Source organism: Paenarthrobacter aurescens (assembly GCF_025421775.1).
Classification (GTDB): domain Bacteria; phylum Actinomycetota; class Actinomycetes; order Actinomycetales; family Micrococcaceae; genus Arthrobacter; species Arthrobacter aurescens_B.
Genome location: NZ_JAOEFX010000010.1, coordinates 1 through 115,343, shown reverse-complemented (window position 1 = coordinate 115,343; position 115,343 = coordinate 1). Strand labels below are relative to the sequence as shown.

The 115,343-nt window shown below is 63.9% G+C and carries 98 protein-coding genes, 1 tRNA gene and 1 pseudogene; 61 read left to right on the top strand and 39 right to left on the bottom strand.

Annotation, left to right across the window (positions count from 1 at the left end):
- Positions 1–17: 17 nt before the first annotated feature.
- On the bottom strand, positions 18–653 hold the full coding sequence (upp, locus tag N7568_RS19550; RefSeq protein ID WP_159704801.1) for a uracil phosphoribosyltransferase: 636 nt from the start codon (positions 651–653) through the stop codon (positions 18–20).
- Between the two features lie 22 nt (positions 654–675).
- Between upp and N7568_RS19545 the strand changes: the two genes are divergently transcribed.
- The 3 genes from N7568_RS19545 to N7568_RS19535 all read left to right on the top strand — a co-directional run bounded on the left by N7568_RS19545 (position 676) and on the right by N7568_RS19535 (position 2,067).
- A complete protein-coding gene (locus N7568_RS19545; protein WP_261611440.1) occupies positions 676–1,212 on the top strand; it encodes a nucleoside deaminase in 537 nt (178 codons plus the stop codon).
- A gap of 27 nt (positions 1,213–1,239) precedes the next feature.
- Complete coding sequence (locus N7568_RS19540; protein ID WP_261611439.1) at positions 1,240–1,620, top strand: VOC family protein; 381 nt, start codon at positions 1,240–1,242, stop codon at positions 1,618–1,620.
- A 156-nt stretch (positions 1,621–1,776) separates the two neighbouring features.
- Positions 1,777–2,067, top strand: coding sequence for a hypothetical protein (locus tag N7568_RS19535; protein WP_261611438.1), 291 nt, complete (start codon positions 1,777–1,779; stop codon positions 2,065–2,067).
- On the opposite strand, the gene N7568_RS19530 is transcribed toward N7568_RS19535, so the two are convergent.
- The 3 genes from N7568_RS19530 to N7568_RS19520 are packed head-to-tail and all read right to left on the bottom strand — an operon-like array spanning position 2,045 to position 4,471.
- The gene (locus N7568_RS19530; RefSeq protein WP_261611437.1) at positions 2,045–3,055 is read right to left on the bottom strand and encodes a glycosyltransferase family 4 protein; all 1,011 of its coding nucleotides are present in this window, start codon (positions 3,053–3,055) and stop codon (positions 2,045–2,047) included. The genes N7568_RS19535 and N7568_RS19530 overlap by 23 nt on opposite strands.
- Positions 3,056–3,454, bottom strand: coding sequence for a 6-pyruvoyl trahydropterin synthase family protein (locus N7568_RS19525; protein ID WP_026547653.1), 399 nt, complete (start codon positions 3,452–3,454; stop codon positions 3,056–3,058). It lies immediately after the preceding gene.
- A 3-nt stretch (positions 3,455–3,457) separates the two neighbouring features.
- Complete coding sequence (locus N7568_RS19520) at positions 3,458–4,471, bottom strand: zinc-dependent alcohol dehydrogenase (protein WP_261611436.1); 1,014 nt, start codon at positions 4,469–4,471, stop codon at positions 3,458–3,460.
- Between the two features lie 138 nt (positions 4,472–4,609).
- Between N7568_RS19520 and N7568_RS19515 the strand changes: the two genes are divergently transcribed.
- Positions 4,610–4,699, top strand: a tRNA-Ser gene (locus N7568_RS19515).
- Positions 4,700–4,859: 160 nt separating this feature from the next.
- Here N7568_RS19515 and N7568_RS19510 read toward each other — a convergent pair.
- The 7 genes from N7568_RS19510 to N7568_RS19480 form a co-directional block, all read right to left on the bottom strand.
- Positions 4,860–5,117 carry a hypothetical protein gene (locus N7568_RS19510; protein ID WP_261611435.1) on the bottom strand — a complete coding sequence of 86 codons (258 nt, stop codon included), beginning with the start codon at positions 5,115–5,117 and terminating at the stop codon, positions 4,860–4,862.
- Positions 5,118–5,414: 297 nt separating this feature from the next.
- Positions 5,415–5,969 (bottom strand): DUF805 domain-containing protein, encoded by a 555-nt coding sequence (locus tag N7568_RS19505; protein ID WP_261611434.1) that lies wholly within the window; start codon positions 5,967–5,969, stop codon positions 5,415–5,417.
- A gap of 277 nt (positions 5,970–6,246) precedes the next feature.
- The gene (locus N7568_RS19500) at positions 6,247–6,597 is read right to left on the bottom strand and encodes a hypothetical protein (RefSeq protein ID WP_261611433.1); all 351 of its coding nucleotides are present in this window, start codon (positions 6,595–6,597) and stop codon (positions 6,247–6,249) included.
- Between the two features lie 80 nt (positions 6,598–6,677).
- On the bottom strand, positions 6,678–7,058 hold the full coding sequence (locus tag N7568_RS19495) for a hypothetical protein (RefSeq protein ID WP_261611432.1): 381 nt from the start codon (positions 7,056–7,058) through the stop codon (positions 6,678–6,680).
- Complete coding sequence (locus tag N7568_RS19490; protein ID WP_261611431.1) at positions 7,059–8,195, bottom strand: hypothetical protein; 1,137 nt, start codon at positions 8,193–8,195, stop codon at positions 7,059–7,061.
- 640 nt (positions 8,196–8,835) lie between these two features.
- Positions 8,836–14,562, bottom strand: a complete 5,727-nt coding sequence (locus N7568_RS19485; protein WP_261611430.1) for a DUF6531 domain-containing protein — start codon at positions 14,560–14,562, stop codon at positions 8,836–8,838.
- 188 nt (positions 14,563–14,750) lie between these two features.
- Complete coding sequence (locus N7568_RS19480; protein ID WP_026547649.1) at positions 14,751–15,032, bottom strand: hypothetical protein; 282 nt, start codon at positions 15,030–15,032, stop codon at positions 14,751–14,753.
- Between the two features lie 235 nt (positions 15,033–15,267).
- On the opposite strand from N7568_RS19480, the gene N7568_RS19475 reads away from it, so the two are divergent.
- The 10 genes and pseudogenes from N7568_RS19475 (at position 15,268) to N7568_RS19430 (ending at position 34,547) form a co-directional block, all read left to right on the top strand.
- Entirely contained in the window at positions 15,268–18,129 is a 2,862-nt protein-coding gene (locus N7568_RS19475) for a hypothetical protein (RefSeq protein WP_261611429.1), read from the top strand.
- The gene (locus tag N7568_RS19470; protein WP_261611428.1) at positions 18,126–19,469 is read left to right on the top strand and encodes a hypothetical protein; all 1,344 of its coding nucleotides are present in this window, start codon (positions 18,126–18,128) and stop codon (positions 19,467–19,469) included. The genes N7568_RS19475 and N7568_RS19470 overlap by 4 nt, the downstream gene beginning before the upstream one ends.
- A gap of 57 nt (positions 19,470–19,526) precedes the next feature.
- Complete coding sequence (locus tag N7568_RS19465; protein ID WP_261611427.1) at positions 19,527–23,816, top strand: FtsK/SpoIIIE domain-containing protein; 4,290 nt, start codon at positions 19,527–19,529, stop codon at positions 23,814–23,816.
- A 74-nt stretch (positions 23,817–23,890) separates the two neighbouring features.
- Positions 23,891–25,873, top strand: coding sequence for a serine/threonine-protein kinase (locus tag N7568_RS19460; protein WP_261611426.1), 1,983 nt, complete (start codon positions 23,891–23,893; stop codon positions 25,871–25,873).
- A 144-nt stretch (positions 25,874–26,017) separates the two neighbouring features.
- A pseudogene (locus N7568_RS19455) lies at positions 26,018–26,308 on the top strand (SRPBCC family protein); the annotation flags it as partial.
- A gap of 154 nt (positions 26,309–26,462) precedes the next feature.
- A complete protein-coding gene (locus N7568_RS19450) occupies positions 26,463–27,083 on the top strand; it encodes a hypothetical protein (protein ID WP_261611425.1) in 621 nt (206 codons plus the stop codon).
- Positions 27,084–27,204: 121 nt separating this feature from the next.
- The gene (locus N7568_RS19445) at positions 27,205–27,945 is read left to right on the top strand and encodes a YcnI family copper-binding membrane protein (protein ID WP_261611424.1); all 741 of its coding nucleotides are present in this window, start codon (positions 27,205–27,207) and stop codon (positions 27,943–27,945) included.
- A 105-nt stretch (positions 27,946–28,050) separates the two neighbouring features.
- Positions 28,051–28,683 (top strand): DUF4232 domain-containing protein, encoded by a 633-nt coding sequence (locus N7568_RS19440; RefSeq protein ID WP_261611527.1) that lies wholly within the window; start codon positions 28,051–28,053, stop codon positions 28,681–28,683.
- Positions 28,684–28,738: 55 nt separating this feature from the next.
- Positions 28,739–33,724, top strand: a complete 4,986-nt coding sequence (locus tag N7568_RS19435) for an Lhr family ATP-dependent helicase (protein ID WP_261611423.1) — start codon at positions 28,739–28,741, stop codon at positions 33,722–33,724.
- Positions 33,717–34,547: a DNA-formamidopyrimidine glycosylase family protein gene (locus N7568_RS19430; RefSeq protein WP_261611422.1), complete on the top strand. Its 831-nt coding sequence runs from the start codon at positions 33,717–33,719 to the stop codon at positions 34,545–34,547. Before N7568_RS19435 ends, N7568_RS19430 begins: the two co-directional genes overlap by 8 nt.
- A 6-nt stretch (positions 34,548–34,553) precedes the next feature.
- On the opposite strand, the gene N7568_RS19425 is transcribed toward N7568_RS19430, so the two are convergent.
- A complete protein-coding gene (locus N7568_RS19425) occupies positions 34,554–35,183 on the bottom strand; it encodes a membrane protein YczE (RefSeq protein WP_261611421.1) in 630 nt (209 codons plus the stop codon).
- A 60-nt stretch (positions 35,184–35,243) separates the two neighbouring features.
- On the opposite strand from N7568_RS19425, the gene N7568_RS19420 reads away from it, so the two are divergent.
- Positions 35,244–36,698, top strand: coding sequence for a MocR-like transcription factor YczR (locus N7568_RS19420; protein ID WP_261611420.1), 1,455 nt, complete (start codon positions 35,244–35,246; stop codon positions 36,696–36,698).
- On the opposite strand, the gene N7568_RS19415 is transcribed toward N7568_RS19420, so the two are convergent.
- Positions 36,695–37,189 (bottom strand): DUF4188 domain-containing protein, encoded by a 495-nt coding sequence (locus N7568_RS19415; RefSeq protein WP_261611419.1) that lies wholly within the window; start codon positions 37,187–37,189, stop codon positions 36,695–36,697. The two genes, N7568_RS19420 and N7568_RS19415, sit on opposite strands and share 4 nt — an antisense overlap.
- Positions 37,190–37,276: 87 nt before the next feature.
- Here N7568_RS19415 and N7568_RS19410 point away from each other — a divergent pair, with 87 nt between their 5' ends.
- Entirely contained in the window at positions 37,277–37,852 is a 576-nt protein-coding gene (locus tag N7568_RS19410) for a TetR-like C-terminal domain-containing protein (protein ID WP_261611418.1), read from the top strand.
- A gap of 12 nt (positions 37,853–37,864) precedes the next feature.
- Here the strand turns inward: N7568_RS19410 and N7568_RS19405 are convergent, their stop codons facing one another.
- Both N7568_RS19405 and N7568_RS19400 read right to left on the bottom strand, forming a co-directional pair.
- Positions 37,865–38,557: an SRPBCC family protein gene (locus N7568_RS19405; protein ID WP_261611417.1), complete on the bottom strand. Its 693-nt coding sequence runs from the start codon at positions 38,555–38,557 to the stop codon at positions 37,865–37,867.
- Positions 38,550–39,200 carry an ArsR/SmtB family transcription factor gene (locus tag N7568_RS19400; RefSeq protein WP_261611416.1) on the bottom strand — a complete coding sequence of 217 codons (651 nt, stop codon included), beginning with the start codon at positions 39,198–39,200 and terminating at the stop codon, positions 38,550–38,552. Before N7568_RS19400 ends, N7568_RS19405 begins: the two co-directional genes overlap by 8 nt.
- 84 nt (positions 39,201–39,284) lie before the next feature.
- On the opposite strand from N7568_RS19400, the gene N7568_RS19395 reads away from it, so the two are divergent.
- Positions 39,285–40,214 (top strand): RluA family pseudouridine synthase, encoded by a 930-nt coding sequence (locus tag N7568_RS19395; protein WP_261611526.1) that lies wholly within the window; start codon positions 39,285–39,287, stop codon positions 40,212–40,214.
- Positions 40,215–40,239: 25 nt separating this feature from the next.
- Here the strand turns inward: N7568_RS19395 and N7568_RS19390 are convergent, their stop codons facing one another.
- Positions 40,240–40,824 (bottom strand): O-acetyl-ADP-ribose deacetylase, encoded by a 585-nt coding sequence (locus N7568_RS19390; protein ID WP_261611415.1) that lies wholly within the window; start codon positions 40,822–40,824, stop codon positions 40,240–40,242.
- 54 nt (positions 40,825–40,878) lie between these two features.
- Here N7568_RS19390 and N7568_RS19385 point away from each other — a divergent pair, with 54 nt between their 5' ends.
- Positions 40,879–41,523: a DedA family protein gene (locus N7568_RS19385; protein WP_261611414.1), complete on the top strand. Its 645-nt coding sequence runs from the start codon at positions 40,879–40,881 to the stop codon at positions 41,521–41,523.
- An 11-nt stretch (positions 41,524–41,534) separates the two neighbouring features.
- Here N7568_RS19385 and N7568_RS19380 read toward each other — a convergent pair whose 3' ends face one another.
- The 5 genes from N7568_RS19380 to N7568_RS19360 all read right to left on the bottom strand — a co-directional run bounded on the left by N7568_RS19380 (position 41,535) and on the right by N7568_RS19360 (position 47,933).
- The gene (locus N7568_RS19380) at positions 41,535–41,840 is read right to left on the bottom strand and encodes a hypothetical protein (protein ID WP_261611413.1); all 306 of its coding nucleotides are present in this window, start codon (positions 41,838–41,840) and stop codon (positions 41,535–41,537) included.
- Between the two features lie 105 nt (positions 41,841–41,945).
- Entirely contained in the window at positions 41,946–44,744 is a 2,799-nt protein-coding gene (ppc, locus tag N7568_RS19375; protein WP_261611412.1) for a phosphoenolpyruvate carboxylase, read from the bottom strand.
- 130 nt (positions 44,745–44,874) lie between these two features.
- Positions 44,875–45,177, bottom strand: a complete 303-nt coding sequence (locus N7568_RS19370) for a hypothetical protein (protein ID WP_261611411.1) — start codon at positions 45,175–45,177, stop codon at positions 44,875–44,877.
- Positions 45,178–45,264: 87 nt separating this feature from the next.
- Positions 45,265–46,188: an ATP-grasp domain-containing protein gene (locus N7568_RS19365; RefSeq protein WP_261611410.1), complete on the bottom strand. Its 924-nt coding sequence runs from the start codon at positions 46,186–46,188 to the stop codon at positions 45,265–45,267.
- A gap of 173 nt (positions 46,189–46,361) precedes the next feature.
- A complete protein-coding gene (locus N7568_RS19360; RefSeq protein ID WP_261611409.1) occupies positions 46,362–47,933 on the bottom strand; it encodes a sigma-70 family RNA polymerase sigma factor in 1,572 nt (523 codons plus the stop codon).
- Between the two features lie 147 nt (positions 47,934–48,080).
- Here N7568_RS19360 and N7568_RS19355 point away from each other — a divergent pair, with 147 nt between their 5' ends.
- The 3 genes from N7568_RS19355 to N7568_RS19345 all read left to right on the top strand — a co-directional run bounded on the left by N7568_RS19355 (position 48,081) and on the right by N7568_RS19345 (position 51,427).
- Positions 48,081–48,851 carry a hypothetical protein gene (locus N7568_RS19355; RefSeq protein ID WP_261611408.1) on the top strand — a complete coding sequence of 257 codons (771 nt, stop codon included), beginning with the start codon at positions 48,081–48,083 and terminating at the stop codon, positions 48,849–48,851.
- 96 nt (positions 48,852–48,947) lie between these two features.
- Positions 48,948–50,327, top strand: a complete 1,380-nt coding sequence (locus tag N7568_RS19350) for an Ig-like domain-containing protein (RefSeq protein ID WP_261611407.1) — start codon at positions 48,948–48,950, stop codon at positions 50,325–50,327.
- A gap of 236 nt (positions 50,328–50,563) precedes the next feature.
- Positions 50,564–51,427 (top strand): DUF1684 domain-containing protein, encoded by an 864-nt coding sequence (locus tag N7568_RS19345; RefSeq protein WP_261611406.1) that lies wholly within the window; start codon positions 50,564–50,566, stop codon positions 51,425–51,427.
- Here the strand turns inward: N7568_RS19345 and N7568_RS19340 are convergent.
- A complete protein-coding gene (locus N7568_RS19340; RefSeq protein WP_261611405.1) occupies positions 51,413–52,693 on the bottom strand; it encodes an acyl-CoA dehydrogenase family protein in 1,281 nt (426 codons plus the stop codon). The two genes, N7568_RS19345 and N7568_RS19340, sit on opposite strands and share 15 nt — an antisense overlap.
- Positions 52,693–53,484 (bottom strand): SDR family NAD(P)-dependent oxidoreductase, encoded by a 792-nt coding sequence (locus tag N7568_RS19335; protein ID WP_261611404.1) that lies wholly within the window; start codon positions 53,482–53,484, stop codon positions 52,693–52,695. Before N7568_RS19335 ends, N7568_RS19340 begins: the two co-directional genes overlap by 1 nt.
- A gap of 94 nt (positions 53,485–53,578) precedes the next feature.
- On the opposite strand from N7568_RS19335, the gene N7568_RS19330 reads away from it, so the two are divergent.
- The 4 genes from N7568_RS19330 to N7568_RS19315 all read left to right on the top strand — a co-directional run bounded on the left by N7568_RS19330 (position 53,579) and on the right by N7568_RS19315 (position 58,731).
- Positions 53,579–54,736, top strand: coding sequence for a glycoside hydrolase family 76 protein (locus N7568_RS19330; protein ID WP_261611403.1), 1,158 nt, complete (start codon positions 53,579–53,581; stop codon positions 54,734–54,736).
- A 182-nt stretch (positions 54,737–54,918) separates the two neighbouring features.
- Positions 54,919–55,962 (top strand): iron ABC transporter substrate-binding protein, encoded by a 1,044-nt coding sequence (locus N7568_RS19325; RefSeq protein WP_261611402.1) that lies wholly within the window; start codon positions 54,919–54,921, stop codon positions 55,960–55,962.
- A gap of 4 nt (positions 55,963–55,966) precedes the next feature.
- Positions 55,967–57,568, top strand: a complete 1,602-nt coding sequence (locus N7568_RS19320; RefSeq protein WP_261611401.1) for an ABC transporter permease — start codon at positions 55,967–55,969, stop codon at positions 57,566–57,568.
- Positions 57,565–58,731, top strand: coding sequence for an ABC transporter ATP-binding protein (locus N7568_RS19315; protein WP_261611400.1), 1,167 nt, complete (start codon positions 57,565–57,567; stop codon positions 58,729–58,731). The genes N7568_RS19320 and N7568_RS19315 overlap by 4 nt, the downstream gene beginning before the upstream one ends.
- 14 nt (positions 58,732–58,745) lie before the next feature.
- Here the strand turns inward: N7568_RS19315 and N7568_RS19310 are convergent, their stop codons facing one another.
- Positions 58,746–59,339: a YdeI/OmpD-associated family protein gene (locus N7568_RS19310; protein ID WP_261611399.1), complete on the bottom strand. Its 594-nt coding sequence runs from the start codon at positions 59,337–59,339 to the stop codon at positions 58,746–58,748.
- A gap of 85 nt (positions 59,340–59,424) precedes the next feature.
- On the opposite strand from N7568_RS19310, the gene N7568_RS19305 reads away from it, so the two are divergent.
- Positions 59,425–60,147 carry a hypothetical protein gene (locus tag N7568_RS19305; RefSeq protein ID WP_261611398.1) on the top strand — a complete coding sequence of 241 codons (723 nt, stop codon included), beginning with the start codon at positions 59,425–59,427 and terminating at the stop codon, positions 60,145–60,147.
- 5 nt (positions 60,148–60,152) lie between these two features.
- Here the strand turns inward: N7568_RS19305 and N7568_RS19300 are convergent, their stop codons facing one another.
- Genes N7568_RS19300 through N7568_RS19280 form a run of 5 tightly spaced genes read right to left on the bottom strand, consistent with a single transcriptional unit; the run spans position 60,153 to position 67,532 of the window.
- A complete protein-coding gene (locus N7568_RS19300; RefSeq protein WP_261611397.1) occupies positions 60,153–61,409 on the bottom strand; it encodes a M20 family metallo-hydrolase in 1,257 nt (418 codons plus the stop codon).
- An 8-nt stretch (positions 61,410–61,417) separates the two neighbouring features.
- Positions 61,418–63,154, bottom strand: coding sequence for an amidohydrolase (locus tag N7568_RS19295; RefSeq protein WP_261611396.1), 1,737 nt, complete (start codon positions 63,152–63,154; stop codon positions 61,418–61,420).
- An 8-nt stretch (positions 63,155–63,162) separates the two neighbouring features.
- Positions 63,163–64,569, bottom strand: a complete 1,407-nt coding sequence (locus N7568_RS19290) for a gamma-aminobutyraldehyde dehydrogenase (RefSeq protein ID WP_261611395.1) — start codon at positions 64,567–64,569, stop codon at positions 63,163–63,165.
- A gap of 12 nt (positions 64,570–64,581) precedes the next feature.
- Complete coding sequence (locus N7568_RS19285) at positions 64,582–66,204, bottom strand: thiamine pyrophosphate-dependent enzyme (RefSeq protein ID WP_261611394.1); 1,623 nt, start codon at positions 66,202–66,204, stop codon at positions 64,582–64,584.
- The gene (locus tag N7568_RS19280; protein ID WP_261611393.1) at positions 66,201–67,532 is read right to left on the bottom strand and encodes an MFS transporter; all 1,332 of its coding nucleotides are present in this window, start codon (positions 67,530–67,532) and stop codon (positions 66,201–66,203) included. Before N7568_RS19280 ends, N7568_RS19285 begins: the two co-directional genes overlap by 4 nt.
- A gap of 136 nt (positions 67,533–67,668) precedes the next feature.
- On the opposite strand from N7568_RS19280, the gene N7568_RS19275 reads away from it, so the two are divergent.
- From N7568_RS19275 to tgt, 8 genes are all read left to right on the top strand, one after another.
- On the top strand, positions 67,669–68,880 hold the full coding sequence (locus N7568_RS19275) for a PucR family transcriptional regulator (protein WP_261611392.1): 1,212 nt from the start codon (positions 67,669–67,671) through the stop codon (positions 68,878–68,880).
- Between the two features lie 156 nt (positions 68,881–69,036).
- Complete coding sequence (locus tag N7568_RS19270; protein ID WP_253466387.1) at positions 69,037–70,404, top strand: MFS transporter; 1,368 nt, start codon at positions 69,037–69,039, stop codon at positions 70,402–70,404.
- Entirely contained in the window at positions 70,401–70,820 is a 420-nt protein-coding gene (locus N7568_RS19265) for a RidA family protein (RefSeq protein WP_261611391.1), read from the top strand. The genes N7568_RS19270 and N7568_RS19265 overlap by 4 nt, the downstream gene beginning before the upstream one ends.
- Complete coding sequence (locus N7568_RS19260; RefSeq protein WP_261611390.1) at positions 70,817–71,425, top strand: RraA family protein; 609 nt, start codon at positions 70,817–70,819, stop codon at positions 71,423–71,425. Before N7568_RS19265 ends, N7568_RS19260 begins: the two co-directional genes overlap by 4 nt.
- Positions 71,426–71,502: 77 nt before the next feature.
- Positions 71,503–72,042, top strand: coding sequence for an NUDIX hydrolase family protein (locus N7568_RS19255; RefSeq protein ID WP_261611389.1), 540 nt, complete (start codon positions 71,503–71,505; stop codon positions 72,040–72,042).
- Between the two features lie 74 nt (positions 72,043–72,116).
- Positions 72,117–73,133, top strand: a complete 1,017-nt coding sequence (locus N7568_RS19250) for a DUF6707 family protein (RefSeq protein WP_261611388.1) — start codon at positions 72,117–72,119, stop codon at positions 73,131–73,133.
- Between the two features lie 60 nt (positions 73,134–73,193).
- Positions 73,194–73,904 carry an SRPBCC family protein gene (locus tag N7568_RS19245; protein ID WP_261611387.1) on the top strand — a complete coding sequence of 237 codons (711 nt, stop codon included), beginning with the start codon at positions 73,194–73,196 and terminating at the stop codon, positions 73,902–73,904.
- Positions 73,905–73,951: 47 nt separating this feature from the next.
- Positions 73,952–75,268 carry a tRNA guanosine(34) transglycosylase Tgt gene (gene tgt / locus N7568_RS19240; protein WP_261611386.1) on the top strand — a complete coding sequence of 439 codons (1,317 nt, stop codon included), beginning with the start codon at positions 73,952–73,954 and terminating at the stop codon, positions 75,266–75,268.
- A 15-nt stretch (positions 75,269–75,283) separates the two neighbouring features.
- Here the strand turns inward: tgt and N7568_RS19235 are convergent, their stop codons facing one another.
- Complete coding sequence (locus N7568_RS19235) at positions 75,284–75,994, bottom strand: queuosine precursor transporter (RefSeq protein WP_261611385.1); 711 nt, start codon at positions 75,992–75,994, stop codon at positions 75,284–75,286.
- A 302-nt stretch (positions 75,995–76,296) separates the two neighbouring features.
- Here N7568_RS19235 and N7568_RS19230 point away from each other — a divergent pair, with 302 nt between their 5' ends.
- The 7 genes from N7568_RS19230 to N7568_RS19200 all read left to right on the top strand — a co-directional run bounded on the left by N7568_RS19230 (position 76,297) and on the right by N7568_RS19200 (position 83,451).
- Entirely contained in the window at positions 76,297–76,959 is a 663-nt protein-coding gene (locus N7568_RS19230; RefSeq protein WP_261611384.1) for a TetR/AcrR family transcriptional regulator, read from the top strand.
- Positions 76,956–77,858, top strand: a complete 903-nt coding sequence (locus tag N7568_RS19225; RefSeq protein ID WP_261611383.1) for a TIGR01777 family oxidoreductase — start codon at positions 76,956–76,958, stop codon at positions 77,856–77,858. Before N7568_RS19230 ends, N7568_RS19225 begins: the two co-directional genes overlap by 4 nt.
- Positions 77,855–78,304, top strand: a complete 450-nt coding sequence (locus N7568_RS19220) for a hypothetical protein (RefSeq protein WP_261611382.1) — start codon at positions 77,855–77,857, stop codon at positions 78,302–78,304. The genes N7568_RS19225 and N7568_RS19220 overlap by 4 nt, the downstream gene beginning before the upstream one ends.
- Positions 78,305–78,878: 574 nt before the next feature.
- On the top strand, positions 78,879–80,276 hold the full coding sequence (locus tag N7568_RS19215) for an MFS transporter (protein ID WP_261611381.1): 1,398 nt from the start codon (positions 78,879–78,881) through the stop codon (positions 80,274–80,276).
- Positions 80,277–80,424: 148 nt separating this feature from the next.
- Positions 80,425–81,087: a response regulator transcription factor gene (locus N7568_RS19210; protein WP_261611380.1), complete on the top strand. Its 663-nt coding sequence runs from the start codon at positions 80,425–80,427 to the stop codon at positions 81,085–81,087.
- The gene (locus N7568_RS19205) at positions 81,084–82,496 is read left to right on the top strand and encodes a HAMP domain-containing sensor histidine kinase (RefSeq protein ID WP_261611379.1); all 1,413 of its coding nucleotides are present in this window, start codon (positions 81,084–81,086) and stop codon (positions 82,494–82,496) included. Before N7568_RS19210 ends, N7568_RS19205 begins: the two co-directional genes overlap by 4 nt.
- Complete coding sequence (locus tag N7568_RS19200; RefSeq protein ID WP_261611378.1) at positions 82,489–83,451, top strand: TAXI family TRAP transporter solute-binding subunit; 963 nt, start codon at positions 82,489–82,491, stop codon at positions 83,449–83,451. Before N7568_RS19205 ends, N7568_RS19200 begins: the two co-directional genes overlap by 8 nt.
- Positions 83,452–83,475: 24 nt before the next feature.
- Here the strand turns inward: N7568_RS19200 and N7568_RS28675 are convergent, their stop codons facing one another.
- Positions 83,476–83,583 carry an MFS transporter small subunit gene (locus tag N7568_RS28675; RefSeq protein ID WP_435521702.1) on the bottom strand — a complete coding sequence of 36 codons (108 nt, stop codon included), beginning with the start codon at positions 83,581–83,583 and terminating at the stop codon, positions 83,476–83,478.
- The gene (locus tag N7568_RS19195) at positions 83,580–84,974 is read right to left on the bottom strand and encodes an OFA family MFS transporter (protein WP_261611377.1); all 1,395 of its coding nucleotides are present in this window, start codon (positions 84,972–84,974) and stop codon (positions 83,580–83,582) included. Before N7568_RS19195 ends, N7568_RS28675 begins: the two co-directional genes overlap by 4 nt.
- Before the next feature lie 216 nt (positions 84,975–85,190).
- Between N7568_RS19195 and N7568_RS19190 the strand changes: the two genes are divergently transcribed.
- On the top strand, positions 85,191–86,027 hold the full coding sequence (locus N7568_RS19190) for a hydroxymethylpyrimidine/phosphomethylpyrimidine kinase (RefSeq protein WP_439898997.1): 837 nt from the start codon (positions 85,191–85,193) through the stop codon (positions 86,025–86,027).
- Between the two features lie 66 nt (positions 86,028–86,093).
- On the opposite strand, the gene N7568_RS19185 is transcribed toward N7568_RS19190, so the two are convergent.
- Positions 86,094–87,026 (bottom strand): cytochrome b/b6 domain-containing protein, encoded by a 933-nt coding sequence (locus tag N7568_RS19185; RefSeq protein ID WP_261611375.1) that lies wholly within the window; start codon positions 87,024–87,026, stop codon positions 86,094–86,096.
- Positions 87,027–87,328: 302 nt separating this feature from the next.
- Here N7568_RS19185 and N7568_RS19180 point away from each other — a divergent pair, with 302 nt between their 5' ends.
- Positions 87,329–87,943, top strand: coding sequence for a TetR/AcrR family transcriptional regulator (locus tag N7568_RS19180; protein WP_261611374.1), 615 nt, complete (start codon positions 87,329–87,331; stop codon positions 87,941–87,943).
- On the opposite strand, the gene N7568_RS19175 is transcribed toward N7568_RS19180, so the two are convergent.
- Together N7568_RS19175 and N7568_RS19170 are read right to left on the bottom strand one after the other, a co-directional pair.
- Positions 87,940–89,244 carry a serpin family protein gene (locus N7568_RS19175; protein ID WP_261611373.1) on the bottom strand — a complete coding sequence of 435 codons (1,305 nt, stop codon included), beginning with the start codon at positions 89,242–89,244 and terminating at the stop codon, positions 87,940–87,942. The genes N7568_RS19180 and N7568_RS19175 overlap by 4 nt on opposite strands.
- Positions 89,245–89,384: 140 nt before the next feature.
- Entirely contained in the window at positions 89,385–90,899 is a 1,515-nt protein-coding gene (locus tag N7568_RS19170; RefSeq protein ID WP_261611372.1) for an XRE family transcriptional regulator, read from the bottom strand.
- Positions 90,900–91,043: 144 nt separating this feature from the next.
- On the opposite strand from N7568_RS19170, the gene aceA reads away from it, so the two are divergent.
- Together aceA and aceB are read left to right on the top strand one after the other, a co-directional pair.
- Positions 91,044–92,375, top strand: a complete 1,332-nt coding sequence (gene aceA, locus N7568_RS19165) for an isocitrate lyase (protein WP_089593676.1) — start codon at positions 91,044–91,046, stop codon at positions 92,373–92,375.
- Positions 92,376–92,616: 241 nt separating this feature from the next.
- Positions 92,617–94,269 (top strand): malate synthase A, encoded by a 1,653-nt coding sequence (aceB, locus tag N7568_RS19160; RefSeq protein WP_261611371.1) that lies wholly within the window; start codon positions 92,617–92,619, stop codon positions 94,267–94,269.
- A gap of 118 nt (positions 94,270–94,387) precedes the next feature.
- On the opposite strand, the gene N7568_RS19155 is transcribed toward aceB, so the two are convergent.
- Positions 94,388–95,581, bottom strand: a complete 1,194-nt coding sequence (locus tag N7568_RS19155) for an MFS transporter (RefSeq protein WP_261611370.1) — start codon at positions 95,579–95,581, stop codon at positions 94,388–94,390.
- An 85-nt stretch (positions 95,582–95,666) separates the two neighbouring features.
- Positions 95,667–96,884 (bottom strand): ROK family transcriptional regulator, encoded by a 1,218-nt coding sequence (locus N7568_RS19150; protein ID WP_261611369.1) that lies wholly within the window; start codon positions 96,882–96,884, stop codon positions 95,667–95,669.
- 198 nt (positions 96,885–97,082) lie between these two features.
- Between N7568_RS19150 and N7568_RS19145 the strand changes: the two genes are divergently transcribed.
- From N7568_RS19145 to N7568_RS19090, 12 genes are all read left to right on the top strand, one after another.
- On the top strand, positions 97,083–98,186 hold the full coding sequence (locus N7568_RS19145; protein WP_261611368.1) for a Gfo/Idh/MocA family protein: 1,104 nt from the start codon (positions 97,083–97,085) through the stop codon (positions 98,184–98,186).
- Positions 98,183–98,983, top strand: coding sequence for a hypothetical protein (locus N7568_RS19140; RefSeq protein ID WP_261611367.1), 801 nt, complete (start codon positions 98,183–98,185; stop codon positions 98,981–98,983). Before N7568_RS19145 ends, N7568_RS19140 begins: the two co-directional genes overlap by 4 nt.
- A 115-nt stretch (positions 98,984–99,098) precedes the next feature.
- A complete protein-coding gene (locus tag N7568_RS19135; RefSeq protein WP_261611366.1) occupies positions 99,099–100,427 on the top strand; it encodes an ABC transporter substrate-binding protein in 1,329 nt (442 codons plus the stop codon).
- 13 nt (positions 100,428–100,440) lie between these two features.
- The gene (locus tag N7568_RS19130) at positions 100,441–101,403 is read left to right on the top strand and encodes a carbohydrate ABC transporter permease (protein ID WP_261611365.1); all 963 of its coding nucleotides are present in this window, start codon (positions 100,441–100,443) and stop codon (positions 101,401–101,403) included.
- Complete coding sequence (locus tag N7568_RS19125; RefSeq protein ID WP_261611364.1) at positions 101,403–102,296, top strand: carbohydrate ABC transporter permease; 894 nt, start codon at positions 101,403–101,405, stop codon at positions 102,294–102,296. The genes N7568_RS19130 and N7568_RS19125 overlap by 1 nt, the downstream gene beginning before the upstream one ends.
- 57 nt (positions 102,297–102,353) lie before the next feature.
- Positions 102,354–103,115, top strand: coding sequence for a sugar phosphate isomerase/epimerase family protein (locus N7568_RS19120; protein WP_261611363.1), 762 nt, complete (start codon positions 102,354–102,356; stop codon positions 103,113–103,115).
- A complete protein-coding gene (locus tag N7568_RS19115; protein ID WP_261611362.1) occupies positions 103,112–104,233 on the top strand; it encodes a Gfo/Idh/MocA family protein in 1,122 nt (373 codons plus the stop codon). Before N7568_RS19120 ends, N7568_RS19115 begins: the two co-directional genes overlap by 4 nt.
- A gap of 21 nt (positions 104,234–104,254) precedes the next feature.
- The gene (locus N7568_RS19110; protein ID WP_261611361.1) at positions 104,255–105,454 is read left to right on the top strand and encodes a Gfo/Idh/MocA family protein; all 1,200 of its coding nucleotides are present in this window, start codon (positions 104,255–104,257) and stop codon (positions 105,452–105,454) included.
- A 1-nt stretch (position 105,455) separates the two neighbouring features.
- Positions 105,456–106,457, top strand: coding sequence for a sugar phosphate isomerase/epimerase family protein (locus N7568_RS19105; protein WP_261611360.1), 1,002 nt, complete (start codon positions 105,456–105,458; stop codon positions 106,455–106,457).
- A 12-nt stretch (positions 106,458–106,469) separates the two neighbouring features.
- Complete coding sequence (locus tag N7568_RS19100; RefSeq protein WP_261611359.1) at positions 106,470–107,387, top strand: TolB family protein; 918 nt, start codon at positions 106,470–106,472, stop codon at positions 107,385–107,387.
- 4 nt (positions 107,388–107,391) lie between these two features.
- Positions 107,392–108,414, top strand: a complete 1,023-nt coding sequence (locus N7568_RS19095) for a Gfo/Idh/MocA family protein (protein ID WP_261611358.1) — start codon at positions 107,392–107,394, stop codon at positions 108,412–108,414.
- A 3-nt stretch (positions 108,415–108,417) separates the two neighbouring features.
- Positions 108,418–108,894 (top strand): heme-degrading domain-containing protein, encoded by a 477-nt coding sequence (locus N7568_RS19090; protein ID WP_261611357.1) that lies wholly within the window; start codon positions 108,418–108,420, stop codon positions 108,892–108,894.
- A gap of 235 nt (positions 108,895–109,129) precedes the next feature.
- Here the strand turns inward: N7568_RS19090 and N7568_RS19085 are convergent, their stop codons facing one another.
- Both N7568_RS19085 and N7568_RS19080 read right to left on the bottom strand, forming a co-directional pair.
- On the bottom strand, positions 109,130–109,798 hold the full coding sequence (locus N7568_RS19085) for a response regulator (RefSeq protein ID WP_261611356.1): 669 nt from the start codon (positions 109,796–109,798) through the stop codon (positions 109,130–109,132).
- Positions 109,795–111,393, bottom strand: a complete 1,599-nt coding sequence (locus N7568_RS19080) for a sensor histidine kinase (RefSeq protein ID WP_261611525.1) — start codon at positions 111,391–111,393, stop codon at positions 109,795–109,797. The genes N7568_RS19085 and N7568_RS19080 overlap by 4 nt, the downstream gene beginning before the upstream one ends.
- Positions 111,394–111,675: 282 nt before the next feature.
- Between N7568_RS19080 and N7568_RS19075 the strand changes: the two genes are divergently transcribed.
- The 4 genes from N7568_RS19075 to N7568_RS19060 all read left to right on the top strand — a co-directional run bounded on the left by N7568_RS19075 (position 111,676) and on the right by N7568_RS19060 (position 115,240).
- Positions 111,676–112,680, top strand: coding sequence for a Bug family tripartite tricarboxylate transporter substrate binding protein (locus tag N7568_RS19075; RefSeq protein WP_261611355.1), 1,005 nt, complete (start codon positions 111,676–111,678; stop codon positions 112,678–112,680).
- Positions 112,677–113,180 (top strand): tripartite tricarboxylate transporter TctB family protein, encoded by a 504-nt coding sequence (locus N7568_RS19070; protein WP_261611354.1) that lies wholly within the window; start codon positions 112,677–112,679, stop codon positions 113,178–113,180. Before N7568_RS19075 ends, N7568_RS19070 begins: the two co-directional genes overlap by 4 nt.
- Positions 113,180–114,781 carry a tripartite tricarboxylate transporter permease gene (locus N7568_RS19065; RefSeq protein ID WP_261611353.1) on the top strand — a complete coding sequence of 534 codons (1,602 nt, stop codon included), beginning with the start codon at positions 113,180–113,182 and terminating at the stop codon, positions 114,779–114,781. Before N7568_RS19070 ends, N7568_RS19065 begins: the two co-directional genes overlap by 1 nt.
- Before the next feature lie 66 nt (positions 114,782–114,847).
- Positions 114,848–115,240 carry a universal stress protein gene (locus N7568_RS19060; RefSeq protein ID WP_207596209.1) on the top strand — a complete coding sequence of 131 codons (393 nt, stop codon included), beginning with the start codon at positions 114,848–114,850 and terminating at the stop codon, positions 115,238–115,240.
- Positions 115,241–115,343 lie beyond the last annotated feature (103 nt).

Below are 115,343 nucleotides of genomic sequence, written 5' to 3'. Positions count from 1 at the left end.
ACCGGGCCGAGTATGTTTTAGCCGGCCACCCCGTAGAGGCGGTCCCCGGCGTCGCCAAGGCCGGGCACGATGTACGACTTCTCGTTGAGCTTCTCGTCAATCGAGGCAAGGACGATCTTCACGTTGGCGTCGGAGAGCTCTTCTTCCAGCTTGGACAACCCTTCCGGAGCAGCCAGCAGGCAAATGCAGGTGACGTCGGAAGCGCCTCGCTTGAAGAGGAACTTAATGGCTTCGCGCAGCGTGCCGCCGGTAGCGAGCATGGGGTCCAGGACGAAGATCTGGCGACCGGTGAGATCCTCAGGAAGGCGCTCGGCGTAGGTGATGATGTCCAGGGTTTCTTCATCGCGGGCCATGCCCAGGAAGCCGACCTCGGCGGTGGGGACCAGCTTGGTCATGCCCTCGAGCATGCCAAGGCCCGCACGCAGGATGGGGACGACCAGCGGAGTGGGCTTGGTGAAGGCCGTACCGATGGTCTTCGTGACGGGGGTCTCGATCTCGACTGGCTGCGTCTTGACCTCACGGGTGGCTTCATAGGCCAGGAGGGTGACGAGTTCTTCAGTGAGTTGCCGGAAGACCGGTGAAGGGGTGTTCTTATCCCGCAGAACGGTGAGCTTGTGAGCGACCAGCGGGTGGTCCACGACGAGTGTGCGCATCCCCCAAAACTATCATTGAGACATGAGCGCCACCGAGCCGTATCACGCAGACCACATGGCCTGGATGGGCCTTGCCCTGGACGAGGCCCGGTTGGCGCTGAAAACCGACGACGTACCCATCGGCGCCGTGGTGCTGGGGCCCGACGGCGGCGTGCTGGGTTCGGGACGCAACGAACGGGAAGCGCACGGGGACCCGACCGCCCATGCAGAGGTGGTGGCCATTCGCCAGGCGGCTGTTTCTCTGCGGGAGCGCGCTCAGGCTGCAGGTGGCTCGGGTGACGGTTGGCGGCTTGAGGACTGCACCCTGGTGGTGACCCTTGAGCCGTGTGCCATGTGTGCCGGTGCCATTGTCCTGGCGCGTATCCCCCGCGTGGTTTTTGGAGCGTGGGACGAGAAAGCGGGAGCAGTGGGATCAGTGTTCGATATCCTTCGCGAACGCAGGCTCAACCACTGGGTGGAGGTCTACGCCGGGGTCCGTGAGGAGGAATGCGCGGTCCTGCTAAGGGACTTCTTCGCCTCGCACCGGGTGCCGCCACCGGAGCACCGCCCACCCGCCTGACGTAGCCGAACATTTCGGGAGCAAGCCATGCCTGTCAGTTTCAACCACACCATCGTTTACGCCACGGACAAGCACCGTTCCGCGGAGTTCCTCGCCCGTATCTTCGGCCTTCCGAAGCCGCAACCCATGTGGTCCTTCGTCACGGTGGCGTTGGACAACGGTGTCACGTTGGACTTCCTTGAGGCGAGCGGTGCCATCGCCCCGCAGCACTACGCCTTTCTGGTGAGCGAAGAGGAATTCGACCAGATCTTCCTGCGAATCACCGCGGAGCACATTCCCTATTGGGCGGACCCTGCCCGTTCCCGAGCAAACCAGATCAACCACAACGACGGCGGCCGTGGAATCTACTTCTGCGACCTCGATGGGCATTTCCTTGAGGCGATCACGCGGCCGTACGGTTCGGGCTGACTTTGACCGTTTTGCCCGCGCGGCCGACGGTTGAGCTTAGACTGACCCATGCTCGAGAAGTCGTGGGGAGCTTTTTGTCTTGCTACTGTGGTGGTCGCAGGAACTATGACGGCATGCGGACAACAGGCATGCGATTCGATGCTTCGGCGCACTGACGTGAGTATCGATTTTTCCCGGCTTGGCGCGTCGTGGGAAACCTTGGAGTACACCGTCAACTGTCCGGGGCAGGAAGCATGTGTGTACACGCCGGACTCTGACACCGAGCGCCACGCCGCTGTGGCCGACAACCCCCTATGGATCGCCGCCGGAACAAAAACCATGGAAGTAACGGTCTACCTCACGGGCTCCACCACGCCCCTTGCGAAGACGACCGCCAAGTTGGAGTGGGATCCGCCGTTCGATCCCTCTGCCTGCTCGACCAGTGCTACAGCAAACTTTGTGGTTTAGTCCCCAGCGCGCTGAGGACAGTGGCGGCAGTGGCGTCCCAGCCTCGTAGATGCTCGCGGGCTTGGAGGGCGTTGTTGCGCCAGCGCTGTTGCAACTCCGGGTTGGTGAGCCAATTCCGAAGTGTGTGGGCTGGTTCGTCTCCGGTGGCGACGTCCAGGGCCGCACCCGCTCTTGTGTCGCCGAGGGCCTCGACTGCACCGGTCCCCTGCCGGACAATCATCGGGACGCCGTGGGCCAACGATTCCGTCACCACCATGCCAAAGCTCTCCGAGCGGGACAGGAGGATGCTGAGGTCGGCTTTGTGCCACTGGTCTTCGAACGCCTCACCCGTCAACTCGCCGGTGACACTGATGCGGTCCTGCAGCATGTAATGCTCGACGGCGGCCGTCACCTCGGCGGCGTACGCCGGGTCAGCAGCGTCCGAGCCAACCAGGGCGGCGGTCCACGGCAGATCCTTTATCTGGCTGAGGGCCTCTACCAAGAGTGTTTGGCTCTTGTTGGGCAGCAACGCGGCGACGGCCACGATGTGCTGTGGTTGCGACCCCTTGGCGAGGCTTGCCTTTTCAGCTCCGGGCGTGGCGATGACAATGTTCTGCGTCCCGTGCTTCGTCTCAAGCTCAACTGCGGAGTGGGCGCTCGGGCAGATGGTCCCGGTTGCGGCGGCCAGCGCCTTGGCCTCAAGGTCATGGTGGTCCGCCAACGCTATGTGGGACAGGATCCAGACCTTCGTTCCTTTGCCTGCGGCGCCGGCGATTTCATCCGGTGCCCCGCTCGCCACCAAGCCGTCGGCAATCACTGTTGTGCCGCCGTCGAGCGCTTCCGCGAACCGCTGCCGGTCTGCCGGGCTACCAACCGGCCAATCGCCGTCGACGATTACCGTCTCGACGTCCGCACCCAAGGCGGTCAGATGCTCGGCAAGCTTGGCGTTGTACTTGTTGCCGCCGGAGCCGTGCCGGACGTTCCCCGGGACCAGGAAGCGGATCTGCACTTACTTGACCGGAAGCTCCAGCGAGTAGCCAGCCCACGCGTCGGGGTTTTCGCGGAGGACGACGTCGATGCCGCTAAGCGCCGGTCCGTCGGCGGTGTCCTGGATCCGGGTGGCCATGGCGTCGGCGATGTGCTTGGCGAGGGCCTCCGTGGTGGAGAGCTTGCCCTTGAATGCCGGGTGCTCATCGAGGTTCTTGTAGTTCAGGTCCTCCAGGATTTCCTCAAGGATGCCGCCCGCTGCGCCAATGTCCAGAACGATTGCGTCGTCATTGAGATCCGGGCGGCGGAAACTGACTTCGGCCACAAACGTTGCACCATGGAGGCCTTGGGCCGGGCCGAACGCTTCGCGGGGAAGGCTGTGGGCGATCATGAAGTGGCGTCGGACGGTCAGGCTGAACATGTACTAATCCTCCGGGGTGGGATAGGCGACCACGTGGCAGAAACCGCCGGGCCGTTCGAACAATTTAACAAGTGTGGTGGGCAGGTTCCGGAACTGGCATTCGCTGGTCAGGAACGTGTCGAACAGCGGGTCTTTCAGTTCTCTTGCCGCCTGCTCGAGTCGTTGGGCGTTGGTGCGTCGGTGCCGTCGCGGGAGGGCCACTGCGCCCACTTGGCTGGAACGGATGTTCAGGCGGCGGGCATGGAAGTCCTCGCCGAGCGGCAGGGTAACTTCCTTGTCGGCGAACCAGGAAAGCTCGATGACGTCGGAGTCATCGCCGGCCAGTTGCAGGCTCAACGTGAGGCCTTCGTTGGAGGCGGAGCAGTGGAAGACGATGTCGTTGTCATCCTTGGCTTCCTCTGGTTCGGCGAATTCGATGTTGATGGTGTCCGCCAGCTTTCGCTTCTCCGGATCCGCGTCTACCAACTGCAGGCGACCCAGCGGATACTTCCGCAGGAGCGTCGCCAGGACGCCACCCACCAAACCACCACCGACGACGGCGACACGGTCACCCAGCGTCGGTCTGGCTTCCCAGAGGGCATTGATGGCGACCTCAACGATGCCAGTGAGCACCGCGCGGCGGGCCGGGACTTCCTCGGGAATGGCCGTGAGCTGGCTGGTGGGAATGATGTAAAGGTCCTGATGGGGATGCAGGCTGAAGACAGTCTTTCCTACCCACTCTTCCGGTCCTTGCTCGACCGTCCCCACACTCAAGTAGCCGTACTTCACCGGGCCCGGGAAGTCGCCCTCCTGGTGCGGGGCCTGCATTAGGTCAGCCACTCGCTCCGGGACGCGGCCTTCGTGTACCACGCGCTCCGTGCCCCGGCTGACGCCCGAGTACAAGGTCCTGACGAGGGCTTCGCCTTCCTGCCTTGCCGGCAGGGCTTCCTGGCGCAGCTCACCATCGCCCGTCTCAGTGACCCAGTAGGCGTGGGCTTCGTGCTCTTGCTTCCGTTCGTGTTCCTGCGAAATCGTCATGATGCTTACGAATCTATCGGTGCGGGGCTGTGGACGGAAGTTGGCGTGGGTTGAAGGGTGCGCCACCTGCTTTTTGGGGAGGGACCAGAGGGGCTCGTTTTGGGGAACGGGGCCAATCTCGGGTAGCCTATTTCAGTTGGTGACGTGTCCGAGCGGCCGAAGGTGCAACACTCGAAATGTTGTTTGGTGTAAAAGCCAACGTGGGTTCAAATCCCACCGTCACCGCCAATGAGAAAGGCCCTGCTTCCCTTTGTTTATGAGGGAGGCGGGGCCTTTTCTTATGTCTGTATCGAAGCACCGAGACTTCCAGGTCCTCATGCGGTACCCGAGTGACGACCTGCACGGTGGAGACGTCCCGATAGTCAGCGATCAGCTCACGCGCCACATCTCAGGTGGTCGGCGGAACCCCTTGCGTCCTGTTGATGCGGAGGAAAGCGATCTCCCTACCCATCATGAATCCGATGGCCGACACAGGGACGCTTACCAGAGCGAGGCCCTGCCACGGGGCGGGCGAAAAGAGGAGTAGCCCCACTTCCAGCACGATCAGTACATATATGGCCCACGATGGACCTTTGACGCCGCTCAGGACGCCCACAGCGGCACTCGCCAGCAAGCCCAGCCCCACAACCAGAAAGGACGATGCCATCTCCTGGTGGGGCCGGTATCCGATTAACACCGCAACCAAAACCGTTAGCAGGACAACTGGGATTAGCATCCTCAGCCAAAACTCACGAAGCGCGCTAGCACAATTCGGTCGCCGTTGACGATGGTTGTCCACTAGCTGCCCTCCAAAGTCGACTTCCCGCAGCCCAGTACATGGCCCCGCACACGCTCAGTCCCATCCAGCGCGTGCAGACCCTCTTTAGCCGCCCGCTGGGCATCCGCTACCAGGCCCGCAAGGAGCGCCCCGACTTCCACCAGCCCCCCTCTGATGCCCCGCCCGTCACCGGGGGTCGAAGCGCCGACCTTCCGTCTTGGACGGCATAAGCGCCAAAATCAAAACAGCCAGTCCACCGACCATCGGAACAAGCCCAACGAACGCAAGCGGACCCGCAAGATTTGCATCATGCAAACGCCGCCAAAGCAACGACAGCTGCGGCACCACAATGGCCAGCCCCAGAACAACGACGAGAATGAAACCTACCACCATGAGACTTCCAGCCGGGGCGTTCACAATACCAGGAGCGGCCTCATAGAACACTTCTTTCCCGGTGGCCGGATCGAAACCCATGGACTGCACATTAGGGTTCTGCTGAGCCCAGGCAGTACTGGCCACGAACCCGATCGTCATCACGAGGTATGGGACCACCATGACCAGGAAAACGAAAAGCTGACTCCACCAGAACTCACTCCGCGAGGCGCGACCAGCGAACTTCGCATACTTGGCAAAGAACCGCTTCACCGACTTACCAAACGATGCTCCATATAGAGGACCAGCCAGCTCACCCGAACCTTTAACCTCCGCAAGGCCTCCGCCTGCAGGATCAACAGTCTTCATATCCATCTGTCTTCATGTCCTTCCCAGAAATATCTATAGAAACCAACAAACAACTATCTTCCGAACGCAAATGTTCTGCGCCCGATAATCTCTTCCGTAGAAGATAACTTGAATGAGCAGAACGAATAACCACTGATCAGAAGTGGAAACCTCACGCATCTCCGGAACTGCCCAGGTGCACCGGTTAGGCACGCTGTGACCCGAGCTATCCCAGCATCGCGTCAGTCGCCAAGGCAAGCCTTCCGACCCTCAAAACTGATGAGCGGCGGTGTGCTACTCACCTAAAATATCCACTCTCATCCAGCACGATCACGGCTAGAAATGCCTGGAAGGAAATACACACCAGAATGGTAACTGGGCCCGAAATAAAAACCAGCGCACGCGCCTGGCCACGAGTAGGATGGGTCCCCAATAACCGTTCAGAAATCCAGAACAGGAGTATACCCAGTGCGGACAGGAGTAGAAGTAACACTGCAGGAATCGATCCGCCGTGATAGGCCACTTCGGCACTCAACGGAGCATTCATGAAAACAAATGTAGTAATACCAAGGCTCACCAAGACGCCAAATAGACACATGACGTCCAGGTAGTTACTTGTCTTTTTCTCCAATCGAATGCTTCCTTCCATTAGACCTCCCCGCCGACCCTCCTTTTTGGCAGCTCAAGCCATCTGGGGCCCTGAACACAAATACCGTCACCAACTGAGCATTAACGCTCTTCTCCGGCGGTCAGTGTCAGTCCAACCAATAGACCGAGAGGACAACCCGTCCACAGCGCACCACCCGTCAAGCCAATCACCGGGAGAACATTAGAAAGAGCAGCGAAGGCTAAGCTGCCTAAGATGATGGTGGCACCAAAGGACAGCGTGGCGGCGAAGTTGGATTTCCAATACGTTACAAATCCAATGCCAAGGGCGCTAGCAATAAGGACAATAATGTTAGCAATCCAAACGGATATTCCAAACTCTTCAGTCCTATTGACGCACAGAACCAGCATGAGAATTCCCGGTATAACGACCCCGGTCCAGTAATACCATTCCGGAGCGATTCGTTTGCTGGGGATTGCCTTTTTGTCGCTTTCATTCTTCATTTACTTCGTCCACATTTCATCGGTGTAAAAATTTGCACCGCTTCCTATCAGTGCATTAGCGGTCTCGGTCATCACGGTGCTCTTGGTAAAGTATTCAACCGGGGAAGGTGCGCTGGGTCCGATAAGATCCCCGTAGCCCTGTGGAATTTTGCCACGAATTGCGGACAAAGTGGAAGTCCCTGCGCCCGCCATGACGGACGACACCCCGGACTTAATCGGGTCGAAGGCTTCACCATTCACGCCACTCTTCACAGCTTCTCCCGCGAATCCAGCCCCGATATTGATGCCCAATGTCGAACCAAACTGGAGGCCCTTGTTAGCGGCGTGCCCAGCCGCAGGGCTCAGTGCCCCGCTGATGACACCCGTGGAGGCACCTCCAGCCGCGCTACCCAACAGTCCTTGGGCTGTCCAGGGGCCGCCCTTCTGAACGCGTTCACGGACATAATCTACGGTTCCGGCTACACCTCCTGCTGCACCACTGCCGACCATGTCTTTCAACAAATTAGCGCCGAACCTCCGTGCAATGACTGCGGCATTGCCTGTGGCACGAGTCAACGTCGAAGTCGCAACATTTGAAGCCATACTTCGCGCAGCTTGGCCCGCCACCAATCTTCCAACAACGAGTGAAGCAGACTTAGCAACGATCATTCCCGCGCCACCGCCGGCTACACCCATAACACCGCTCCCAATGGCTCGACCCCAGTCCACTTCGCCGGTGGTTGCTTTTTGGATGACGACGTCGGCGCCGAAGCTCATCAGTCCCATGCCCGCGAGTTGTCCGCCGGGGACGAACATCAACACGGCCCCGCCCACCACAGCGGCACCGCCGACGACGTATTCCCAGTTGTCGCCGAGCCAGTCCCCCGCTGCGGCGAACGCGCCGCGGGAGGACCCGTCATAGGCTTTCAGGTCGGCGTCTGTCAGGGGTTTCAGACCGGTGGGGTCAGTGGCGTTGAGGGGGTTGTTTCCGGCGTAGGAGTAGGGGTTGCCGTCCCAGCCCGCTCCCAGGACGGGGGCGAGGGGGTCGGTGGAGAGGAAGCCCCGGGTGGCCGGGTCAGAAGTGTTGAGGGGATTGTTCCCGGTGTAGGCGTAGGGGTTGCCGTCCCACCCGGTGCCGAGGACGAGGGCAGATCCCACCACCAGCAGTCAAGGAGACCCCGGACGGATCACACGGATCCGGGCTCGTTACGAAAGTACGACGGCGACAGGAACCATGCCCCTTTCACCGGCCCGCCATGACCACCACACAAGGCAGACTCAGCAACGCAGCGAATGCCAAATCCGAAAGGCGACTTCAACGGGATGCCGCCTCCACCCAAGACCGGAAAATTCACGCCACCACAGAACGGAAAGAAGTACTAACTCCCAAAGTAGCCGCCAGCAGTGAGGATGGACTGACCCATAACCCATTGGCCAGCAAGACATGCCATGATCATGGCTGTTCCTAGAATGTAGGTCCCGATGCGAGATCCCTTTCGCATCCGGTGCGCATCGGGCTTTCTACCGGACCGCCAAAAGAGGAAGAGCACAAGAAACACAATGAGCATGGCCATCTGCATTGGAATCCCATTGCCGGAGCGATCAAACCTTCCGTCGTAGGGCATTCGCGTATCCCAAGGGACGTGAGTGAAAACAAACACTGCAATACCTACACAAAGCAATGCGACAATCACGCAAAGTATGTCTATATATCTACAGGCTTTCCTTCCCAATCGCAGATCTTCATCCGTGAAATCATCCTCTGCCCCCGAATTCCCCTTTGCACCATTCTCATCATCTACCACAGTGGCGCCCCTGTTCCTTGCTTTACAACTTCATTGCCCACAAATTTCACGCTTTCAACGATAGCCCCGGCATGCGCTCCGCCGTAGGCTGCCATGCTGTGAGTCATCCAGCCTGGATTGGGACTCAGTTCCGCGGCCCCTGGGAAGCGTGTAAGCACCCCCCCTCCCAGTCCGTCATAGACCATCTCCGCGGCTCCGTAGCCCTCACCACGAATCGCATGATCAACGGAGCCGCCAGCGAGTGATCCTCCCGCGCCGACACCGTATTGAACGAATGACGAGAACCGACCTGTCAGCGGTTGGGCTAAATAGCCCGCTTGGGAGCCAATGGCTCCGCTGACGATACCGCCACCTGCAGCTCCGAGGACGCCCTCGGGTTTCCACTCGTTCGGTGATCGCTGTACAAGGTACATGCCTGTGTTGCCTAGTCCCCCCGATATCCCATTCGTCAGTGCCGCCCGGCCCATCTGCTGGGCCGACAACTGCGACAAGTAACTCCCCGCACCGGCACTGACACGGGACACTCCCGCAGTGACCGCAGTCCCAACACGCGAACCCACAGCCGACACAGCAGATCCTGCCCTGGCCGCACCCGACGCAACCACGGAGCCCGCACGGCCCATCGCAGGAAGCAACTGCGTACTCACCGCCGTACCAGCCCGACCGAGCCCTGCCGTCACAACGCTGCTGACCTTCCCAGCCAACGGCCCTGCAACCACGCCAACGGCACCCGTCAAAGCCACCTGCCCCCAATTGACCGAACCGGTGGTTGCTTTCTGGATGATCGTGTCAGCACCCGCACCGATCAAGGCCAAACCAACCGGCCCACCAACACCGGTAGCCATCAACACACCACCAGCGATCACCATCGCACCACCAGCCAAATACTCCCAGTTGTCTCCGAGCCAGTCTCCGGTGGCGGCGAGGGCGCCGCGGGAGGAGCCGTCGTAGGCTTTCAGGTCCTCGTCGGTCAGGGGCCGCAGGCCGGTGGGGTCGGTGGTGTTGAGGGGGTTGTTTCCGGCGTAGGCGTAGGGGTTCCCGTCCCAGCCCGCGCCCAGGACCGGGGCGAGGGGGTCGGTGGAGAGGAATCCCCGGGTGGCCGGGTCGTAAGCGCGTTTGCCGAGCCATTCGAGTCCGGCGATGTCGATCCCGCCACCTGCAGTCAGGCCTATCCCGGCGGGCAACACACAACCCAGACCACCAGCATTAGCAACTCCAGGGCTGCCGGGGGTGGGGTTTGGGGTGGTGGGGGTGCCGAGGACGGCCCAGGGATCGTGCTGGTCAGTCGGTCGGGCGGCACGCCACCCGGGCGCGGTCCAGGCGTCGCCGATGCCGGTGACCCCGCCGGGCAGGGACAACACCTGGGTGGTGTTGGCACCGGCGAGGGTCGGGACCGGCGCTGCGGTGTCCCACCACAACTGTGTGCCGTCCACGGTGGCGAGTTCACCGAGCGCGTCGACGTGGAGCCGATGCCTGGACACCTCTCCCCCGTCCCGGTCCCGCCCGATGACGCCGGTGAGGTAGCCGGTGGGGCCCCAGGCGTATTCGGTCCAGGACCCGCCCGGGTTGATCACCCGCACCCGCCGACCCAACCCGTCATACACGTACTCAGTCCGGGACCCGTCAGGGTCCGTGACAGTTAGGAGCTGCCCTGCGGCGTCGTACTCAAAGGTGCGGGCCCCGGTGGGGGTGGTTTCGCGGAGCAGCCGCCCACCGGCGTCGTACTCCCACCCCACCACCGAACCCGACGCCTCCGAGCCAGTCACAGTGGTGGTGGCGGCGGCGGAGACCATTTGCCCGGCAGTGTCGTACCCGTACCTGGTCACGACCCCGCCCCTGGACAAGCCGGTAATCCGCCCGCCGTCCTCACGACCGATCAACGTCACATCAGCAGCACCCGGAGGGTTGGTGCCGTTGTCGGTGGTGGTGCGGGTGTGCTCGACCAGGCTCCCTCCCCGATACACCCACTCCTGCACCAGGTCCCCTGCTGTGGCGGTGGTGATCCGCCCGGAGGCGTCTTGGGTGAATGCCGCATCCCCGAGCAACGGGTTCGACACCTTCACGACCCGGCCCGCGGCGTCGCGGGTGTAGCGGGTGGTGGTCCCGGTGGGGTCGGTGAAGCCGGTCCGGTTCCCGTCGGCGTCATACTCCCACCCCAACACCTGACTCCCGGTCCCGTTCCCGTTGGAGCGGCGGGTGAGGAGTCCGCGTCGGTCAAAGCACAGTTCGTGCTCCACCGCATACCCCGCCCCACCCGTATGGTCGGTGATGACCACCCGCCTGCCGGCCAGGTCACGTTCAATGGCGGCGATCAGGGCACCGTCCACCGAGGTGGACGCTTCCCGGCCCGCGGCGTCGTAGGCCCAGGTGGTGGTGTGTCCGTCCGGGTCCGTCTGGGAGAGTTGCCGGCCTGCCGGGTCGTAGGTCGCCGTGGTGACCCTCCCGAGCGGGTCCGTGACACTAGCGACTTGGTCCGTGGCCGTATACGTGCGGGTGGTGACCCCACCGGTGGGGTCGGTGATGCGGGTGAGCCGGCCGCGGGTGTCGTACTCGAACCGGGTCCTGCCACCCACCCCGTTGATGGTCCCGGTCAGTTCCCCTGCGAGGTTGTATTCAAAGCGGCGGGTCCCGTACCAGGAATCCTGGGCAAAACTCAGCCGCCCAACCTTGTCGTACCCGTACCGGGCCGTGCCCTCCCCCGGGGTATGCCTCGCGGTCAACCGGCCACACGCGTCGTAAGCGAACGTTTCGACCTCCCCGCCCGGCAGTCTCCTGGAGGTGAGGCGCTGGTCCGGGTCGTAGGACAGTTCCGTGACCGCCCCGACCGGGTCAATGCTCTTCCACGGGCGGCCGCAGTGGTCGTATTCGAACCGGGTCACCGCCCCCGTGGGTGAGGTGATCGAGGTGATCTTTCCCGCGGCGTCGCGGCCCAGGACCGTCAACCCGCCCTCACCATCGATCAACTCGACCGGGTTCCCCGCACCGTCATACGTGATGAGTTCCGCGGACCCGTCGACGGACTCGATTTTCGTGGGCCGGCCGTACTCATCAAAACTATACGTGGAGGACGCGAAGGCGTCCGTCAGGGACGCCGTCCCGGCCGCCCGATCGGTGACCGCTCCGGTGCGGACACCGGTCGGGTCCACCACGGCAGTCAGGGCACCGACCGTGTCGTACTCCCGCACCCAGTCATGCCCGGCCGGGTCCGTCACTGCGATGAGCCGGGAGAGGTTGTCGTGGGTGAAGCCCCACTTCGCCCCGTCGGGCAGCACCGCGGCGGTGAGGTTCCCGAGCTCGTCAACAACCCGTTCGATACTGCGGCCGAGCGGGTCGGTGGTGCGGGCCAGTTCACCGTTGGGGGCGTACTCGAACACCGTCCTTCCCCCATCCGGGGAGATGATTGCGGTGGTCCGGCCTGCGGTGTCGTGCTCAAAAGCCCACACCGCCCCATCCGGGTCCACCCGACGTGTCAGCACCCCGGCAGCGTCGTAACTGAACCGGGTCTCAGCCCCCGACGGGCTCAACGCCGTGACCGGACGGCCCGCCCGGTCCCGCACAATCCTCGCGGTGTCACCTGCGGCGTTGGACGTTCCGGTCAGGTCCCCGAACTCGTCGTACTCAAAACCGATAGTGACCCCGACCGGGTCCGTGACCTGGGTCAGGAGCCCGTCCCGCCATACCAGCTCGGTCCGGCCACCCAACGGGTCCACCACCACGGAAGGGTCCCGGGACAGCTCATCGGCGTACTCATACGTCACGGTCGCACCGGACGCGGTGACCAGGGTGGTGATGCGGTCCTGCTCGTCCCACCCATACGTCAGGTCTGCGCCTTCCGGGGTCACGGTGCGGATCTTCCGGCCGCGGGCGTCATAGCCATGCACTGTGACCGCGCCGTCACGCTCGGTCAAAGACACCAGATTCGAGTGCGCGTCATAAGCCATGGACTGGCGCCGGTCCTCCGCGTCCAACACCCCCACCAGGCGACCCTTGGAATCGGCGACCCAGGAGTTCGACCGGGACCCGCCCTCATCGGAGACCACCGTGACCCGGCCCGGTAAATACGCGAACCTCGTCCGCCGCCCATGCTGCGTGACCTGCAAAACCACCCGGCCGGCCTCGTCATACGTGTTTTCGGCCTCCACCACACCCGCAGCAGAAACCACCGAACCGATCAGACCGGCCTCGTTCCACCGATACACCCTCGTACCAGTCTCCGTGCCCACACTGGTAAGCCGGCCCTCGGCGTCGTACCCGTACTGAACCCGGCGCCCATCCGATGAACGAACCACACCAACCACACCATCGACGTAGTCGATCTCCACGAACCGGCCACGCACATGCACCAACCGGTCAACCGCCCCCAACCCACCACCATCGACCGCTTCACTGCGGTGGGCGGAGATGGTCCGGCCGGGCCCGGCCCCGGTCCCGAGCCACACCCCGGCAGTGCTGTAAGCCCACCAGCCGCCCTGGTTATCGGCCACGACCAACACCTCAGTGACGCCTTCGGGTACGGAGGTCAGCTCCGCCAGGAACGGTTCCGTGGCCGGGTGGCGGGTGAGCCAGTAGTTCTCCCCGACGGCGCGGGCCCAGCCGGCCCCTTCGCGGGGGAAGTCCAACGCCCGGCCGTCGGCCATCACCCAACGGCAGCCCTCATCGGTCAGGACCAGGTGCTGATCCAACACCGAGGCCCAGCCCGGACCAAACACCCCAACAGTGTCCAGGCCCGAGCCGAGGGAGTTATACATCCTTGTGACCGCCAGGTCCGCGGCCGCCCCGGCGAACCCGAGATCGGTTTCGGGTTCAATGAAATTCCCCGTGGCCGTGTTCACCGGATCGTTCGCGTACCCGGACGAGGGCATCGCCCCGGCCGCGGTGGGCGGGTCAATGACCAGGCCCGTCCGGTTCGCCGAAACCCCCGCCGCGGCCAGTGCCTCGTTCACCGCCGCGTCCGAGAGGGTCGAGACCGCGCCCTCGCTCCCGGCGGCAGCGAACGCGTCCGCGACCACCACCGCCCACCCCGCATCAGCCTCGTTCAACCGCAAATACTCCCGGAACGCGGTCACCACACCAGCAGCGTCGATCCGGCCCCACCCGCACCGGTCCGCGAACGAAGACAACTCCGACTCCAAGGACCCCGGCACCGACGCAACACCCTCATCCAGGCCACGCGAACCCGCCGCGAAACTCCGCAACGACTCCGGACGGGCCGAGGAGACCCCGCCCCCAAACCCGCCACCTGGGCCCGGGCTCTCCCGCGACCCCGAACTCGGGGCTTCGGAAGGGAACGACGGCGCACTGCCCGGCTCCATATTCGGCCGGGCCTCCTCACCCCAAAGGTTGTCACCAAACTGCTCGAGCCAGTTGCGGTTGTTATGCCGCCGCACCCACTCGTTGTTCCGCCGGCGCCGGTCATCCTCGTCCCGCGCCTCGGAAATCATGGTCCCTATATACCCGGCCACCGTGCGCAGCGCCGATGCCAAACCCGCCGCGTCCTGAGCCGCCGTGGCCGCGTTCGCCGCGAACACCTCCGAGAAATGCCCCCGGAAATCCTCCCCCGCCCCGGACACCAACGGGGCCCGCGACCCCGAATGCTCCTGGACCCGCGACGCTGCGGACTCAAAAGCACCCTTCACCGACTCGGCAACCCCATACACAAACCGACCACCATGACCAACACCGGAATCCGGCAACAACGGCATCTCAACGAACTCGGTCACAACCACAGCCCCCCACAGCACAAGAACGCGAACAAAACCAACAACCCACACAAACCCGGCACCACAAGACCACCAGCACCACAACCACAAGAGCCGGTGCAACAACAACACAGCGCAACGGCCGGGCAACCACACCACGCATCAACGCGGCACGATCACCCGGCCCCCACACTCACACCAAAAAAGAATCAGGCCCCGCCACCAGCAGAGAAAATATCCTGCGAAATCTTCTGCAACTGACCCCGCAACTGCTCCAGCTCTTCCTTGGCCTTATCCAAAGCGGCCTTCGTCTCCGGCCACGTCGAACCACGGAACTCAGCAGCCAACGGACCATCCCACACATTCGGATCCGACAACACACGACCCTGCGCATCCAACGCCGAAATCTGATCAGTAAAACCACCAGTAATAATCGACTGCACCTGACCAATAGCAGCCTTGGCCTGCTCAGTAGACAACACACGCGACATAGAACTTTCCTCCCAATAAGAACAATCGCAACACCCAAGCCAACAAACCCAGGCGACCAGACGATGCCTAAACTACCAACACCACCCAATAAATCCAACAAACAGATAAACAAATACCATTAGACAGGACACGACTGTGACCTGCGGTGATACCCCCGCAACAGGATTACTCCATTCGGGAGCGCAACCCCTTATGATACTCAAGGCACCGCGAACGGAAAGAGGGGGACGATCCATGCCCAGGCAGGCTAGTTTTAACCAGTACAACCCGGGGCGTCGCATCCCCCCGGGCCGTGCTCTGGGCATCGCCCTGATTGCACTGGGATTGATCGCAACCACATCTTGCACCCAGACTCCCAAGCCGGAGCCGGTGTCCGACCCCGTAAAGCTCCTGCAGAGCGTCCGTGTGGGCTTGTCCCCGGCCGCCGGGGTACACACGATCGAAGGCACCACCATCTCGGTGTCCGCCGCCGGCGATTCCTCGGCCGAGAACATCACCTACGACGCCGCCCAAGTAGTGGGCGAACTGCCGGTTCGTGTGAGCCTTCAATACCGCGCCGGGGAAAAGTCCGGCTCCGACCTCGCCGATCTAAAAGGCCACACCGGTCCGGTGGAGATCAACCTGACGCTTGAGAACCTCACCGTCAAACCCCAGAACATCCAGTACGACGCCGCCGGCCAGGCCCGCTCCGACACCGCTTTGGTAGGCGCCCCGCTGACAATCGCCGCGTCGACCAAACTACCCGGCATCCGGGCGGACGACGTAACACCTGGCTCAGCCGACGGCGTCACAGGTACCAACGGGGTCCTGAGCAGTACCGAAGACGGCGCCACAGTTGTCCAATGGGCCACGGTCCTGGCTCCCCCGCGTTCCGGTGCGAGCACGACGCTGCGTCTCGCCGCAGACGTGAAGGACTTCCAGGTTCCCGAATTCGACGTCGCTGTTCAGCCTGGCCTTAACACGGACCTCAGTGCCAACGGAGTGCTCTCCAGCGCCTTCTCGTCCGGGACAGGCTCGGAAATGGAGCTGCAGCGCCGGACGATCTCGCTGGTATCGGACGTCAACACGGTCCTGGCCAAGGCCGGGTCAACCATCACCGAGGTTCGCCGGAACCTGCAGGCAACGTCGCAGACCCTCGGCGCCAAGACAGCCGGTGAACTGCGCGATAACTCCCAGGCACTGGCTGCGACGATGTCGGACCTGAAGCAGCAACTGAAGGTTCTCGGCACTGATTTGGAGTCTTCAACCACCGCCACCCAATCCACCACCATGTCCCAGTTGAAGCTGACGGTCTCCGCCGTGGACTCGATGCTGGGCGACACTTCCGCCACACCCCCGGTCGCTCCAATCACCGGTGACGGTTGCACCGCTGAGGTTGCCAAGGCGGCGCCGGCGGCCACCGTGTACTCCAGCGTCCTCACGATGTCCTCACAGCTGGATGCCTACGCGAAAGTCAGCGCAAGTTGCCGGGACACCGTTGCCGGCGCCCTCAAAGCCACCATGGGACCGGAAAACCCCACGCCAGCGGAATGCGCTGAGCAGGGTTCCATGACCTGCTCCCTTTATGGTTCGGCTGTGACAGTTACCGGAGCGCTTCTGGGCCTGGTACAAAAGGGCGACGAGCTCGTCTCAGGTCTCCAGCCGCAGGTCATCGAAGGCGCGATCAAAGACCAGGCGACTTCCGCCGTCGCACTTGAAAAAGTGCGCACCGACCTCGGTGCGATGCTTGACGGCTCTGGAACGTCCGAGGATTACAGCAAGGCACTGGCTGCACTGGACACGGCCATCAAGTCCGCCGCCGACTCTGCAGCCGCGACGCGGAAAGCAGCCACCGCAGCTCAGACCAGCGTTGACGCCCTCCGGCAGAAACTGCTCGCAATCGCCACCAATGCCAAGGCAGCCAAGGGCGAACTCGGTCAGGGAACCTGGCTGAACGGCTCCATGCTGCAGCAGAACCAGAAGGTGGCGGACGAGCTGTGCAAGCTCTCCGATGACAGCCTCATCCCCGGCAAGGGCAAGCTGTCCGCGAAGGACGTTGAGCGGCTGCGTTCCTATTTGACGTCAGTGCCGTGCGAACCGACTGATGAGGACGGAAATCCCTCACCTGCGCTGAATCCGCCGCCTGGCTTCAAGGAGCCTTTGGACGTGCGGCTCGAAGGTCAGTCAGCTGCCTGGGACGAGGTTCTTGCAGCCACGAACACGACTGCCGCCGACCAGGCAATTGGCCAGGCGTTCACCGCTTTGGAAACGACGTTCGACGACGCCGACACCAAGCTCGAAGCGATCAAGACGGCCGTCAAGACGCTCGACGGCGCCGCTACAGGAAACGTCAATGGCACCAAGCGGGGACTTGAGGCGCTGGATGCTGCACTCGCCGATGCGATTGACTCCTCCGGTACAGTGACGACCGCACTCGCGAAGTTGAAAGAGCAGCAGGCCGGACTTGGCGAAAAGATCAAGGAATCACTCCGCGACGTTTCCGCCGAAACTGCTGCCGAGGTCTACAAAACCGTGGGCGAACAAGTGCGTCAGGTTGCCGACATTGGCGATGCCAGCTCTGAAGCCGTGACAACAGCCTTCAACCGGTCCATTTCAGGGCTCAAGTCCACCTCGGACGACGTTGTGAAGGACGCCGAGGGTACGGTCAACAAACAGCGCGACGAACTCCTGGGTCAGAGCGGTGACCTCACAGCTGCCCTGTCCAAGAGCACACAGTCCTCGCTGGAGAACATTGCGTCCAGCACATCCGGCTCCACCCGCGACGTCGAAGGCGCCAGCGCCCTTCTCGCCTCAAGCCTTAACAAAGTGATGCTGGACCTTGGTGACCGCGCGGTCAACGGCTCGGGCCTGCTTGGCTCCATGGCCACCAGCGCGGCGAAAGCGGACACAGCGGACTTCCAACTGGCGTTGGCCACGCAGAACGCTGAAGGCTACGCCAACATCCGATCCCGCGATGTTGCAGGACTTCTCCTGCGCCAGGCCCAGTTCAAGGCCTCGCTCACCGCGGTGGATGAATTGCCGCCGTTCAAACTCGAGGTACCTGCAGGTGCGACGTCGCAGACGCTGTACACACTGAAGATCGGCGGCAACGCGTGAACCCCCGCAACCGGCTCTTCGCCCTGATCGCCGCGGGAGCCGCCGTCGTGATTGCTGCTGCTGTGGTCCTGACCATGACCCTGAACCGCCCCACGGAAGCTCCCCGGCCCGATCCTGTGGCGGCAACAGTTCCTGTTGCCCTGAAAGCTGACGGCCTGCCGGCAGACTTTTCGATCGGCGTCGTCATGACGTTCGGCCAGTCCGGGGAGCCAGGTACCGAATACAACCGCGCAGCACAGGGTGCCGTGGTGGCGGCACAGCGTTTCGCCCAAAGCGGGGCGACAGTCGCCCTCCCAACCCAGAATGACCAAGGCACCGAAGACGGGGCCCGTGCTGCCGTCGGCACTCTTTCCGAGCAAGGTGTGTCCGGCATCGTTGTGGCAAGCACCGGACCTCAGGCCCTTGCTGCCACGAAGGCCGCTGAGGAGCGGGGTCTCCCCGTCATCCTGCCCTACTCGGAAGCTTCGGAACCAGCTCAAACCACGTGGACCACTGGACCTACGGCAACCTCTGTCCAGGCCGCCCTGGGCACCGCTCTTGCCGGCAAGAGCCGTGTGCTGCTGGTCAACGACGGCGGCCGGGTCCCGGCATCCGTCACTCCCGCTGACACACTGACGCTGGATGGCTTCTCCGAGGTAGCCGACCTTGCCCAGGAAGCCGCCATCCGTACTGGCGACCAGCTCCGTCCTCCGGCCAAGGACGCGCCGGCGGATGCTGAAGGCATACGGATAGCCAACCCGGCTGACGCTGTTGTGGTGTCGGCGGCAACGCCGCAGCGCCTGGCGCGGCTGGTCCAAGCCCTCCAGTCACGCGATGTGTCAGTTCCACTGGTACTTCCCGACGGCGCCACTACGCCCGCGTTCGCGTCATCGCTTTCGGAGTTGGACGGCACTGCTTCAGGACAGTTGGTCAGCATTGCGCCGGCAACGGGCGATGCTGTCGCGCTCCAGCAGGACGCCCAAGGTCGGGGAATGTCCGCATTCCTCTCCGGCATTAGATTGGCCGGCGGAAACCCGGAGATCAAGAACCTGACGGACGATACCCCATTCTCGGCGGACGCCTGGGCCGCGGACGCACGCAGCCATGACGCCGTCGTGGCCTTGGTCCGGGCAGCTGCCCTCGCCGGGAGCAACGATCCAGCGAAGGTCGGAGCATCGCTTCGCACCATGTCCTTCGGAGCCGGGGAGGGCCTCGCGGGACCATCGCTGGACTTCTCGCAATCCCAGGCACTGACCGCTGATGCGATCCCCGTCTTCGCGTCACCTCAGGATCTCGGTCTTCGTCCGGCAGACGAGAACGCCCCACGGCTTGTCTGGGTACCGGCGCCAGCCAGCCCCTAATCAATCTTTCTGTCCCCACGCCTGAGGGGAACAGTTCCACCACAGGAGGAGCGCCCGATGCGTGTGCTGATCGACCTGGACGATCGTCGTTTCGAGTGCGAGGTTGCCCATGCTGCGCCCGCCACGACGTTGTCCGACTTAGTGGAAGCCGCCGGCGGACCCCGTGTTGCCCCTGAAGAACCTGTGTTCGTCAACGAAACAGAGATTCGTGGCGCCACGCCGCTGTCCGAGCTGATTCTGCTGGAGGGCAGCCGCATTTCACGCGCGCCGTGGCCCGCCCCGCACCGCGTCCGTGGTTGGAGCCTCACGCTGGCCGGCGGTCAGCGAACGGGTGGCGTGGTTGACGTTCCTCAAGGCCGCGACATGCTCATCGGCAGGTCACCCCACGCCGATCTCAGCCTCCCGACCGAAAGCGCGTCCTGGGATCATTTCCGCCTTCGCCGCGAAGAGGAGGGTCTCCGCGTGGTGGATGGCGGTTCCACCAACGGCACCTTGGTCAACGGGGAACCTGTGGGCGAGGACGGGGTTTTGGTCACTCAAACGGCCACCATTACGGCAGGTGGCACGGTCCTTCTCCTCCGCCCCGCCTTGGACGAGACCCCCGCTCCCGCGCCAGGCAGCCTGCACAACCTGACCCCGGCAGCCACTGCTCCCTTTAACAGGCCGCCGCGTCCCGGCCGTGCACCGGCCGGAGATCCTCTGGTCCCGCCGAGCCGCAAGGACGTCCCGCCAGCCAACAAATTCAGTTACATCACAGTGCTGGCGCCGCTGGTCATGGCCGTTGCGATGGTGATGATCCTGAGGGACATGCGCTTCGCGATGTTCGCCATGCTCAGTCCGGTGATGGCGGTGGGCATGTGGTTCGAGCAAAAGCGCCGCCATGCCCGCGGCCTTAAGGAAGAGGCAGAGCGCTTCGATGGAGCGCTCAAGGAGTTTGAGCAACAGATCCGTACAGCCGCTGAGGTGGAGACCGCCCGCCGGCACAAGATGGTCCCCGATCCCGCTACGGTTGTCCGCCGTCCGGCACTTCCGGCGACATCACTGTGGCAGCGCCGTGCGGACTCGGACGATTTCCTGGCCCTGCACGCGGGCACGGGTGACGTGCCATGGAAACCTGAAGTTGACCGTGCTGCGGGCTCGCGCCCGGACGAGAAAGTCAAGGAAACCCTCACGGCAGCCCGTCTCCTGGCAGCTCCCGTACTGGTGGACCTGACCGACGCCGGGGTGGTAGGCATTGTGGGCTCACGGGAGGGGGCCTTGGCGCTGGCCCGGTCCCTGGTAGCCCAGGCTGCGGTGCATGTTGGTCCAGCAGATCTGACGATCGGCGTTTTCTGCGACGCCGGCCGGGCCGATGAATGGGAATGGGCCTCCTGGCTCCCCCACACACGCCAAACCGGCAGCAGCACGGGCGACCGCTGGATGTCCGCGCATCGTGAGACCAGCCTGGCCATGCTGCGCATGCTGAAGGACTCCGTGGAGGAATTGCCCACTCCAGCGCTCATGGTGGTCCTCGATTCCGACGTACTGACAGAGGGCAGGGACGCCCCTGCACGCGCCTTGCTGGGCATGGGGCGTTCCGTTCCCGGTGGCCACGTCAACCCGCAGCAGCGCCCACCACGCGTGGCGGGCATCGTCATAGCGACGTCAGAGGAACAACTGCCTGCGTCCTGCACCACCATCATCAGGGTTGGGACGGATGCTGCAGCCACCGTTGACCAGCCTGAGGACCTGACCCGTGTGGAGGACGTCATCCTGGCAGGCCTCGACCACGAAGAATCCCTGCGCTGCGCCACACGGTTGGCACACTTCGACGATCCTGAGCTCAGCGTTCCCGGGGCCTCCTTGCCCGCTTTGGTGCGGATGCCCGGCCTGCTTGGCTACGAGCGCCCCGACGCGGCCACGATCCGCCGGATGTGGCAGGCCCCCACCGGCGTTTCCACACCTATAGGTACCGGCGAAAACGGGCCACTCACCCTGGACCTGGTCAAGGACGGTCCGCACGGGCTGGTGGGCGGCACCACCGGCTCCGGAAAGTCTGAATTCCTGCGCTCCCTCGTAGCCGGCCTCGCTGCCCGCAACGATCCGACCCGTTTGAACTTCATTCTGGTGGACTTCAAGGGGGGTGCTGCCTTCAAGGCCTGTGAACGCCTGCCGCACACCATCGGAACCATCTCCAACCTGGACGAACAGTTGGCAGACCGCGCCCTGATCGCTTTGGAAGCAGAGATGGAGCGACGCCAGCGGGTTTTCGCCGAGGCAGGCGAGGGCATCGACAACCTCAACGCCTATTTGGCAACGAACCCGGCCGAGCCGATGCCACGCTTGCTCCTGGTGGTGGATGAGTTCGCCATGCTGGCCAAGGATTTCCCGGACGTACTCACGGCCCTAGTCAGCATTGGCGCCGTGGGCCGCACCTTGGGAGTGCACATGATCCTGGCGACGCAGCGCCCGGCCGGTGTGGTGAGCGACGACATCCTCGCGAACACCAACCTGCGGGTGGCGCTGCGCGTCCAGAGCCGCGACGACTCCAACAACGTTATTGGCGTCCCAGCTGCCTCGGCCATCGGCAGGGCCCAGATGGGCCGCGCCTTTGTGAAGCTCGGCCAGGACGACATCACGCCCGTCCAGACGGCGCTGGTCACCGGACAGGCACAGCTCGACGGCGGTCCCGCCGTCGATGTTCGCGACATCCGGCAGTTCGGTGTCCCCGCCCCCGCTCCTGTCCTTCCACGGTCCGCGGCAGTGGACGAGAATGATCTGGATCTCCTCATCGACGCCGTTGTCGATGCCAATACAGAGGCTGGCTTCGCCCCTCCGCGGCAGGTTTGGCCAGAAGCGCTGGGCGAACGCGTGGAGCTGGACGGGTTCGTGGCGGAAGCCTCTCCGGTGCACGCTTCCACCCCAGGGCTACCGACAGTGGGCCGCGTCCATGGGTCCACCGTTATGGTGACCCTGCTGGACGAGCCCGAACTGCAGCGTCAGTCCGCAACCGGATGGGACATGTCCGTGGGCAACCTGATGCTGATGGGTGTGGCAGGCTCCGGCACAAGCACCACTCTGGCGTCCATCGCGTTGACGCTCGCCAGGGAGGCAGATCCAACCGAGCTGGATCTGATGGTTCTGGACATGGGCTCCGGGGACCTTGAGATGCTGAAACGCCTGCCGCACACCGTGGCATACGTAGGAACGGGTGCCGGCGCCAAGGAGCAGCAAGCCCGTTTCCTACGCCATCTGAGCACTGAGCTGGAGAGCCGCCGCGCGGCACCGGGTACGCATCGCCGCATGGTGGTGCTGCTTGACGGCCTGGCATCCCTCCGTGACGAATTCCAGGACTTTGAAGGACAGCAACTTCTGGGCCTGCTGTACCGCGCATACGCCGACGGCCCGGCGCTTGGCCTGTCCTTTGCCGTGACCACCACCCGCGCCAAAGCGGTTCCGTCTGTGATGAATGAAGTAACGCTCCAGAAGTGGCTTTTCCGGCTCGCCGATAACTACGACTACTCCTCGCTGGGCGTGCGGGCCAAGAATGTCCCCGCGGCACTCCCCGGGCGCTGCGTGGACCCTCGGACCTCCCTGCAAATGCACGTTGCCACACCCGGAATCGGGTTGGAGGCCGCTGTGGATCGCGTCCGGCAGAGCTGGGCAGATGCACCGGCGAAGACTACGGCGATCCGGAGCCTGCCCACCAACGTCACCATGGCGGATCTGGGCGTGAAGCCGCAACTGGAGACCGAGCCATGGCATATCCCCGTGGGAATCCGCGAAACGGACCTCGCACCGGCCTTCCTGGAAATTTATGAGGGCGAGCACGCCCTGATTGCCGGGCCGGCCCGTTCCGGTAAGTCCACCGTGCTGTTGGCCCTGGCCGAGGCTGTCCGGGGCGTAGCCACTTCCCGCGGTCCGGCCCAGGTCTGGGGCATCTGCGACCGCCGCTCACCGTTGGCCACCGCTGATCTGGACCGGATAGCGGTAGGCGCGGACGAGGTGCCTGCATTGTTGGCCTCACTGCGGATCGAGCGCGGCCCGGTGTTCCTGTTGATCGACGACGCCGAACGCTTCGAGGACACCGATCAGTCCATTGCGGGGATCGTAGCCTCCGGGCCGCCGGGGCTCTGCATTATTGCCTCAGGTCGGGCCGCTGACATCCGTGGGCTGTACAGTCACTGGACCAAGTCCATCCGAAAATCCCGTCTGGGCCTGGTGCTCCAGCCCGACGTCAACTACGACGGCGAACTGCTGGGTACCACACTTCCGCGGAAGGCCCCCGTGGCGCTGACCGCCGGACGCGGGTACATAGGGGTGGGCGGGCAAGTGTCGCTCATCCAGTCGGTAAGCCCCGGGAGCTAAACCAACAGCAGACACTTTGCAGGGGTCCGCGGGACGGCCCGGACATCAGATCGACAGCTTTGGAGAGTACGGACATGCAATTGGCACAAACGGGTCAGGCGTTGGGCGCGTCCTACCGCTTTGGGGAGCGCGTGGGCTCTGGCGCTGTTGGCGAAGTCTGGACCGTCACGTCAACCGATGGCCGCACCCTGGCGGCCAAAGTGCTGCGTCCGGAGCATGCCGATGATCCCTCCCTGGTGGAGAGGTTCGTCCGAGAGCGATCTGTGCTGCTTGGTCTGCAGGACGCCCGCATCGTCACGGTTCGGGACATGGTGGTGGAGGGTGAACGGCTGGCCATCGTCATGGACTACATCGCGGGCGGCTCGCTGCGCGACGTCGTCAAGGACGCCGGCCCGCTGCCCTCCGAAGACGCCGTAAAAGTGGCCTCCGAAATCTTCGATGCCCTCGCGTTCGCCCACTCGCGGGGCGTGACGCACAGGGATATCAAGCCGGACAATGTGCTCCTCGCCCGCCCATGGACCGAGTGTGAAAGCGGCGACGTGCGAGTGTCCGACTTCGGCATTTCCGACGTCGTGGGCGAGAAAATCCGCCAGACGACAGGCCTGATCGGCACTCCTCAGTACATGCCTCCCGAGCTCATCAGCCAAGGGCGGTCCGGTCCCGCCGGAGATGTCTATTCCACCGGAGTCCTGCTGTACGAGCTCCTGGCCGGCCGCACGCCGTTTGCAGGTCCGGGGACGGACTTCAGCGTTGCTTACCGCCATGTCTCTTCGCGCCCGCCCCGCATTCCGGTGGACGATGCCTTGTGGGGGGTCCTGGATCGGCTGTTGTCCAAAGACCCCGACCAGCGACCCACGGCCGGTGAGGCTGCGTCGACGCTCCGACGCCTGGCGCCTGGGCTTGCGGGCAAGGCCGCTCTTCTCCGGGGGACAGCGCCTGAAGAGTTCGACGACGTCGAACGTCCCGCTACCGTCGTCCGCGGCGCCTTTACCGATGACGAACTTGCAGCCTTCGCAGCGGCCCCACGTGCCGGCGTCGATGCTGCGGCTCCGGACCTGGGGCAGGCCGGCAGCGCTACCATTGCCCGCCCCATGCCGCGCCGCGAGGTGCGCCCCCAAGCGGAGGAACGGGCAGAGGAAAAGGACTCGACTCCGTTTTGGCGGACCCGCAAAGCGCTGCTCCTTGCCGGTGGCGCGGTCATACTGATCGTGGTGATGGTGGTGGGCTTCGTTCTCCTGTCCCCCACCACCCAGCAGGCGGCTCCCACGCCTCCCGGACAACAGTTGTCAGCGCAGCTGCAAGACCCGGCCCTACCTACTGGACTCACGATTTCCCGGAGTGCCACGTATGAGCCGTCGTCCGGCCAGGTCCGCTTGACAGTGTCCTACGCGGCACAGAAAGCGCCGTTGTCCGGTGAGTTCCTGGAGGTCATCCCTGGGCTGGCAGATGGCGAAGCATGCCCTGCTGTGACGTGGGATGGTGGCACGGTGAGCCGTAACCAGGCTTCCATCACCGGTTTGGACGTTGCCTGCGGCTGGAAGATGTCCGGCGTGGAGATCCCCGCCGGAGGATCAGTGCAGCTGACCGCCAAGGTGCCGGTGGCGCCCTCGGATCAGAAGGCCATGGATGCCTGGCTCCGCAGCGGGTCGGCCGCGACCACGGCCGCCACGCAGAACCCCGCCGTCAAAGGCACGGCCTACGCGGTACAACGGCTCAAGGGTGTGGAGGTCCGCACGCCTGCCCGCGTTGTCACGCCCAGCCCCCTGAAAATCACGCTGGTTCCGGTGTGGGCGGGGGGCGCCGATGAACTCAATCCGCTCTACGTCAGCCCCGCTTCGGGCAAACCATCGCAAATGCTCTCCGCTGTAACCGGCGGTGAGAAGGGAGTGCGGTTCGCCGACGGATGCGGTGGGGCGCTGGCAGTGGACAGCTCGGGGCTCACGGTGACGGCGTTGCAGATCACGCCACAGTGCACCGTGCGTGCCAGCGTTGGAAACTTCACTGAGCTCCAGTCCGCGCCCTTCGGCATTACCTCCCGGGAGAACTCGGGCGAGTAGCTCCCTCTGCATCTCCGGCGAGGGGTGGGATCTCAACCCTTTCGCTCACTCAGATGAGCGGAGTCAACCCCTCGGCGCAGCCAGGAGTAGATTAATTACGGATGCCATCAGACACCCTCGGAACCTGCGGACCGTGGAGGCAACAATGGCTTCGCGCTCACGGCACAAGGCGACCTCAACGGAACGGGACGCTGGACCTTCGAGACCGACGGACCCGAAGTTGTCATCACCTACGACTGGCGGGTCAGTGCCGCCAAGCCGCTCCTGCGCAGGTTGAGTTGGCTCCTCAAACCGGCCTTCTCAGCCAACCACCACTGGGCCATGGCGCGAGGCGAGGAGAGCCTGAAGCTTGAGCTCCGCCGTCGGCGTTCCACATCCGCAGCGAAGGTGCCGGACCCGCCGGGACCCACGTTCGTCCGGTCTTCGAGGGCTTAGCTCCGGCGCTTTCGCGCGACGTGTTGGACCGCGAGCCCACCCCTCGGCGCACCTATCCACATAGACACCAATCCGAGACCAGCCCGGCACCGAACTCCCGATAGAATCAAGATGCTGACAGTCAGGCAGCGGCCAGAGAGATGAGGGAGGACCCGTGCGCACATCGCAGCCCCGGGCGCCCTTCCATGCTCTGCGGTCCGGCGTGATCTCTGTGGTGGTCGTGCTTCTTGCCGCAGTAGCTCACGTTGTGGGCGGCGGGGAGCTTCCCACGGCTCCGGTTTTGCTGGCTCTCGTAGCGTTGACGGCGCTGATTGCCACACTGGCCACCCGTTTCAAGCTGAACCTCGTCACCATGGCCGCGCTACTCGGCGCAGGGCAACTCGCGCTGCACGAGGCCTTCACTGCGTTGAGCCCCATCACGGCAATCGGGCCGGGAGCGAACCATCACCTCGGCGGCGAATCCTTGAGCGCCGGGGTGGATATCGCAGCGACCCACACCCATGAGCTCGGGACCGCCTTTGGCACCATGATGCTTGTAGGCCACGTCCTGGCTACCGTTGCTTCTGCAGTCATCCTGGCAAAAGGGGAGGACGCCCTCTGGCAGCTGGCTGCCTGGTTGCGGCCGCTGCTCGCCCTGCCCACTTTAGTGTTCAGGCCCGACGCCGGCGCCTCGCCAGTCGCAGTCGGCGCACCCGACGTCTTCATCCCCCGCCCTTGGCGGAACCTCAGGCAAGACAGCCGGCGCGGCCCGCCCGTCGCCGTCGTACTTCCTTAGTTCCGCCCGGCACCCAACGCGCGCCAAAGATGCGCGCCGCAAACGCAAAGCCTTTGCATGGTGACGGGCCCCAAACCCGTACCCCCGCGCCCCAAGACAGGCGCCCCCGAAAGGCAATCCCATGAACAAGTCCGCCCTCCGTCGCACCCTTTCCGCCACCGCCGTTGCCGGCGGAACCGCCGCCCTGATGATGGCCGGCCTGGCCGGAGCGTCAGCGCATGTTTCCGCCGACCCGAACAAGACTGCTGCAAACTCGTACGCTCTGGTCACGTTCGGAATCCCGCACGGTTGCGACACTTTCGGCACCACCAAGGTCGCCATCTCACTCCCCGAGGAATTGAACGACGCCCAGCCAACGGTCAACCCGAACTGGACCGTGGAGAAGGTGACGGAGACCCTCGCCGAGCCCAAGAAGCTGGATGACGGCACCACCATCACCAAGCGGACCAGCCAGATCGTGTACACGGCAAAGACTCCGCTGGATCCGCACCTGCGTGATGCACTGGTCCTGTCGGTCAAGCTGCCGGATGCAGCGGGCAAGACCATCTACTTCCCCACGCTGCAGACCTGCGAGCAGGGGCAGACTGATTGGTCCGAGATCGCCAAGGAAGGCCAGGACGAGCACGAGCTCAAGGCCCCGGCACCGTCGGTCACCATCACCCCCGCAACCGCGGAAGGTGACCACCATGCAGCCGCCACGGTCGCCACCGAGCAGGCTTCCGCGGTCACCGATGATGGCTCGCAGGCACGCAGCTGGGCCGGCCTGATCGCCGGCATTGCTGGTTTGGGCCTGGGCGGAGCTGCGTTCTTCCGTAGCCGCGCAGCCAAGCCCGCAGTGGCAAAGGCCGACTCCACGAAGTAGTTGAGCGCTGGATTGGCGCCCGGAAGATCACGATCCGGGCGCCAATCCGATCTCTTCACCGTGGCTGAATTGACTCGCGTCACACCCGCCGCAAGGCTGGTGCCCATGTGGACTCAGCGCATCAAAACCGGACTTGTCACGACGACGGCAGCCGCTTCACTGCTGCTTCTTGCAGCTTGTGGGCCAAGCCCCAGCCCGGCGGGAACCAGTAGTGCGCCACCGACCTCGTCGACTCCGTCGGCCTCGGCGACACCGTCTCCAACGGCGACCACCACCCCATCGCCTTCCGCCACAGCTACGTCGGCCGCCCCCGCAGACGCCACCCTGTGCAAAGCGGCCTCATTGACTGCCGCCACCGATTCCACCGGCGGTGGAGCAGCAGGCAGCATCTACGAGAAGTTGATCCTGACGAACTCCGGCGCGGCTCCCTGCATTCTGGAAGGCTTCGCCGGTGTCTCGCTGACTGCCGACGCCAATGGTGAACCGATCGGCGAACCGGCCACGCGGGAAACGACAACGCCAGTTACCAAGTTTGAGCTTGCTCCGGGCAAGTCTGCATGGGCTGAAATCCGTTACACACAAGCCGGCAACTACGGCGATTGCACCAAGGTCCCGGCAGCTGGACTCCGAATCTACCCGCCCAACGACACTGCGTCGTTGTTCGTCGCAGAACCTCACGATGCCTGCAGCAATGCCGGCATCAAGCTCCTGACGATCACTGCGTTCCAAGCAGTCTGACCCTCTGCCCACGGCTCCGGCTTATTCTGTCGGAGCCGTGGGGCATGATGGAGGAATGCAGGAGCCGCAGGCGTCGGATGGCGCCATCAGCCGTTTCAGCCAGGCAACCAGGGAATGGTTCCTCGGCGCTTTTTCCGAGCCCACGCCCGCGCAGGACGGCGCGTGGAACGCGATCTCCTCAGGCTCGCATGCCCTGGTGGTGGCACCCACCGGGTCCGGTAAGACACTCGCGGCCTTCCTGTGGGCCCTGGACAAGCTGCACTCCAAGCCCACTGACACGCTTCCAGGACTTGAGACGGTCCCGGCCAATGGCAAAGGCCGCGCCAAACGCCCCAAAACCAAAACCCGTGTCCTCTATATCTCGCCCCTCAAGGCGCTGGGCGTGGACGTTGAGCGCAACCTTCGCGCGCCGCTGATCGGCATCACCCAAACCGCCAAGCGATTGGGTTTGCCTGCACCACTTGTCACGGTCGGCGTCCGTTCAGGAGATACGACGGCGGCAGATCGCCGAACGCTGTTGACCAACCCGCCGGACATCCTCATCACCACGCCGGAGTCCCTTTTCCTCATGCTGACCTCCCGTGCCCGGGAAACGCTCAGCGAAGTGGACACCATCATCATCGACGAAGTACACGCCGTTGCCGGCACCAAGCGCGGTGCGCATTTGGCCGTTTCCTTGGAACGCCTGGATGCCCTGCTGCCAAAGCCTGCCCAGCGAATCGGCCTCTCCGCCACCGTCCAGCCCCGTGAGTTGGTGGCACAGTTCCTTGCCGGACAAGCTCCCGTGGAGATCGTGGCTCCACCGTCCAAAAAGAACTGGAACCTCACGGTCACCGTGCCTGTGGAGGACATGTCGGACCTGCAGGGTGCCGCCGGGGCCTTCGATTCCGGGCCCGCCTCCGGGTTACAACCGCAAGCCTCCATCTGGCCGCATGTGGAGGAACAGATCGTCGATCTGGTCCTTTCCAAGCAGTCCACTATTGTCTTCGCCAACTCCCGGCGCCTTTCCGAGCGCCTGACGGCACGGCTCAACGAAATCTACGCAGAACGCCAGTTGATGGCGGTGGGCGGCGGCGAATGGGCTGGTCCCGGGACGACGCCCGGCGATCTTGCACCAGGCGTCCCGGCGTCGACGGCCACGCCGGCCCACATGATGGCGCAAGCCGGCAGCACCAGCGGCGCCGATCCGGTGCTGGCCCGCGCGCACCACGGCTCGGTGTCGAAGGACCAGCGGGCCATGATTGAGGACGACCTCAAATCCGGCAGACTGCGCTGCGTGGTGGCAACCTCGTCGCTGGAACTCGGCATCGATATGGGCGCCGTGGACCTGGTCATCCAGGTGGAGTCGCCGCCGTCAGTGGCCAGCGGCCTCCAACGCGTGGGTCGGGCCGGGCACCAAGTGGGCGAAATTTCCGAGGGCGTACTGTTCCCCAAGCACCGCGCCGATCTGCTGCACACAAGCGTCACGGTTGAGCGCATGCTGAGTGGGCAAATCGAGCGGTTGAGCATTCCTGCCAACCCGTTGGACATCCTGGCCCAACAGACCGTCGCGGCAACCGCTTTGGGAAGTATCGACGTCGAGGATTGGTTCAGCACGGTGCGTCGGTCGGCACCGTTCGCCAGCCTGCCGCGGTCCGCGTTCGAAGCCACACTGGACCTCTTGGCTGGCCGCTACCCCTCGGACGAATTCGCCGAGCTCCGGCCGCGCATCATCTGGGACCGGCACGCCGGAACCATCGAGGGCCGGCCGGGGGCCCAGCGTCTTGCGGTGACCTCCGGTGGAACCATCCCGGACCGTGGTTTGTTCGGCGTGTACATTATCGGCACCGAGGTTGAAGGCTCGTCCTCACCCAGCCCTGACGGAGGTGAACCCACAGCCTCCGCCCGAGCAGCCAAGGGCGGACGACGCGTCGGCGAGCTCGACGAAGAAATGGTGTACGAATCCCGGGTGGGCGACGTCTTCGCCCTCGGAGCCACCAGTTGGAAAATCGAGGACATCACCCACGATCGTGTGCTGGTCTCCCCTGCTTTTGGCCAACCGGGCAAACTCCCTTTCTGGAAGGGAGATTCCCTCGGTCGTCCCGTTGACCTCGGTCGGGCTCTTGGTGCCTTCATCCGCGAACTCTCCGCTGCCGATGAGGCCCCCGCCATGGAGCGCTGCCAGGCCAGCGGATTGGATGCCTTCGCCGCCGGCAACCTCCTTCAGTACCTCAGGGAGCAAAAGGAAGCCACGGAAATCGTCCCCAGTGATCGAACACTGGTGGTGGAGCGGTTCCATGACGAGCTTGGCGACTGGCGCGTAGTCCTGCACAGCCCCTTCGGAATGCCTGTCCACGCGCCGTGGGCCCTGGCCGTGGGCCAGCGGCTTCACCAGCGCTACGGCCTGGACGGTTCTGCGATGGCAGCCGATGACGGCATCGTGCTGCGCGTCCCCATGATGGAAGACGAGCCGCCCGGCGCTGAGCTCTTCCTCTTTGACCCGGAGGAACTTGAGCAAATCGTCACGGCAGAGGTGGGCGGCAGCGCGCTGTTCGCATCCCGGTTCCGCGAGTGTGCTGCCCGGGCCTTGCTCCTGCCCCGCCAGAATCCAGCCAAACGACAACCGCTGTGGCAGCAACGCCAGCGCTCGGCCCAGTTGCTGGATGTCGCCCGGAAGTACCCTTCATTCCCCATCGTGCTCGAAACGGTGCGCGAATGCTTGCAGGATGTTTACGATCTCCCCGCGCTGAAGGACATTGCGGCCTCCGTGGAACGCCGGGAACTCAGGATCGTGGAGACCACCACGCAGCAACCATCGCCCTTCGCGAAGTCCCTGCTGTTCGGGTATGTGGCCCAGTTCCTCTACGAGGGCGACTCCCCCTTGGCCGAACGCCGGGCTGCCGCCCTGGCCTTGGACTCCACGCTCCTCAATGAACTCCTTGGCCGGGTGGAACTGCGCGAGCTCCTGGACGCAGCCGTCATCGATTCCACTGAACTGGAGTTGCAGCGGCTGGCCCCCGACCGACGGGTTCGTGGGATGGAGGGGGTCGCTGATCTTCTCCGGCTGCTGGGCCCACTCAGCGTTGCGGAAGTAGCGGATCGACTGCAGGGCGTGGAACCTGCTGAAGCCGCCTTGCAGCCCGACAGGCTGGACCAGCCAAAGGACCCAGAGGATCCGGAATACGTTGAGGCAACGCCGCCGGCCGCGCCGCCAGGCACGGTCGCCGACGCCGGATCCCACCTCGCCGCCCTCCAGAAAGCCAACCGTGCGCTCAAAGTGACCATCGGCGGCGTCGAGCGTTTTGCTGCCATTGAGGATGCGGCCCGGCTCCGCGACGCAATCGGTGTACCGCTCCCCATGGGAGTGCCGCTGGCGTTCATCGAACCTGTTGACGATCCCCTGGGTGACCTCGTTTCGAGGTACGCCCGCACGCACGGCCCGTTCACGGCGTCGGAAGCTGCAACCAGGCTGGGACTGGGCGTCGCCGTCGTTAACACAGCGCTGAAGCGACTGGCCGGGGACGGTCGCGTGGTGGAAGGCGAGTTCCGCCCGCACGCCGTTGCGGAGCAGCCCACTGAGGTCGCCGAAGCAGAAATCATGACCATTGACGCCCCGCCGTCCAGTGAGTGGTGCGATGCCGAGGTCCTGCGGAAGCTGCGCCGTCGCTCTCTTGCTGCACTCCGGGCCGAAGTGGAGCCCGTGGACACCGCCGCTTACGGCCGGTTCCTCCCCGCTTGGCAGAACGTGACCACTCCGGGGAAATCGAGGAGCCAGGCGCTGCGTGGGCTCGACGGCATTATCACGGCAGTCGACCAACTCTCCGGCGTGCCCATCCCGGCATCCGCGTGGGAGCCGTTGGTGCTCGCGAGCCGGGTGGCGGACTACAAACCGGCCATGCTCGACGAACTCATGGCAGCCGGCGAGCTCCTTTGGTCCGGCGCCGGGTCCCTGCCCGGGAACGACGGCTGGATCAGCCTGCACGTGGCCGATTCCGCGGAACTAACGCTCAATCCCTCCCCCGACTTCGAGCCCGGGGACGCCCAACAGAGGCTCCTCGAGCATTTCAGCGCGGGCGGCGGCTATTTCTTCCGTCAACTCACGGAGGTGGCGGGCGGTATGGACGCGGTACTGAGTGACGACGCCGTGGTGACGGCGCTGTGGGACCTCGTCTGGGCCGGACGAGTTACGGGAGATACTTTCGCTCCAGTCCGTGCCATGATCGCGGGCGGAAAGACAGCACACCGACAGGTCGCCAAGGCACCCAGGGCCCGTGCTCCGCGCATGAGCAGGCTGGGCCGTTCTCACGGGACCGGCCTGCTGGGATCACCGGGGCTCACGGGTGGCCGCTACGGCTCCGTGACGGGCGGCATTGCTCCTGCCCCGCCGTCCGCTGTGGGACGCTGGTCGGCGTTGCCCGCTCCGGAACTGGACCCCACCATCCATGCCCGTGGCACCGCAGAACTGCTCCTGGACCGCTACGGGGTTGTCACCCGTGGTTCGGTCATGGCCGAGAACATCATTGGCGGCTTCGGACTGATGTACAAAGTGCTTGCCCGCCTGGAGGAGGCCGGACGCTGCCGCCGCGGTTACTTCATCGAGCATCTGGGAGCTGCCCAGTTTGCCGTCCCCGCTACTGTGGACCGGTTGAGGTCGTTCACCGAGGATGCCCACATTTCCAAAGCGGAACCGTCGGCGTTGGCGCTGGCCGCAACAGACCCGGCCAATCCCTATGGGGCCGCACTTCCCTGGCCTGCGCTGTCCGTGGATGCCGGTTCCGGGCACCGTCCAGGGCGGAAGGCAGGAGCGCTGGTGGTGATGGTCGACGGCGCCCTGGTCCTCTACGTGGAACGCGGCGGCAAGACGCTGCTCACCTTCAGCAATGACGAGGCCGTGCTGTCAGTCGCGGCGCAGGCGTTGGTGGATGTGGTGCGCCGCGGTGCCGTGGACAAGCTTTTCATGGAGAAGGTCAACGGCCACGATCTCCTGGAAACCCCTATCGCGGTCGCCTTGGCAGCCGCGGGCGCCTACTCCACCCCGAAGGGACTCCGGATCCGTGCCTGAAGGCGATTCCATTTGGCGAGCCGCCTCGCGTCTGAACGAGGCCTTGGCCGGGCAAACCATTACTGCCTCCGACTTCCGTGTGCCCCGTTTCGCCACCCTGAACCTGGCGGGCTGGACCATGGCCGAGGTTGTCCCCCGGGGCAAGCATCTGCTCATGCGCCTCACCGGCCCGGTTGACGAGGAACCCGGCGCCAGCAGGAAGCCCCGGGCGTTGACCATCCACTCCCACCTCAAAATGGAGGGCAATTGGATGATCTATCCGCCGGGTGGTCGCTGGACCAAACCCGGCCACACGGCCCGCTGCGTGCTCCGCACAGCCTCGGCAGACGCGGTGGGATTCTCGCTGGGCATCCTGGAAGTGGTGCCCACAGCTGAGGAAGACAAGATCGTCGGCCACCTGGGACCGGACCTGCTCGGCCCGGACTGGGACGAAGAGGAAGCACTGCGCAGGCTCCGGGCCGAACCGGACGCCACCGTGGGGTTCGCATTGTTGGACCAGCGGAAGCTTGCCGGTATCGGCAACATCTACCGCTGCGAAGCGTGCTTCCTTTCCGGCATCCACCCCGCCCTGCCCCTCGGAGAAGTTCCTGATCTGGCCAAGACCGTGAACGACGCCAAGCGTCTCCTGGGAGAAAACCTTGGTCCTGGCCGCCGGACCACTCTAGGCCCACGCGCCATGAGGCCCGGTTACTGGGTCTATGGCAGGGAACGCCAACCATGCAGGCGTTGCGGCACCACCGTCCGGCGCGGCCTCCTGGCTGGCCCGGACGGAACTGAGGAACGGGATATCTATTTCTGTCCTCGCTGCCAACCGGCCCCATAGCTGCTGTTACACGGCGCGCGCGGCCTCCACGGCTTCCGTGGGCGCCGTTGCCTTTGCCCGCTCCGGCACCATGAATTTCGGCAGCAATACCTGCACGATCGGCCCAATGGCCAGGGCGTACACCACCGTGCCCACTCCCACGGAACCGCCCAGCAGGAAGCCAACAGCAAGGACAACCACTTCGATTCCCGTCCGCACCAGCCGCACGGACCAGCCGGTACGGCGGACCAGGCCTGTCATCAGTCCGTCCCGGGCACCCGGGCCAAGACGGGCACCGATGTAGCAGGCCGATGCGATTCCATTGAGGATCACGGCTCCGGCAAGCATGGCGATTTGGCCGCCGAGGTGTGAGAACTCCGGGATGAGCCAGAGCCCAAGGTCGGCGAAGAGCCCCACCAGGACAGCATTGGCGATGGTTCCGATGCCGGGCATTTGCCGCAGCGGAATCCACAGCAGAAGGACAAGGAAGCTGACCGCGATGACAACCACGCCGATGCTGAAGCCGGTCTTTTCGGACACACCTTGGTGGAAAACATCCCACGGGTCCAAGCCGAGGCCAGCCCGGATGAACATGGCCAACGAGATGCCGTACATCGCGAGGCCGATCAGGAGTTGAGAGATTCTGCGGGTCATCATGAATCCATGATCGCCGAAAACTGGCCTTGTATTCCATAGCCAGTTTGGAATACTGGTCTTATGTCCGGCTCATTGAATCCCACTGCACTCGTTCGTCTTCTCGGCTCCTGGAACTCCGGCGCCCTGCCCGCCTACCGCGAGCTGGCCGACGTCGTACGTTTGCTGGTGATGGATGGGCGCATCCCGCTGGACGTCGCACTGCCCAGTGAGCGGGCGCTTGCCCAGACGCTTGGCCTCAGCCGCACCACCGTCACCGCCGCATACGCGAGCCTGCGCGAGCAGGGCTTCCTCACCGCAGGGCAGGGTAGCCGCGGCCGCACGTGCATTCCCCACCGCACCGCACCCGCGAGCATGCCGGGCCTCGCGGCCCCGGAAGGACTCCTGGACCTGGCTTACGCGTCTCTGCCCGCGGCCGGTGAAGTGGTGCACCGGGCGTTCGCGGATGCCCTCACCGAACTGCCTGCGCTGCTTCCCGGATTCGGGTACGACGCCGTCGGAGTGCCCGCCCTTCGCGAGGCCATCGCGGACAAGTATGCCGCAGAAGGCGTACCCACAACGCCCGGCCAGATCCTGGTCACTTCCGGCGCGCAGCATGCGCTCAACATCGTATTGCGCACCTTGGCCGGCAGGCAGGACCGGGTCCTGGTGGAACACCCCAGTTACCCCAACGCCCTGGATGCAATACGTGCCGCGGGTTGCAAGCCGCTGCCCGTTGCCTTGCCCGCCGGCACGTCTCCGGCATGGGATATCGATGCGATGGTGACCGCCATGAACCAGCAGCGGCCCGCCATGGCCTACCTCGTCCCGGACTTCCACAACCCCACAGGGCGCATCATGTCCGACCTTCAACGCCGACGGCTCGCGCGCGCTGCGGCTTCCACGGGCACGGTGCTGGTGGTGGACGAAACGCTGCGGGGATTGAATCTCGACGGCGTCCGCACCGCGCCGATGTCGGCCTTCAGTCCCGCCGTGGTGTCCATTGGCTCGCTCAGCAAATCCCACTGGGCGGGTTTGCGGACCGGGTGGATCCGCGCTGATGAAGCCCTGATTGCCCGCTTTGCGGCGACGAGGACCGTCATGGACCTGGGCGGTCCTGTTGTTGAGCAGTTGGCGGCGGCACGCTTGGTGCGGTCTTTTGCCGAACCGCTCGACGCCCGCCTTGAGGAGCTCCGCCACAACCGGGAATCGTTGCTGGGACTGCTTGCTGAGCACCTGCCGGAATGGGAGGTCGAGCGCCCCCGGGGTGGACTCACAGCATGGTGCCGACTGCCAACGCCATGCAGCACCGCACTCACCGTGCTGGCACCCGGATTCGGTGTTCGTCTGGCGGCCGGCCCCCGCTTCGGGGTGGGTGGCGCATTCGAGCATTACATGCGCGTGCCCTACACGCTGCCGCCCGAACAGTTGAGGGTCGCCGTCGTCGCGCTCCGTGCCGCCCAGGACAAGCTCGACGCCGCCCCCCACCTCCGCCGGACCCTCAAGACCGGTCGGACCGACGCGGTCGCCGTCGCCTAATGGGCTGCCCGGGCGGCTGAGCCCATGCGCTGTTTCGCGGTGTTGCCCCCAGGGCCGACGGGTACATGCTGCGTCGCTTTGGCCAACCCGAACAGCGGCATGCCGTTGTACACCACTTCGATGCCCGATGCCGGCACCTGATACGTCTCGTGCCACACCCCGACGTCCCCGCTGCCGGCGATCTCCTTCATGAATTTCCGCCACGGCCCCAGGTGCGGTGAATCTTTATCCGCGGCGAACCTGCGCAAGTGCTCAGGACTTTCCCAGTAGCTGAGCAGAATCGTGGTGCGCCCGAACCACTGCTCGCTGCCCAGGAGCCCAGCCTCAGGATTGGTGGCCAGGTGCTTCATCATGGTGGGCATGGCCGAAGCTACCTTCGCAACGCGACCCATCTTCCACCATCTGTTGGCCCGCATCCCAATGAGGAAGACGGTCACTGTTTCGCGCCCGATGTCCGCAGTAAAGCGGCCGGGAAAGATCTCCTGTGCCATGTGATTCCTTCGCTTGGGGAACCATCCAGTTCCTGAATCCGGTTTTGTAACGCTGTTATGAAACAATGTTATGAAACACTTGGAGGCATGGCAAGACCCATCGTTCATGACAAGCAAGTCCAACAGAGGCTCTTGGCGGTAACCGCCGAACTGGTGGACCGCGAAGGACCCGCGCGCGTCACCCTTCGGGATGTCGCCGCAGCGGCAGAAACGTCCACCACCGCGATCTACTCTCTGTTCGGCGGGAAATCCCAACTGTTGACGGCCGCCGTCGACGACGGTTTTCGCACCTTCGGCGAATCGCAACGCGAGGCCTCAAAGGACGGGCTCCTGGGGCTTGGCCGGGCCTACCGGACCTGGGCCCTGGAGCACCCCGCCCTTTACCGCCTCATGTTCGGCGGCGCACTTGCCGCATATGTTGACTGCAGTCCGACGCCGGAAGTTGCGTCCGATTCGATGCTCCCCTTGGTGGAGGCAGTCACCGCGGCGCAGTCAGCCGGCGCGCTGCGTCATGACGACCCCACAGTGGTGGCGATGGCCATCTGGGGGCAGGTCCACGGCTTGGTCAGCCTCGAGCTGGCGCAGATGAACGACCCCGCGACGGACTGGGCCTCCATCTACGAGGCGGCCCTGGAATCCGTAGCCCGCGCCTGGGCGCCGTAGAGCCCGACGAACCTACCCGTAGACCTTCTCCAGGAAACCGCCCCAGGCCTTGGCCGTGAGTTCGGAATCGCCCGATCCACTGAACTCGTGCACCGTCATGCCCACCGGGGCGCCGAAGGCATTGCGCCCAAAGAATCGGTAGAGAGTATCCCCGGTCCGCAGCCCAAGGAAGTTCTCGTTGGAGAAGTCGACCTCCCCGCTGAGCCGCCCCACGCCGTCGACGTCCGCCTCGAAAGGAGAACCAGCAGCGACGCCCTCCACGCCCAAGGCCCGCTTCAGCTGCACGAAACCGTCAGGCGTCTGCGAGGAAGCGGGAGCCTGGATGTCCGTGAAGACCACCGGCTTGCCGTCGAAGTACTGCAAGTACTGGCCCAGGGTGTGCAGGTAGAACTCAGTGTGCTTGCTTGCGCCGTCGTACTGTTCATCCCAGTTGTCGGCGAAGATCCCGCTATGGACGTAATGCAGCTTGGCGCGGCCGCCCTCCACAGGTTCCAGGACGTGTTCCAGCTGGTTGAACCACCCGTCCGGACCGTCCATGCGGGACACCAGGTGGCTCGGGTAATCCTCGACCGTTTTCACGTCCGGCCACTGATCTGTGGGGAACATCCAGGCCGGCGTGTCCTTGGTGACGGCCTGCCACACCCGCTCGGGAGTGCCTGGCAGTTCGACGTCCGCTTCGATTTCGAATTTCCGGTTATCAGTCATTGCTTTGGTCCTTTTCTGCTGATTGCTCCGAGGAGGCTTTGTCCGTTGAAGGGGTCTTGAGTGCGGGGTGAAGTACGACGACGAGCCGGTGCCTGCGCGCCCCGCCCGCCATCGCGGCAGCACCGCCGTCGTGGTACTTGTCCACGAGTTGGGTCACCGCCACGCCGAGTTCTTCCGCGAACGCTGCGCGTTCCGCGGCAGAGCGGAAGGTGATCTCGCCGTCGATCGCGAAACTGGCCAGCTTCTTCTTAGCCACGGCAGCACCGGCGATGAGCTTGCCCATTTCCTGCACCGTGCGTGAGGCGAGCGACAGTAGCCAGAAAGCGGAGAACCGGTCCGAGAAGCGTCGAGGATCCGGCGCCACTGACGCCAGGGCCACCGGCGAGATCAGGTACGAGGCCGCCGTCGCACGCAGTACGCGCTCGGTAACGTTACCCTTCCTGCGCTCTTCCACCAGCTCCACCAAGCCATGGCGCTCCAGGGCCTTGAGGTGGTAGTTCACCTTCTGCCGCGGCAAACCGACCTTGGCGGCGAGCTGCGTGGCGGAGGCCGGTTCGGCAAGCTCCTGCAGGATGCGCGTCCGGATCGGATCCAACGACGCTTCCGCCGCAGCCGGGTCCTCGATCACTTCGATGTCCAACATGCTTCAAGTATGCTTACCGACAACTTTTATTGTCAAGAACTTTTTTATCGTCGGTACTGTCGGTGCGGGTAGAATTATCCAGTGATGCAATCCCCCCTCCCCGTGCGCGACGGCGTAAACGCGACCCGCCTGCGCCTCCCGGACGAGGGGCCGTGGGACACCGCAATGGACTACATGATGCACCGCTGGGGACACATCGACCCCCAGGGCATCGAAGACCGTTTCGACGCCGGCGAGATCGTAGGCGAAGGCGGTGTACGGCTGGACCGAAGCACCCGGCTGGAGGACCACACCTTCATCTGGTACTACCGCACGCTTCCCCCGGAGACCCGGCTGCCGGTCGAAATCAACATCCTGCACCAGGACGAGCACATCCTGGTTGTGGACAAGCCGCACTTCCTGCCCACCACGCCCGGAGGCACGTACATCCAGGAATCAGCGTTGGTTCGGCTCCGCAACCTGCTGGACCTCCCGGACCTCATCCCCATGCACCGGCTGGACCGCATGACCGCCGGACTGCTGCTGCTCTCCACCAACCCGGAGACACGTGGCAAGTACCAGGTGCTCTTCGAGAAACGCCAGGTCCAGAAGGAATACGAGTGCGTGTCCGCGGCGACGCCCGCCGCAGGTTTCCCGGCCGTCGAGTTCCCCGCAGTGGTCCGCAACCGCATGACCAAGTCCCGCAGCTACCTGCTCGCGGAGGTCATCGACGGCGAACCGAACGCGGAAACGCGGATCGAAAAGACAAGAACGTTCGACGCCGGCCCTCACCAGCGCGCCCTGTACCGGTTGGAGCCGCACACCGGAAAGACCCACCAGCTGCGCGTCCACATGGCCTCGTTGGGGCTGGGGATCATCAACGATGCCTTCTACCCGGACCTGCTGGACAAGGCACCGGACGACTACGCGAAGCCCCTTCAGCTGCTGGCCCGTGGCATCCAGTTTGTGGACCCGATCAGCAAACACCCCGTGGAATACCGCAGCCAACTGGAACTCAGCGAAGCCCACGCCTGACCCTTTTCGGAGCCCGTTCCCTCCGTCAGGAGTCAAACACTTCCCGGAAGACCGCCGTCGTGTCTTCCGAAAACAGCACAAACTCCACCAACTCAAGCGGGCTGTCGGCGGCCGCGTTTAAAGAAGACGCGTCTACAGATGACGCGTTTACGGAAGACGCGTTTACGGAAGACGGCGACGAAAACGACCTCACGGCGTCGAACGCTATTTCCGCGACCTGACGTGGGTCCCAACCGTAAATGCCGGCACTGATCGCAGGAAAGGCGATGGATCGCGCCCCAAGCCCGGCCGCCACAGCCAGGCTTCCACGAAAACAGGAAGTGAGCAGCGCCGGATCGATTTGCCCGGCGTGCCGGTTGGGTCCCACAGTGTGGATCACCCAGCGCACGGGTAGCCGGAACCCGGGGGTCGCGACGGCGGCACCCACCGGCAGTCCAGCCGGCAATTCCGTGCGTCTCAGTTCGCGGCACGACTCAAGAAGTCCCGGCCCTGCGGCCCGGTGGATGGCGCCGTCCACTCCCCCTCCACCCAGCAGGGACGAGTTGGCGGCATTGACGATCGCGTCCACGCTGCGCGTGGTGATGTCGCCGTGCAGGATGTCGATTCGCATGGCGCCAGTCTCGCGCCGGAGCGGCAGCAGCGGCAAGTGCGGTACCTTGTGCCCATGGACATCACCGCCCCGGAGACGTGGGGATCTGCGATTTACCTGTGGATCGTCCCCATTGTGCTCGGCGATGCCATCTTCCCGCCGATCCCCTCCGAGATGGTGGTGATCACCGGCGGTGCCCTCGCAGCTGACGGCCACGCCAACTTCTGGCTGATCCTGCTCCTCGCAGCCTTTGCTTCCTGGCTCGGCGACATGGCAGTTTTTGTGTTGTTCAAGAGGCGCATCAGCCACGTCCTGGACCGCTGGTCATGGGGTCGACGGGTTCACCGCGGAATCCACGAGGCCATCGCCAAAGCCGGCCGCTCCTCGACGTACGGCGCCATCATCGGTGCGCGGTTCATCCCCGGCGGCAGGCTCGCTACGTCCTCGGCGGCAGGCATCGCCAACGTATCGGTGCGCGGCTTCAGCCTCTGCGCCGGTTTGGGTGCGGTGCTCTGGGCGGTTTGGCAAGTGGGCCTGGGCTACTTCACCGGCTCCACCACCAAGCTTCCCTTCTGGGCCAGCTCGCTGATCGGTGTAGGCGTCGGCCTGGTGATCGGCGTAGTGGTTGGGTTGATCGTCACGCGACGCCGTGGCAGCCGCTCACCAGTGGACGAACCGTACGACGCCGACAAGCCCGGCGACGTGCCCCAGTCCGAATAGCGCCTGGACCCCTAGATTGGCGACCAGCGGCCGCGGCTACGGCGTAACACGTACAGGCTCCCGGTCAGGGCTACGCGTTCGACGGCGTCACGCATCATGGCAGCCGACGTCCGGGCTTCGTCGTTCTCACCCGGGTAATCACGGTCGCCCACTGTGAAACGAAGGCTGATCTGCGGAACGCCTCCCACAATGTCCAGCTGGTTCGATTCGACGTGATGGCGGGTTTCCAGCGCTTCCACCGCTGCGGCCATCACCGATTCGGGTGGGTTGCCCGGTTTGAGGCCAGTGATCTTCAACTTGGTCTGGAACGAAGGCATCCCACCACCCTAGCGCTCTCTCACATCCCGCACTCCCAAGCGGACCCCTCTCTCACTGAACGAGAGAGGGGTCCTTGAAACCCCGTGGAATGTGAGAGCCGCTTGCTAGCCGGTGTTGCGCAGGCCGGCGGCTACGCCGTTCACCGTAATGAGCATTGCCCGCTGGAGCCGCTCGTCGATCTCCGCCCCGGACACCGACTCTTCGCGCACTCGACGGAGGAGTTCTACCTGCAGGTAGCTGATCGGATCCAAGTACTGGTCCCGGATTTCCAGTGAACGCTTCAACGTCGGCTGGGCATCCAACAACTCCAGCTCGCCCGTGAGCCGCTCAATTTCGGCCACGGTGAGCTCGTACTCATCACGGATCATGTGGAACAGCCGGTGCAGTTCCGTGGGGACCAACGAGGAAACGTAGTGGCCTGCGATCTCCATGTCAGTCTTTGCCAGAGTCATTTCCACGTTGGAGATGACCGAGCGGAAGAAGTGCCAGCGGTCCATCATTTCAAGGAGCTGATCTGTGTTGCCAGCCTCGCGTGCTGCTTTCAGGCCGGAACCCACACCGAACCATCCTGGAACGATCTGGCGGGACTGGGTCCACCCGAAAACCCACGGGATAGCCCGGAGGCCGCCGAGGCCTGCCCCTGAATCCGGACGCTTGGACGGGCGTGAGCCGATGTTCAACGAACCCAACTGCTCCACCGGTGTGGATGCGAGGAAGTAGGCCGGCAGCTCCGGATCGTCAATCAGAGTGCGGTAGCGGTCAAACGCGGCGTCCGAAATGGTTTCCATGACATTCGCGTAGCGTTCGCGCTCGTCGTCCGAGGTCCGGGGGGTCCGGTGCAGGGCCGAACCCTGCATCACCGCGGCGAGGGAAAGCTCAAGGTTTTCGCGGGCAAGCTCGGGTAGCGAGTACTTGTCGGAGATGACCTCGCCCTGTTCGGTGAACTTGATTTCGCCTTCGAGCACGCCATTCGGCTGAGCCATGATTGCGTCGTACGTCGGTCCGCCACCGCGGCCCACTGAACCACCGCGGCCGTGGAAGAGACGGACGCGGACACCATGCTTGGCGGCCACGTCACGCAGCTTGCGCTGGGTTTTGTGAATCTCCCACTGGCTTGTCATCACACCGGACTCCTTATTGGAATCGGAGTAACCCAGCATGACCTCCTGGACATCGCCGCGGAGACGGACAAGTTCACGGTAGGACGGATCGGACAGCAACTGGTCCACGATCTCAGCCGAGGCGCGGAGTTCTTCCACGGTTTCCAGCAGCGGAGCGAACCCGATCTTCGCGCGCGGCTTGGCACCGAAGAGGTCAATCAGTCCAGCCTCCCGGGCCAGGACCGCTGCAGCCAAGACATCGTCGGCGCCCCGGGTCATGGAGATAATGTACGTCTCCACAACGTCCGGCCCGTACGTGTGCAGTGCTTGTCGAATGCTCCGGAAGACGTCGTAGGTGCCATCCGCGGTGCCCTCAAGTTTGATGGGGTGCCCTGAAAGCGGGCGGTGCGAGGCAAGCTCGGCGCCCAAAAATTCGAAGCGCTCCTCACGGCTAAGGTCGCCGTACGGCCTCTCCGTACCGAGCCTGTCCACCAGTTGGCCTACAGCGTCGTGGTGGTAATCGGCGTGCTCGCGGATATCGAGCGTTGCCAAATGCAGGCCAAAAGCAGCGATTGCCCGGCGGACGCGGGCCAGCGCCCCGTCTGCCACCAGGGCAGCCGAGTGGTTACGCAACGAGTCCTCGAGCAGCCCGAACTCTGCCAGCAACTCAGACGTCGTGGCGTAGTCGCGGCCGGGCTCGTGGTAAGTCGATGCAGAAACGCGGCGTCCAGTGTTGATGAGCTTGGCTTTGATGCACGTCAGCTTCAGTCGGTAGGGCTCTTGCGCATTCAGTTCAAGGATGCGCTTATCCAAACCCGGAAGGTTCTTAAGGTCCTCGGTGATCGAGTCCAGCAACACCTGGTCGGCCCCAAAAAGTGCCGTGGAGTTGGAAAGGACAGAAATGAGTTCGTCGATCAACGCAATGCTGATCCGGACGGCGTTCTGGTTCTGCAACTGCAGGATCTCGCGGGTAACAGCGGCAGTGACGTTGGGATTGCCGTCACGGTCGCCACCGATCCACGAACCGAACCTCAGGGGTGCTGCAGCGGCAGGTAGGGTGACTCCGTGTTCGGCCAGAAGTTCTGAAAGGTCCGTCAGCATTTCCGGCATGGCGTCGGTCAGGATGCTGTTCAAGTAGTAGATGGCGTTTCTGGCCTCGTCCACAGGGGTGGGGCGGACTTGGCGCAGTTCATCGGTCTGCCACATCTGGTCGATGATTTCGGCAAGCTGCCGGTCCTGGCGACGCCGGGCCGAGGTTCCTTCCGACGTGGGCTCGGCAAGGACGTCCGAGAGCTTGCGAACCTTGTCCAGCACGGAACGACGCGAAGCCTCTGTAGGGTGGGCCGTGAAAATGGGGCGCACATCGAGCTCGTTGATCACATCCTGCAGGACCTGCGGACCTGCCTGGCCGGCAATCTCGGAAACAGCTTTGGCCAACCAGCCGTCCTTCTCCTGCCGGGTGCGGAGTCCACGGACACGATGGACCTGTTCCGCCGCATTGGACAGGTGGAAATAGAAAGCAAAGGCCCGCACCAAATCAGTAGCCTGGTCCAGAGGCAGCGAGGCGAGCAATTCGCGGACCTGGGCAACGACGTCGTGCGCGCTCCAGGGACCAGTGGCATCCGCGCCGCCGCGCGCGGCCTCCTTGGACTCCTTGGTGAGCAGGCGTACCTGCTCCACGAGGTCAAGCAGTTCCGGGCCATGCTGGCGAACCAGGGACTCGCCGAGAAGGGTGGAAACGCGGCGCACGTCGGCGCGCAACTCGGCAGCGAGATCGGTGTCTTGAGGGGCAGTGTGAACCATGGATGCATACCTTCGGGATCTGGTTTGGCCCGTACACTGCGCTGGATACTGTGAGCCGGATTACTAATGTTTCCTACGGGATCTTACCCGCACTGAACTAAACCCAAGGAATGCGTCTCAGATTCTGGCGTCACCTTTTTGGGTCGGCGTGGCCGGGGAGGACCACCTTTCCGCCGAATAAGCCATCGGTTGCTGTCGCAGGCCCCGCAGAGAGTTTCTCGTGCCTGCGCTGCCGCATTTCTTCGATCGCGGCCGCCGCCTCCACCCTGGTGGGCGCTCCGGTGGCCGGCTCAATCATGGACAAGACACTCCCCAGCGTGCCGGATGCACCTTTCGGCGAAACCCCCCGCTGAACGAGGCGCGTGCCGGCCCAAATGGAACCAAGAATCAAAGCGACACTTATTACGGCTGAAACCACTGCATCAATCCCCATGCGGTCAGGGTACTCCCCAGCCAAGGTGGGCGACATGGGTCAGGAACCACGGCAGGGTGCTGGACCCGAACCCGATAGCCAGTAATGTCAGGCGGACCTTCCCAACTCCCGTCCCTGCACATAACGGCGCAGGACATTTCCCAACAGCTGCGGGACATGGGCACTGTGCCTTCCGAACCTGGCCTCCACCTCCAACACCACAAGCGTGCCGTCCCGCATGCGCCTGATATCCACACCCAGAGCTCCTGTCAGGCCCAAGGCGGCCGCTGCGGACCTTGCCAACCGGGCAATATCCGGCCCTGAATGGGCCTCCAGGTTCCGGACATTGGCCGTATGCCCGAGCCGGGAGGTGCTGAGCCGTTCCTTCTCCAGCACCACCAGGAGGTCATCAGGCTCCGGGACCAGACCGCAGCGAAGTGCCACCGATGCGTATTCGGCACCCGGCGCGAAGCGCTGCACGAGCCATGAATCATCCAAGCCGGCCCAAATACGCGCGGACCGGGCACCACCGTCGGACGTCCGTTCCAGGACCCGGATGCCATGTCCGTCGCGTGAAACGCGGGGCTTGACCACCAACGGCCCGCCCAATCGATCCATGGCCTCCTGCAAGGATCCAAGGATGCCCGGCAGGCCAAAACCTGGAACGCTGACTCCCGCCTTCGCCAGGCGGGTCATGGTGAGATACCTGTCGTTCGCGGCCCGAACGGAAGCCGGATCGGCGATCAGTACCTGAACTCCCGGCGCGAAATCGTTGCGGGCCTCGGACATCAGCACCAGTTCTTCGCTGATGGTGGGAATGAGGATTTCAATGCCGTAATTCGCCACCAGCCCCCGCAGTTCCCACAGATATCCCGGGGCATGGGGCGGCGAGACTACGGCCGCGGCGTCAGCTCCACCGGGGCGGGCACGCCGTGCGTCCGCTCCGAGCACCCAATGCCCTCTGGACTTGAGCTGGCGAGCCAGCGATGACCCGGCGGGGCCACAAATGCCCGTGACCAGCACGCGTGCCATCAGAATGCGCCTTTGGCTGTGGCGGGGATCCAACGATGCACCGTAGCGGTGCCTGACGGTGAGTTCACTTTTCCCCTTGATGGATGGTTCGTATCACCCGCTTTCGGGCGCAACTGATGGATGAGTGCGGTCACCCGGAACTTCATGACGCAGTCCCGTTCGGGGAATCGACATCAGAACTTGTATGAAAAACCGTTGGAAGTGATCCCTGGACCGCTCAGGGTGTAGGTCAGAACCTGGTCATCGCGACTGCGCTTGTAATCAGCCTCGATGTGGAAGTGAAGGTCATCACGCTGAACAGACTTAGTGGTGCAACTCAGCACGCTCCTGCTTTCCATGGTGCAGGTCCATCCGTCCGGGGCTCGAACCGAATCCTCCACGAGCCAGGCATTCTGGCTTACTGAGAACACAGCCTTGCCGCTGCTCAAGGGTTGGGTGCCTGCGACCTTGAAGTCGATTTCCAAAGGTGTACCACTGGAGCGCCCGTCCCGGTCCCGCCGCACCGAGCCGGCAATTTCCGTCGGGGCGGGCACCGAAGGAACAGCCGTGGGCGTGGGAGCCGCCGTAGTTACCGGCGAAGGAACAGGATCAAGAGGTTGCGCCGGCCCTGGGGAAGGCTCCGGCAACGGCGTTGGGGGTAAAACCGCCACCGGTGGCGGCGTAGCCGGTGCCGCCGCCGGCGGACTCGATGGTGTCGGCGTCGGTGTCGGCGTCGGCGTCGGCGTTATCGTCCCGGGGTTCTGTGGCAATTGCGTGGCAGCGGTCTCCACGGCCCGCTGGTCCATGTAGGCGTCGGGAGTCAGTTGGTCCACTATGCCCACTGCGCCCAGAACCAGCCCAACCCCCGCCGCCGCGATGATGGCCATAACGGCTGGCTGCGCCAGGGCAGGGACCACCAGGGCGGCCTTCACTGGGACTACTCCGCCCAGGACTCCAAGCCCGGTACCTTTGCCGGCCCAAGCTGCGAGAGGTATGCCTGTCACCAAAGGAAGCAGCACTGCCCTCATGCTTCCCTGAACGTCCTTTAGTTCAGAAAGCGCGGCGGTGCACTTGGAGCAGCCATGCAGGTGATTACGGACTTTGCGCTCCGCTGCACTGGAGAGACCGCCCCGGAGGAAATTGCCGAGTTTGGACACGTACTCGACGCATCCGCTATCGGGTTGATTCGCAATGTGGCTCTGAAGGTATTGGCGTCGTAAGCCTTCGCGTGCGCGAAGAGCGAGGGCGGAAACAGCATTGGCGGACAGCCCCAAAATGGGGGCCACAACCGCTGGCTTCATCCGCTCCACGTCCAGATACCACAGCACCGCCTGCCAACGTTCCGGCAATGCCCTGAACGCTTTGGCTACCGTATGGGATTCGAAGGCGTCGACGGCGGCATCCGAATCGGTCAGAGTTTGGTCCAGAACAGAATCGTCCCCGCTCGGCAGGACCTTGCCCGCCTTTCGATTCCGCTGATGGGACAACCTGGTCACCGTGGAGAGCAGGTACGCCCGAAAGAACGTGTCCGGCCCTTTCCCCGCCACGAGGCTTTGCAACACGGACTGAAAAGCCTCAGCCACAACATCCTCGACGTCGCTGGGGTTGTCCACGTTCCGTCTCGCCACCGTGGACGCAATGGAGAGGTGGCGCTCGTAGAGTCCATTAAAGGCGGACACCTCTCCGCCGCGGACCAACTCAATGAGGTGACCGTCGCTTTCGACGTCCACGCCCACGTTGCTGCCCGATTGTGACCTGTGTGCCATCTAAGGCACCCCCAAACCGTAAATAATCCTGCCCATATATAGGAGTGGCGGCAGGAGGCAAGTCGTGACGCGGTTTATACAAGGTCTTTAGCAATGAATCTCGGAGCTGTTTCGTCACGAAACGGCTTTCCCGCGCACTGTTCGGATATGACATCGTTCCGGACAAAATCATTCGCAGAGTGCACGTTCTCGCGGCACCTTTTGCTGCGTAGATGGCAGACCACGAGCTACCAGACAGGTTGGCGCTTCCGTGCGGATTGGTTCCTGCCCGAGGTCCGGACCGTCGTAACCTCACTCGCCACGAACGCAATGGTTCCAGCTCCCACGGCCAAATCACTGGGTGCTGCCCGCGCGAGGAACGGGGTCAGCATCGGTGAAACCATGACCGACTTCCGGGCCCTGTTCGCGGCGGCAGAACAGACCCTCGACGTCGATGCGCTCCAATCATTGGCAGAAGGCTGGGCCGAAGTTGCTGAATCCGCGCCTCCCATCTCATGCACGGATGTGTACACAGGGTTGGCTACCCAAGCCCACTTCCAGCGCCGGGTCCATGAAGTATTCACATTTGGCTCCGACTGCCCGGGGGCGCATGCCTTGGCAATCATCTCGGTCCCCAGGCCCCGTGATAGCCGAAGCCACTGCTGGACATTGTTGGCCCGGATCGGAGAATCCGTCAAAGGGCAGTTGCATGGAACCGGGGCAATGGCCATGTACAAAAACTCGGCCGTCCACGTTCTCTTCCCCCTCAGCGAAAGCAACCTGTGCCGGCTGGTGGAGTGTAAAACTGCCCTGGAAGCTCTGGGGGATGGTGCCCTTAGCCCCGCACGCATGAAGTTCTACCCGCTTTCCGCATCGGCTGCGGCAACTGCAGGCACAACTGCAGCATCGACCCAAGGTTCCACGTACGAGACCAAATAGATCGCATTGCCGGATGCCGGCGTCACGAACCACGTGGCGGGAACACTCAACTTCTGACGGAACATTCCACCACGGATTCGAAGGACCATCCAGCAAATGAAGAATCAGATTCATCTTAAAACCGTGTCGTTGGTGGCCGCGCTTTTGGCGGCCGTCATTGCCGCTCTGGGGCTAGGCATGTCGGCATTGCCCGCCAGCGCCGCAGAGCTGGCAGATGCGGAGATCACATTGAGCACGGAATCAGTGGTGTCCAGTCAATGGGACCAGGTGGATCTGACCTGCGAATGGTCCGTTCCGGACAACTCCCAGCCCGGCGACACTTTCAGCATCCAGCTCCCGCCGCAGCTGCGCTGGTTTGGTGCTTCCACCTTCGATCTGGATAACTCCCAAGGCGACACTGTTGCCAGGGCAGTAGCAAATGACGCCGGCCTGGTTGTCTTCACCCTTGGTGATTTTGTCGCCACCCATCCCCTCGACGTGGGGGGAACATGTTCCTTCGTCACCCAGTATTCGTTGACGCCGGGGACCGGTGATGCGGAAGAGCTGAACTTCATCGTAGGTTCCAGCGTCGTCCGCGTTCCCGTGGTCATCGAATCCTGCCAGGAGGACTGCGGTCCGGGCATTCCGACATCTGCCGGCAAGTCCATGTGGTGGTCGGACCCTTCCCAGACTGAACTTGAATCGGTCTTCTACATGCCGCCCATGACCTCGGAGACCAACGATGTCGTGATTACCGATACCCCCGCAGCCGGCATGGAGATCGACTGCAGCCACGTCACCCCCCGGGTTGGCCAAAGGGTGACCAACACCGGCAACATTTCCGAGCCTTACGACAATGAGCAATATCCCGCGAACGTCCAATGCAGCCCACAAGAACTCACGGTCAGCTGGACGGGCCTCCCTGAAGGCGAGCATGTGGAACTCTTCGTCGAGACGAAGGTGACCGATGCGTCACTGGACTCCTACGAGAACAACGGAACGGTCACCATCTCGGGCCAGGAAAGCCCGGTCGGAGCCCAGACGCGTCGAAGCAGCGGAAGCGGCACCGGCGAAGGTACAGCATCCCCCACACCCACACCAAGCCCCACCACCACCGCAGCAACCCCCACACCCACACCAAGCCCCACCACCACCACAGCAACCCCCACACCCACACCCACAGCAACCCCCACACCCACACCCACACCAAGCCCCACCACCACCACAGCAACCCCCACACCCACACCAAGCCCCACCACCACCACAGCAACCCCCACCGCCACGGCAACGCCTGTGCCCACGAGCACGCCCGCCATCCCCGTTGTTGTGGTGCCTACGGAGGAGCCGTCGGAGCCCGTAGAGGCGGACAACTCCGAGCAGTTGGCCAACACGGGCGCCCCCGGATCGGTGTTCGTGTTCGCGGCAGCCGTCCTCCTGGCTTTGGGTTCCTTGCTCGCATTCGCAGGTGCCCGCAGGTCCAAGCGGGGATCGCACTAGGAAGCGACCTCGGGGCATGACAGCAGCGGCGGGCCGGGCATTTTGTGCACGGCCTATCGCTGCAGTCCATCAATCTCGGCTCGCGCTGGCATGAGTTGGGGGCCAGCGCGGGCCGTTCCACTATGGTCGTGACACCCGTTGTCTCAGCCCATGGATTCCGGGAATGGCGACGCCCGGCGCATAGTTGAGGGAAGTGCAACCATCGCGAACTGACGTGAACAAAGCCGAGGAGACCCATGAGCTCGCCCACCACCGCAACCGACCCCCAGCTGGCCCGTTGGGAACGGTTCCGCACCGGTCGCAATGAAGCGCTCTCCACCCAACATGGTTGGTTGACCCTGACGTCGTTCCAGTGGCTTGAGGCTGCACCTACCGAACTGGAACTCGTTCCCGGCCTCTGGTCCACCGACGGCACCACAGCATCTCTTTCAGCGAGCGCGGCTGACGGGCTCACTTTCGTTGAGACTGGAGAGAGGGTCGAAGGAACGGTCACTGCCGTGCTGGAAGACGAAGAGTCGCTGATGTGGGTCCAATACGGCGGCGCCGATGGCAAGCAGGTGGTGGTGGAACTCGCCATGCGTGCGGATAAGTACGCTGTTCGCACCCGTGACAATGGCTCTCCCGTACTGACGGAGTTCAGCGGCGTACCGACGTACGATTTCAACCCTGACTGGATTGTCGGGGGCCACTTCGAAGCCTACGCCGAGCCCCAGGACGTACCCATCGGTACAGCCAACCCTTTGGTGGACGGGGTCCATCGGTCAGTGGGCGAGGTGGTTTTCCGGGTACCGGGCATCCCGCACGAGATCCGCCTTCACGCCGAAGAGGAGAAGCTGGGCGCCCTCAATGTGACTTTCCACGATGAAACCAACGGAGACACCACGGATGAGTGGCGCAAGGTATTCATCCCCCGGCCCCGTCCCGATGGTTCCGTGGTGATCGATTTCAACCGCAGTATCAATTACCCCAGCGCTTTCACGCCCTACGGAACGTGCCCCATGCCAGTCCGCGGCAATTCGATCGATGTGCGGGTGGAAGCCGGGGAGAAGCTCCCGCAGGACCAGGGCGGGACAACGCAGGAAGGCCTAGGCGATCGCTGAAACCCCGGTCACTGCGCGGCCAACGATGAGCGAGTTGATTTCGTAGGAGCCTTCGTAGGTGTAGATGGCCTCGGCGTCGGCAAAGATCTTCGCAATTTTGTAGTCAGTGACGATTCCGTTGCCGCCAAGGATGGACCTGCCCAGTGCAACTGTCTCGCGCATCCTGGCGCTGCAGTAGGCCTTGGCGAGCGCCACCTGTGCCATGTCGGCACCTCCGTGCCGCACACCCTGCGCATCGGTGTAGATGTCTTCCTGCAGTTGCGCTATCCGAACCATCATCCCCATGCTTGCTACTGCGTTTCCGAGCATGTCCACCAAATGTTGCTGGACGAGCTGGAATTTGGCGAGTGGTTTGCCGAACTGCATTCGCTCTACGGCGTACTGCCGGGCGACGTCGAAGGCCGCCATCTGCTGGCCGACGGCCTGCCACGCCACCATGATCCGGGAGCCACGCAACAGATGGTTGGTGTCGGCAAAGCTGCTGATGCCTGCGAAACGATCTGCCTCAGCTACTTCGACATCCACGAAAACGATGTCGGCGTTCTGCACGGTCCGCAGGGCGATCTTGTTCTCGATGCGGCTCCGGGTGATGCCTGCCGACGAGGCGTCCACGATGAAGGCACGGATGGCTCCGTTGGCTTCGTCTTTCGCCCACACCAGCATGTAGTCGCAGAACGTCCCGTTGCCGATCCAGCGTTTGGCGCCGTTGATCACCCAGTAGTCGCCGCCGTCGTGATGTGGCCGCTTAACGCGACGGGCGGTGGTTTCCATGCCGCCTGCAACATCGGACCCGTGGTCCGGCTCGGTGAGTGCAAAAGCGCCGGTGGTGCGCAGGTTCGAGGCGTCGTCGAGGTAGCGGTCCTGCTGTGAATCGGTGCCGAAGTCGTACAGCGACTCAACGAAGAGATCGTGGTGGACCATGAAGAAGGTGGCTATTGAGGTGTCCACTCGGGTCATCTCGGCGATGACCAGGCCCGCGAAGAGGTGCGTGTATCCGCGCTGGGCCGGTGCGCTGAGCCGTAGGGCTGCGAGTTTGGGCAGGATGTGTTCCGGGAATTCAGCTTTCTCCCACCATTCCCCGGCGTAGGGGGCGATCTCGGAGGCAAGGAATGCCCGGAGTTCCTTGAGTTTCCGCTGTTCCTGAACACTGAGCAGCGACTCGAAGTCGAAAAAATCCGCGGTAGGCAACTCCGCCACCGAGGCTGGACCGGAGCCCGCCTGAACAGGGCCCCCGGGCAGGGAGCCGGCGACGCTGTAGTCGCCCATCACTTGAGTCCCATACGGATGGCGCCGTCCAACCGGATTGTTTCACCGTTCAGCATGGCGTTCTCCACTATGTGGGCTGCCAGGTTCGCGTACTCCGCTGCGCGGCCAAGGCGTGCGGGATGCGGGACTTGCTGGCCAAGGGAATCCTGGGCCGCCTGTGGGAGACCGGCCATCATGGGTGTTTCAAAGATGCCGGGCGCGATGGTGGCTACCCGGATCAGGGAACGGGCGAACTCGCGTGCCAGCGGCAAGGTCATGGCAGCCACGGCGCCCTTGGATGCGGCGTAGGCGGGCTGACCGATCTGGCCTTCGAAAGCGGCAACGGAGGCGGTGTTGATGATGACGCCGCGTTCAGGCCCTCCCAATTCCGTGGACACGGGATCGGTTTCCACCATTGCGGCCGCGGCGAGGCGGATGACATTGAAGGTACCGACCAGATTGATCTGGATGACCTTGTTGAAGGTTTCGAGGGGCAGGACGCCGTCACGGCCGAGGACCTTACCTGGCGTCGCTATCCCGGCGCAGTTCACGACGATGCGGAGCGGCCCCAGGGACGCTGCGGCGTCGACGGCTGCCTGCACTTGCTCTTCGTTGGTTACGTCGGCGGCCGCAAAGAAAGCCCGGGCACCCGTACCACCTGCGTTCAGCTCCGCCGCGTAAGCGTCCCCCGCCGACTGCGGCAGATCCACAAGGACCACCGAAGCACCGGCGTCGAATAGGCGCTTGGCCGTCGCGGCCCCCAACCCTGATGCCCCGCCGGTGACCAGCGCGACCGTACCCTTGATGTCCATCCATCCTCCTTGATGCAGAACTCAAATCCGTTAATGCATGTTAACTGGAATTGTGAGCCAGCGCACGTCACCCCTGCCCCGATAGGCTGTTCCCATGTCCGCCCACGAACCCTCGCATCAGCAGCCAGCAGCCTTGGACGCTGCGGATTGGGCGGCCCGCGCCAACCAGGCGGCCCGGTCAGTGACCCGTACTTTCGGCCGCCGGCTGCTCTTCCTGCCCGGCACGCACCTGGGCATGGTCAGCGTCCCCAGCCATACCGCCAAGAACCTGTTCGGCCCCTGGCACTATTGGTGGCAGGCGCACTATGTCGATTGCCTGGTGGACGCCGGCCGCCGTGAGCTGGCCACCACAACAAAGTTCGACGGCGCCTCCCGCCCCAGTGCGGGCCGGCTCGCTTCGCGCCTGGTGACCACCATCAGGCTGCGGAACCTCCTGCGGTTCGAGAACCACTTCTACGACGACATGGCCTGGCTCGCCCTGTCGACACTAAGGCTCGAAAGACTGGCGGAGGAAACCAGGAAGCCGGGGCGTCGGCGCAATGCGTACGTCCGCAAGAAGCTGACCCTGCAGTTCGACTCGGCTTCTACGGACGACCTGGGTGGAGGAACGTTCTGGAGTACCAAACGCGATTTCAAGAACACTCCCGCCACAGCCCCTGTTGCTCTCTATTTCGCCAGGACTGGGCGACGCGAACGGGCGCAGTCCCTGGTGAACTGGCTCAACAGCAGGCTCTTCCACGCGGAACGGGGCGTCTATATGGACGGGCTCCGAATCCGCGGCGGCGAAACCGTCTTGGAAGAGGCGGTTTATACCTATAACCAAGGCCCGATCCTGGGTGCCTTGCTGGAACTCGGCGGCCAGGAGAACCTGGACCGTGCAGCGCACCTGGTTGAGTCGGTGGCCCGCGAGCTGACCGTCCCCGGGACTCGTGTGGTCCACGGCGATGGAACCGGTGACGGCGGCCTCTTCAGCGGGATCCTCGTCAGGTACCTGGCGCTGGCCGCGCGGGACCACCGCCTACCGGAAAACACAAGGCGAACTGCGCGGGACTTGGTGGGCACCACGGCTGATGCTTTCTGGGCGAGCCGCCGGGAGGCCCCGGAGCTGAGGCGTGGCAAGGGCGGCACGCCGTTGATCTTCTCGCCCAACCCCCTGCGGCCGGCGGCCGAAACGTATCCGGTGGGTGTCGCCGTCGAACTTTCCACGCAGTTGCAGGCGTGGATGACATTTGAGGCCGCGGCCAGTATGTAAAAACGAATTACGATACGCAACACTTCCGTAATTCCAGTGATCCCTGTCACTTAAAGCTCGTTCGGCTTTTGAACAAAGGTATGGCTAACCTACGCTTTTTATGGCGGACCCCAACCTTCCCGCCAGCATGGAAACGACACTACTGTCGTGGACTTCCATGCCTGTTCCCAGAAAGTAGCCCCATGAAGCTCCCCAAAAACGCTCTGGCCGGAATCGCACTCCTCGCCACCGCCGCTCTTGGCCTTTCCGCCTGCGGCTCCAGCCCCGCCACTGCACCGGATTCCTCCGCGGCTGCCGGCGAAGGCATCACGGTCTACAACGCCCAGCATGAGAGCCTGACCAAGGAATGGATCGACGCCTTCACCAAGGAGACCGGCATCAAGGTCACCCTGCGCCAGGGCTCGGACACCGAGATGTCCAACCAGATTGTGCAGGAAGGCGCGGCTTCACCGGCTGACGTCTTCCTCACCGAGAACTCCCCTGCAATGGCGCAGGTGGAGAATGCGGGCCTGTTCGCCGACGTCGATAAAGCCACCATCGACCAGGTCCCGGCGGAATTCCGTCCCTCCACAGGCAAGTGGACCGGAATTGCCGCACGCTCCACCGTCCTGGTGTACGACAAGACCAAGGTCAGCGAGGACCAGCTGCCCACGTCCATGCTGGATCTGGCCAAGCCCGAGTGGAAGGGAAAGTGGGCAGCTTCGCCCTCCGGCGCTGACTTCCAAGCCATTGTCTCGGCACTGCTTGAGCTCAAGGGCGAGGCCGCAACCGAAGAGTGGCTCAAGGGCATGAAGGAAAACTTCAAGGCTTACAAGGGCAACAGCACTGCCATGAAGGCCGTCAACGCCGGTGAAGTGGACGCGGCACTGATCTACCACTACTACTACTATGGCGATCAGGCCAAGACCGGCGAGAACTCCAAGAACGTCACACCGTACTACTTCAAGAACCAGGACCCGGGTGCTTTCGTTTCCGTCTCGGGCGGTGGCGTCCTGAAGTCGTCCAAGAAGGCAGCAGACGCTCAGGCTTTCCTGAAGTTCATCACGGGCAAAGCCGGCCAGGAGATCCTCAAGACCGGAACGTCCTTCGAATACGCCATCGCCTCACAGGTTGATGCCAACGAGAAGCTTGTTCCCATCAAGGACCTGCAGGCTCCCACGGTGGACCCCGCCAAACTGAACTCCACCAAGGTCACTGAATTGATGACCGAGGCAGGACTCCTGTAACTCTGTGACCTCCCAACAATCGGCTCCCAACGTTTCACGTTCTGAGGGAAGCACGACGTCGGCGGGCCGGGGCAAGCGCCCCCGCCCGCCTTTCGGCGTTTCCACGGTGTCCTTGCTGGCGGTGCTGATAGCACTGTTTTCGCTGATTCCATTGGGTTATGTGCTGTACATGACGGCCGTGACCGGCTGGGAGACGGCGGTTGATCTGATCGTGCGTCCACGTGTAGGCGAGCTCCTGCTGAACACCGTTTTGCTGATGGTCTTCACCGTGCCGCTGTGCTTGGTGCTCGGAGTGGGCGGCGCGTGGCTGGTGGAACGAACCCAGCTGCGCGGACACCGTTGGTGGGCCGTGGCGCTGGCTGCCCCGTTGGCTGTTCCGGCGTTCGTCAACAGCTACTCATGGGTGTCCGCGGTTCCCTCCTTGGAGGGTCTCTGGTCCGGGGTGCTGATCGCCACGCTGTCCTACTTCCCGTTGGTGTACATTCCGGCCGCTGCAACCCTTGGCCGGCTGGACCCAGCCATTGAACAGTCCGCAGCATCGTTGGGCCTGGGCTCCTGGGCTGTCTTCTTCCGGGTGGTGTTGCCGCAACTGCGGATTGCCATGACCGGCGGTGCTTTGCTGGTGGCGCTGCACCTGTTGGCCGAGTATGGCGCCTTCGCGATGATCCGCTTTGACACGTTCACCACGGCAATCATGGTGCAGTTCCAGTCCACCTTCAACGGGACCGCAGGCAACATGTTGGCCAGCGTATTGGTGTTCCTGTGCCTGCTGCTGCTGTTGGCGGAGGTCAAGAGCCGCGGCTCTGCCCGCTACGCCCGGATCGGCTCCGGCGCGCAAGCGAGGGCCATGCGGTTGCACCTGGGGGGATACCAGCTCCCTGCACAGTTGGCACTACTGGCCCTCACGGTCCTGGCTTTCGGGCTCCCACTCTGGTTTGTCCTCAAGTGGGTCATGGCGGGCGGTTCGGAAGTGTGGGCAGCCGAGGAGTTCATCCCGGCGCTCCTTCAGACCCTCATGTACGGGGCGGCCGGAGCCATCGTCACCACGGTGGTGGCATTTCCCATGGCTTACCTTGCCGTCAGGCACCCCAGCTGGTTCAGCAAGATGCTGGAACTCTCCAACTATGTCACCAGTTCACTGCCGGGAATCGTGGTGGGCCTGGCGTTCGTCACCGTCAGCATCCGGGCCGTACCGGGGGTCTACCAGACCGCGGGAGTCCTGATTGCCGCTTACGTCCTGCTGTTCCTTCCACGGGCTTTGGTGAATATCCGTGCAGGCTTGGCGCAGGCGCCCAAGGAGCTCGATGAGGCCGCGCAGTCCTTGGGCAAGACCCCTTTGACGTCCTTCTTCAAAGTGACGTTGCGGCTCACTGCCCCGGCCGCTGCAGGCGGTGCAGCGCTGGTCTTCCTCGCCATTGTCAACGAACTGACGGCCACCTTGCTTCTCTCGCCTAACGGCACGCGGACGTTGGCCACGGAGTTCTGGAGCAAAAGCAGCGAGATCGACTACGCCGGTGCCGCACCGTATGCGTTGTTGATGATTCTGTTGTCGGCCCCCATGACATACCTTCTCTTCCAACAGTCCAAGAAAGTAGCCGGACAGTGACCGAACAATCCCCTTCCAGGCTTCCGTCACCGCGGGTGGCCCCCTCCGTGGCGCCCACCACGAATGCGCACTTGGATATCTCGGAGGTCACCAAGAACTTCGGTACCCAGGCTGTCTTGAAGGGCGTCAACCTTTCAGTAGCCAAGGGCGGGACCACGGCGATCGTTGGCCCCTCGGGTTCCGGCAAGACCACGTTGTTGAGGCTGATCGCGGGCTTTGAGCATCCGGACACTGGGTCCATCAGGCTCAGCGGCGCCCCGGTGGCAGGTGACGGCGTGTGGGTGCCTGCCCACAAGCGGCAGGTAGGGTACGTCGCCCAGGACGGCGCCCTCTTTCCCCATCTGACGGTAGGACAGAACGTCGCGTTCGGCGTGGATCCAGGAAAGCTCGACGGCGGTCGGGGAGCGGTGAAGTCGCGCGTACTGGAACTGCTGGACATGGTGTCCTTGGACGCCTCCATGGCCAAGCGCCGGCCCCACCAGTTGTCGGGTGGCCAGCAGCAGCGGGTCGCTTTGGCACGTGCACTGGCCAGGGAACCCGAGCTCATGCTGCTTGACGAGCCTTTCTCTGCCCTTGACGCCGGCCTCCGGGTGGCCACACGCCGGGCCGTCGCCAAGGTGCTCAACGCTGCCGGAGTGACCACCATCCTGGTGACCCACGACCAAGCAGAAGCGCTTTCCTTCGCAGACCAAGTAGCCATCATGCGCGGCGGAAAGCTGGCTCAGATCGGCAATCCCTTTGTGGTTTACACCCGCCCGGCCGATCGCGCCACCGCCGAGTTCCTCGGCGATGCCGTCATTCTCGATGCGTGGATGGAGGGCTCGCTGGCGACCTGCTCCTTGGGCGGAATACCAGTCCGGCGCCCGCCGGCTCAGGGAAAGGTCCAACTCATGCTGAGGCCGGAGCAAATCCGCATTGCATCGGACGGGCCCATCCGCGGCGTGGTGGTGGACACAGACTACTTCGGCCCGGAGACCACGGTTCGTATCAAATTGGGCGAATACAAGGCCCCCGACGGTGGCGCCTCCGGCAACAGCCACCGCTATCCTGGTGGCGGCGAGATCATCACCATCCGGCATTGGAACGCTTCGATCACCAAGCCGGGCACGGAATTGTGCCTGCGTGTGGTGGGCGAAGGCGTGGCGTTCCCTTTCGAGGCCTGACCAGGCAGGTCCAACTACACCGGACGTTTCTTCTGCGGGTACGGCGCTTCGTGCCGGGCAAGCATCTCGACGAATCCGGCGATCTTTCGCGCCCGCGTCTCGGCGCGCTTAACCGAGTTGGTGCGGAGGATCAGCGCGAATCGGTTCTGGGACGTCAGGACGTCGAACATGGCTTGGGCCTCGGGAACTTCGGCGATCGCAGCTGCGAGGTCATCCGGGACTACGGAATCGGCTGGGCCCGCATAAGCGGCCTCCCACCGGCCATCGGCTTTGGCGGCCTCGACGGCGGCACGGCCTGCGTCGGTCATCTTGCCCTCGGATTCCAACCGGGCGATATGCCCTACGTTCCTTATGGACCAAATGCTCTTGCGGCCACGCGGCGTCATCCGTTGGAAGTAGCTGTCGGCGTCGCGGCTCCTGGCCTGTCCGTCGATCCAACCAAAGCACAGGGCCTCATCCAAGGCGGCGTCGTAGTCCAGTTCCGTGACGCTGCCACCCTTTTTATGCAGAATCAGCCACACTCCGGGACTGTCCGCGGCATGTGCCGAAAGCCAGTCACGCCAAGCGGCACCATCTGTAACCAGTAATTCCTCAAGCTCGATTGCCATGGATCCATTCTGCTGTGAAACGGGCAACCCCAGGCAAGGCCACGCGGCATAGGCTGGGAAGTGACTGCCCAGCCAAGGAGGACCCATGCTGCGATCCCGCCCCACCCACTACACGTCCCGCCCCGAGCAGTGGTCCACACTCCTCCAAGCTCTGGGGCTGGTGAAGACCCTGGACGACGACGGCTGGTGGGAGTTCGACTCCGGTTCGGGTCGCCTCGCGCTGGGCTACGTTGAGCACGGCCACTCGTTGGATGGCTCCACGATCTTCGGTGTGGAGGCGGGCAACCTGGCGGAATTCGCGCGCCGCACCGAGGAAGCCGGTACCCAGGCAGAAATCCACGAGACACCCGACGGAACCACTGTGCGGATCTCTGCCGAGGACGGGTTCGAGTTCTTTGCCTTCCCCGGCACGAGGGCAACCGATGGCACGTGGGCAACGTCAACGGAGGCCGATCCAGCCCTCACGGTGGTAGCCACCTGGATCAGTCCCTTCGTGGGCCTTGCGGCCAACGACCTCCGGAACATCGGTGCCCGGCCCCGGACGGAGGACGACGAATCGGCCACGTTCACCACCAAGAACGGCGGAATCCTGCGGGTGATCCACGGCGCGGACGGCGCCAACGGCGACCTCGCATTCGAGTACGACGGCGGGCTGGAACCACTGCTGGACCGCCTCAGGGCGGCAAAGATTGAGGCCAGAATCAGCGAAGATGTCCTGTACTTCGCCAACCCGGATGCCGCGGGCGGTGCGGCGCCGGCGTCGATCGTGGTGGAAAGAACAACACCACAGCAGACGCTGGCCCCCTAAAGCAGCTAGTCCTCCAAGGCCCCGTCACAGAGCCTGCCGACCACCTCGGTGAGCATGGTCAGCCCGGCGACGATGTCCTCGTCCGTGGTGTATTCGTGCTCGTTGTGGGAGATGCCATCAACGCTGGGCACAAACAGCATGACGGTGGGGACGAGGTCCTTCATATTGGTGGAGTCGTGCCCGGCCAGGGTCATGACTTCCTTGTTGGACAGGCCCAGGTCGGCGGCCACCTTGGCCGCGAGCTCCACGCCCTCCGGCTGGTACGGGGTGACGGCCCAGGAGTGTGAGTGGTTCTTCTCCACCGAGACGTTGGCCAGCCGTTCGATCTCCGTGATGCGGGCGTGCAGCAGGGCGTCGGCCTCGGCCAGGACTGCTTCGTCGGCGCTGCGCAGGTCCAGGAGCAGGTTCACGCGGGACGGCACCACCACCGGCGAGTTCGGGTAGACGTTGAGCTGACCCACCGACGTGTGCAGGACTCCGGGGAAACGGTCGGCGAGTTCGCGTGCAGCAACCACCAGCATCGACGCACCGAGCAGCGCGTCCTTCCGGTCTGCGATCACCGTGGAACCCGTGTGTGCCTGTTCGCCGTGGACCACGAACTCGTACTTGTTCGCAGCCCAGTTGGAGTTGACCAGGCCAATCGTGACACCTTCGCGTTCCATGCTGCGGCCCTGCTCGATGTGGATCTCGGCGCAATAGGCCGCCTCAGGCCCTTCAAAGGTTCCGCGGCAGCCGATCGCATCCAAGGCATCGCGGACGGTAACCCCGGCGGCGTCCTTGGTGTTGAGGGCGTCCTCGAGTTCCAGCTTGCCGGTGTAGACGGACGAGCCCATCATGGACGGCTTGAAGCGGCTGCCTTCCTCGTTGAACCAGTTGACGACGGCGAGGTTGAACTTGGGTGCAGTGGCGCCGGCTTCCCAGCGCGCTGCCAGGCGGAACGCCGCGTGGGCCGCGGCGAGGACGCCGTAAGCGCCGTCATAACGTCCCGCCGTCGGCTGTGAGTCCATGTGCGAGCCGACTACCACGAAGGGTGCACCGGGCACGGCCTCGTAGAGGCCCCATTGGTTGCCGGCGTGATCGAACTTCACCGTGAAGCCGTGCTGCTCAAGGAGGCCTGCCAGCCAGCGGCGCTGTTCGCCGTCAGGAATGGTTGCGGCCTGGCGGTCCACGCCGCCGTTTTCAGTGGCACCGAAGGCGCTCATGGTCCGGAAGTCCTGCACGAAGGCGGTGTCCTGGGCGGTGAAACTTGTGGTGGTTGTCATGGTCTCCCCTATGAGCTCTGGGTCGCTGAAACACGAACCGCTGAAACACGGGCCGCGAACGGACTTTCCGAGGAAGGTTCCGCGTGGAAGTTGGTTGATTGGTGGGTAAAGCGGCCTCCGACGGCGGTGGCCAGCACGTTCAGTCCGCTGATGTCGGGTGCCTCCAAGGGCGAGGCGGAGAGGACAACGAAGTCGGCAAGCTTGCCCGCCGACAGCGTGCCCTTTTCGCCCAGGGACCCAGTGGCCGCAGCGGCTCCGCTGGTGTAGGCGGCGAGGGCCTGATGCGGGGTGAGGCATTCGTCCGGGTTGCCAAAGACAGCACCGGACGCCGTCCTGCGGTCCACAAACGCCTGCATGCCGCGGAGGACGTTTCCGTCGGCGACAGGCCGGTCCGAACTTCCCGCGAGCGTCACCCCGGCTTCCAGGAAGCTGGCTGCCCGGTAGGCCCACGGCAGGCGGTCCGGCCCGAGGGAAGCGGTCATACCGTCCCCGCCGTCACGGAAGAAGCTTGCCTGGGGTGTCACGGCGATGCCGGCGTCCGCGAGCCGACCCAGCTGCTCGGGCCGCGTCATGGACGCGTGTTCGATCCTGTTGGGCACGCGGCGTGGTCCGTAGACAGCCTGGCACTCGGTAATGATGTCCACGGCTAGGTCAACGGCCCGGTCCCCGATGGCGTGGGCCGCGATGGACCACCCGGCGGCGTACGCGGCCTCGATGCGTTCCCGCAGCTGGGCCGGGTCCGCCTGGAAGTAGCCGGTATTGCCTCGGTTGTCCTTGTGGCCGTGGCTGCAGAACTCGTGGCTCACGGCAGCGGTTTCGCCCAGGAGTGAGCCGTCCAGGAAGACCTTGGCCGGTCCAAGGGACAGGTACTCGTTGCCGAACCCGCTGGTGATGCCAAGATCCAGCCCGGCCGGGGCCGCACCAACGCTGTCAGAAGCGTGCCCCTTGAGATCGTGCAGCACGTCCAGCACCGGCATCACCTGCGCGCGGGCATGGAGCCGACCGTTGGCCGCAGCGCTCTGGTAGGCGGCGAGCTCGGCCGGGCTGTGCCCGATCCAACCCCCGCCCACCCCGGCTTCGGTGAAACTCGTGATGCCCTCGGAGGCGTAGTAGCGCGTTGCCCGTTCAAGGGCGGCCTCGATGTCCTCCGAGGCATACGGGAGGATCAGCTGCTGGATCAGTTCCTGGGCCGTCTCCTGGACGAGTCCCGTGGGACGTCCCGCTCCGTCGCGGACAATCGCCCCGCCGTCGGGATCGGGGAACGACGGCGCGTCCGCACCTGCCAGCCGCAGCGCGGCTGTGTTGACCACCGCCATGTGCCCGGAGTTGTGCCGCATGAACAGCGGCCGCTCCCCCGTGATCCGGTCAAGCTCTGCGATGTCCGGGAAGGAACCGCCGTGCTGGGTCTGGCTGAAACCGGTGGCGAAAAGCCAGCCCTCGCCGTCAGACCTGGCTTCAGTAACAGCGCCCTGAAGCAACTCGTAGAGCTCCTCCAGGCCGTGGGCACCGGAGACGTCCAGTTCGGCCAGGCCCAGCCCGAACCAGGTGGTGTGGCAGTGGGCGTCGATGAAGCCGGGAGTCACGGTGGCGCCGCCAAGATCGAGTACCTGAACGGCGTCCAAGCCGTCCAAGTCCTCGTCGAGGCCCACGATGCGTCCCTGCCAAATGCCCAGCGAGCTGGCCACCGGACGGTCCGGATCCATGGTGATGATCTCTGCGTTCCGCAGGAGGAGGTCGAGTTTCATATCCGGTTCTAGCGGTGCGAGGTGGTGACGGACTTGATGCGGGTGTAGTCCTCGAGGCCATAGACGGAGAGGTCCTTGCCGGTGCCCGAGTGTTTGAATCCACCGTGCGGTGCTTCGGCTGGGATGACTTGGTGGCAGTTGATCCACACGGCTCCGAAGTCCAGCTCATTGGACACGCGGGTGACTACACCGTGGTTCTCGGACCACACGCTGGATGCGAGGGCGTACTTGGTGCCGTTGGCGAGCTCGATTGCTTCGTCCTCCGTGGCGAACGGCTGGACCGTCAGCACGGGGCCGAAGATTTCGTCGCACACCACTTCGTCTGTTTGGAACACCCCGTCAATGACTGTTGGCTCAAAGTGGAAGCCGGTTCCGGTGCGCTTGCCGCCGGACAGGACGCGGGCGTTGGCGGGCAGCCGGGACATGAACCCCTCCACCCGCTCCAACTGGGCGGCACTGTTGAGCGGGCCAAGGTCGGCTTCGTCGCCCCCTACCTTCAGGGCGGAAGCGGCATCGGCCAGGGCTGCTGCGAATTCCGTGTGGATGTCCTGGTGGACCAGCACGCGGGTCACCGCGGTGCAGTCCTGACCGGCATTGAAGAAGGCCGCAAGGGCGATTTCGCTGGCGGTCCGCTGGATATCGACGTCGGCAAACACCACGGCGGGCGCCTTGCCGCCAAGTTCAAGGTGAACGTCCTTAAGGGTCTTGGAGGCCGCGGACATGACCTGGGCACCGGCCCGGGTGGAGCCGGTGATGGAGACCATCTCCGGGATGTCATGGTCCACCATCGCGGCGCCGGCTTCGCGGCCACCGCAAACAATGTTAACGACGCCGGCCGGGTAGACCTGCTGTGCCAGTTCACCCAGGACCAGAGTGGACCAGGGTGTGGTGTCGGCAGGTTTGAGGACCAGTGTGTTGCCCGCCGCGAGGGCGGGCCCGATCTTCCAAATAGCCATCATGAACGGGTAGTTCCACGGCGTAATCTGGGCAACCACACCAATGGGCTCCCGCCGGATGGTGGAGGAGAAACCTTCCACGTACTCAGTCTGGGCCGTACCGGAAACCACCCGGCATGCCCCGGCGAAGAAGCGCAGTTGGTCCGCGCCGCGCAGGATTTCAAGCTCTTTGGTGAGGGCGGACGGCTTGCCGGTGCAGGCAACCTCGGCCTCGACCAGTCGGTCAACATTTGCCTCGATGAGGTCGGCCAGCTGCAACAGCAGCGACTGGCGCGTCCCCGGCGTCGTGCGCTTGTAGCTCTTGAAAGCTGCGGCGGCGGCCTGGAAGGCGGAGTCGACGGCGGCCGCGTCACTGTCCGGCGCGGTGCCGATCTGCTGGCCCGTGGCGGGGTCGAAGAACGGCAGGCTGGCCGCGGCGTCCACGGACTCGCCGTTGATGATGTTCTGAAGCTGGATCACAGTTGGCTCCGGTCAGTTTGTTGAAGTCTTGGGGGAACGCGTGGTGGGGTCCTGCGGCAGGTGCAACAGGGCCGGGAGGCCGGAGTCGGCGGCGCGGCGGAACGCGGCCGCGAAATCTTCGGTGCGGTCCACGCGCTCGCCGTAGCCGCCGTAGGAACGGGCGAGTGCGGCGAAGTCCGGGTTGGTCATGTGGGTGCCGGAGGGGCGGTCCGGGTAGTGCGCTTCCTGGTGCTCGCGGATGGTGGCGAAGATGCCGTTGTCCACCACCAGAACGACGAATGCGGCGCCGTAGCCCATGGCCGTGGCGATCTCTTGGCCGTTCATCATGAAGCAGCCATCGCCGGCCACGGAGATAACCTGACGGCCCGGGTAGGTGAGCGACGCCGCCACGGCAGCGGGAATCCCCATGCCCATGGCGCCGTTGCGCGGCGCGGCCAGGGAGTTGGCCGAGTTGTGGTCCAGGTAGCGTGCAGGCCACAGGGCGTGGTTTCCGGCGCCGAAGGTGAGGACGGCGTCGTCGGCCATTTCCTTCTTGAGGACCTCCATGGCGACGCCCAAGTCGACGCCGATGCCGCCGTCGGGCCGGGGTGTGGAGTAGGTGAGCTGATCGGCGCGGGCGCTGGCGAACCAACCTTCCTCGCTGTTGACCTTCGCGTCCATCCCCGTAAGCGAGGCGGCGAACGCCGTGACGTCCGCGATGATGTGCTGGTCCACGCGGCCGAAGTGGCCCAGGAGGTTGGCATCAGCGTTGACTACTACGGTGTGGGCGTTGAGTCCGCGCTTGTAGCCATCGGACAGGACGTCGCCCCGGACGCAGCCGACAAAGACGATCAAATCGGCGTCGTCCAGGCGCTGGGCGTTGGCGTCGCTGCGGCCGTAGCCGAGGAAGCCAGCGTAGGCGTCGCTGCGGTGCGGGACGGCGTCGTAAGCGCGGAAGTCAGCCACGATCGGCACGCTGTGCTGGCTCGCCCAAGCGGCCAACTGCTCGCCGGACTTCTGTGTCCAGCCTTCACCGCCGACGACGACGAGCGGCTTGTGTGCCTTCTCCAGCTTTTGGTTCAGCTCATCCAGGTCAACGGGGGCCGGCTCTGGACGGGCAACCTTGCGGGGTTCCACCGTGGCGTCCTCGACCACGTGCACCAACACATCCTCCGGGAGGCCGATGACCACGGGGCCGGGCCGTCCGCTGAGGGCAGTGAAAATGGCGTCGTCCACAACGCGGGCGGCGGAAGCGGCGTCGTCGAGCGTGACGACTTTCTTCGCTGTGCTGCCGAACCAGGCGTTGATGTCGAACTCCTGGAAGGACTCCCGGCCACGGTCGGCTACCGGGATCAGGCCCACGAACAGGATCAAGGGCGTGGCGTCCTGGTATGCGGTGTGGATGGAGATGAAGGCGTTGGCTGCGCCGGGACCGCGGGTGACCATGGCGACGCCCGGGAGCTCAGTCAGACGGCCTTCGGCGAGTGCCATGAACCCGGCGCCGCCTTCCTGGCGGGCCACCACGTTTTGGACCGGCGAGCCGTGCAAGCCGTCAAGGACGTCGAGGAAGCTCTCGCCCGGCACGGTGTAGACACGCTTGATACCCGCGCGTTCGAGTTGGCCGACAATCAGGTGGCCTGCGGTGGTGGTGCTCAATGCTTCATTCCTTCTTCTTCGATGGAAAGGGCCGGGAGGAACAGGCCGGACAACGCAGTCAGTACTGAGACAACCAGCAGGATGATGGCGCCGGGCCAGAAGGAATTGTTGGCGGCCACCAGCGCGGTGGCGATCAACGGCACGAAGCCGGAGATGACACCTGCAGTGTTGGAGGTGATGGCGACGCCGGTATAGCGGACCTTCGTGGCGAACAGGGCAGTCAACGCGGTACCGGAGACGGCGTACGGGATGGAGAGCACTGCGACGCCGATCATCATGCCGAGGACCACCAGGAACGGGTTGCGGGAGTCGATGGCCAGGAACACGGGAACTGCGATGAGCGCCGATGCCACGCCGCCCCAGAGGATCACCTTGCTGGCGCCGAACTTCTCGCCCAGCCGGCCAGCCCAGATAAGGGCGCCGATCTCGAGTGCTGCAGCCAGCAGGGTGCCCATGAGCAGGAGTTCAGAGGGCAGCTTGAGGACCTTGGTGCCGTAGAAGACAACGAAGCTGGTGATGAGGTAGAAACCGCCGATGCCGAGCAACGCCGAGCACATACCCACCAGGATCTGGCGCCAGCTGTTCTTCAGGACCCCGCGGATAGGAGCATGCTCCGTTTCTCCGGATTCCATGAGTGCTTCAAATTCGGGTGATTCGCTGAGTCGGCTGCGGATCCACAGGGAGATGGCAAGCAGCGGGATGGCGGCGATGAACGGGATGCGCCAGCCCCACGCGTCAAAGTTGGTCTGGCCCACCAGGAACAACATGCCGAAGAAGCCACCGGAAGACAGTATGGTGCCGATCGGGGAGCCGATCTGCGGCAGGGCGGCGTAGCGTGCGCGCTTCTCCACTGGAGCATTCTCGACGGCGATGATCACCGCGCCGCTCCACTCACCACCCACGGCGAGGCCCTGGACGATGCGCAGGGCTACCAGCAGGATGGGGGCTGCCAGGCCAATGGTCATGTAGTTCGGCAGGAGGCCGATGAGGCCGGTGACAATGCCGATGCCCACGATCGTGACCATGAGGATCTTCTTGCGGCCCACCTTGTCTCCAAGGGCACCGAAGATGAAGCCACCGATCGGCCGGGCTACGAAGCCGACTGCGAGCGTAGCGAAGGATCCCATGGCCGCCACGAAGGGGTCCTGGGAAACGAAGAACTGTGCGTTGAACACCAGCGCAGCGGCTGTGGTGAAAAGGAAGAAGTCGTACCATTCCAGCGCCGTGCCCACAAGGGCGGCCAGGGCCACCTTCTTGGTGACGCTTTCATCGACGACGCGTACTGCCGTGGGACTGGCGTCCGTGGCTCCGCTGACCGTGCTTGCCATAGTTGCTCCATGAGTGCGAACGGGACCGGACGTTGGGGGTGCCCGGGCAAATTTGTGTGACTCAATCCATAGTGCCAGTAGTTTTCCCCAAAAAGACTAGCGATCCACCACGGAAACGAGGCCCTAGAATGTGTAAATGCACAATTCTGAAACAACCGGGCATGCTGTCCGTTGGGCTCAGCTGGTGGACCAGCTCGAAGGGCGGCTGGACTCCCTGGCGCAGGCCTTCACCACGCGGGTCCGCGAAATTCCCGAATACGGCGAAAGCCAGGTGACGGTTCTGGAAATCCAGGAGACCGCACGGGAGACGTTCAGGCGCTTGATCCGCGGCCTGAGGAACGGACAAGCAGGCAGTCGGGACGGGTTGCTGGATTTCGCCTCGGACCTCGGCTCCAAACGCGCCCGCGCCGGCATTCCCCCCGAATCCCTGACCTCCGCCGTACGCCTGGACTTCAGCATCCTCTGGGCCGAACTGCTGGAAATCGCCGACACCGCGGACGCCGCCCTGCTTGCGACACGGGTGGACCAGGTATGGAGCGTCGTGGACGAATTCGCCACCCGAACCCACACGAGCTACCTGACCGAACGCGTCAGGATGGCACAAGAAGAGTCCAGCATCCAGCGCGAGTTCATAGCCCGCCTGTTCAACCAGAGCACCCCCTCCCTCGAAACCTCCGCGCAAGTGGCTTCCGCATTGGGCATCAACCCTGAATCACGCTTCGCCCTGGTCGCCGCGAGCGGCGATCCCGGGGCCCGGCTCAGGGCGGCAGCCTCCCAGTTCGGTTCAGGCCAGCATGCCCGGCAAAGATTGTTCCTGCACGAGTCCGGCGGCAACACCTACGTTTTCTGGGCGCTGCCTGCGGCGAGGACGCGCGGCCCCGAAACCCGGGGCGAGGCGCACGGCACTGAAAGCGATGCACAGCAGCTGCCACCCGGCGTCGTGAACGTGCCCTGCGGCTACGTGCCCGAGGTCCTTGGCCTCCGCGCGCTCCCAACGGCCGCCCGCACGGCCGAAAGCCTGGCCGCGCTCCTTCGGCCCCGCGACGCCGGCCCGCTGTCCGCCGATTCCGCATGGGCCCGGCTGGCCCAGCAAAACCTGCAGGACGCCGGATTGGACCTCGCCGCGGAACTTGAAGAGGCATTGGCGGAGTGCCGGGGCGGCGAGCGCGAGCGTTTGCTCGAAACGGTCCGGAACTACTTGGGCACGGGCAATGTCACTGTCACCTCCGAGCAACTGTTTTGCCACCGCAACACCATCCTCAACAGGCTCAACCGCTTCCAGGAACTGACGGGAATCGATCTGGCCGTTCCCGCGAAGACAGCCCGCCTGGTGGTGGCGTGGGCCTAGCGCTTTCGCGGCCGCAGCGGCGCTCCGGTGTGTGTTTCCACATTCCCGGGCCCATTTTGGTGGGAGTTCTGCCATTGATGGTGTGATCGGGCACACACCATAGTTGTAGCTACCTTGCACCGGACACTCGTCCCCGCACCCCATCCGGAGAATCAGATGGCCCACACGGTAGATACTGCCCCCGCATCATCGTCCAGGCTTGACCTGGCAAAGATGCGCAAGATTGCCCTCGCCAGCGTTATTGGCACCACCGTCGAGTGGTACGACCTTTTCGTCTTCGGGACGGCGTCGGCCCTTGTCTTCAACAAGATCTTCTTCCCCAGCTTCGACCCGATCGTCGGCACCATGCTGGCCTTCGGCACGTTCGCTTCCGCCTACATTGCCCGTATGGTGGGGGCCATCATCTTCGGCCACTTCGGTGACCGGCTTGGCCGCAAGTCCATGCTCCTGGTCTCCCTCCTGACCATGGGAGCGGCTACCTTCGCCATCGGCCTCCTGCCCGACTACAACAGCATCGGCATCATGGCGCCGCTTCTTTTGCTCTTCCTCCGCGTCATCCAAGGCCTGGCCCTCGGCGGCGAATGGGGCGGCGCAGTGCTCATGACCGTTGAGCATGCCCCTCCCGCCCGTCGCGGTTTCTACGGGTCGCTGGTGCAGGTTGGCGTACCCGCCGGCACCCTGATCGCCAACGTTGCTTTCCTGATTGTGGCCTCCACCGTCAGCACCGAAGCCCTGTACTCATGGGGCTGGCGTATCCCGTTCCTGGCATCGGTCCTCCTGGTCAGCGTGGGCATCTACATCCGCCTGCACATCGAGGAAACCCCGTCCTTCCAGGCAGTCAAGACCGCCGGCGCCAAGGCGAAGATGCCGTTCGCCGCACTGATGGCCAAGTACTGGAAGCAGGTGGTCCTGGGCGGCGTCGCCACCCTGTCCACGGGCAGCACGTTCACCCTGCTGGTGGCCTCCGGCGTTTCCTACGGCAAGAAGGAACTTGGGCATTCCGAGAGCCTGATGCTCTGGGTGGTCCTGGCCTCCTGCATCCTGGGCCTGTTCCTTATCCCGTTCTTCGGCAAGCTCTCGGACAAGTTCGGCCGCAAGCCCATCATCTTCGCCGGTGTTGCAGCCGAAGCTGCTCTCGCCTTCCCGATGTTCTGGCTCATGGACACCAAGTCCGTGGCGCTGCTCTTCGTCGCCTACCTGGCCATGATGACTGCGTTCTGCGCCAACTATGGCCCCATCGCCACGTTCCTGGCCGAGCTCTTCGGCTCCAAGGTCCGCTATTCAGGACTGTCGGTGGCCTACATGCTGTCCGGCCTCCTGGGCAGCGCCGCCACCCCGTTCGTCACCACGTGGCTCCTGGGCATGACGGGACAGAGTTCTTCGATCGCCTGGTACATCATGGCAGCGGCCGGACTGTCCTTGGTGGCCCTCTTCCTGCTGACAGAGACCCGCTACGGCAACATCGACGCCGTCGATGAAGCTCCCGCTCTTGCCGGCTCCACGGAAGCCGCGGCAGCCAAATGAAACCAAGCACCATCGAGCGCCTGGCCGGCATCCCCGGCCAGGCGCCCGCCGTCGGGCCCTTTTCCCCGGCGGTCATTGCCAACGGTTTCGTCTTCACCTCCGGCCAGATCCCAGCGATCACCGGCCTGGACCATCAACCTGACACCTTTGAAGGGCAGGTCCGGCAAACCATCCAGAACCTCGCGGGCGTGCTGGAAGCCGCCGGGTCCAGCCTGGGACACGTGGTGAAGGTGAACACCTACCTGACCAGCCCCGACCAGCTGGAGGAATACAACCGCGTGTACGTGGAATACTTCGGCACCGCCAAACCGGCCCGGACCACCGTGTGCGTCAGCCTGTGGGGCGTGTCCCTGGAAATTGAATGCGTGGCAGTGCTGGCCAACATCACGTCGGACACCCCGGAGGACACCCCATGATCCCAACACTCCTTGGAGACCTGACAGCCGTCAGCTACCCGACCATCGGCCACTTCCTCGAAGACGGCTTCGTCTCCCCCACCATCCAGACGCTCCTGGACAACGTGAAGATTGCCGGACCCGCCGTCACCGTCCGGATCGCTGACCACGATGCCATCGCCATGAACCATGCCCTCCTGGCGCTCCGGCCCGGCGACGTCCTGGTGGTGGACATGTGCGGCGACCACCAGCATGCGCCCGTCGGGGCCGTGACGGCAGCCGCTGCGCTCGCCCAAGGTGCTGCCGCCGTCGTGGTTGATGGCGTGGCCACCGACGTACTGGAACTGCGGCAGACCGGCTTGCCGGTGTTCGCCCGCGGGACCTCCTGCCTGACCACCAAACGCCTGCACGGGACCGGCTCCGCCGTCAACGTCCCGGTGCAGTGCGGTGGTGTGAAGGTCAACCCCGGCGACCTGGTCCTGGGCGACGACAACGGGCTGGTCGTCCTCTCCCCCGAAGCTGCGCGCGACGTCCTGGAGAAGGCGCTCGCATCCGACGCAGCGGAGCCGGCCATCCTTGCACGCATAACATCCGGCGAGCCCCTCGAATCCATTCTGGCGCTCTAATACCGCCGAGAGCGTAACGCCGCAGCCACCGGGACGCCGCCAAGGAAGTTCGGCTGGGGATGGGGTAGAACTTAACCATGAGCGTACGTACACCCGACCCGTATCCAGGCTGGCTTTCAGATGAAGACCTCTTCGAAGCCCGCGGCCGACTCCCCATGGTCTACGTGGAGGCTGTCCCGGTCAGGCTGGACCCGCTCGGGTATGTGAACGAAGTTGGCACGCTCCTGCAGGGCGACGCCGACGGCAACATGGTCCGCTACCTCGTTTCCGGCCGCGTTCTCTACCGCGAGACCATCCGGGCGGCCCTCCTGCGGCACATGGAAAAGGACCTCGGCCCCCTGGCCTTCCCGCAACTGCCCATCAGCCCCGTTCCCTTCACCGTGGCGGAATACTTCCCGGCTCCGTCGCAGACCGGCTTCACGGACGACCGGCAGCACGCCGTCTCGCTGGCCTACATCATTCCCGTGACCGGTGAATGCGAACCCCGCCAGGACGCCCTCGAACTCACGTGGATGACACCGCAGGAGGTCCTGAGCGAGAACGTCCAGCAGGAGTTCGACGGCGGCCGCGGGAACCTCGTGCGGCAGGCGCTGGCGTTCTCGGGCCTCGTTCTCTAGCGGGTCCCCGGCCCCTGCCCCGGCTGGTCTTTGTAGACTGGACGGCGGACCCCAAGAGAACCAAAGGACTTCCGATGACTCACAGCCCAGCCACACAGCAGTACAAAGAAAAGCAGGCTGGGGACCTGCAGCCCGGAGATTTTGTGTTCCCGCCCGGTGACGGGCCAGCCGAGGAAATCCGCGGCATCGAGGTGCAGGCCGACGATTACGGCGTGGCCGCCTTGCTACTGGTGACCATGGTCGACGGCGGCACTGTACGGATCGCTGTCGGGTCCAGTGTTCCTGTGGGTGACGGGGTTCCGGCTGGCTCCGGTGATGCTTCCACTGAAGCCGCACCCGACCCCGGCACCACCGACTCCAGCACTCCCGACCCCAGCACTCCCGCTGAAGGGGACGCTGAGGCTCCCGCTGGACCCGCCGTCGTCGTACCTCCCCGCCCGGAGGCGCCCCCGACGTACACCGGACCCAGCGCCGAAGAGCTGGCCCTTATCCCCGGGCCCGACGGCACCCCGGAAGCCGTGGTGCGTGCCGCGGCCGCCAACCACAAGGGCAAGAACGGCGTCCAGGTACTGTCCGAACGGCTCGCCAAGGGCATCAACACCAAGTCCGGAAGCTGCCTCCGGGACCTCAGCGACCTCGCGTTCGACCTGTGCATCGTCCTGCGCGATCCGGACCACGCTTTGGCCGTCGCGGACCTGCTGAACGTGCTGCCGTTCGACGGCAACCTGGACCGGTGGGCGTCGATCGAGCGGGCCCTGGCCCTGTCCAGTTTCATCTGCCGCGAAGCCGGGCAAGCGGAGCGCGCCGCGGTGTACGAGAAGCTGCTGCGAGCCCCCGAGTCCCAGGAAGAAGACCCCTTCAAGGCCCGGATCAACGCCCGTGTCCGCCAGCGCTCGCTCAACGAACCCAACCTGTACGACAAGGAAATCTTCCGCGCGATCGACAACGGCAACCACGAAGCCGAGCGCGAATGGCGCTTCCTTCGCCTCGAAGCGCTGATGTTCCTGCGCGCCCACGGCGGTTCGAAGACCATCGGCGAGGAAGAGTTGGCGCGCCGGATCGGCAATGAACTCGAATCGGTGCGCGCCTGACACTGTTTCAGCGGCTTCAAGACCTGTTATGTGGGGGCGAACGGCGGTAGATTCGGGGCCATGACGAACAATCTGAGCGTTGTGGTTAATGCCGATGCGCAGCAGGTTTGGACCATGCTGCGTGAACCGTCGTTGGTGGCCCAATGGCATGGTTGGGAAGCCGACGATCTCAACGACGAAATCAAACAGATCTACTTCAACACAGACGTCGTGGAAGGGCCCGATCACACGAGCCTGACCGTGAACGGCGGGGACATTTTTGAGCTCCACCCAGTTTCAGGCGGCACCGAAGTGCGGATCACCAGGGTTGCGTTGGACCATGATTCCGAGTGGGCCGACTGGGACGAGGACATCACCCAGGGGTGGCTCACGTTCCTTCATCAGCTGCGCTTTGCCCTGGAACGGCACCCGCACGGGCACCGGCGGACACACTTTATCTCGCTGCCCGGCAAAGGCGGTCCTGCGATTGAGAAGCTGGGGCTGGGGGATTTGCCGCCCGTTGGAGAGGAGTATTCGCTCACGCTTTCCACGGGCGAGAAGATTTCCGGCAAAGTCTGGTTCAAGAGCCGGCATCAGGTGGGCCTCACCGTCCACAGCTACGCCGAGCACGGTGATGGCCTGCTGATCGTCGCCGAACAGCTGCCGATTCCGGAAAAAAGGCCCGACGGCGGCTCCATGGTGATTGCCTCGACCTACGATTTGGGGGCCCACACCTTGGCGGACATCAGGTCCTCGTGGGACAACTGGAAAGAGTCGAACTACGGGTCGTAGGGCTTATCCGGCAGGCTGCTCCCGGTAAAGCTGGCACACTTGTTAGCGTGCCAGCTTCCTCATCTGCTCCTGCATCTTCCCCTGCTCCCGCCCTGCCAGGTTTGTCCGGCCGGCAATCCGAGTTTGCCTTTTCGGTAGGCAAGCGCCTGACTGAGACGTGCTCGCCGTCGGACGCGCAGATAGCCGACAACGGCGGCGCCTTCCTGGGCCGCACCGGAACCATCACCACGCCGCACGGGACCATCCAGACGCCCGCGTTCATCGCCGTCGGGACCAAAGCCACCGTGAAGGCAGTGCTGCCCGAGTCCATCGCCGACCTCGGCGCGCAGGCTGTCCTGGCCAACGCCTACCACCTGTACCTGCAGCCCGGGCCCGAAATCCTCGACGCCGCCGGCGGGCTGGGCGCGTTCATGAACTGGTCCGGCCCCACCTTCACGGACTCCGGTGGATTCCAGGTGATGAGCCTGGGCTCGGGGTTCAAGAAGGTCATCGACATGAAGAACGTGGACAGCTCCGGACCGGATGACGCAGTGGCGCCCGGCAAGGAGCGGCTGGCGCACATCGATGATGACGGCGTCTGGTTCAAGTCGCACCTGAACGGGGACCGGCACCGTTTCTCCCCCGAGGTCTCCATGCAGGTCCAGCACCAGATCGGCGCCGACATCATGTTCGCTTTCGACGAGCTCACCACGCTGCAGAACTCGCGCGCGTATCAGGAGGAGTCGCTGGAGCGGACACGTCTGTGGGCGCTGCGGTGCTTGGAGGAACACGATTCCTTGACTTCTTCCCGCGTGGGCAAGCCATACCAGGCGTTGTTCGGCGTGATCCAAGGCGCCCAGTATGAGGACCTTCGCCGCAAGGCATGCCAGGACCTCGGCGCCATGCCCTTTGACGGTTACGGGATCGGCGGGGCCCTGGAAAAGGAAAACCTGGGCACGATTGTGCGCTGGTGCAACGAGGAACTTCCCGAGGACAAGCCGCGGCACCTGCTGGGCATCTCCGAGCCGGACGACATCTTCACTGCGATTGAGAACGGCGCCGACACGTTCGACTGTGTCTCCCCCACCCGTGTGGCCCGGAATTCCGCGTTCTACACACCGTTTGGCCGGTTCAACCTGAGCGGGGCTCGCTATAAAACCGACTTTGGCCCCCTGCAGGATGGCTGCGATTGCTACACCTGTGTGAACTATTCACGGGCCTACATCCACCACCTGTTCAAGGCCAAGGAAATGCTCTCGGCAACGCTCATCTCCATCCACAACGAACGCTTCGTGGTGAAGATGGTGGACGACGCCCGCCTGGCCATCGAATCCGGGGACTTCTTCGAGTTCAAGGCGGAGACTCTGGGCCGGTACTACTCGTAGTCGCCGAGTTCGAGGCTACGCTGCGGCTACCCCATAGCTCGGCTCGCGCTTCTTGATCCAGCCGACAACCAGCACAGTGACGGGGACGAACAGGAACTCCACGGCGGTCTTGTAGACGAAGCCAACCAGGGCGTAGTTCAGGAACGAGCCGAAGTCCGTGATGCCGATGACCGATGCGGCGATGCTGCAGAAGATCAGGGTGTCCACGAATTCGCCCACCACGGACGAGCCCATCAGGCGTGCCCACAGGGACTTCTCGCCGGTGCGGGCCTTCATCTTCACGAGGATCCACGAGTTGATGGTCTGACCTGCCAGGAAGGCAAGGAGTGAACCAAGGACGATCAGCGGCACGGGCCCAAGGGCACCCTCGATGGCTGCCTGCTTGGCGGTGCTGTAGTCGTCACTGAAACCCGGCAACACGATGATGATCCAGTAGCAGAGGGAGGCAAAGACCGAGAGGGCAAACGAGGTGATGATGGCCTTGCGCGCCACCTTGAAGCCGTACACCTCGCTCATCACGTCGCCCAGGATGTAGGCGAGAGGGAACAGGAAGAACCCGCCGTCAGTCAGGATTGGCCCGAGCGCGACGCCCTTGGACGCGCCGATGTTGGACAGGATCAGCACCACGGCCATGACGGCCAGCATGATGCCGAAATACGGGGAGCCGATTGAAGCAAAGCGTGGGGCGGGCTTGCTCAAGGTACTGGAGCCTGAGGGCGAGGGCATGGGTCATCCATTTCGTAGTGGTTCGCGCAGGCCCCTGCATTCAGGGCACCCCGCTGTATTAGCACTGTGGTTGGTGGGGCATGTGGCCCGGCACCGGTTCCATTATCCCACCCGACGCTCTCTCACCTTTCACGCCCTTTCCCCCGACGCTCTCTCACCTTTCACGCCCTTCCCCCCCGACGCTCTCTCACCTTTCACGCCCTTTCCCCCGACGCTCTCTCACTTACTGTTTTGAACACGTTCAGAAATGGTGGCATACTCGTCCTTGAACACGTTCAAAAGTTTCATCGAAGGAGTGCTGCATGGCAGCGAAGAGTGAGCAGACCCGCCAACTGGTAGCCGACGTCGCGCTGAAGATGTTCCGCGAAATCGGCTTCGAGAAAACCACCATGCGCGCCATTGCACAGGAGGCCGGGGTGTCGGTGGGGAACGCGTACTACTACTTCGCGTCCAAAGACGAGCTGGTCCAGGAGTTGTACATCCAGGTGCAGGATGAGCACGCGGTGGTCGCGGCCCAGGCCCTCGAAAGCGTGCAGGATCTTGCTGGCCGCCTCAAAGCCGTGCTGCATACCGGCGTCGATGTCATGGCGCCTTACCACCAGTTCGGTTCCGACTTCATCGCAACGGCGATCCGGCCGTCGTCGCCCGTCAACCCGTTCGGCGAGGCGTCCACCGCCGCCCGGGAGGCTTCGCTCGCGATCTTCCGTTCCGCCGTCGACGGTTCCTCGCCGGCCGTTGCGAAAAAGTTGCGCGGCGACCTGCCCGAATTGCTGTGGCTGGCGTACATGGGAGTCGCACTGTTCTGGGTTTACGACAAATCCGAGGGCCAACGCCGAACGCGCAAACTGATCGACGGGGCGGCGCCGCTGGTGGCGCGGGGCCTGTCGCTCGCCAAGATTCCCGGCGTCGGCAAAGTGTTTGACGACGTCCTGGGACTCGTCCGCACCGTCAAGGAAGACTCGTGAAGCAGCGGACCGTGGCAATCGCGGGCGCCAACGGCTTCATTGGCAGCTACTTCCGGCAGCGGTTTCTTGACGAGGGTTGGCAGGTCCGAACGATTGGGCGGGACGCTTCGGCTGACGCTCACTGGAACGACGACGGCGCCATCACCAAAGCGCTGAACGGCGCCGAGCTGCTGGTGAACCTCGCCGGACGGTCCGTGAATTGCCGCTACGACGAACGGCACCGGCGGGAGATTCTGGAATCCCGGGTATTGACGACCCGAACATTGGCCCGCGCGATGGCGGCGTGTGCCGAACCGCCCCGGACCTGGATCAACTCGAGTACTGGCACCATTTACCGGCACGCGGAAGATGACCCGCAGTCGGAGGCCTCGGGTGAACTGGGCAGTGGGTTCTCCGTAGACGTCGCCCGTGCATGGGAGGACGAGTTGGCGGCGGCTGATGTGCCGGGCACCCGCAAAGTGCCCCTGCGCATTGCGATCGTGCTGGGGCCTGGCGGTGGCGTGATGGGTCCGTTGCGAAACCTCGCGCGCTTGGGCTTGGGCGGGCACATGGGACCCGGTACACAGAAGTTCAGCTGGATCCACGTGGAGGACTTGTTCCGTGTTGTCCTGTTCGTCCACGGCCACGGTGAGCTGACGGGTCCGGTAAACGCGGCGTCGCCCCATCCTGTGGACAACCGCGAGCTGATGTCGCTGGTTCGGCGAAGCCTGGGTGTTCCGTTTGGTATTCCGACACCGGCCTGGCTGCTCGAGGCCGGAGCCGTTCTGATCCGAACACAAACCGAACTGGTGCTGAAGAGCAGATGGGTGGAGCCCCGGAAACTGCTCGACGCGGGGTTCGCGTTCGAGCATCCCTCGCTTGCTGGCGCTCTCAACGAGATTGCCGAGGGGAATCGATGAGCGCGGTCAGTCCCCCGCCAGCCTGGCCCTACGACCCGAAGGACCGGGTAGTGCTGGGATGGAAGGGCCTGGTGGTGGGAATCCTGGTGTCGCACATGACGTTCTGTGCGCTGTTTGTTCCAATGATGTTCGGCGCGACCAGCAAATCTGTTCCGCTCGTGATCTTCTATTGCGCCATGTATTTCCTCTTCGGCGCAATACCCATTTGGGCCGTAGGTGCGCCGATCGGAGCGCTGCTGGGCAAGGCACTCCGCACCGTCCGCAATCAGTGGGTGCATGTGGCTGCGTTCGTTGTTGCGGGAACTGCTGCCGGCGCGTTGGTCGGCGCACTTTTCAGCACACTTCCGATTATTGGCTTTTCTGTATGCACGGCCGTCGCCGCCGGAATCGGCCGGCTATCAATCTGGAAGCTCGTCCGCACCAACGACGAACCCTCTCTCAGCTAATCGGCCCTCCAACCCACCGCTCTCTCACCTCATTGACAGTTTCAGCCGACCCTCCATCACCTATTCGCGCCTTTGGAGGGACGCTCACTCACATGACGCGATGACGACGGCGGTCCACGGGGTCGCGTCGCTCCCTCGGCCGTCCCCGAAAATTTCGCCATGCCAGCACGGAACCCCCCGAAACCCCCATGAAGTGAGCGAGGGTCCACCAAAACACGACAGCCGGTGAGCGAGGGTCCACCAAAACACGACAGACGGTGAGAGAGGGTCCACCAAAACACGACAGACGGTGAGAGCATCCGGGGCGAGCGGCCGCCGTCGAGCATTAACGTTCGTGGGTCCGGCCCGCGCCCCAACGCAACCCGAAACCTAAGGAAGTGTTAGGAAATCCCCTCCCGCGTTGGCTGTGCCGTGCATCACCCATAGTTTGGAACATGTCCTCTTCACCCCGGAGGGCCTTTCTTAGTCGACGAAGAGCCATGCGCAAGGACGCCATGAGCACGAGCTTCATGGACAGAACGAACTCATGCAAGACACGGCTGCCGTATCAGGCGCCGTCCAGGAAGGTTCATTGATGAGCACCCAACAAGCTGCACCTCTGAGCGAAGCCGCCCAGACACGCAAGGCCGTGAGCAACATCCTCAAGGGCTCCGCGGGCAACCTCGTGGAGTGGTTCGACCTCTACGTCTATACGGTTTTCGCGGCGTATTTCCAGTCGCACTTCTTCAACTCCGCGGACGACCTGCAGGCCGGCCTCGAGGCGATGGCGGTCTTCTCGACGTCGTTCCTCATGCGCCCGATCGGCAGCTGGTTCTTCGGACGCTACGCCGACCGCAAGGGCCGCAAAGCTGCCCTGACACTCAGCGTGACCATGATGTCTGCCGGCTCCTTCGCCATCGCCATTCTGCCGACGCAGGACGTTATTGGCCTGTGGGCCCTGATTCTGCTGGTGTTTATCCGCATGATCCAGGGCTTCTCGGTGGGCGGCGAGTACGGCACCAGCGCCACCTACATGTCCGAGGCTGCGACGGCCAAGCGCCGTGGCTTCTTCTCCAGCTTCCAGTACGTCACGCTGATCGGCGGGCAGATGCTGGCCCTCCTGGTACTGGTGATCCTGCAGAACACCATGAGCAAGGAAGACCTGACGGCCTGGGGCTGGCGGATTCCGTTCGCCATTGGCGGTGTTGCTGCGCTGGTTGTTCTCTGGCTTCGCCGCTCCATGGAAGAGACCCTTTCCTCAGATCAGCTCCGCGCTGCGCACGTCAAGGTTGAGGGCGAGGCACAGCCTGGCACCATGAAGCTGCTGTTCACCAAGCACTGGAAGCCGCTGCTCATCTGCATCGGCATCACCCTCGGCGGCACCGTGGCGTTCTACACGTACACCAACTTCATCCTGAAGTTCATGAACGATACGTCCGGCATCGCCAAGACCGATACCTCCGTCATCAACTTCTGGGCGCTGTTCATCTTCATGCTGCTGCAGCCCGTGTACGGCATGCTCTCGGACAAGATCGGCCGGAAGCCGCTGCTGATCTGGTTCGGTGTGACCGGTGTGCTCTTCACGTGGCCGCTGCTTTCCACGCTTGCCGGAACCAAGGACCCCTTCGTGGCCTTCCTCTTGATGTTCGGCGGCCTGCTTATGGTGGGTGGCTACACGTCCATCAACGCGCTGGTGAAGGCTGAACTGTTCCCGGCATCCATCCGCGCCCTCGGCGTCGGGCTCGGTTACGCGATAGCCAACTCACTGTTCGGCGGTACGGTTCCGCTGATTGGTGCAGCGTTGCAGAAGTCGGGCCAGGTTGACATGTTCTTCACCTACGTCACCGCCGCGATCTTCATCTCGCTGCTGGTGTACATCTTCGCGCTGAAGAACAAGAAGCCCACGCACTTGGATGCCGAGCAGGGCAACGCCTTCACTGCGAGGGGCGCGTCGAAGGACGACGACGACAAGAAGGACCTCGTCAACGCCTGACCTGACTGCCTTGTGAGGCCCGTTCTGCGCACTTTGGATACTCCGAAGGGCGCAGAGCGGGCCTCACAACGTTAAGCTCTAGTGGCGAACAAGACCGTAGCAAACCAGACCGTAGCGAACCAGCCCAGCAAGCCAAAGGAACCAGACCGTGCACGTGCTCATCGTCGAGGATGACGACGCCATGGCGTCGGCCTTGAGCGCAGCCGTCGCCTCGGCCGGCCATAAGCACACCCGGGTATCCCGCGGCGAGGACGCACTCCTGGCCCACCGGCAGCACGAGGTCATCCTCTTGGACCTCGGTCTTCCGGACATGGACGGCTTGGACGTATTGCGGAAGCTGCGCCAAGTCACAGCAGTTCCCATCCTGATTCTGACGGCCCGCGACGACGAGCGAAGCGTGGTTCTGGGCCTCCGTTCGGGAGCCGACGACTATCTGGTCAAACCCGTGAAACTCGTGGAGTTGCTCGCGAGGATCGAGGCCGTGACGCGTCGGACCAGCAGGGCGGGCAACACCATGCCCCACAGCATCGTGCTCGGGGAACTGGAAGTGGACCTCGACCGTCGCGTGGCCGCCGTTGGCCAACGGCAACTGGCCCTGACAGCAACGGAGTTCGACCTCCTGAGCCTCCTCGTCAGGAACGCCGGCTCGGTGGTCACCCGCGAGCAGATCCTGGATGCGCTCTGGGGCGACGCATTCCTGGCACATTCACGTTCCCTGGACGTGCACCTGACCGGGCTGAGGTCCAAACTCCAGCTGCCCGGTTTCATCATCAATGTCCGCGGCGTCGGCTATCGCGTGGAGCAACCGTGAAGTTCCGCGTTCTGGGCATCTTGAGCCTGCTGGTGGTGGTCATCGTGGTGACGGTGTCCACCGTGATCCTGACATCGGCCAGCCGGGAGCTCACCCAGGAGCTACAAATCAATCGCGTTGCAGCGCTCAACCGCTTCGCGCAACTGGCCAGCGACGCTGCAGAGGACAACGACACTACCCAACTCCAGCGCGAGATGGACCGGTATTCCGAGCTTTACAGCGAGGGGATCCTGATCCGGCTTCAGCAGCAAACAGTACGTTCCGGCAACCTCAGCGAGGACCAACCCGAGGTCAGGGACGCCCTCAACCGGGCAAGCCTCAACCTCAGCGACACCACGCTGAATCCCATCCGCGCCTTCGGGTCTGGCACGGACATCATCTCCCGGTCCTTCGGCACGGCCAGCCAGGTACTGGGCGAAGTGGTCCTTGAAGTGGACCTCGACGCCGCCCGTCAGAAGCTACGGGAGCGGTGGCTCGTCGTCGGGCTTGCAGCTGTGGCGCTGGGTGCGCTGCTCCTGTTGGCGGCATTACGCATCACTGGCTGGGTCCTTCGCCCGGTCCACAGACTGAGCAAGGCAGTCCACGAGTTGGAAACCACCGGCAAAACCAGTCAGCTTCCCGAGGCCGGCCCACCCGAACTGCGTGAGCTGAGCCGTTCCTTCACGGCCATGGCGGATACGGTGACCGAGAGCATGGAGTCCCAGCGCCGGCTCATCGCCGATACGTCGCACCAGCTCCGGAACCCTGTTGGCGCGTTGCGCTTACGGATCGATTTGCTGCAGCTGGAGCTGAAAAGTGAGCCGGAAAAGGCTGCGGCCGCGGGCGTAGTTGCGGAACTTGAGCGCGTGGAGGAGATGCTCGACGGCGTGCTGAAGCTGGCTACGGCGGAACACCGGGCTTTTGAGGGGTCTGCCCGCGCGGATGAAGCAGACCATCAGCGTTTGGCCGTCATTGATCCCTTCCCGGTCCTGCAGGGCGAAGTGGAAAGGGCAGCCCCGGCAGCCAGGAATGCCGGGGCACGGCTGACTTTGGAGGGCCCCGCAGATGCGACCCAGATCGTCTGCGACCCCGACGAACTCGCCCACATGGTGGGTGAACTCCTCGCCAATGCCATCAAGTACGCTCCCGGGGCCCGCATCTCCGTGGCGACCAAACCCACGGAAGGAGGCACCGCCGTCGTCATTTCCGACGACGGTCCCGGCCTTTCACCGGAGCAGCTGGCCGCGTCCATCACCAGGTTTTGGCGGGCGCCGCACCACAGCAAAATCCCCGGCAACGGCTTGGGCATGACCATTGTGGAGCGGTTGGCCCAGGCGAATGGTGGACGGCTTGTCCTTGAGCCGAACGAGCCGCACGGCCTCATCGCACGGCTGGAATTCGCGCGGCCACAGGAAGGTGCGCATGCCTGAGTTCCCTGCGATGTCCCGACGGGATGCCCTCAAAGCCGCCGTCGCGCTTGGCCTGCTCGCTTCAACCGCCGCCTGCACGCCGGATGAACAGCCACAGGAGCTCACCGTTGCAGGTGGTGAATCCGGCGGCTTTTACTTGGAGTTCGCAACCCTCCTCGCGGACCTGCTGGAGCGGGAGCGCGTCGCCGGGAGGGCCGTCGCGCTGACCACCGGCGGGAGTCTCGAGAACATCCAGCGGGTCTTGTCCGGCAAGGCGACCTTCGCCGTCGCGTTGGCCGATGCAGCAGCCCAAGCTGAAGCGCCGGACCCCGCCGGCGATTTGGTAGCGCTGGGCAAGGTGTACCAGAACTACGTTCACTGCATCGTGCGGGAGGACAGCGGCATCCGGACCTTCACCGACCTCGCGGGGAAGACTGCGGGTGTGGGCGAAGTGGGCTCGGGAACCACGCTGACGGCCGGACGCATCATCGCAGCTGCTGGCCTGTCCGAACCGTCCCGGACCTTGAAGCAAGTCAACCTTGGTTTGAATCAGGCACTGGTCTCGCTCAAGGACGGATCGATCGACGTCATGATCCAGTCCGGCGGCGTTCCGACGGCACCCATCGCAGCCGCTGCGCAGGACCTGGGGCTTCGGCTCCTGGATCTTTCCGAACTCATTCCGGCCACCCGTGCCCAGTCAGGGTTCTTCTACGATCGCGTCCTCATCCCCGCCAACAGCTACGGGGACGCACCTGCCGTGTGGACCGTGGGTGTAGCCAACCTGCTCCTGTGCAGGAGGGACCTGGCCGACCATGTTGTTCGGCGGACCGTGGAACTCCTTGTGGAACAGGCCCACGACTTGGTTCCGAGGTCGAGCACCGGCGTGCAATTCCTTAGCCCCGAGACACTCATCAACACCGCGGGCGTACCGCTGCATCCGGCCGCCGAAGCTGCCTACCGCACCCTCCACGGCTAGGGTCCTCCATGGACGCCAAGGGTTTTAGGAGCCGCCGAAGAGGGCAGAGGCTTTGGTGAGCGTCTGGAAGACACCGTAGGCGAGGGGTACACCAACCAGCGCCCAGACGGTTGCGATTCTTGTTCCTGTCATTTGGTGCCTCCGAGCACTGATTCTTTGCTGACGGTCTTGACGGGTTCGTGGAACTTCGGGTTCACGGGCTTGACGAGCAGATTGGCTCCAAAACCGATGACCAGCAGACCCACCATGGTGAGGAGGGCCGGCTGATAGGCGGCAGCCGTGAGCTCACCCGGGGTTCCTTGGGCGTCCAGGAAGCCGTTAATGATCAACGGTCCGGCGATGCCGGCCGCGGACCACGCGGTCAGAAGGCGGCCGTGAATCGCACCCACCTGATAAGTCCCGAAGAGGTCCCTCAGATACGCCGGGACGGTCGCGAAACCTCCGCCGTAGAAGGAAATGATGAAGACGGCAAGAACAACGAACAGCAGGGTGGTGCCCGAACCGAACAACGCCAGGACCGCATAGAGAGCCGCGCCCACGCCGAGGTACACCATATAGATGCGCTTGCGGCCGATGACATCCGAAAGGGTAGACCAGGCAAAACGACCGCCCATGTTGGCGATGGACAGCAGGCCGACGAATCCGCCGGCGACGGCAACTGAAACCGCAGACGTTCCGTCAGCGTTCCGGAAGAAGTCCTGGATCATGGGAGAGGCCTGTTCCAGGATGCCGATACCTGCCGTGACGTTGCAGAAGAGGGCGATCCACACGAGCCAGAACTGCTTGGTCCTGATGGAGTTTGCCGCCGACACGTTATCGGAGGTGACAAGCGGTTTGGACTTGAGGGTGGAAGGGTCAAATCCGTTCGGCTTCCAGTCGGCTGCGGGCACCTTGATGGTGAACGCACCGAACAACATGTATGCCAAGTACACCGCCGCCAGCGTGAGGAACAGCTTGCCCACTGAGTCGCCGCTTGCCACCCAGCCTTCGGCGCTCGAGTTCGGGTCATAGAACCGCAACAGTTGGGTGGACAGTGGGCTCGCGATCAGTGCTCCACCGCCGAATCCCATGATGGCCATACCCGTGGCGAGTCCTGGGCGGTCCGGGAACCACTTGATGAGCGTCGAGACCGGGGATATGTAACCGATGCCCAGTCCGATGCCGCCGATAACCCCGTAGCCGAGATAGACCAGCCACAGTTGGCTGGTGAAGATACCGACGGCACCCACCACAAAGCCGGCGGTCCAGAACAGGGCCGAAGTGGCCATGGCCTTCCGGGGCCCGTTCTTGTCCACCCAGGTCCCCATGACGGCGGCCGACAGCCCCAGCATCACAATGGCGATGGAAAAGATGACTCCGACCTGCGTCAGGCTGGCATCAAAATGCTTCACCAGCGCCGTCTTGTAGACGCTGGTCGCATACGCCTGCCCAATGCATAGGTGCACCGCGAGCGCAGCCGGCGGAATGAGCCAGCGGTTGAATCCTGGGGGCGCGATGGTGCGATCACGGTCGAGCCAACTCATATAGACCCCTTCTTATGTGCAACGTTCTTATGTGCAACGAGGAGGTTGCCCCGAGCCATGGTTGTTGAAGGCAATTATGCGGCGCGTCACAACCTGCGGGATTTTTTCGCCAGAAAAGGGAACTTCTCAGCGCCGAACGGTACATTCTGCGCGACGAGCGGTACTGGATGGACGCGCCAATCGGCGTACGGCCGGGCAACTGGCAAAATGGACACCATGACTTCAGCTGTTGCCCCTGCCATCGCCCTGACCATTGCCGGCTCCGAAGCGACCGGTGGCGCCGGCGCGCAGGCGGATCTCAAGACCTTCCAGGAACTCGGAGTGTTCGGCATCGCGAACCTCACCTGCATTGTCTCCTTCAACCCCCAGGACAACTGGAACCACCGGTTTGTGCCGGTTGATCAGCAGGTCATCGCGGACCAATTGGAAGCCACGACGGCGGCCTATGGTGCCGCTTCCGGCGCACCTTCGGTGTTGGACACCGTGAAGATCGGGATGCTCGGAAGCCCGGCCACCATCAGCACCGTGGAGAAGGCACTCACTGATGCTTCGTTCACCAATGTGGTGCTGGACCCTGTCCTGATCTGCAAGGGACAAGAACCCGGCCACGCTTTGGACACGGACCAGGCGCTGAAGGCGCAGATCCTGCCGCTCGCAACGTTTGTCACACCGAACCACTTCGAAGCGGAGTCCCTTTCCGGGCTCAGCATTACCGACGAAGAGTCACTCAAGGCCGCTGCCATCCGCATCCACGAGATCAGCGGCGCAGCAGTCCTCGCCAAGGGCGGGGTGCGGCTGGAAGGCCCGGACGCCGTCGACGTTTACTACGACGGCGAGACCCTGGAAGTCCTGCGCGCTCCAAAGGTTGGCGAAGTGGCTGTATCCGGTGCCGGGTGCTCGCTGGCCGCTGCCGTCACTGCCGAGCTCGCCAAGGGAGCGACGCCCCTTGAAGCAGCGCGGACAGCGAAGGCATTCGTGACCGCTGGCATCAAGAACCGCGTGTCCTCCGGCGCTCCCTTTGATGCCCTGTGGCAGGGCGGCGCCCTGTCCTAGCCTCTGCGTCACGCAAAAACAGCCGCCACGGAAACACTTCCGAGGCGGCTGTTTTTTGCGTGCGGGTTAGCGCGAGACTTTGCCCATCAGTGAGGCGATCGGGCGCAGGAACAGCGGACGGGCAAGGAACCAGGCGGCCGCTGTGAAGACGATGGAAGCTGCGAAGACCCCAAAGCCCCACCAGCTGTTGTTGTCGTCGTTGGATGCGTACATGTGGTTGAGGTTCCTCAGCGCACCAGTGGCCAGCACCAGGGTCACGTGGACGATCACGAACGCGACGAAGTAGATCATCACCGGGAAGTGGATCTTGCGGGCAAGTTCAATGGGGTAGAACTTGTTGATCGCGGCTTTCTTTGGCCATGCGCCGGACATGCGAAGGCCCGTGATGATGGCCAGCGGGGCGGCGATGAAGACCGTGACGAAGTAGGTCAGGAGCTGCAGGCTGTTGTAGTTGTTCCAGCCGTTCTCCACCGGCCAGTTCAGTGACGCGTACTGCAGTCCGGCCGAAATTGCGTTGGGGAAGACATCCCAGTTGGTGGGCACGATCCTCAGCCATTGTCCCGTGGCGAAGAGCAGCACGATGAAGATGATGCCGTTCAGGACCCAGAGCGCGTCCAGCGTCAGGTGGAACCAGAGGTCCAGGCTGATCTTGGTGGGTGGGTTCTTGGTCTTGATGAAGCCCTTGTTGTTCCGGGTCCAGTTGGCTGCCGGGCGGGTGGTGGTCCGCACCTGCCAGCCCGAACGGATGATCAGGACAATGAAGAACATGTTGAGGAAGTGCTGCCAGCCAAGCCATGCGGGGAAGCCCGTGGGGGCACCTTCTGGAACGGCCGAGTGCCCGGGGTAGTCCACCAGGAACTGCTGGACGGGCTGGAGGGTCCGGAGCCATTGCGCAACGAGCACCAGGATCAGTGCCACCACCAAAGCTCCTGCGGTGACGACGACGGGTTTGAACCACCTGTTCGACGTGATCCCGGACGACTTGCTTGAAACGGACATCAGGCCGCGTTCCTCTCTGGCTTGTTTGGCTGCGACCAGTTGGCGCTATATAGCGATTCAACCAGTTGCAGCCCGACGGCGAAAACGGCACCCGGGTTTCGGGGCGTCCGACGTCAAAAATCGCAGCATTCGGATATACGCCGCAATGTGTATTTCTAGAACAGACTTCCAGAATTATTTCTTGTTTTTCATGGGCCAGTCAAGGCTTCTTACTGGCTATGTGGATTCTTTGGAGGGTAGGATTCCAAAAAATGGCCGTCCGACACTCCGATCCGCGGCCTGCCTGCGAGAGGAGCCCAAGCGTGGTTCGCAAAACATCCGAAGCGGCCACCAGCACAGGCTCCTGGCAATGGACTCGCACAGCAGCCACCCAACGCAATCTGCTGGACGCGGCCAGCGATGTATTCGTCGAGCATGGCTTCACCGATACGAGCATCTCGGACATCGTGGCTCGTGCTGGATCCAGCGTAGGCAGCCTTTATCACCACTTCGGCGGGAAGACAGAGCTCTTCCTTGCGCTGTGGGACGACTACCAAAACGAACACGAAAGACTCGTGGCTGCTGCTGTGGCTAAAGCCCGGAAGGCCGGTGAGAACAATCCCCTGGCCCTGTTCAACGTAGGCAGCCGCAGCTACTTCGACTACACGTGGAAACACCGGGACCTGGAGCGGGTTTTCATCGAGGGAGACACTCCCCCGGGTTTCGAAGTCCTGCGACGCGAACGCGGCCGTGAATGGGTCCGGCAGAACACCGTGCTCCTGGGCGCCAGCAACGACACCTTGGGCCGCCTCACCGTCGCGGTGATCACGGACATCATCACGGTGTCCGGGCAGGAGGTGGCTTTGAGCGCCTCCAAGCGCGATGCCGACGAGGTTGTTGAAGCCGCGGCGGTGCTGGTGCAACGGCTGGTCAGCTAACGCGGATCCGCCACCCACCCTGTGAACAGCGGCATGCCGGTCTCCACGTGCACGATCTCGTAGTGGAACGGGCGGTCAAGGATCAGCTCACGTTGGGGTTCAGGCGCTGCGGCTGAGCCCACGGCGTTAAGTTGGGTGACGGCCGACGCGATGGTGCCCTTCTCTGCCACCGTAATGTTGGCGGCCTGCGCAGCCTGTGTCAGTTTCATGTCCGGCTGGATGGCATTGAAGTCCTTGTCCGTGGCCAGCATCTGGTTGAGTCCGAGTGTTTCGAAGACCTTCCGCAGCTCGAACGTTGTCTTGTGGTCCCACTTGGGTAGCTGAAGGTAGACCATATCCACAGGGGCCATGCTCAACTTGGCCGCCACCTGACCAAGCACCTCCGCAGAAACCGCAGCCGAACCAGCCGAACCCGACGCACCGCCGTCGGGCAGTATCAGCCGCATCACGAAGCCCTCGGCGTAAGGCAGGTCCACGGCCTTCCATCCGGGAGCTTCTGCGTAGGCCATGCTGGTGCCTGTGTGCATGGTTGGCACGTTGATCACTTCACCGCCAGCCTTGGTGAACGGCGCGTCCCGGGTGTCGCTCGCGTCGAAGGGCTCTTGCCAGGCCGCTGCGAAATACAGCGTGTTGAGCAAGCTGAATGTGTTGTCGGGATCGTATTGTGCGGGCGCTTTCTTGATCCGCCCGCCGGTGTTCTTGCTGACCCACTGGTCAATTGCCGGTTTGGTCACGGCCTCATCCTGGAACGATACCGGGTACACCCCCGTGCCGAAATGTTTGGCGAGCGTGGCCAGATAGCCCTCGCCCGTGGGCACGCCTTTATCGACGAACAGCCCGTTGGCAGCGTGCATCACCGGTGTGCGCGGCGGGTTGTCCTCGTCAACGGAGCTGGGGTCGCCGTCGAACTTTTCAAGGGACGCGAGCAGCGCGTTCATGGCTTCGTCGCGGCCTTCGGCGGGCAGGCCGAGGACCGCGTCCATCTCCGCCGCCGTTGGCCCGCTGGCTCCCGCCCGAAGCATGCTCAGGGCGATCAGCAAACTTGCCGGAGATGACACTACGTTGCCGTTCGTCGCGTCGCCGCCGTCAGCCAACAGCGCGGCGCTGAGCTTCCGCGCGGAGACGTTGAAGGCTTCACGTTGCGCCGGATAGTCCGCTGTTTGGACCGAAACGCGAGTCACGCCGTCGGCGGTTAGGAGCCCGACGTCGGCTGGTTGGGGAGCGCAGGCACTGATGGTCGCGGAGCTGGTGGCCAATGCTGCTGCCGCGAGTAGCGTCGTCGCTTTGCGGACTCGGTTCATGGCGGATCCCCCTGCTTGGTGTTGTCCTCACATCGTGCCCCTTTTGACGTGAAAACTCCCGGGAGGTGGGAGAGGGATCGCCAAATGTTGCCGGAAGGTGATGGAGCGTCACGCTTAAGCACGCGGAAGGTGAGAGAACGTCAGCGTTCGGAGTGGGCCGCCAGGAAGGAGTACACCTCGGTCTCATCCACACCGGGGAAGGCGCCGGGAGGCATCGCGGCCAGCAGGTGCGAATGCGCCCGGGCGGAGGGCCAGGCGTTTCCGGCCCACTCGTTCGCCAAAGAGGCCGGGGGCCGCTTGCAGCAGTTGGGATCCGGGCAGTTGGAGGTGGCCCGGGCCGTGGTTTCGCGTCTACGGAACCATTTCACGTGTTGGTACGGCACCCCGATGCTCAGTGAGAATTCACCGGCCGCGGACCGCTCCGTGCGGGCAGTGCACCAGTAGGTACCGGACGGAGTGTCGGTGTACTGGCTGTAGGCGCTGAACTTATCCGGAACATCAAACACCGCCCGGGACGTCCACGCCTTGCACGATGGCTGCCCTTCAATGGCACCGGTGTGGTCCTGGGGGAAGTTCACGCCGTCATTCTCATAGGCCTTGTAGATGATGCCGGACTGGTGCGTCTTCTGGAAGTGCGTGGTGATACCCAGATGCTTGGTGGCCAGATTGGTGAAGCGGTGCGCGGCCGTCTCATAGGACACGGCAAAGGCGTCACGGATATCCTCCACAGCGATTTCCTTGGCCGCCTTGGCTTTCTGGAGGAAGTCCACCGTTGCCTGTTCCGGAAGCAGCAACGCCGCAGCGAAGTAGTTTGTGGCGACGCGCTGTGCCAGGAAATCCCCGTAGTTGCGCGGAGTTTCATGGCCCAGGACGTAGTGGCCCAGCGCCTGGAGGAGGACCGAGCGGGGATCGTGATCCTGCCGTTGGTTCTGCGTCAGGTAAATTCTGCGGTTCTTCAAGTCCGTCACGGACCGTGTGGAGTGCGGCAAATCGCCCACGTGATGCAGGCTGAAGCCGAGGTTCTCAGCGATGTCAGCAATGACGTGCTGGCTGAGCGGCCCCGCGGTGTAACCCACGCCTTTGAGGACCTTCTGCGCCTCGGCCTCATACTCGGGGAAATAGTTACCGCGCTCGCGCATCATGGCACGCAACTCGCCGTTGGCACGGCGGGCTTCTTCCGGCGTCGCGACCTGCTCATTAAGTTTGCGTTCGAGCTCCTGAAGCAGCCCCACCTGCGACTCCAACACATCGAGCGGAAGCCGCGAGCTGATGCGGATTTTCGGCAGGTTAAGGGACTCGTACAGCGGTCCGCGCTGGTACCGCTCGAGCTCGATTTCCAAGGCCGCCCTGCGGCTGGGCGGCTCGGCGCCCAGCAGCTGGTCGATGCTCACGTTCAGTGACGCAGCCAGCTGCTGCAGCAGCCCCAACTTGGGCTCGCGCTTGCCGTTTTCGATCAGGCTCAGCTGACTTGGCGCGGTCCCGACGGCGGCACTCAAGTCGTCCAGCGTCAGTCCAGCCTGCTTGCGGAGATGGCGCACGCGGCGGCCAAGGCTGATGACGTCCAGTTCAGGGGACGCAGGGGACAACGACGGCGACGCGACTTCGCGATTCCAGCTCACAGGAGACATTTCTTGAGAATACGCGAAGAAGTGCATTTCTTTCCATAGTTTTCCTCTAGCAAGTCTGTTGAAAGTGCAGAAAAGTAAGTCTTACGAAAAGAAATACAGATCCCGGGCAAGCCGGCCGATGCAGCAAAGGCGCAGCGGAGGCCGGCCCGGGCACCACATAGGAGACAGAAAATGACCGCTTCATTTGAACCCGCAGAGCAGTCCGCAGAGCAGCAGGCCGCAGCGCTGGAACTTGAATGGTCCGCCAACCCGCGGTGGGAAGGCGTCACCCGTGATTACTCGGCCACCGACGTCGTCCGCCTCCGCGGTCGCGTCTCCGAAGAGCACACCCTGGCCCGCCGCGGTTCGGAGAAACTCTGGAAGCAGCTCACCGAGGAAGCTCCGACCGGCGGCTACACCAACGCACTGGGCGCCCTGACCGGCAACCAGGCCGTGCAGCAGGTCAAGGCCGGCCTCCGCGCCATTTATCTCTCCGGTTGGCAGGTGGCCGCAGACGCCAACCTCTCGGGCCAGACCTACCCGGACCAGTCCCTGTACCCGGCCAACTCGGTCCCCCAGGTGGTCCGCCGCATCAACAACGCCCTGCTCCGCGCAGACCAGATCGAGTATGCCGAGGGCGTCAAGACCGTTGAAGACTGGCTGGTCCCGATCGTGGCCGACGCAGAAGCCGGCTTCGGTGGCCCGCTGAACGCCTACGAGCTCATGAAGTCCATGATCACCGCAGGCGCCTCGGGCGTTCACTGGGAAGACCAGCTCGCTTCAGAGAAGAAGTGTGGCCACCTGGGCGGCAAGGTCCTGATCCCCACCCAGCAGCACATCCGGACCCTGAACGCAGCCCGCTTGGCAGCCGACGTCGCCGATACCCCGACGGTCGTCATTGCCCGCACCGACGCCGAAGCAGCAACCCTGATCACTTCCGACGTTGATGAGCGCGACCAGGAATTCATCCTCCGCGAAGGTGGGCAGCCGGTTCGCACCGCAGAGGGCTTCTACAAGGTCCGTAACGGAATTGAACCCTGCATCGCCCGCGCCAAGGCCTACGCACCGTACTCCGACCTCATCTGGATGGAGACCGGCACCCCGGACCTGGAGCTGGCCCGCAAGTTCGCCGAATCGGTCAAGGCCGAGTTCCCGGACCAGATGCTCTCCTACAACTGCTCCCCGTCCTTCAACTGGCGCAAGCACCTGGACGACACCACCATCGCCAAGTTCCAGCGCGAACTCGGCGCCATGGGCTTCACGTTCCAGTTCATCACCCTGGCTGGCTTCCACGCCCTGAACTACTCGATGTTCGACCTCGCCCACGGTTACGCCCGTGAAGGCATGAGCGCGTACGTCGAACTCCAGGAGAAGGAATTCGCCTCCGAGTCCCGCGGCTACACCGCCACCAAGCACCAGCGCGAAGTCGGCACCGGCTACTTCGACGACATCGCAACAGCGCTCAACCCGAACGCGTCCACCCTCGCACTGGTCGGGTCGACCGAAGAGGGCCAATTCCACTAACCAAAACGCCGGCCGAGCTCTGCTGCCGGTTGTCACCTCCGGCCTACGGACCGGCAACGCTCTGCCTGCTATCCCCATATCCGCCCTTTGACCTCGTAGAACTCGGTCGAGGGCGGATATAGGGCCCCTTTACGCAGGCTGCCGCATTACCGGCCCTCCGGCCTCGTGCGGATCGCACGCGGAGGATTACCCAACCCGGCCCGCCGCCGTCGAACATTTGCTTCTCATAGGAGAGATTGAAATGAACAGCTTCACTGACAACTTCACTATCAATGGCATTACTTTGACCGCGCAGCCCATGTGCCGGCAGAACGAGGTTTTGACGCCTGACGCCCTTGAGTTCATTGGCAAGTTGCACCGGGCTACGGCTGATCGTCGTCAGGAGCTGATGCAGGCACGGCATGCCCGCCGCAACCAGATTTCCGGTGGCCAGGATCCGCGGTTCCTGCCGCAGACTGAAGGTATCCGGAATGATCCTTCGTGGCGGGTAGCTCCCCCGGCACCTGGTTTGGAGGACCGCCGTGTGGAGATCACGGGTCCGGTGGATAAGAAGATGACCATCAACGCCCTGAACTCGGGGGCGAAGGTGTGGCTGGCTGACATGGAGGATTCGTCCACGCCGACGTGGCGCAACGTGATCCAGGGCCAGCTGAACCTGACCGATGCTTTGGAGCGTCGGATCGATTTCACGTCCCCTGAGGGCAAGGAGTACAAGCTCAAAGCTGCCGAAGAACTGCCCACCATCGTGGTCCGTCCCCGTGGCTGGCACCTGCCGGAGAAGCACATGCTGATCGACGGCAAGCCGATCGCCGGTGGCATCGTGGACTTCGGGTTGTTCTTCTTCCACAACGCCCGCCGTCTCCTGGCCCAGGGCAAAGGCCCGTACTTCTACCTGCCCAAGATCGAGAACCACCTCGAAGCACGCCTGTGGAACGACATCTTCGTCCTGGCCCAGGACCTGTTGGGTATTCCGCAGGGCACCATCCGCGCCACGGTGCTGATCGAGACCATCACCGCCGCGTTCGAGATGGAAGAGATCCTGTACGAACTCCGCGACCATGCGAGCGGTTTGAACGCCGGCCGGTGGGACTACATCTTCTCGCTGATCAAGAACTTCCGCACCCGTGGGCCGCGCTTTGTGCTCCCGGACCGCGGCCAGGTCACCATGACCCAGCCGTTCATGCGGGCCTACACCGAGCAGTTGGTCCGGGCGTGCCACCGTCGTGGTGCCATGGCGATCGGTGGCATGGCTGCCGCTGTCCCCAACCGCAAGGACGAGGCAGCCAACACGGCTTCCTTCGAGAAGGTCCGTGCTGACAAAACCCGCGAGGCCAACGATGGCTTTGACGGCTCGTGGGTAGCCCACCCGGATCTGGTGCCGGTGTGCCGGGAAGTGTTCGATTCAGTTCTCGGAGACCGTCCCAACCAGCTGGATCGCAGCCGTGAGGACGTCACCCCGGATGACCGGGCCCTGATCGACATCGCCAGCACCGAGGGAACCATCACCGAGGGCGGGGTTCGCCTCAACATCGAAGTGGGCATCCGTTACATCGAGTCCTGGCTGCGGGGCAACGGGGCCGTAGCCATCCACAACCTCATGGAGGACGCCGCCACCGCGGAGATCTCCCGGTCACAGCTGTGGCAGTGGATCCACTCCCACGCCATCACCGACCACGGCGACATCATCACCCGCGAATGGGTGGAGGACATGCTGGACGAGGAGTTCGCCCGTCTGGAACGCTTCGACGGAGACCGCTTCGCTGATGCCCGCGCCATCTTCGAGGAAGTCACCCTGGCAGAGGAATTCCCCACCTTCCTGACCATCCCGGCGTACGCCCGCTTCCTCACCGAGGCCCGTGAAGAGGCCACGGAAGAGGAGCTCGTCGCCGCCTAGCCGTACTGGCTGGCGACACACCAAGCCCCGACGCTGGGCTGCCTGCACTCTTCGCAACAAGTGACCCCGACCGCCGGGGAGGCAGCCCAGCAGCGGGGCTTTCCCACGCCCCACGCTCCTACCGCTGCCGGGCCACCCAGCGCACGGACAACGTGGTGGAGACGCAAAACGCAAGTACGGAGCCGAGGATCACGAACAGCGGGACAGTCCAGCCGTCGGTCACACTGTGCACGTACCCAACAACTGTCGGAGCCAAGGCAGCGAAGCAGTAGCCGACACCCTGCACCACGGCAGACATCTTCCCGGCGGCAGCCTGGGAGTGCGCGAACTTGATGATGGCTATGAAGATCACCGTGATGCCACCACCTTGGGCAACCCCGCCCAGCGAAGACCACAGCCACCACCACGAAGGCGCCAACAACAGGCCCACGGGAACCGTCAACCACAGCGCGCTCAAGGTGACCGCCACCGTCGTCGTACTCGTGAAGCGGGCCAGGAGCGGCACGCCCAAGCCGCCCACGATCGCGAAGATCTGGAAGAGCGACGACCCAGCCCCGGCTTCGGCGGTGCCCATGGCGAGTTCGTCGGACAGGAAACTGGGCAGCCAGGCGGTGACGCCGTAATAGGAGAAGGCTTGCCCCGCGAAGCCGAGTGTCAGGCCCACGGTCAGCCAACCCACGCCTGCAACCCGTGCGTCGCCGGTTGCAGAAGGCACGGGCACAGCGGCAGGCACGAAGGCCCGTCGGGCACCCACGGTTGGCACCCAGAACAGGATGGCAGCCAAGGCCAACAAAGCGCTCGCGGCCAACGCCAGCCGCCACCCCACCAGCTCAGCCAGCGGTGCAGTTGCCACGGACGTGAGGAACGAGCCGATGTTAAGGGCCGCCGTGTAGACGCCCATCGCTGTTGCCTGCCGTCGGGGCGCGAAGTCCCGCCGGATGATCAGCGGCACTGCGATATTGCCGATGGTGATGGCCACACCAATGACGACCGTGCCAGCCATGACGAACGCGCCGCCGCCACTGGATCTGATCACGACGCCGGCCAGCACGCCCAGCAAAGTGAGCATCACGGCGAATTCGGCCCCGAGGCGTCGTCCGGCCAACGAAGCCAGGGGGGACGCAAGGGAGAAGCAGAGCACGGGGATACCGGTCAGCAGCCCGAGTTCCACCGGCGAGAAGCCGAGGTCCCGTTGCAGGGAGTCGACCACGGGAGCCACGGCCACGAAGGGTCCGCGCATGTTCAGGGCAATGAGGCCGATGCACGCGAGGATCAGCCAGCCGCGGGGAACTTTGGCGAGGAACTGGCTCATGGTGTGCAGCGAAGGGTGGCAGGAAGCGTTTTCATCACTTTCATTGCTATCACGCCACCACCCGTCATACGGCACCGCACAAGGCTTATCCCGTCGCTTGGAGCGTGGCCTCAATCACTGCCGGCGACAGAACGTGCTGGGTGACCATCTGGCTGGCACCCAGGATGGCCGCGCGATCACCGGCCATGGAGATGCCGATGCGCAGGTGCGTGGTGGCCAACGGCAGCGAGCGCCGGTAGACCACTTCGCGGATGCCGGCCACAAGGTGTTCGCCGGCCTCCCCCACGCTGCCGCCGATGATGATCATGGACGGATTGAGCAGGTTGACCACCGTTGCCAGCACATCGCCGACGTCGCGCCCCGCCTGCCGGAGCGCTTGGATCGCTTGAAGATTTCCTTCACCCACCAGCCTCAGGACATCAGCACCGGTAGAAGCTTCCAGCCCTTGCGACTGCAGTTGACGCGCGACGGCGGGACCTGACGCGAGCGCTTCGAGGCAGCCGTGGTTGCCACACCGGCAGAGGACGTCGTCGCCGCGCGGAACGCGGACGTGTCCGAGGTCGCCTGCGGTGCCGTTGGCACCCCGCTGCAGCTCGCCGCTGCTGATGATGCCCGCGCCAATGCCGGTGGCGACTTTGATGAAAAGGAAGTTGTGGTGGTCCGGCCAGTAAGCGGTCCGTTCGCCGAGGGCCATGATGTTGACGTCGTTATCCACCAGCACCGGAACCGGCAGCGAACGCTGGACATAAGTGACGACGTCGAATCCGTCCCAGCCCGGCATGATCGGCGGCTTCACGGGCCGTCCGGTGTCGTGTTCAACGGGACCCGGCAGTCCGATGCCCATGCCGGCGAGGTCGCCAAGTTCGCGGCCTGCCTCGGTGAGGAGCTCACGACCCGCGGAGATCACGCGGCCCAGGACGATTTCCGGGCCTTCGGCGACTTCCTGCCCCAGACGCCGCTCCGCCAGGATGCTGCCGCCAAGATCGGTGACGGCAACGATCACGTGGGTGGCGCCGACGTCGACCGCCAGGACCACGCGCGCGGCGGGATTGAAGGCAAAGCGCGACGGCGGTCTGCCACCGCTGGAGCTCGCCTCACCTGCGGGACCGACGAGTCCGGAGGTGATCAGGGCGTCGATGCGGGAAGCGACAGTGGAACGGGCCAACCCGGTGGTGACTGCGAGTTCGGCCCGTGTGCGGGCTTGTCCGTCGCGGAGAAGTTGAAAGAGGTCACCAGCACGCGAGAGATTGCCGGCCTCCAGGACGGAGGCGTTTCCGGCGTCGTGAGTGGTGGCGGTTGTCATGCCTTTAGTGAAGCACGATTGCTTATGCGTGTCATGCAACAGAAGTTTGTCGGCAATATTCCAACTTTTGCTTGACGCTCGGCAAAAGTCCCCCTAGGTTGTGATGAGCAGCACAGCAAGCCCTCGATGAAGAGTCACCGCAGCACCGATTTCCCCTTCCACTCAAGAGCCAGTCCGCTTACGAAGAGGTAACTGAACTTGTCCAGCCACACTGACGCCACCCCCACCTTGGGGGTAGGCATCCTCGGCGCCGGCCCGGTCACCCAGGCCATCCACTTGCCGTCCCTCGCCCGTTTGGGCGACATCCTCACCGTCCGCCACATCATGGACGTCGATGCCGCCGTCGCTGAGTCCGTCGCAGCCCGCGTTGGCGCCGCGCACAGCACCAGCATCGATGCCCTCCTGGGCGACCCCGCCGTCCAGATCGTCGCCATCTGCAGCCCTCACCAGTTCCACGCAGAACAGGTGATCGCCGCATGCCGCGCCGGCAAGAAGGCCGTCCTCTGCGAGAAGCCCTTCGCCATGAACGCCGAAGAAGCCGCAAGGATCTCCGCCGTCAGCGAGGAAACCGGAGTTCCGATCATCGTTGGCGCCATGCACACCTTCGATCCGGGCTGGCTCGCTGCCATGGAAAACCGGGATGACCTGACCGGCACGGCGCACACGATCCGCTCCTCGATCGTCCTTCCTCCCAACGCCAGGTTTGAGGACTTCGCAACGGAGATCATCACCCGGCCCGCTGGCAGCGCTCCGGACTACTCGGACCCAGAGGTCATCAAGGGCGCACTCCGCGGAGGCATCATGGGCCTGGCCATCCACGACCTCCCCCTGATCCGGAGGTTCACCCCTGATTTCAAAGACATCGAAGTCCTGGAAGCACGCCATGTCCGGCCGTTTGGCTACGTCATCTCGCTCCGGACGCCCACCCGGACCATCGAGCTCCGCGCCGCCATGAACAACACCTGGAAGCCCGAATGGAGCTTTGAGGCCTTCTCCGACGACGCCGCCCTCCGCATCGACTTCACCCCCTCCTATGTACAGGCAGGATCCGCCGTGGCCACCTTCAGCCGTGGCAGCGGGACCACGGTTCATGGCCCCTTCGATCACAACGGCTACGAAGGAGAGTGGCGTGAACTCGCCGCCCTCGCCACAGGAGCCAAGCAGCCGCCCGCGGCGCAGACCCTCATTGACGACCTCACCTTCGCCTTGGACATCGCCGACGCCACAGCTGCCAGTCTCGATGCCGGGCAAGCAGCCCGGGAAGCAGCCCAGCCTTCCGTCCCCGAAGGAGCCCACGCATGAGCAGCCAATACTCAGTCCGTGCCACTCCTGAGGCCCGGGAAGCCGGCGCCGTAGCGCTGGCCGTGGCTTCCCTCCCCGAATCCTTCGGCCCGGCCGTCGGCGAAAACCCAGCCGACGTCGTCGTCATCGCAGGACAGCCTGGTTGGACTGGGGAAGCTGCCACAGCAGTCACCGCAGGCGCCCGCGGAGTAGTCGTGGTCAACCCGGCAGCAGAGAACACCGACTCACTTCAGGCAGCGGCCCAACAAGCCGGCGCGGCAGTGGTCCTCGACCAGCGCTGGGCATCCAACCCCGCCATCCCGGCCGCCGAGGACGCAGTCCGTTCCATGGTGGGTCGCGCCGCCATCCTCGACTCCGTGGCCACCGCTCCGGTGGGAACCGACACCGGCGACTTGCTCGCGGACCATCTTGCCGCCGTCGTACGCGTGACGGGACCGTTGGGGAAGCTCAGGGTCCTGGCCCGCGGACCGCACGGTTACACGTCAACGGCGGTGCTCGCCAACGGTGCGCCGGTTGCCTTGCAGGGCATCGCGAGCGGCGCCCGGCCCGCTGGCGTCACCATCACGCTCTTGACCGACGACGGCGGCGTCAGCGTCGCGCTGCCGGAACCGCATGCTGCCTGGCCGGCAATGGTCAAGGTCACCGGACCGCAGGGCGAACTGCTTCTCCCGACGATCTACGAATCCGCTCACCGCGCCACGTGGCGCCGGCTCAAGGAACACCTCGATGCCGGCACCAAACCCTCCGACCTGCAGCGATTCGCCGCGACGTCGGAATCCCTCGCAACCCTCACCTGAATCACCACCACAACTGCACTACCCAGCCATTCAGTATCCGTTTGCCCTCCTCAAAGTTGAGCTGGACCGGAAGACCAACGCCAAATTCGCGTTGCCGGTCCCGAAAGGAATCACTATGAATGTTCAATCAGCAGCTACCCGTCCCTTCTCCCGCCGCAATTTCCTGGGCCTGACGGCAGCAGCGGCCTCGGTGCCGCTCCTCGCCGCCTGTGGCGGCGGCTCGGCCACCCAAGGCGGAGGCGGTGGCGCTGGTGGAACCGTCAAGTTCTGGGACATGCCATGGGCAACGCCCGCCTACAACGACTCCGCCAAGAAGATCGCCGAAGGCTTCTCCGGCGCGAACAATGCCAAGGCCAACTACCAGATCATCCAGTGGAACAACTTCTACCAAACGTTCTCCTCGGCCATCGCGTCCAAGACCGGCCCTGCCGTATCCACCGGCGGCGGTTTCCAGGCCTTCCAGTTCGAGCAGCAGGGCCAAATCGCGTACGCGGACAAGGTCATTGAGAAGCTGAAGTCGAATGGCCAGTTCGACGATTTCCTGCCCGGCGTGCTGGACCCGTTCAAGTCGGACAAGGGCTATGTCGCCGTGCCGTGGCAGCTGGACATGCGCGTGTTCTGGTACCGGAAGTCGCTGTTCGAAAAGGCGAACGTGGCCCTGCCTACCGACTGGCCGTCCCTGCTGGAAGCCGGCAAGGCATTGAAGAAGCTTGGTGCGTTCGGCTTCGCCACCGGCGCAGGCTCAGGCAACAACTACGGCAACCACTCCATGATCATGATGATGGTCAACAACGGCGGCGGCGTCTGGAACAAGGACGGCGAACTGGACCTGCTCAACGACCGCAACGTCGAGGCAATCGAATTCGTCCGCGAACTCGTCTCCAACGGCATCGTGGACCCCGCAGCCGTCAGCTACACCACTGACAACATGTCCGCACAGTGGAAGGACGGCAAGGCTGGTTTCGGCCTGTTCCAGGTCAACGTGCCGCAGCGAGTTGGCGATACCTCAGGCGACCTGCTGGTGGCCGACCCCATCACCGGCCCGCACGGTGACAAAGCCACCATCGTGTTCCCGAACAACATCATGATGTACAAGAACACCCCCTCACAGGAAGCTTCCGAAGAGTTCCTGGTCTACTACCTGGGCCAGCTCAAGGAACTGTGGAAGCAGAAGCTCATGTCCGCCCTCCCCGTGTTCAAGTCCATCACCGAGATCCCTGAATTTGCCGACGATCCCAATAACGTCAAGATCGTCAAGGACTGGCAGCCCATCGCCAAGACCTTCGCTTCCCAGGGCAGCACCCTCAACGCCAACCTCGCAGCCCTCGACGGCGGCCAGGCATTGAACCAGTTCAGCCAGTCGATCCTGACCGGCCAGGCAGCAGACGCCAAGAGCGCGCTGCAGGCTTTCCAGTCCGGCCTCGAATCGGTCCTGAAGAAGTAGAACGGTACTGGCCATGTCATCAACTACTGCAACATCAGGCCTGTCCCGGGCCCGCCGGGGGCTCGCCCCCGGCGGCTCGGGGGCATCCCCGGGAAAACGGAAGAGCAAGCTCAGCGCCCAGACCACCCGGACCTTCTTCTGGCTCCTGCTTCCTTCCGTGATCCTGCTGGTCCTGATTCACGGCTACCCGCTGATTCACGCCGCAGTCCAGGCAACCCACGACGGCGACCTCCTCCAGACGGGCAACTTCGTAGGCGGCGAGAACTTCGCCAACGTCCTGTCCTCCCCCGCGTTCTGGAAAGCTGCACAGTTCACACTGTGGTTCACGATTGTTGGCGTCTTCGGCTCCTGGCTGGTTGGCTTGGGCCTGGCCCTGCTGTTGAGGACCAAGATCCCTGCAGGAAACACCTTCAAGGTCCTGCTGCTCCTGCCGTGGGTGGTGCCGATCGTGGTCTCCTCCACCGCGTGGAACTGGTTGGTTGCCACCCCGGACAGCCTCATCCCCTCGATCTTCCGTGGACTCGGCCTGGGAACCCCGCTGTTCCTGGCAGATCCGACACTCGCCTCCATCACCGTCATGGTCTTCAAGGTCTGGGTCAGCTTCCCCTTCATGATGATGATGATCTCCGCGGCCCTGGCCTCGGTGGACACCACCGTCTACGAAGCCGCCAGCATGGACGGCGCCACCCCCTGGCAGCAGTTCACCCAGATCACCCTGCCGCTGATCGCCCGTTCCACTTACATCTCGTGGATCCTGATGACGATCTTCTGCGTCAATGACTTCCCCACCATTTACCTGCTCACTGGCGGCGGTCCCGTCAGTGCCACCACCTCCTTGGTGGTACTGGCCTACCGCACGGTCTTCCAGGACTTCGCCACCGGCCCCGGCGTGGCCATCGCCTTCCTCATGACCATGACCTTGGTAGTCATCTCCGTCATCCTGTACCGCCAGATCCGAAAGTCGAGCGTCGAATAATGAGCGCAGTACTTCACGCCCACCCCGAATCCGGCCCAGCCCTCGGCATCACCGACACGGGCAAGACCCGCCGCGTCCTCTCCGAAGCCGGCATGCGCGGACGCTGGTGGCGGTTCGTCCTGATCCTGGCCATCACCGTGATCGTCCTGGTCCCCATCATGGTCACCGTGGTCCTGGCCTTCACGCCCGGCGTCAACAGCACCGCCACCGGGCTCACCTTCGAGAATCTCGCCAACGTCTTCAACGGAACCCTCGCCGCCACCTGGTTGCAGAACAGCCTGGTCACCACACTCTCCACAGTGGTGGTCTCCGTGGCCGTGGCCGCACCCGCCGGTTACGTCCTCTCCCGCGGCCGCAGCAAAGCCGTCTCCGGATACTCCCTGCTGCTCTTCGTCATGCAGTCCCTGCCGATCATCACCTCGGTGGTCCCACTGTTCATCCTGTTTGCGGGCATGGGCCTGGTGGACAACCTGCTGGGAATCACCATCATCTACGTCGGCTCCACCATGACCGTGGCCACCTGGATGATGGCCGCCTACTTCGACTCCATCCCCATCAGCCTCGAAGAAGCTTCCTGGATTGATGGCTGCTCCGTGTTTGGATCGTTCACGAAGGTGGTCCTGCGGAACTCACTGCCAGGAATCCTCTCCACCGCGATCTTCGCCTTCCTGCTGGCCTGGAACGACTACCTCGTAGCCATCGTGTTCCTCCGCTCCAATGAGATTTTCACGCTCCCCATGGGCGTCCAATCCTTCTTCCAGCAAAACGCCACAGACTGGACATCCGTGATGGCCCTCGCCGTCGTCATGATGCTCCCGCCCATCATCGTCTTCGCCGCACTGAACAAGTACTTCAGCGTCGGCGGAATCGGTGGCTCCCTTGCCGGGCGCTAACTAGACTGGCGCCAAGTCCCTGAATTCCCGGAAAACCCACTCCCGAAAAGGAACCCAATGTCTTACTCACTCCAGCTGTACACCCTCCGCAACGCCATCCAGGAGGACCTGCCTGGAACCATCAAGAAGGTAGCCGAGATCGGCTACACGCAGGTTGAACCGTACAACTTCGTGGCCACCGCCAAGGAACTCGGCAAGGCTTTGAAGGAAAACGGCCTGACCGCTCCTTCCGGCCACGCCCCGCTCCTGTCACAGGACCAGGACGCGATTTTCGCTGCCGCCAAGGAACTGGGCATCACCACCGTGATCGACCCCTTCCTCCCGGCCGAGCACTGGCAGGACGCCGAAACCATCCAGGGCACGGCAGCCAAGCTCAACGCCGCAGCGAAGAAGGGTGCTGAGTATGGCATCCGTGTGGGTTACCACAACCACGCCTGGGAGCTGGAGTCCACCATCGAGGGCACGACCGCGCTGGAGTACTTCGAAGGACTGCTGGATCCGGAGCTCGTACTCGAGGTAGACACGTACTGGGTTGCCGTCGGTGGCCAGGATCCCGTGGAACTCCTGGCCCGCCTGGGTGACCGCGTGAAGCTCATCCACATCAAGGACGGCCCGGGCAACACCGATACCAAGGCTCAGCAGCCCGCGGGCCAGGGCACCATCCCTGTGCTGGACGTCATCGCTGCTGCCAAGTCCCTGGAAGTAGGTGTGGTGGAGTTTGACGACTACTCCGGCGACATCTTCCAAGGCATCACGGAAAGCCTGAACTACCTGACCGCCGCAGCCAGCGCAGAGGCAGCCGAAGGAGTGCAAGCATGAGCTTCGCACCATCCACCCGCAAAGGCCCTGTGGGCGTCGCAGTCATCGGCGCGGGCAACATCAGCAAGCAGTACCTGGACAACCTCACAGTCTTCCCTGACGTCAAGGTCCTGGTGATCGCCGACCTCTTCGTCGATGCCGCCGAGGCACGCGCCAAGGAATACGGCATCCCGGAGTTCGGTGCCCCTGAGCTGGCACTGAACCATCCCGACGTCGAAATCATCGTCAACCTGACCATCCCGGCCGCGCACGTCGAGGTGGCCACGGCTGCAGTCAACGCAGGCAAGCACGTCTGGACCGAGAAGCCCTTCTCGTTGGATCGCGAGTCCGGACTTGGGTTGCTCAAGGCCGCTGACGCCGCCGGCATCCGCCTTGGCACCGCCCCGGACACGTTCCTGGGCGCTGGCCTGCAGACAGCCCGCCGCATCATCGAGCGCGGCGACATCGGTACTCCGCTGACCGGCATGACCACGTTCCAGACCCCCGGCCCGGAATCCTGGCACCCGAACCCGGCTTTCCTGTTCCAGCACGGTGCCGGTCCGCTGTTCGACATGGGCCCGTACTACCTCACGGCACTGATCCAGACCTTTGGGTCGATCCGCAAGGTGGCCGCCGTCGGCTCCTCGGCCAAGGCGACCCGCATTATTGGTTCCGGTCCCAAAGCCGGCGAGGAATTCGCCGTCGAGGTCCCCACGCACGTGTCCGCGATGGCGCAGTTCGAGGGCGGCCAGTCCTCGCACAGCGTGTTCTCGTTTGAGTCGCCGCGCCTGCGGATGGGATTCGTGGAGATCACCGGCTCGGAGGCTACGCTGTCCCTGCCGGATCCGAACTATTTCGACGGCGACCTGAAGCTGTGGCGTCCCGGCGCGGAAGAACCCGAGATCATCCCTGCCACCGGGCCGGCCAACGGCCGCGGCCTGGGTGTGCTGGACATGGCCCGCGCCTTGCGTTCCGGCACTGCACATCGGGCCACGGGCGACCTTGCCTACCACGTGCTGGACAGCATGGTCTCGATCGCAGAGTCCGTGGAATCGGGCTCGTTCGTGGATGTCACCAGCAACGCCCCTGCTTCGGCTGCCGTCCCTGAGGACTGGGCGCCCGAAACAGCAAGTCTCTAAGAATCAGCGAGGAACAAGAACATGACCACCCCCGCCCACCCATCGGACCACCCTTCCCAGGCGCATCAACCACTCGGCGTGGCCGCCATCGGCTACGCCTTCATGGGTAAGGCCCACTCGAATGCGTGGCGGAACGTGGCCAGTTTCTTCGACGTCCCGGCCTTCGAGCAGAAAGTGCTCGTGGGCCGGGACGCCACCCAGGTGGCCGAGGCAGCAGCCAAGTACGGCTGGGCAGAGTCCGCCACCGACTGGCGTTCCGTGATTGAACGCGACGACATCCACATCATCGATATCTGCGCCCCGGGCTGGATGCACGCCGAAATCGCCATCGCCGCTCTCGAGGCCGGCAAGCACGTGCTGGTAGAGAAGCCGCTGGCCAACACCCTGGGCGAGGCCGAATTGATGGTGGCCGCAGCCGCCTCCGCTCGGGCCAACGGGGTCCAGTCGATGATCGGCTTCAACTACCGCCGCGTCCCTGCCCTCGCCCTCGCCAAGGAACTCATCGCCGAAGGACGGCTCGGGACCGTCCGGCACGTCCGCGCAGCCTATCTGCAGGACTGGCTCTCCGACGCCGAAGCCCCCATGACCTGGCGGCTCCGAAAGGAAACCGCCGGTTCCGGCGCGCTGGGCGACATCGCCTCGCACGCCATCGACCAGGTCCTGTTCCTCTTGGGCGATGCCGTCACCGAAGTCTCGGGCCGCCTGCACACCTTCGTGGACCGCCGCCCCGGCACTAGTGGTTCCGCAAGCGGGCTCGAAGATGTCACGGTCGACGACGCCGCCTGGGCCACGCTGACCCTCGCCTCCGGAGCAATCGCCTCAGTTGAGGTTTCCCGTGTGGCGACGGGCCAGAAGAACTCCCTCAAACTCGAAATCTACGGCGACAAGGGCACCATCCTCTTCGACCTCGAAGCGCTGAACGAACTCGGCTTCATGGACGCTACCGTGCCGGTCCGCGAGCAGGGGTTCCGGCGGATCCTGGTCAATGAACCCGAGCACCCCTACATGGAAGCGTGGTGGCCGCAGGGCCACATCATCGGATGGGAACACACCTTCACGCACCAGATCCGGGACTTCCTGACTGCCATTGCGGCCGGTGAGGCGCCGTCGCCGTCGTTCGAGGAAGGCCTCACCGTCCAGCACATCCTCGCAGCCGTGGAAGAATCCGCGGCCGCCAAAAGCTCACTGATCCAACTTCACACCACCACTGAAGGAGCCTGACATGCCCCGCCCGTTCACCCTGTTCACCGGCCAGTGGGCCGACCTCCCCTTCGAGGAAGTCGCGCGCCTTGCCTCGGGCTGGGGCTACGACGGCCTGGAAATCGCCGTCTCCGGAGACCACCTGGACGCCTGGCGCTGGGACGAACCCGGCTACGTCGAGTCCAAACTCGCCATCCTGGAGAAGTACAACCTGAAGGTCTGGGCCATCTCCAACCACCTCAAGGGCCAGGCCGTCTGCGATGACCCCATCGACTTCCGCCACGAAGCCATCGTCGGCTCCAAGGTCTGGGGCGACGGGGAACCCGAAGGAGTCCGCCAACGCGCCGCCGAGGAAATGAAACACACCGCCCGCCTCGCCCGCGCGCTCGGTGTGGACACCGTGGTCGGGTTCACCGGTTCCTCCATCTGGCAATACGTCGCGATGTTCCCGCCCGTCCCCGAGCAGGTCATCGAGGCCGGCTACCAGGACTTCGCCGACCGCTGGAACCCCATCCTGGACGTCTTCGACGAATGCGGGGTCCGTTTCGCCCACGAAGTCCACCCGAGCGAGATCGCCTACGACTACTGGACCACCGTCCGGACCCTCGAAGCGATCGGCCACCGGGAAGCGTTCGGCCTTAACTGGGACCCGTCCCACTTCATGTGGCAGGGCATCGACCCGGTCTCCTTCATCTGGGACTTCAAGGACCGGATCTACCACGTGGACTGCAAGGACACCAAGCTGCGCCCCACCGGCCGGAACACCGTCATGGGCTCGCATCTGCCGTGGGGTGACCCCCGCCGCGGCTGGGACTTCGTCTCCGCCGGGCGCGGTGACGTGCCCTGGGAATCGTCCTTCCGTGCCCTGACCGCCATCGGCTACAACGGACCCATCTCCGTTGAATGGGAAGACGCCGGCATGGACCGCCTCCACGGCGCCCCCGAAGCCCTCGCGGCGCTGAAGAAGTTCGACTTCCCCGCCTCGCAGACCTCCTTCGACGCCGCCTTCAGCAGCAAAGACTAGGAAAAGACCGACGTGATCCGCACCCTCCAACCCGCCCAAAGCTGCGAGGTGTGGATCGCGTCGGTTAACGGCCACGCCGAGCTGCTCTACTCCACCGATGACGTGCTTCTCGAAGCACCCAACTGGACCCTGGCTTCGAAGGGATCGGGCGACGGCGCCGCACTCGTCCTCAACGGAGCCGGGAAGTTGTGGACGCTGGACCTGGCCGGTGGGGAACCTAAGGAAGTCCCCCTCGCCGGCGTCCCCGACCTTAACAACGACCATGTCCTGGCACCGGACGGGACCGGCATCTTCCTGTCCGCTAACGACGGCCACATCTACCGTGCCCGGTTGGAGGGTGGACCGGCCACCAGGATCACGGACGACGACGGTTCCTTCCACTTCCTCCACGGCGTCAGCCCGGATGGCAAGGAACTCGCCTATGTTGCCATCAAGGCGGGCGACTTTACCCAGCCGGGCAAGCTCAGGACCATAGCGTCCGACGGCGGTGCTGCCGCCCGCGTTGTTGATGTCGGGTCCGGTCACTGCGACGGGCCGGAGTACTCCCCCGATGGGAAGTGGCTTTACCTGAACACCGAGTCCTTCACGGAGGCTCCCGGCCACGCCCAGCTGGCCCGGGTACAGGTGGATGGCAGCGGCTTCGAGCGGCTCCTCGAGTCCGATACCGTCGACTGGTTCCCGCACCTTTCCCCCGATGGCCGCTACGCCACTTACATCCAGTTCCCCAGCGGTACTGTGGGCCACCCCGCTGACCTTCCGGTCGTCGTCGTACTTGTTTCGACCGAGGACTGGACCACTCCCCTCCATACATGGCCACTCTTCGGCGGCCAAGGTACCCTCAACGTCAACAGCTGGTCGCCGGATTCGACGCACTTTGCGTATGTGGCGTACCCGCTCACTAACTCGATTCCAGATTCCGCAAAGGACTAAGCACGTGACCCTCAGCAATGGCACCTCGGACGGAACGATCCGCTGGGGCATCCTCGGCACCGGCTTCATTGCCGGGCTCCAAACACAGGACCTGAAGGAGAACGGCTTTGCCGTGCAGGCTGTGGGGTCCCGCTCACTGGACTCCAGCAAGGCTTTCGCTGACCAGCACGGAGTGGCCACCGCGCACGGCAGCTATGAAGATTTGGTGGCGGATCCGCTGGTTGACGTGGTGTACATCGCCACGCCGCACCCCTTCCACCATGCCAATGCGTTGTTGGCACTGAATGCCGGTAAGCACGTGTTGGTGGAGAAGTCGTTCACCATGAACGCCCGCGAAGCGCAGGACATCGTTGACCTGGCCGAATCCAAAGGCCTCGTGGCCCTGGAAGCGATGTGGACCCGGTTCCTCCCGCACATGATCCGCATTCGCGACATCATTGCTGCCGGCACCATCGGGGAGGTCCGCAAGGTGGTGGCCAGCCATAACCAGAGCCTTCCCCAGGACCCTGCCCACCGGCTCAACGATCCCGCGCTCGGCGGCGGAGCGCTGCTGGACCTGGGCATCTACCCGATCTCCTTCGCGTTCGACATCCTGGGCACCCCGGCCGCAATCCGGGCCAGCGCCTCCATGTCCGCGACCGGCGTCGACCGGCAGACCGCTGCGATCTTCGAGTACGCCAACGGCGCCCAGGCGCTTGTTGATTGTGAGCTCGACGCTGCCAGCGCCAACCGTGCCATGGTGATCGGGACCAACGGCTGGATCGACATCGAGCACACCTGGTACAACCCGGTTCCTTTCACGGTTCATGCCGTTGATGGCAGCGTTGTTGAACGGTATGACCAGCCGGTCGGCAGCCGTGGAATGCAGTTCCAAGCTGCTGAACTGGAACGCCTGATCCGCGCAGGAGAGACCGCTGGAACCATCCTTCCCCCGGCCGAGAGCGTGGCCATCATGGCTGCCATGGACGAGATCCGGAGGCAGATCGGGTTGAGCTACGAAGCTGACGCTGCAGTGGAAGGGAAATGAACAATGACTGATTCACCGCGGCTCGCCGAGCTCCGCCAGCAGGAAGAAGAGCTCGTCTTCGCAAGCTTTGACAACCACGACGCCTGGCGGCTCGGTTCGCTGATCGCCAACCACGCCATCGCCTCGGAGTTCGGGGTTGCGATCGACATCCGCCGGCACAACCTCGTGCTCTTCCGTTGCGTCCTGCCCGGTGCAACCTCGGACCAGGAAGAGTGGATCCGCCGGAAGTCAGCGTCGGTGCTGCGGTTCGAGCACAGCACGGCATTGTTGTCCGAGGAATTCTCCGCCCGAGGACACAGTCCTATTGGTGGCGGCTGGCTCGCGCACGAGGACTACACCTTGGCTGGTGGCTCCTTCCCCATCCGCGTCCGTGGAGCAGGTGTCATCGGAGCAATCACGGCGTCCGGGCTGGCATCGGATGAGGACCACCAGCTGGTGGTTGACGGGATTCGGAGCTATCTGAAGACGGTGGGGGTTTAGAGCACTACCGCGGCTGGCCGTGCTCGGGGAGTGTCAGGCGATGGTAGGCCGACGCAAGTTTCACCTCTTTCACCAGTTTCACCTACTTTCACCTGCGAGGTTCCGTGCAGAATCCTTTCAAGCCAACAGCCGGGGCCACTCCTCCGGATCTTGTGGGAAGAGCCGGACTTCGCCATTCCTGGCTTGCGAGACTACTTCCAGCGGTAAAAGTTCGAGTGTCTACGCACGGTGCCTTTTACCGCCCCTTCAACACGTAGCGTCTTTCAGGGCGTCCGACGCCGTACTTGAGTCTGACCTCCAGCGCCCCCTCGTCGTGGAGGTACTCCAGGTAGCGGCGGGCACTCACCCTGGAGGTCCCGAGCTGCTCGGCCAGCTCCGCTGCGGAAAGGTCACCCTGCGCTGACTTCAGCGCCGATTCAACCAATTCGAGCGTCTCAACGCTGCAGCCCTTGGGCAGTGTCCGCTCGGAAACGCCCAGCCCGAAGACGCGGTTCACATCGGACTGCTCGGCCTCTACCTTGGACGCGTCGAGGCCTTGGTAGGCGCTGAGGTAGTGTTCCAGCCGTTCCTGAAGGTCCGACTGGGAGAACGGCTTGATCAGGTAGTGGACGATCCCACCGCGCAGGGCTTTCCGTACTGTTTCCACTTCACGGGCTGCGCTGATCACCAGGACATCAAGGTCAGGGGCAACATCCCGGAGCTGGTGCATGAGGTCCAACCCGTTGATGTCCGGGAGATGGATGTCCAACAGCACCAGGTCTGGTTGCAGTCGCTCGGTTTCCACCAAGGCCTGGGCCCCTGTGTGCGCCACGCCAACCACCCCGAAACCTGGCGTCCGTTGGATGAACCCTGCATGGACCTTGGCCACCATGAAGTCGTCGTCAACAATCAGTACCTTGATCACGGCCGCTTTGCCCCTTTGCCTGAGTCTGAATCCCGCTTGCTGAACCGCGCGGTGAACACAGCCCCGTTGTCGTTGGACACCGAAAGGTCGCCTCCGGACCGCCGGCAGATCACCCGGGACAACGCCAATCCAAATCCCCGCGCATCGCCCGGCCCGGGGTCCTTCGTGGAGAAACCCTGCCGGAAAATGTCCTCTGCGGAGCCGGAAGGCACACCGGGACCGTTGTCCCGGACGGTGACTGTGACCTCGTCCTGTGAAACAACAACGAGCACGCGCACCGATGCCCCGGCGCGGCCGGTAACGGCGTCGAACGCGTTATCCACCAGGTTGCCCACTACGGTGGTGAGGTCTCTGGAAAGTTCTTCGCCCACCCGTGGAAGCCCCGACTGCGGATCAAGCTGCAACTCCACACCCCGCTCAGTGGCAAGGCTGGCCTTGGCTATCAGCAGGGCGGCGAGCGCCGGGTCCTCGATGCGGCTGGTGACGTCGTCGTTGAGCCGCGTGCGGTCCACGGTGGCACCGTTGACGAACTGGACCACGGAATCGTATTCGCCGATCTGGATGAGACCGGAAATGACGTGGAGCTGGTTGGCGAACTCGTGGGCTTGTGCCCGCAGGGTGTCGGTGACGGTGCGGGTGGCTCCGAGTTCGCTCTCCAAGGACGACAACTCGGTCCGGTCCCTCAGCGTTGTCACCGAGCCAATGTCGCGTCCGTGGGATCGAAGGGCAACGCGGTTCATGACCACCAGCCGTTCCCCCACGAGCACCAGCTGGTCAGGGTCGGACTGCTCACGGGTGAGGACGGTTTTCAGGGCCGGGTCCACGTGGAGGGATCGCAGCTTCTTCCCCACGCAATCCGCCGGTAGTCCAAGGAGTTGGCGGGCGCTCTGGTTGGCCACGGTGATGCGCTCGTGGGGATCCAGCGCCACCACGCCTTCCTTCAGCCCCTGCAGCATTGCTTCGCGGTTCTCCACGAGCCCGGTGATTTCCCGGGGTTCCATGCCGAGGGTCTGCCGTTTGACGCGGCGGGATAGCAAGAGGGACCCCGCGACGCCCAGGATGCTGGCCACGCCCAGGTACGTGAGCAGATTGGGAACGGCATCGCCCAGGCGCTCGATGGTGGACGGATAATTGCGGCTGATGGAGGCGATGCCGATCATTGTTCCGGAGTCGTCCAGGACAGGGACGTGGGCAGAGAGCACGGCGCCTCCGCTGCCTGGCAAAACCCCGGTCCACGCCCTGCCTTCCATGACGCGGCTCTCACCGAGTGGCAGCGGTTGACCAACCAGGCTGGGATCTGACGACGCCACTACCGTGCCGTCAAGCTTCGCGAGGGCTACGTGGGCAGATCCCGAAACGGTGCGAACAGATTCGGCTACGGCAGGGAGTGCTGAACCAACGCGAGGCTCGGCGGCAGGCAGCAGGGCACGCACTGTGGGGTTGTTGCCCAGTGCCTCAGCTGCGGATAACGCCCGGCGCCCCTCTGTCCGCTCAAAGGCGGCGGCCGACTGTGCCAGTGAAATCGCGACCACGGCCACAAGGACGGCCAGGACAATGAGCAACTGCAGCACAAGGTACTGCCCTGCCAAGGACATGCCTCTTCTTTGAGCCAGTCGAGTCAGTCGTGTCACTGCTGGGTTCCTTTGGTGGTGCCAGTGAGCGGGGGGCGGACAACAGCTTCCCCCGTGGCGTATCGGAACTATACCCCAGCGTCACGGAAGACCAGCTCAGACGGCTAAAACCCGTGAACGCAATGAACTTAAAGATCACTGCGAACACAAGAGTGATGGTCGTCACGTACGCACCTAGCATCAAAGGAACGGGGCACAACGCTGATCGCCCTGCACCGTATTTTCAATGATGAGAAGAGGAACACCATGCGCCAGATCCGCGCATTGCGAGTCGCCGCCGTCGCCGCCGGCATCGCCCTGATGGCCACCGGCTGCGGTGCCACAGGTAAGTCCACCGGTTCTGACAGCACCGGCGCAGCAGGACCCATCACCGGACTCCAGATCATGGTTCCGAACACTCCCGGTGGCGGCTACGACACCACGGCACGGGCAGCCGCCAAGGTACTGGACGACGAGAAGATCTCCACCAACACCGAGGTGTTCAACCTTGCAGGCGCCGGCGGCACGGTCGGCCTCGCCCGCATCGTTAATGAAAAGGGCAACGGCGACCTCACCATGCTCATGGGCTTGGGCGTTGTGGGTGCCAGCTACACCAACAAGTCGGAGTCGAAGCTGACCGAGACCACTCCGTTGGCAAAGCTCATCGAGGAGCCCGGCGCCATCATGGTCAGCAAGGACTCCCCGTACAAGACCATTGATGATCTGGTGAAGGCTTGGAAGGCCAACCCGGGCTCCATCGCGGTGGGTGGCGGTTCCTCGCCAGGCGGCCCGGACCACCTCCTGCCGATGCAGTTGGCCGGTGCTGTAGGCATTGACGCCACCAAGGTCAACTTTGTCTCCTACGACGGCGGTGGCGATCTCCTCCCCGCCATCCTCGGCAACAAGCTCGGCTTCGCTGCTTCCGGCGCCGGCGAGTACCTGCAGCAGATCAAGTCCGGCGAGATCCGGGTCCTGGCAACCAGCGGCGAGAACCGTTTGGACGGCGTGGACGCACCTACGCTGAAGGAATCCAACATTGACCTGGTCTTCACCAACTGGCGCGGTATTGTGGCCCCTCCGGGCATCAGCGAGGACGACAAGAAGTCCTTGATCGCGGCCCTTGAGAAGATGCACGCCTCCGCTGGCTGGAAGGAAGCACTCAAGACCCACAGCTGGTCTGATGCTTTCGTTACCGGCGACGAGTTCAAGACGTTCCTGACCGATCAGGACAAGCGGGTGGCGGATGTCCTCACCAAGCTCGGGTTGGCGTGAGCTCCATAGCCACAGGCCTTAAAGGCCGCGCCGAGCTGGGGGTAGCCCTCCTGCTCGGCGCGGTGGGCGTCCTGGTCTTCCTGGACGCGAACGGCCTGGTGACCCCGTACTCCCAGTCCGACCCGGTGGGCCCGAAGACTGTTCCGTTCATTGTTTCCGGCCTGCTGATCGTCTGCGCCATCCTGTTGGCCATCAACGTCCTGCGGGGCGGAAAAGGTGAAGCCGAAGGCGGCGAAGACGTTGACCTGGCCCACCCTGCGGACTGGAAGACCGTCCTCCCCTTGGCCGGTGCGTTCATTCTCAACATCCTGCTCATCGACTGGGCAGGCTGGGTCATCTCCGGCACCGTCCTGTTCTGGGGCAGCGTCCTGGCACTGGGCAGCCGCCGCTACATTCGGGACTTCCTCATTTCCGTCGCCCTGGCCTTGTTGACCTTCTACGGCTTCTACCTCGGCCTGGGCATCGCCCTGCCTGCCGGGCTCCTGGAAGGAATCCTCTAATGGATGTCTGGTCCTCCTTGATGGACGGTTTCGCCACCGCCCTGACCCCCATGAACCTCCTGTTCGCCGTGATCGGCGTCCTGTTGGGCACCGCCGTCGGCGTTCTTCCCGGGCTGGGTCCGGCCATGACCGTGGCACTGCTGCTTCCGGTGACCGCTGCCTTGGAGCCCACCAGCGCCTTCATCATGTTCGCCGGCATCTACTACGGCGGCATGTTCGGCGGTTCCACCACCTCCATCCTGCTGAACACCCCGGGTGAATCGTCGTCAGTGGTGACGGCCATCGAAGGCAACAAGATGGCCAAGGCGGGCAGGGCTGCACAAGCACTTGCTACCGCGGCCATCGGTTCCTTCATCGCCGGTACCATCGGCACCGCGCTGCTGGCAGTGTTCGCGCCCATTGTGGTGCAATTCGCCGTCAGCCTGGGTGCTCCCAGCTACTTCGCCATCATGGTCCTCGCCCTGCTTGCGGTGACCGCTGTCCTGGGCTCGTCCAGGCTCCGCGGCTTCGCCTCACTGGCCTTGGGCCTGGCGATCGGACTGGTGGGCATCGATTCGGTGACCGGCCAACGCCGCCTGACCTTTGGCCAGCCACTGCTGGTGGACGGTCTGGACATTGTGGTGGTTGCTGTCGCGATCTTCGCAGTCGGTGAAGCCCTCTGGGTTGCCGCCCACCTGCGCCGGACTCCCTTGCACATCATTCCCGTAGGCCGTCCATGGATGGGCAAGAAGGACTGGTCCCGTTCCTGGAAGCCCTGGTTGCGTGGCACAGCTTTCGGTTTCCCGTTCGGTGCACTGCCCGCCGGTGGTGCGGAGATCCCCACGTTCCTCTCCTACGTCACGGAGAAACGGCTCAGCAAGCACCCGGAGGAGTTCGGCAAGGGCGCCATCGAAGGCGTCGCCGGACCCGAGGCGGCCAACAACGCGGCCGCCGCCGGAACACTGACTCCGATGCTCGCCCTCGGCCTGCCCACCAACGCAACAGCCGCCGTCATGCTCGCGGCCTTCACGTCCTACGGCATCCAGCCAGGCCCACAATTGTTCTCGAGCCAGGGCCCTTTGGTCTGGGCGTTGATCGCCAGCCTCTTCATCGGCAACTTCCTGCTGCTGCTCATCAACCTGCCCCTGGCACCGGTTTGGGCCAAGCTGTTGCAGCTCCCCCGTCCGTACCTCTACGCAGGCATCCTGTTCTTCGCCACGCTGGGCGCCTACTCGGTCAACCTGCAGGCCTTCGACTTGGTAATCCTCCTAATACTCGGCGCCCTGGGATTCATGATGCGGCGCTTCGGACTTCCGGTCCTGCCGCTGATCCTTGGTGTCATTCTGGGCCCGCGCATCGAAGGCCAGCTTCGCAAGACGTTGCAGTTGAGTGCCGGCGACCCCGCAGGCCTCTTCAGCGAACCCATCGCGATCGTGGTCTACATCATCGTGGCGATCATCCTGGCCTGGCCGTTCATCTTCAAGCTCATCCGCCGCAACCGTCCAGTGCCAGCCACATCGATCCCGGGTAATTCCGGGGCGACTGTCCCGAGGGAAGCCGGCGGCGTGAGCCATGGCAGCCATCGCGCGGACGGAACGGTGGACGGTGACGGCGACGGCTAGCCTGGCGCCTGGCAAGGCCAGCCGCCTCCCTAACAACAAGTACAACCGGCACAATCAGGAGAAACCATGACCATCGTGGTGGGATACGTCCCCACACCAGAAGGCGAAGCGGCGTTGACGCAGGCCATCGCCGAGGCCAAAAAGAGCAACGACACCCTGTTGGTCATCAACTCGTCCAAGGGCGACGCCTTGGTGGACAACCGGTACGCCCAGGAACCGGACATCCAGAGCATCGAGGAGCGCCTTGCCGAGCAGGGCATCCAGCACATCATCAAGCAGCCGATCCGCGGCCATGATGCAGCTGCCGAAGTCCTGGACGCCGCCGACGAAAACGACGCAGCCCTGATCGTTATCGGCCTTCGGCGCCGCAGCCCGGTGGGCAAGCTCATCATGGGCAGCGTCTCCCAGCGGATCCTGTTGGAGGCGGACTGCCCCGTGTTGGCGGTCAAAGCGGACTGACTTCAGGAATCACGACGGCGGGGGGGGCCCCTGGTGTACCGCCCCCCGCGGGCGCGGGCAGGCGGGGGAGCCGCCCCCCAAAGCCCGGGGGTGCGGCGGCACG

Coding starts and splice junctions, on each gene's coding strand:
- upp (WP_159704801.1), bottom strand. CDS start 653: ATGCGCACACTCGTCGTGGACCACCCGCTGGTCGCTCACAAGCTCACC.
- N7568_RS19545 (WP_261611440.1), top strand. CDS start 676: ATGAGCGCCACCGAGCCGTATCACGCAGACCACATGGCCTGGATGGGC.
- N7568_RS19540 (WP_261611439.1), top strand. CDS start 1,240: ATGCCTGTCAGTTTCAACCACACCATCGTTTACGCCACGGACAAGCAC.
- N7568_RS19525 (WP_026547653.1), bottom strand. CDS start 3,454: ATGTTCAGCCTGACCGTCCGACGCCACTTCATGATCGCCCACAGCCTT.
- N7568_RS19520 (WP_261611436.1), bottom strand. CDS start 4,471: ATGACGATTTCGCAGGAACACGAACGGAAGCAAGAGCACGAAGCCCAC.
- N7568_RS19510 (WP_261611435.1), bottom strand. CDS start 5,117: ATGGCATCGTCCTTTCTGGTTGTGGGGCTGGGCTTGCTGGCGAGTGCC.
- N7568_RS19505 (WP_261611434.1), bottom strand. CDS start 5,969: ATGAAGACTGTTGATCCTGCAGGCGGAGGCCTTGCGGAGGTTAAAGGT.
- N7568_RS19500 (WP_261611433.1), bottom strand. CDS start 6,597: ATGGAAGGAAGCATTCGATTGGAGAAAAAGACAAGTAACTACCTGGAC.
- N7568_RS19495 (WP_261611432.1), bottom strand. CDS start 7,058: ATGAAGAATGAAAGCGACAAAAAGGCAATCCCCAGCAAACGAATCGCT.
- N7568_RS19480 (WP_026547649.1), bottom strand. CDS start 15,032: ATGTCGCGTGTGTTGTCTACTGAGCAGGCCAAGGCTGCTATTGGTCAG.
- N7568_RS19475 (WP_261611429.1), top strand. CDS start 15,268: ATGCCCAGGCAGGCTAGTTTTAACCAGTACAACCCGGGGCGTCGCATC.
- N7568_RS19465 (WP_261611427.1), top strand. CDS start 19,527: ATGCGTGTGCTGATCGACCTGGACGATCGTCGTTTCGAGTGCGAGGTT.
- N7568_RS19460 (WP_261611426.1), top strand. CDS start 23,891: ATGCAATTGGCACAAACGGGTCAGGCGTTGGGCGCGTCCTACCGCTTT.
- N7568_RS19445 (WP_261611424.1), top strand. CDS start 27,205: ATGAACAAGTCCGCCCTCCGTCGCACCCTTTCCGCCACCGCCGTTGCC.
- N7568_RS19440 (WP_261611527.1), top strand. CDS start 28,051: ATGTGGACTCAGCGCATCAAAACCGGACTTGTCACGACGACGGCAGCC.
- N7568_RS19435 (WP_261611423.1), top strand. CDS start 28,739: ATGCAGGAGCCGCAGGCGTCGGATGGCGCCATCAGCCGTTTCAGCCAG.
- N7568_RS19425 (WP_261611421.1), bottom strand. CDS start 35,183: ATGATGACCCGCAGAATCTCTCAACTCCTGATCGGCCTCGCGATGTAC.
- N7568_RS19420 (WP_261611420.1), top strand. CDS start 35,244: ATGTCCGGCTCATTGAATCCCACTGCACTCGTTCGTCTTCTCGGCTCC.
- N7568_RS19415 (WP_261611419.1), bottom strand. CDS start 37,189: ATGGCACAGGAGATCTTTCCCGGCCGCTTTACTGCGGACATCGGGCGC.
- N7568_RS19410 (WP_261611418.1), top strand. CDS start 37,277: ATGGCAAGACCCATCGTTCATGACAAGCAAGTCCAACAGAGGCTCTTG.
- N7568_RS19405 (WP_261611417.1), bottom strand. CDS start 38,557: ATGACTGATAACCGGAAATTCGAAATCGAAGCGGACGTCGAACTGCCA.
- N7568_RS19400 (WP_261611416.1), bottom strand. CDS start 39,200: ATGTTGGACATCGAAGTGATCGAGGACCCGGCTGCGGCGGAAGCGTCG.
- N7568_RS19395 (WP_261611526.1), top strand. CDS start 39,285: ATGCAATCCCCCCTCCCCGTGCGCGACGGCGTAAACGCGACCCGCCTG.
- N7568_RS19390 (WP_261611415.1), bottom strand. CDS start 40,824: ATGCGAATCGACATCCTGCACGGCGACATCACCACGCGCAGCGTGGAC.
- N7568_RS19385 (WP_261611414.1), top strand. CDS start 40,879: ATGGACATCACCGCCCCGGAGACGTGGGGATCTGCGATTTACCTGTGG.
- N7568_RS19380 (WP_261611413.1), bottom strand. CDS start 41,840: ATGCCTTCGTTCCAGACCAAGTTGAAGATCACTGGCCTCAAACCGGGC.
- ppc (WP_261611412.1), bottom strand. CDS start 44,744: ATGGTTCACACTGCCCCTCAAGACACCGATCTCGCTGCCGAGTTGCGC.
- N7568_RS19370 (WP_261611411.1), bottom strand. CDS start 45,177: ATGGGGATTGATGCAGTGGTTTCAGCCGTAATAAGTGTCGCTTTGATT.
- N7568_RS19365 (WP_261611410.1), bottom strand. CDS start 46,188: ATGGCACGCGTGCTGGTCACGGGCATTTGTGGCCCCGCCGGGTCATCG.
- N7568_RS19360 (WP_261611409.1), bottom strand. CDS start 47,933: ATGGCACACAGGTCACAATCGGGCAGCAACGTGGGCGTGGACGTCGAA.
- N7568_RS19355 (WP_261611408.1), top strand. CDS start 48,081: ATGACATCGTTCCGGACAAAATCATTCGCAGAGTGCACGTTCTCGCGG.
- N7568_RS19350 (WP_261611407.1), top strand. CDS start 48,948: ATGAAGAATCAGATTCATCTTAAAACCGTGTCGTTGGTGGCCGCGCTT.
- N7568_RS19345 (WP_261611406.1), top strand. CDS start 50,564: ATGAGCTCGCCCACCACCGCAACCGACCCCCAGCTGGCCCGTTGGGAA.
- N7568_RS19340 (WP_261611405.1), bottom strand. CDS start 52,693: ATGGGCGACTACAGCGTCGCCGGCTCCCTGCCCGGGGGCCCTGTTCAG.
- N7568_RS19335 (WP_261611404.1), bottom strand. CDS start 53,484: ATGGACATCAAGGGTACGGTCGCGCTGGTCACCGGCGGGGCATCAGGG.
- N7568_RS19330 (WP_261611403.1), top strand. CDS start 53,579: ATGTCCGCCCACGAACCCTCGCATCAGCAGCCAGCAGCCTTGGACGCT.
- N7568_RS19325 (WP_261611402.1), top strand. CDS start 54,919: ATGAAGCTCCCCAAAAACGCTCTGGCCGGAATCGCACTCCTCGCCACC.
- N7568_RS19310 (WP_261611399.1), bottom strand. CDS start 59,339: ATGGCAATCGAGCTTGAGGAATTACTGGTTACAGATGGTGCCGCTTGG.
- N7568_RS19305 (WP_261611398.1), top strand. CDS start 59,425: ATGCTGCGATCCCGCCCCACCCACTACACGTCCCGCCCCGAGCAGTGG.
- N7568_RS19300 (WP_261611397.1), bottom strand. CDS start 61,409: ATGACAACCACCACAAGTTTCACCGCCCAGGACACCGCCTTCGTGCAG.
- N7568_RS19295 (WP_261611396.1), bottom strand. CDS start 63,154: ATGAAACTCGACCTCCTCCTGCGGAACGCAGAGATCATCACCATGGAT.
- N7568_RS19280 (WP_261611393.1), bottom strand. CDS start 67,532: ATGGCAAGCACGGTCAGCGGAGCCACGGACGCCAGTCCCACGGCAGTA.
- N7568_RS19275 (WP_261611392.1), top strand. CDS start 67,669: ATGCACAATTCTGAAACAACCGGGCATGCTGTCCGTTGGGCTCAGCTG.
- N7568_RS19270 (WP_253466387.1), top strand. CDS start 69,037: ATGGCCCACACGGTAGATACTGCCCCCGCATCATCGTCCAGGCTTGAC.
- N7568_RS19265 (WP_261611391.1), top strand. CDS start 70,401: ATGAAACCAAGCACCATCGAGCGCCTGGCCGGCATCCCCGGCCAGGCG.
- N7568_RS19260 (WP_261611390.1), top strand. CDS start 70,817: ATGATCCCAACACTCCTTGGAGACCTGACAGCCGTCAGCTACCCGACC.
- N7568_RS19255 (WP_261611389.1), top strand. CDS start 71,503: ATGAGCGTACGTACACCCGACCCGTATCCAGGCTGGCTTTCAGATGAA.
- N7568_RS19250 (WP_261611388.1), top strand. CDS start 72,117: ATGACTCACAGCCCAGCCACACAGCAGTACAAAGAAAAGCAGGCTGGG.
- N7568_RS19245 (WP_261611387.1), top strand. CDS start 73,194: ATGACGAACAATCTGAGCGTTGTGGTTAATGCCGATGCGCAGCAGGTT.
- N7568_RS19235 (WP_261611385.1), bottom strand. CDS start 75,994: ATGCCCTCGCCCTCAGGCTCCAGTACCTTGAGCAAGCCCGCCCCACGC.
- N7568_RS19230 (WP_261611384.1), top strand. CDS start 76,297: ATGGCAGCGAAGAGTGAGCAGACCCGCCAACTGGTAGCCGACGTCGCG.
- N7568_RS19220 (WP_261611382.1), top strand. CDS start 77,855: ATGAGCGCGGTCAGTCCCCCGCCAGCCTGGCCCTACGACCCGAAGGAC.
- N7568_RS19215 (WP_261611381.1), top strand. CDS start 78,879: ATGAGCACCCAACAAGCTGCACCTCTGAGCGAAGCCGCCCAGACACGC.
- N7568_RS19200 (WP_261611378.1), top strand. CDS start 82,489: ATGCCTGAGTTCCCTGCGATGTCCCGACGGGATGCCCTCAAAGCCGCC.
- N7568_RS28675 (WP_435521702.1), bottom strand. CDS start 83,583: ATGACAGGAACAAGAATCGCAACCGTCTGGGCGCTGGTTGGTGTACCC.
- N7568_RS19195 (WP_261611377.1), bottom strand. CDS start 84,974: ATGAGTTGGCTCGACCGTGATCGCACCATCGCGCCCCCAGGATTCAAC.
- N7568_RS19190 (WP_439898997.1), top strand. CDS start 85,191: ATGACTTCAGCTGTTGCCCCTGCCATCGCCCTGACCATTGCCGGCTCC.
- N7568_RS19185 (WP_261611375.1), bottom strand. CDS start 87,026: ATGTCCGTTTCAAGCAAGTCGTCCGGGATCACGTCGAACAGGTGGTTC.
- N7568_RS19175 (WP_261611373.1), bottom strand. CDS start 89,244: ATGAACCGAGTCCGCAAAGCGACGACGCTACTCGCGGCAGCAGCATTG.
- N7568_RS19170 (WP_261611372.1), bottom strand. CDS start 90,899: ATGCACTTCTTCGCGTATTCTCAAGAAATGTCTCCTGTGAGCTGGAAT.
- aceA (WP_089593676.1), top strand. CDS start 91,044: ATGACCGCTTCATTTGAACCCGCAGAGCAGTCCGCAGAGCAGCAGGCC.
- aceB (WP_261611371.1), top strand. CDS start 92,617: ATGAACAGCTTCACTGACAACTTCACTATCAATGGCATTACTTTGACC.
- N7568_RS19155 (WP_261611370.1), bottom strand. CDS start 95,581: ATGAGCCAGTTCCTCGCCAAAGTTCCCCGCGGCTGGCTGATCCTCGCG.
- N7568_RS19150 (WP_261611369.1), bottom strand. CDS start 96,884: ATGACAACCGCCACCACTCACGACGCCGGAAACGCCTCCGTCCTGGAG.
- N7568_RS19140 (WP_261611367.1), top strand. CDS start 98,183: ATGAGCAGCCAATACTCAGTCCGTGCCACTCCTGAGGCCCGGGAAGCC.
- N7568_RS19135 (WP_261611366.1), top strand. CDS start 99,099: ATGAATGTTCAATCAGCAGCTACCCGTCCCTTCTCCCGCCGCAATTTC.
- N7568_RS19130 (WP_261611365.1), top strand. CDS start 100,441: ATGTCATCAACTACTGCAACATCAGGCCTGTCCCGGGCCCGCCGGGGG.
- N7568_RS19125 (WP_261611364.1), top strand. CDS start 101,403: ATGAGCGCAGTACTTCACGCCCACCCCGAATCCGGCCCAGCCCTCGGC.
- N7568_RS19120 (WP_261611363.1), top strand. CDS start 102,354: ATGTCTTACTCACTCCAGCTGTACACCCTCCGCAACGCCATCCAGGAG.
- N7568_RS19115 (WP_261611362.1), top strand. CDS start 103,112: ATGAGCTTCGCACCATCCACCCGCAAAGGCCCTGTGGGCGTCGCAGTC.
- N7568_RS19110 (WP_261611361.1), top strand. CDS start 104,255: ATGACCACCCCCGCCCACCCATCGGACCACCCTTCCCAGGCGCATCAA.
- N7568_RS19105 (WP_261611360.1), top strand. CDS start 105,456: ATGCCCCGCCCGTTCACCCTGTTCACCGGCCAGTGGGCCGACCTCCCC.
- N7568_RS19090 (WP_261611357.1), top strand. CDS start 108,418: ATGACTGATTCACCGCGGCTCGCCGAGCTCCGCCAGCAGGAAGAAGAG.
- N7568_RS19080 (WP_261611525.1), bottom strand. CDS start 111,393: ATGTCCTTGGCAGGGCAGTACCTTGTGCTGCAGTTGCTCATTGTCCTG.
- N7568_RS19075 (WP_261611355.1), top strand. CDS start 111,676: ATGCGCCAGATCCGCGCATTGCGAGTCGCCGCCGTCGCCGCCGGCATC.
- N7568_RS19065 (WP_261611353.1), top strand. CDS start 113,180: ATGGATGTCTGGTCCTCCTTGATGGACGGTTTCGCCACCGCCCTGACC.
- N7568_RS19060 (WP_207596209.1), top strand. CDS start 114,848: ATGACCATCGTGGTGGGATACGTCCCCACACCAGAAGGCGAAGCGGCG.